Genomic DNA, 115,343 nt, shown 5'->3' with positions numbered 1-115,343 from the left:
CGGCGACATGCAGGTTCACGCCAGACACGCCCTTGCCCGCCGGAAGGTCGGAGGATTGGAACGGCACGAAGAAGTCTTCGGTCGAGACCACGGGACGCGGGGTGAGGTCGCCCTCCAGCGCCGACAGCGGCAAACGGTCGTCAAAACGGGCCGGTCCCCCTGCTACATCGACCACGGTCGCGCCTTCGTTCGACAGGGGCGACCACTCCGAGACCAGTTGCCACAGCCCCACCTGTGGATCGCTGCCGCGCAGGTTCAAGACGGGCAGCCCGGCTTCATTGTCCACGGCCATCTCGCTCGCCGCGCCCGAGGTGGTCACGTCCAGTTGGATGACCCCTTCGGACCATGCGCCGGATGTGCTGGCCCCGTCGCCGCCAAAGGTCAGCCGCCCGGCCTCGGCGTCAAACAGCGCAGCGGCGCGGGTCGCAGCGGCCAAGGCGGCGAGGGAGTCGTTGCCCCCGATGGCCAGACGCGTATCCGCAGGGCGCAGCCCGGCGAATGCCGCCGATGTGTCGATCTCAGACGGGTCCAATTGCAAGGTCACGGAAGAAGCCGCCGTGATCTCAAGAAAATCGCCCGAAGCGCGTTCGTCCACGCAGACCCGATCGCTGAAAGCCCCGGAATAGGACAGGCCCACGGCGATGAACCCGCCCGACACGTCCTCGGAGCTGAGCGGGACCGGAACGCTGAGGCGCCCTGCCCCATCGGGCAACGCCTGCGAGGTTACCGGACGGCCCGCGACCGAGACCTGCAAATAGCGATCCACCTCGGTGGTGGCGGCATGTTCAAGCTCAAGCTGCAAACTGCCCGAACTCAGCGCATCTGGGTTGGGCAGCGGGATATAGATCGTCGCATTGCCCGACAGCTGCCGGAAGGACAGACCATTTTGAAAGCCAAGCTCTGCCAGATCGAAGGTCCGCGCGATCAACCCCTCTTGGACCTGTTCTGCGGGGGCATTCGCCACATCCTCACCCGGGGCCGTTTGGGCGTGAACTTGAAACGGCAGCAGGGCCGCCAACAAACCGATTGCGGGATACTTCATGGATAGGCTTTCTTAAATATCTTCAGTGACACTGCGGGCATCGGCCAGAGCCGTTTCAATTATACGAATGTCATCGGTCGACAAGGGCGCAGAGGATTCATCGGCATCTTCGGCCACGCGCAACCCCTTGCGCAGGCGATCTTCGATCTCGGCGTATTCCAGCATCGCGGCATTGCCAGCCAGATCGTGCAGCATGCGGTGGACCTTGCGCGCCTTGGTCTCGCGCGGGTCGGCGCCATCCGTCTCGCGCAGCGCATCGGCCACGGCCTGCAACCGCTCCGGCATCCCTTGAATAAAGCGCTTTCGCGTCGCGGCGACGCGTTGTTCATATGTCTCGGTAGGTGCCACAGATCGTCCTTCGTACCCGCCCGCAAAGAAGCCCAGATAGCTCGTTTAGATTATTGTTCGAAACCTGTCAGAATTATGGCGCAATGGGCGATTTTCTAAGTTTTTAAGCGTGAATGCTCAAAATTTGAGCCGTTGAATTTAGGCAACTGCCCCGCAGCCCAGCGAATGCGCAGCCCCACCTCACCAGCCGGCGCCCTCAGACCAAATGGAAGGCGGGCGCGACATGTCGCGCCCGCCTTCTCTTATCAGCTTTCCAGCGCCGCAAGAATCGCATCGCCGGTGATCGGCAGATGACGCACCCGCGCCCCGGTGGCGTTGAAGATCGCATTGGCAATCGCCGGGGCGATGACCGTGGTCCCCGGCTCTCCAAGACCCACGGGCACTTCCGTGCTCTCGACGAAAGCGACCTCAATCTGAGGCACATCGACCATCCGCAGCGGCGTGTAAGACCCAAGGTTCAGGTCGACGACATTGCCGTCTTCGATCCGCGTGCCCTCATGCAGAGCCATCGACAGACCCCAAAGCGCCGCGCCTTCGCATTGCGCGCGCGCGCCGTCGGGGTCGACCACGGTGCCGCAATCAAAGGCCAGCCACATCTTCTCGACCGCGACGTCACCGGTTTCGGCATCCACCGCCAGTTTGACGGCGGCGGCGGTCCAAGTCGGCATGGTGCGCGATTGGCCAAAGGTGGTGGCGATCCCGATTGCCGTGCCCTCGGGCAACTCTCTCTGGCCATAGCCTGACATCTCGGCCACGCGCTGCAAAACAGCGGCTTGCCGCGACGCCCCGCCCACCGCATTGGGGGCGGAACCTGCGTTGAGACCTTCGGCCTTCAGGTGATCCAGGCGGAACTGCAACGGATCGGCGCCGACTTTATGCGCCGCCTCATCCATGAAGCTTTCCACGGCGAAGTTGGTCCAGCCCGGCCCGACCGAGCGCAGCCAACCGGGGCGGAAGGTCGCATTGGCCAGATCGTTCGAGATCGCCCGCACGCGATGCGCCCCGACCGAATACCAGTGATCGGCACCGTCGATGGCGAAGGGGTCATAGGGTTCTTCGTTGACGCCCTTGGGCATGAAACCCGGCGCCATCACCTGCGTCGGCCAACCGGCGGCGGCGTGATGCTCCATCCCGGTGATGGCCTTGCCCTCATCGAAAGCCATGCGCAGCTTTTGCACCGAAGGCGAGCGGATGCTGTCGAACTGGGCGTCTTCCTCGCGGGAGAAGACCAGTTTCACCGGCTTGCCCACGGCCTTGGAGGCCAGCGCGGCGGGCACGATGTAATCCCCGTTCAAGCGCCGGCCAAAGCCACCGCCCAGCATATAGCTGCGCATCACGATCTTGTCGGCGGGCACCTCCAGCGCGACCGCTAGTGTCGGCAAAATCAGCGATTGCCACTGGTTGCCTGCATGGGTCTCCCAAACGCCATCGGCGTTTTGGAAGACGGTCGCGTTGACCGGCTCCATCTGGAAGTGCAGCACGGATTGCGTGGTGTATTCAGCCTCCAGCGTCTCGGCGGCGGCATCGAAGGCGGCGCGGGTCTCGGGCTGCTCGGTATGCAGGATCGACCCGGCATCGCTGTCGATCAATTCGCGAGAGCGGGCTTGGATATCGTCTTCGGAGACATCCGCCGTCTCGCCCGCTGTCCAATCGACGCTGATCTCATAGGTGGCCATCCGGGCGGCATGGAGCGTCTTGCCCAGCACCACGACCCAGCCCGGCACGGTGCCCGAGGGATCGTCCAGCACCACAGTCTCAAGATAGCCTTTGACCTCTTTCGCGGCGCTGTCATCGACGGAATTCACCTTGGCGCCATAGCGCGTTGGCGGCAGTATCGGCACGCCGTAGACCATGCCGTCGACCTTGGCATCCAGCCCATAGATCGCCTGCCCCGTGGTTTTCGTATCCAGATCAAGCGGATGCACGTCCTGCCCCACGAGCCGCAGATCGGCATGGGGTTTCAGCGGCAGGGCCGCCAGCTCGTCTTCGGTGAAGCTGCGGTCAAGACCCTCGGCCACCAGATCCCCATAGCTGATGCTCTGCGTGCCATCGGTCACCGCACCGTCGCGTGCGGTCAGACCCGAGGCATCAACACCCCATTTGGCCGCTGCGGCTTCAATCAAGGCGGTCCGGCCAGCGGCCCCCGCCTGACGGTAGACCGGCCAGCTTTGCCAGATCGACCAGCTGCCGCCGGTGACCATCAGTCCCCATTTCTCAGCCGTATCGACATGGGTGATGTGAACATCTTCCCAAGCGACTTCCAACTCATCCGCCAGAATACGCGCGATGGCGGTGCCGACGTGCTGGCCCATCTCGGCGCGGATGATATTGACGTTGACCTGACCCTCGGCGTCGATCCAGTACCACATCGAAGGCTCAAACGGCTGGCCGTTGGGCGCGATCGGTGTGCCGTCCGGCACGGCAGGGTTCATCGCGGCGTTCGACGCCTGTGGGAAGCCAAAGGCAACGCCCGCGGCGGTCATGGACACCAAAAACCCACGGCGGGTCATTTGCGATTTATTGTCGGAGCCTTTCAGGCGGGACATCAGATTAGCCATTGTCGGAGCCTCCCATTGCGGTGGCGGCGTCGCGCACGGCTTGACGGATACGGGGATAGGTCATGCAGCGGCAGAGGTTGCCGGTCATCACCGCGTCGATGTCTTCGTCGCTGGGGTTGGGCGTGTCTTGCAACAAAGACGCCGCCTGCATGATCTGGCCCGACTGGCAATAACCGCATTGCGGCACGCGCAGGTTGCGCCATGCTTCTTGAACCGGGTGCTTGCCCTCTTCGTCCAGCCCTTCAATCGTGGTGACCGACAGGCCCTCTACATCCGCGAGATAGGTGATGCAGGACCGTGTGGCGGTGCCGTCGATATGCACGGTACAAGCGCCGCATGCGCCGATGCCGCAGCCGAATTTCGTGCCGGTGAGGCCGATCTCATCACGGATCGCCCACAATAGGGGCATGTCCGGGTCGGCATCGACAGAAATCGCCCGCCCGTTCAATTCGAATTTTATCATGAAGTGGTGTCCCTTGGGGTATGCTTTGCCTGAAGGGAGCGCGCGTATAGCTGCCCTGATTGAGCCGCTGTACATAGGTCTAATGGCCGGGGATGACAGCGCAAGACTGCGCTGATCACGCGATTGTCAGAATGGTCGCGCGCCGCGCGGTCAGACGTGCTGCCCGCCGTTCACCTCTATCTCGGTCCCCGAGACATAGGAGCTTTCTTCGCTACACAGGAAATAGATCGCCCGCGCGACCTCATTCGGCTGGCCAAGGCGACGCATGGGGATGTCACGCACGATCTTGTCGGTGCCCTCGCTGAGGATCGCCGTCTCGACCTCGCCCGGTGCGATCGCATTCACACGCACGCCAAGGGGGCCGAAATCATGGGCCATCTCGCGCGTCAGCGCCGCCAGCGCCGCTTTGGAGGTGGCATAGGCCGCCCCGGCAAAGGGATGCACCCGCGACCCGGCGATGGAGGTGACATTCACCACTGACCCGCGCCCGGCGGAAAGCTCATCCTGAAGCCCGCGTGCCAGAACTACGGAGGCGAAGAAATTCACATGAAACACCTCACCCCATGTCCGCAGATCGGTGTCGAGCGTGCTGAGCCGGGCGCCATCCTCGCCCTTGGGCGAGACGCCCGCGTTGTTGACCAGAGCATGCAAAGGGTTGCCGCCCAAAAGCCTTTTGACCTGCGCGACCGCCTCGATCGTCTGGTTCGGATCGCTGAGATCGACCTGCACATGGTCCTGCGCCCCGCCCGGCCAAGGGCATTCGGGTGAAAACGCCTGCCGCGAACAGCCGATCACCCGCCAACCCTTGTCGGCGAAAGCCTTGGCCGTGGCATGGCCGATGCCCCGGCTGGCACCGGTCAGCAGCAGCGTCTTTTGGTCGTGATCCACAGGTTTCATCGTCTGATCCATCTTGGGCGCAGCGGCTGAGGTAGCGCCCTAATCGGCCGCCGCCAGCGCGCGTTCATAGTCCTGCCCCGGAATAGCGTCGAGCAGGCTGCGCGTATAGGCGGTATCGGGGTCGTGCAGCACTTTGCTGACCGGCCCCGCCTCAACGATCTGGCCCTTTTGCATCACGATGATCCGGTCGCAAATCCGCGCCGCGACGCGCAGGTCGTGGGTGATGAAGAGCATTGACAGATGCAGCCGGGTCTTCAACTCAGCCAGCAGGTCCAGCACCTGCGCCTGAATGGAGACGTCGAGAGCCGAGACGGCCTCATCCGCGATGATGATCGACGGATCCAGCGCTAGCGCGCGGGCGATGCCGATCCGCTGCCGTTGCCCGCCCGAAAACTCATGCGGGAAACGTTTCATCGCGCTGTCGTCCAGCCCGACCAGTTCCAGCAACTCGCGCGCCTTGGCCTTGGCCTCCTTATCCGGGGTGCCATAGGCAACCAGCCCCTCGGTAAGGATGCGCGACACCCGCGCGCGGGGGTTGAGCGATGAGAACGGGTCTTGAAAGATCATCTGCAACTTGCGCCGCTGCGCCCGCAGTTCTGGCCCCGACATCTCTGCAATGTCGACGCCGTCCATCAACACGCGGCCCCCGTCAGGATCGAGCAGCCGCACCAGACAGCGCCCGACGGTGGATTTGCCTGAACCAGATTCCCCGACGATGCCGATGGTTTCGCCTGCGTAAAGCTCGAAGCTCACGTCCTGCACGGCTTTCACCACCCGGCGCTTGCCGAAAAGCGTGCCGGAGCCGGTCGAAAATGTCTTTTGCAGCCCTTCGACTTTTAGAAGCGGTTTGCGCTCGACCTCTTCCACGGCCTCGGTCTTCGTCAGCCGGGGAATCGCGTCGATCAGGGCGCGGGTATAGGGGTGCTGAGGTTTCAACAGCACCTCTTGGGCCGGGCCTGCCTCGACGATCTCGCCCTTTTTCATGACGATCACCCGGTCGGCGATATCAGCCACCACGCCGAAATCATGGGTGATGAAGATCACCGCCATGCCGCGTTTGCGCCGCAGGTCTTCGATCAGCGTGAGGATCTGCGCCTGCGTGGTCACATCGAGCGCGGTGGTCGGCTCATCCGCGATCAGAATGTCCGGCTCCAACGCCAAGGCCATGGCGATCATCACCCGTTGCCGCTGCCCGCCAGAGAGCTGGAACGGATAGGCGCGGATCGCCGCTTCGGGGTCGGGGATGCCGACTTCCTCCAACAGTTTCAGCGCCCGCGCGCGGCGCTCGGCCCCGGTGAGCGCGCCATGGGCCTCGAAGACCTCAGCGATTTGCGCGCCGATACGCATCAGCGGGTTCAGCGCACTGAGGGGTTCCTGAAAGATCATCGAGATGCGGCTGCCGCGCAGCTTCAGCATCTCTTTCTCCGACAGGCCAAGGATCGACTGGCCGTCGAAGGTGATGTTGCCCTTTTCGGGCAACACCCCTTGCGGCAGCAGCCCCATCACCGCATTGGCCGACATGGATTTGCCCGAGCCGCTTTCACCGACGATGCAGAGGATTTCGCCCGGGGCGAGGTCAAAATTAATGTCCTTCGCGGCATAGAGCCTATCGGCCCCGACCGGCAGAGCGATGGACAGGTCACGGATGCTAAGCAGGGTCATTCGGATTTCCTCGTCAATCGCGGGTTCAGCGCGTCGTTCAGACCTTCGCCGATCAAGTTCAGCGCCAGCACGGTCAAAAGGATCGCCATGCCGGGCAGGAAGGACAGCCACCAAGCGGTGCGGATCACGGTGCGCGCAGCCCCGATCATATAGCCCCAAGACATGATGTTCGGATCGCCCAGCCCCAGAAAGGACAGCGAACTTTCTAGCAAGATCGCCTGCGCCACCATGAGCGAGGCCAGCACGATGATTGGCGGCAGTGCGTTGGGCAGGATGTGGCGGGTGATGATCTGAAGGTTGCCGAGGCCCGAGAGGCTCGCCGCCTCGACGAACTCACGGGTTCTGAGCGACAGCACCTCGCCCCGCACCAGACGCGCGACCGGGGGCCATGACACGATGGAAATCGCGATGATGACGAAGGTCAGGCTGGGCTGGAAGATCGCCAAGAGCACGATGGCGAGCGCAAAGCTCGGGATGGTCTGAAAGAACTCGGTAAAGCGCATGAGCGCGTCGTCGATCCGGCCTGCGAAATACCCCGCCGCGGCCCCCACCGGCACGCCGATAGCCAGCGCCACAATGGTCGAGACCAGCCCGACCAGCAGGCTCACATAAGCGCCATGGGCAAGCCCCGCCATGACATCGCGGCCAAGCGCATCGGTGCCCAGAAGCAGCCCGTCTTGGGTGAAGGGCGGCAGGAAGGGGCGCTGCACCATTTTCCACGGGCTCTGCGGAAAGAGGATGGGCGCAAGGATGGCGGCGGCTATGACGAAAGTCAGGATGACCAAGCCGATTACCGCGCCACGGTTATAGCTGAAACGTTTCCAAAAGCTCATCATGTCGTCAGCCTTATCCGCGGATCAACAATGACATAGATGACATCCGTGATCAGGTTGAACAGCAGCACCATGGCCGCCGAGATGTAGAAGACCCCGAGGATCACGTTGTAATCCCGCTGGTTGATCGCCTCGAACATCAGCCGCCCGATGCCGGGCCAAGCAAAGACGGTCTCGGTCAGGATGGCCCCGCCAAAGATTTGCCCGGCCTGAAGCCCGGCCAGCGTGATCACCGGCAAGAGTGCGTTGCGCAGGATGTGCCGCCGCTGGATCACACCGCGGTTCAGCCCCTTGGCGCGGGCGGTTTTCACGAAATCCAGCCGCGAGACTTCGAGCATCGAGGCCCGTGTCATGCGCATGTAGATCGCCGTGAAAAACAGCCCCAGCGTCGAGGCCGGCAAGATCAGATGTTTCGCCACATCCAACACATGGGCGAGGCCCGTATAACCCGCACCGATAGTGGAATAGCCAAAGCCCGGCAACCATTCGAGCCAGACCGAGAACACCAGCGTCGCCATCAGCGCCACCCAAAAGAGCGGAGTTGCATAGAACAGCAGCGCGAAGGTCGAGATGATCGTGTCACCCCACCGCCCCTGCCGGGCAGAGGCCGCAACACCGGCGGTCACGCCCAGCACCAGCGACAGCACGAAGGCCACGCCGGTCAGCAAAAGCGTCGCGGGCAGGCGGTCGCCGATCATCTCGGCCACTGGCATCTGCTGGCGGAAGGAATAGCCAAGGTCGAGCTGCACCGCGCCTTTGATGTAAATCCACAACTGCATGTAGAGCGGCTGGTCCAAGCCGAAACGCGCCCGCAGGTCTGCAAGAAATTTCTCGTCCGCCGCCCCGGCTTCGCCCGCCATGACCGCCGCAGGGTCACCCGGTGCCGCATGGATCAGCAGGAAATTGAAGACAAGGATCGCCAGCAGGATAAACACTGCCTTGACCAACCTGCCCAATATGAAACGTATCACGCTATCCGCCCCGTGTTGTTCTGTTAGATGCCCGAGCCGCCGCGGCGGCTCGGACCTTGAGCGTTGTCGCTCTTGTTACTTATCAAGCCACACGTCGCGGAAACCGTCGTTCACGCCAAAGGCGGTGTTGACCGGGTTCTTCACGTCGCAGCGGTAGATGGTGGGGAAGCCCAGTTCCAAGAGCCAGATGTTCGGCACATCCTCGACGATCGCGTCTTGGATCTCCTTATAGGCGGCCTTGCGCTCTTCCGGGCTGGCCATCAGGGCCGCTTCGGCAAAGAGCTTGTCGGTCTCGGGGTTTTGATAGTTTGCCACGTTGTTCCAAGGCGAACCGGGGGCGGCATTGTCGCCCATATAGGTCCGCGAAACGCCAAGCGCCGGATCGCCATATTGGTAGAGATAGGTAAAGGCGAGGTCGAAGTCGCGGTCGGCAACCTTCTGGTTCCAGCCCGCCACATCCGAGGGCACGATCTCGGACTTCATGCCGATCTCGCTCAGGTTCTGTTTGACCGCCTCGGCCCAGCGCTGCCACGTCTCACCGTAAGGCAGGCCCAAGATGCGGATGGTCTCGCCGTCATAGCTGCTCTCTTCCAGCAGGGCTTTGGCCTTTTCCGGATCATAGGAGATATCCGGCGTGTCGCCGTCATAGAAACGCGTGGAGGACGACAGCGGGCCGGTCGAAACCTTGCCCAGACCGTTCCACAGCGCGTCCTTGGCGAACTGGCGGTCGACGCCATGCATGATCGCCTTGCGCACATTCACATCGTCGAGCGGTTTGTTGTCGTTGTTCACCCACATCCAAGACAGCGGACCGAAATATTCCCAGCCCTTGTCGGTGATGCAGGTATTCTCCATCGCCTGAATGCGCGCCACGTCAAAATTCTCAACCGAGCCGCCGGGCAGCACGTCGACCTTGCCGGTCTCATAGGCCACCGCGCGGGAGGCGGCGTCGGGGATCACATGGTAATAGACTTCGTCAACGTAGGGCTTCCCCTCCATGTAATAGTCTTCGTTCTTCACCAGATGGATGAAGCTGCCCTTCTCCCATTTGTCGAACTTGAAGGGGCCGGTGCCGATGGGCGTATTGTTCGCCTCGTTATTGGCGAAATCCGTGCCTTCATAGATGTGCTTTGGGATCATCGGCGCGGTGCCCGGCTCGAAAATACCGATGAAGGGGCCGAAGGGCTGTTTGAGGTTGAAGACCACCGTGTGATCATCGGGCGTCTCGATGCTTTCGACATGTTCCATATAGGTGCGCATCCGCGAGTGGCTCTCGCGCAGGAACTTATCCATGGAGAATTCGACATCCTCCGAGGTGAAGGGCTCACCGTCATGGAACACCACGCCCTCGCGCAGCTTGAAGGTATAGGTCTTGCCGTCCTCGGAAATCTCCCATGATTCAGCCAACTGCCCTTCGGGCTGAAGGTCGAAATCATAGCGCAGCAGGCTTTCGTAAATATCGCCGCCGACCATCTGTGTCGGGCCGTTCTGCACAAGGCCGATCATCAGGCTGGGCGGTTCGGGCTGGATCACGACGTTAAGCGTGCCGCCGGATTTGGGCGCGCCATCTTGCGCGGCCAGCGGTCCGGCCAAGGCCAGCGCCAAAACGGCTGCGGTTAATTTAGTGGTTTTTAGCATGTAAATCCCCATTGGTTTTGCTGAAACTCGCCCAAGGGCAGCGTCCGATCTGACGTCGGCTTCTTGCAGTCGCTTGGGTGGTCGCCGCGCGATAGGCGGCGTCTTGATGGCTCATTCACCTGTGGTGAATGATTGGATGTATCTTATGATCCCCTCCTTTGCGTCATCAATGTCTGCGCGCATTTCCGCAGCCGCGGCCGCGGGATCGCGATTCTCACAGGCTGCAATAATTGCCTGATGATGTCGAACCAGCCCCATTTGCTCTTGCGCATAGTAACCCGCGATCAGCGGCCCCATGCGGAGCCATAGCCCGCTGAGAATGGCCAGCAGGATCGGCATCTTCGCCGCCTCTACCAGCGCGAAATGGAACTCTTGATTGTACTTCACCGCCTGCGGCCAGCGCCCGGCCACGGCTGCGACCTCGTTCCGCTCAACGATCTTTTTCAGGCGGCGGATTTCCTTGGGGCCGACCATCTCAGCGGCGCGGCCTGCGGCAAAGCCCTCCAGCTCGCGCCGGATGCTCGCGATTTCAAGATACTGCGCCTCTGTCAGCACCGGCACGCGCACATCGCGCACGCTGCGCTGGACCAAAGCCTCATCCCGCAAGAGCCGCTGTACCGCGTCGCGCACCGGGGTCGAACTGGTGCCCAACCGCTCTGCCAAGCCGCGAATGGTGACCTTTTCATTCGGGCGAAGCCTGCCTTCCACCAAGTCCTGACAGACCCGATCATAGATCGCATCGCCCAATGAAACTTGATTGATCTCGGCCATCGCGCCCTCATCCTTACTGGCCGACTTGCTGCCAGTTTTGATGCATGATGCATCATTTCTATTGAGCCTGCAAATTAAAACTGCAATGCTCCGCCACAACGACATCAGACCACAGGGAATGTGATGAAAGTCTTTTTCGACGAACGCCAGCTTGGCCATGCGCCGACACATTACTTTCGGCGCGGCGCGGCGATGCCGCATCAAGAACAGCCACAACGTGCTGAAATTCTACGCGATATGTTAATCGGCGAAGGGTTTGAGATCAGCAAACCCCAAGACCACGGGCTTGCCCCCATTAAAGCCGTACATAACCCTGACTACGTCGATTTCCTGCCCGATGCCCATGCCCGTTTCGTCGAAAGCGCGGGGCCGGATGCGCTGGCCATCCCCACCATGCACCCCGGCGTGCGGCGCGGGAAAGAGCCCAAAGACATTCACGGGCAATTGGGCTGGTGGATGACCGACACCTCGACCCCGCTGACCGAAGGGTCATGGGACGCGGCCTATTGGTCCGCCCAAACCGCCATTGAGACGGCCCAAACAGTCGCGGCAGGTGCCCGCGCGGCCTATGCGCTCTGCCGTCCGCCCGGCCACCACGCGATGCGCGATTGCTCGAACGGGTTTTGCTTTTTCAACAACGCCTGTATCGCGGCGGAGCATCTCACCCAGACCTACAAGAAGGTCGCGCTGATCGACATCGACGTGCACACCGGCAATGGCTCGCTCGACGTCCTCTATGAACGCGGCGACATCTTCTTTTGCTCGCTGCATCCCGATCCGGCCACCTACCCCACCTTCTACCTTGGCCATGCCGATGAGACGGGCGAAGGCGACGGGGCGGGCAAATCGCTGAACCTGCTGCTGGAGCAGGGCGCGAGCCAAGATGAGGTGCTGGCCCTGCTCGACAAAGGTATCGCCGCGATCCGGGAATTTGGAGCCGAGGCACTGGTCGTCTCGCTGGGCTTCGACATGGCCGCCGACGATCCGCTGGCTGCCGTGAAGGTCTACCCCGACGGCTTTGCCGAAATGGCGCAGCGCTTGGCGGCGCTGAACCTTCCCACCGCATTGATCCAAGAGGGCGGCTACCTTGGCCCCTCCCTTGCCGATAACGCAAAATCATTTCTCACGACATTCCGCGAGGCCACAGCATGAGCAAGACCCCCAAAGATATGAACGGCGCGGAAAGCGTTGTGCGCAGCCTGCATGCGGGCGGGGTGGAGGTCTGTTTCGCCAATCCCGGCACCTCCGAGATGCAATTCGTCGACGCGCTGGACCGCACCAAACTGATGCGCTGTGTCCTGGGCCTGTTCGAGGGGGTGGTGACCGGCGCCGCCGATGGCTATGCGCGCATGGCGGGCAAACCGGCGGTGACCCTGCTGCACCTTGCCCCCGGTTTCGCCAATGCCGCCGCCAACCTGCACAACGCCCGCAAGGCGCGGGTGCCCATGGTCAACCTTGTGGGCGATCACGCGCTGCGGCACCAGAAATACGACGCGCCTCTGTCGGCGGATGTCGAAGGTGCCTGCGCGCCCTTCAGCGACTGGGTGCGTTCGGGCCGTGATGCGGGCAGCTTTGCCGCCGATGCGATGACCGCCCTCGCGGTCGCCCAAGGCAAGCCGGGCAAGGTCGCCACCCTGATCGCGCCCGCCGACATCGGCTGGGACGCGGGCGGCCAGATGGCCGAGGTCGTGGCCCCCGCGGCCCCTGCCCCGCTGGACGAAGCCGCGCTTGATGCCGCGGTCAAAGCCTTGGAAAGCGGTGAGAAGACCGTGCTTCTGGTCGGCAGCGGTGTGCTGGAGAACCAAGAGGCGATGGCTCTGCTGCATGGTATCGCGGAAAAGACCGGGGCCGATATCCTTGCCCCGACTTCGAACCGCCGGTTGGAGCGCGGACAGGGGCGGTTTGCCGTCAACAAAATCCCCTATCCGATCAACGCGGCGCTCGAATGCCTCTCTCCCTACAGCCGCGCGATCCTGATCGAGACCCCGCCGCCGGTCGCCTTTTTCGCCTACCCCGGCAAGCCGAGCCTGCTGTTGCCTGTCGATTGCCACAACGTGACGCTCGCTCCCGTCGATGCCGATGGCGCCACCGCGCTGGCCGCTCTGGCGGACCGCATCGGTGCGAAACCCGCCACCCCGCGCGACCACGCACGGCCCGCGGCACCACAGGCGGGAGGCATCAGCCTGCAAAACCTCGGCGCGGCCTTGGCCAATGCGCTGCCGGAAGACGCAATCGTGGTGGATGAGGCCGTCTCCTCCGGCGGGGCCACTTTCCCGGCGGGCGACAGTGCCGCGCCGAACACTTGGCTCGCGCTGACCGGCGGGTCGATCGGCATTGGCATCCCCCTTTCCGCCGGGGCCGCCATCGCCTGCCCCGACCGCCCGGTGATCACGCTGCAAGCCGATGGCTCGGCCATGTACACCATTCAGGCGCTCTGGACCCAAGCGCGCGAGAATTCCAACGTCACCACCATCATTCTGGCCAACCAGTCCTATGAGATCCTCAAGGGCGAATTGCACAACGTCGGCGCCCAACCCGGCCCCGACGCGCTGAGCATGCTGAACCTCGACCGCCCGCAATTGGATTTCGTCGCCATGGCCAAGGGCATGGGCGTGCCGGGCAAACGGGTCGAAGACATTGCCGAGTTGATGCGCACCATCGAAGAGGCCGCGAAAGAGCCCGGCCCCTTCCTCATCGAAGCGATGCTGTAACCCCGAAAGGACACGCCATGCCCCTTGATCCTAACCTCAAGTCTCGCATCCTTCAGGCTGTCGAAGACGGATTCGCCGAACAGGTGAGCTTTACCCAAAAGCTCGTGCAAATGCCCTCCCTGCGCGGCCATGAACATGCGATCCAAGACCTGTTGTTTCGCAGCCTGCAAAGCCGTGGCTACGCGATGGACCGTTTCAAGATGGACCGCGCCGCGATTGAGGCGCATCCCGGCGGATCAAAATACTCCGACGATCATTCAGACGCCCCCATCGTCGTGGGCATCCACCGCCCGCGCGATGAGCGAGGCCGCTCGCTGATTCTGCAATCGCATCTCGACGTGGTGCCCGAAGGCTTGCACGACATGTGGGACGATCCGCCCTATTCGGCCAAGATTGACGGCGATTGGATGTATGGCCGGGGCGCGGGCGATATGAAGGCAGGCGCGGCTGCGAATATCTTTGCGCTCGACGCGCTGCGCCGCATCGGGCTGCAACCGGCGGCGACCGTCTATGTGCAATCCGTGGTCGAGGAGGAATCCACCGGCAACGGCGCTTTGCAAACCTTCCTGCAAGGCTACACCGCCGATGCGGTTTTCATCCCCGAACCCGAAGAGGAAATGCTGGTCCGCGCCAACACCGGCGTTATCTGGTTTCAGGTGCAACTGCGCGGCGTGCCGGTCCATGTGCGCGAAATGGGCGAAGGGGCCAATGCCATTGATGCCGCCACCCGCGTCATCACAGCCCTGCGCGAGATGGAGGAGGATTGGAACGCCGAGAAGGGCGAGCACCCGCATTTCGAAGGCGAGGCCCATCCGATCAACCTTAACATCGGCAAGATCGAAGGCGGCGATTGGGCGTCATCGGTGCCGTCATGGTGCAACATCGATTGCCGCGTTTCCATCTACCCGGGCCGCAGCGCCGAGGATGCCGCGCGGGAGATCACCGAGCGGGTCAAAGCCTTCGCCCAAAGCGACAGCTTCCTGTCGAACAACCCGCCCCAGGTGGTCTTCAACGGTTTTCACGCCGAAGGCTATGTGCTGGAACCGGGCAGCGAAGCCGAAGCCGTGTTGGAACGCGCCCATGAAGAGGCCATCGGCGCGCCGCTGCAATCCTTCATGACGGCGGGCTACCTCGATACGCGGGTTTATGCGCTGTACAACAAGATCCCCGCGCTCTGCTACGGGCCGAAATCGCGCAACATTCATGGGATCAACGAATCCGTCAGCCTCAGTTCGGTCAAGAAGATCACCCAAGCCATGGCGCTCTTCATCGCCGAATGGTGCGGGACCGAAGGCACCGCCCCATGACCGAGGCCGGGATCACGCCCCATGGCGGCCTGCCCCCCTTCCTCAGCGGTGTGCTGGCCGAAGAGGCTGGGGCCCAGACCGACCTGCTGGCACAAGACCCGCCCGCCTTTGACGCGGCCCGCGCGGCGGAGGTTGCGCTGCGTTTCTATGGGATCTCGGGAGAGATCGAACCGCTTGCCGCCGAGAAAGACGCGAACTACCTGATCACCCTGACCACGGGCGAAAAGGCCCTGCTAAAGATCACCAACGCCGCCGAAGACCGTGCGGTAACCGACATGCAGACCGCGGCACTGATGCATCTGGCTGCTGCCGATCCCGAACTGCCCGTGCAACGCATCTGCGCCAGCCTGAACGGCAAAGCTGCCGAGGTCGCCACCGCCGCCGATGGGCAGCCCCATGTCGTTCGCCTGATGTCCTTCCTCGGCGGCACCGTGCTCAGCAATGCGACCCCGCAGCCGGGCCTCTACCGCGCCATGGGCGATTTTCACGCACGGGTCACCCTTGGGCTGCGCGGCTTCTTTCACCCCGCGGGCGGGCATTTCCTGCAATGGGACATCAAACAGGCGAGCCATCTGCGCCCCCTCTTGGCAGATGTGCAGGACGCCGCGCTGCGCCAGCAGTTGCAGCATAGGCTTGACCAGTTTGACGCGGAAACCGCCCCTCGATTGCCGCATCTGCGGGCGCAGATCGTGCATAATGACTTCAACCCCCATAACATTCTGGTCGACGCGCCACAGGCGCAATACCCCGTCGGGCTGATCGACTTCGGCGATATGGTGCATACGCCGCTGGCCTGTGATCTGGCGGTAGCCTGCTCCTATCAACTCGGCCAAGGCACAGACCCACTGGGCGCCATCTGTGAGATGGTCGCGGGCTTCGCCGCACGGCTGCCGCTGGAGTCCGAAGAGGTCGCGCTTCTGCCCAGTCTGATCCGCCTGCGCCATGCCACCACCTTGGCGATCGGCGCCTCCCGCGCGCGGCGCTATCCCGAGAATGCCCCCTATATCCTGCGCAACGCCGCCGCCTCGCAACGCGGGCTTGCCGCGCTCGACCATGTGGGCGACGCCGACGCGATCAAAGCCCTGCATCATGCTGCGGGAACGGAGTGACCGATGACCATGATCAACGCCTATGACAGCGCCCAGGCCGAGGCCCTCAGCCCCGCAGACCGCGCCCTGATCGACCGCCGCGCCAAGGCGCTTGGCCCCGCCTACCGGCTGTTCTACGAGCAGCCGCTGCATATCACGCGCAGCGAGGGTGTCTGGCTTTGGGACAAGGACGGGCGCAGATATCTCGATGCTTACAATAACGTTGCATCGGTCGGCCATTGCCACCCCCGCGTGGTCGAGGCGATCACCCAGCAGTTGGGCGTGCTGAACACCCACACCCGTTATCTGCATGAAAACGTTGTCACCTACGCCGAGCGGCTGCTCGCCACCATGCCCGACGCACTCGGCCATGTCATGTTCACCTGCACCGGGTCCGAGGCGAATGACATCGCCCTGCGCATCGCCCGCAGCTATACCCGACGCGAGGGCGTCATCGTGACCCGCCTTGCCTATCACGGGTTGACCGAAGCGGTGGCCGAACTCTCCCCCTCTCTGGGCGAATTCACCCCGCGCAGCCCGCGCAGCCGGCTGATCGACGCGCCCGACACGCTGCGCATCCCCGAGGCCCAACAGGGTGCCAAACTCGCCGCCGATCTGGCCCAAGCGATTGCCGAGATGCGCGCCGATGGGATCGAGCCTGCGGCCTTCATCGTCGATACGATCTTTTCCAGTGACGGGCTGCATCCCGATCCGGCGGGGTTCCTGCAACCGGCGGTCGATCTGATCCGCGCCGAGGGGGGGCTTTTCATCGCTGACGAAGTGCAGCCCGGCTTTGCCCGCACCGGCGATGCCTTCTGGGGGTTCGAGCGCCACGGGCTGGTGCCTGACATGGTCACGATGGGCAAGCCGATGGGCAATGGCTTCCCCCTTTCCGGCACCGCGATGCGGCCAGAGTTGGTGCAAGAGTTTGGCGAGAAGGCACGCTATTTCAACACCTTTGGCGGCAACCCCGTGGCCGCCGCCGCAGGCATGGCGGTGCTCGACGTGATCGCGGATGAGGGATTGCAGGACAATGCCACAGCCGTCGGCGGTTTCCTCAAGACCGGTTTGCAAGACATCGCCACCCGCTACCCCGAGATCGGCCATGTGCGCGGCGCGGGGCTGTTTCTGGCGGTCGAATGCGTCACCGCGCGCGAGACCAACGCCCCCGATGCCGCCTGCGCCAAATTCGTGGTCAACCATCTGCGCCAGAATGGCGTCTTGATCAGCGCCACCGGGCCGGGGGCCAATGTGCTGAAAATCCGCCCCCCGCTTGTCTTGCAGCAGGCCGAGGCGACGCTGTTTCTAGAGGCGACCGAAGCCGCCTTCGCCGCCGCGCAGGCCGAGGGGGTTTAACCCTGCGGCCCTACTGCGCCTCGCGCAGGGACCGCTCCCGCGCGCGGGCCTCGGTCAGCCATTCCGGGTCCATCTGCGGCACCGATGTCAGCAGCCGCTTGGTATAGGCCTGCTTTGGATCGCCGAAGATCTCGTCACGCCCGCCCTGCTCCACGATCTGGCCATTCTTGAGCACGATCACCTTATGGGCAATCGCCTCAACCGTGGCCAAGTCATGGGTGATAAACATGAAGGTCAGGTCCAGCTCGGTCTGCAATCGCACCAACAGCCGCAGGATCCCTTCGGCCACCAGTTGGTCCAGTGCGCTGGTCACCTCGTCGCAAATGATGAACTCGGGCTCGGCGGCAAGCGCCCGTGCGATGCCCACGCGCTGCTTCTGCCCGCCCGAGAGTTCGCTGGGTTTGCGGTCAAGGAAAGCGCGGTCGAGGTCGACCAGATCCATCAGTTCCGCCACCCGCGCCTGAAGCTCTTGCCCCCTGCGGCCCGTGAACTTGCGCACTGGTCGGGCCAAAATCTCGCGGATACTGTGGCGCGGGTTCAGCGAGGTATCCGCCGATTGATAGATCATCTGGATATTGCGCAGCGTCTCGGCCCCGCGTTTGGCCAGTTGCGGCTCAAGCGGCGCGTCGTTCCAGAAAAACTGCCCGGCGACGGGGGGCAACAGGCCCGCGATAACCCGGGCGAGGGTTGATTTACCCGACCCGCTTTCCCCGACGACGGCTGTGGTCTGGCCGCGCGGAAAGGTGAAGTTGAGGTTATCCAGCACGGTCATCGGCCCATAGGCCGCCGAAACCCCCTCGCAGCGGATCAGTGCCGGAGCCTCCCCCGCCTCTGCATCGGGGCGGCGGAAGGAGCGCACGGCCCAGAGCGAGCGGGTATAGTCCTCTTGCGGGGCGTCGAGCATGGTCTTGGTCGGGGCGGTCTCCACCGCCGCGCCATCCTTCATCACGCAGATGCGGTCGGCCATCTGGCTCACCACCGCCAGATCATGGGTGATATAGATCGCCGCAGTGTCATATTGCTCGACAATATCGCGGATCGCGCCCAGCACTTCGATCTGGGTGGTCACGTCCAAAGCGGTCGTCGGCTCGTCAAAGATGATCAGGTCGGGGCGGCAGGCCATGGCCATCGCCGTCATCGCCCGCTGCAACTGGCCGCCCGACACTTGGTGCGGGTAGCGAAAGCCGATCTCTTCGGGGTTGGGCAGTTGCATCTGACGGTAGAGCGCGACGGCGTCCTGCTCTGCAGCCGCGCGGCCCGAGACACCGTGCAAACGCGGCGCTTCGGTATATTGGTCGATCAGCGTCTTGGCGGGGTTAAAGCTTGCCGCCGCGGACTGGGCGACATAGGCGATGCGTTTGCCGTGCAACCGGCGCAATTGCCCGCGCCCCATGCCGATCAATTCGGTCCCGTCGAATTCGACGCTGCCCCCGGCAAAGCGCACCCCGTCGCGGACATAGCCCATCGCCGCCAAGCCGGCGGAGCTTTTGCCCGCCCCGCTTTCGCCGACAAGGCCCAACACCTCACCCCGGTCAAGCTCCAGATCGAGCCCCTTGATGATCACATTGGGCCGCGCGCGGCTGCCTGCCTCAAGCCGGAGACCGCGAATGTTCAGAAGATTTCCCATATGCTTGGCCCCTGCTTAGTTAACTTTTCAGACCGCTGGCGCGATGCAGCATCCAATCGACGATCAGGTTGATCGCGACGGTCAGCAAGGCGATGGCAGCCGCCGGGATCAGCGGGGTGATATCGCCAAAGCTGATCAGGGTGGCGTTCTCTTTCACCATCGACCCCCAATCCGCCGTGGGCGGCTGAATCCCGATGCCAAGAAAGGACAGCGCCGCGATAAAGAGAAACACAAAGCAAAAGCGCACGCCGAATTCAGCGATCAGGGTGGACCAGATGTTGGGCAGAATCTCGCGCCGCAGCAGCCACGGCGTGCGCTCTCCGCGCAGCTTGGCGGCCTCGACAAAATCAAGGCCCACCACATTCATCGCCGCGGCGCGCGACAGACGGTAGACCGGCGCCACATAGATCACCGCGATCACCCCGACCATATTCGGGATCGAGGGGCCGACAATGGCCAATAGCATCAGCGCCAAGATCAGCGGCGGCACGGCCATCAGCACATCGACCAACCGCGACAGGACTTCGTCCAGCCAGCCGCCCTTGAGCGCGGCCAGCATCCCCAGCGTGGCCCCGACCGAAAAGGAAATGGCCGTGGTCAGCAGCGCTAGCCCGACGGTGTTGCGCGCGCCAAAAATCATGCGCGAAAGCATATCGCGGCCCAGATTGTCAGTGCCCAGCGGATGCTCCGCGCTCCACGGCATATAGGCATCGCCCACGACCCGCGTCTCGCCATAGGGCGCGATCCACGGGGCGAAAATGCCGGTGATGGCGACGATCACCAGCACCAACATGCCAAAGATCGCCGAGGGCGGCGCGGATTTCAGCAAAGATTTCATCGTTATCTCCCGTGCCGCAGACGCGGGTTCGACATGATCGAGATGATGTCGGCCAGAACGTTCAGCGTGATATAGACAGCGGCAAAGAACAGCCCCACGGCCTGCACCACCGGGAAATCCCGGCTGGAAACCGCATCGACCAGTAACTGCCCAAGACCGGGGTAGGAAAAGACGACCTCAACCACCACGACGCCGACAACCAGATAGGCAAGGTTCAGCGCCACGACATTGACGATCGGCGCCAGCGCATTGGGCAGCGCGTGTTGCAGAATGATGCGCCAGCGCGGCACGCCCTTGAGGCGGGCCATCTCGATATAGGGCGAGGCCAGCACGTTGATGATGGCCGCCCGCGTCATCCGCATCATATGCGCCACGACCACCAGAATAAGCGTCAGCGCAGGCAGAAAGCTGCGATAGAGCGCGTCCCAAAGCCCGGTAGCGCTGTCGATCCGTGCCAGCGTGGGAAAGACGCCCGCTTTGATCGACAGAAACAGGATCAGGACATAGCCCACGAAAAACTCGGGCATGGAGATGGCGGAAAGCGCGGTCAGGTTGACGCCGCGGTCAAACAGCGTGTTGCGCCACAGCGCCGCCAGAAGCCCAAGGATCACCGCCAGCGGGGCGGCGATGACGGCGGCATAGACGGCCAGAAACATGGTATTGGCAAGCCGCGGGCCCAACAGCTCAGACACCTCGCGCCCCGAGGCCAGAGAGGTGCCGAAATCACCGCGCAGCACTCCGCCAAGCCAATCGAAATACCGAAGATGCGCAGGCTGATCGAGGCCAAGCTCGGCGCGAAAGGCCGCGAGGGTCGATTCAGTCGCCGATTGGCCAAGGATCTGCTGCGCCAGATCACCGGGCAAGAGTTCGATGCCAACGAACATGAGGGCGGATACGACAAAGAGGGTCAGAATGCCGAGGGACACTCGGCCGATAACAAGCTTCTGAAGCCGGGACATTTTAAGGTTTTCTCCGGCCCGGGGCGGGCCATTGGTGCGGGAAACGGACGGCCCTTGGGGGCCGCCCGCGTGAAGCTGTGGCTTAGGACATCCACCAGCGTTCGATGAAGCGCTGGCTGTCGAGATCCCACATCTCGGACACTTCCTCGGGCATCTGAACGCTCTCGCTCATGGCCGAGACATATTGACCGAAGGCCGGGATCAGCGCGCCGCCCTGCTCTTTCACGATCTTCTGCATCTCGCCGTACATCTCGGCGCGGCGGGTCTGGTCCAACTCGGGCCGCGCTTGCAGCAGCAGCTCGTTAAAGCGCTCGTTGTCCCATTTGGTCTCGTTCCACTCCGCATCGGCGGCGTAGCCGGTCGAGAACATGAGGTCAGGCGTCGGACGGCCACCCCAATAGGAACAGCAGAAGGGCTTTTGCAGCCAAACGTTCGACCAATAGCCGTCATCCGGCTCGCGTTTCACTTCGATGTTCAAACCAGCAGGCCGCGCGCTTTCAGCGAAGAGCACGGAGGCATCCACCGCCCCGTTGAACGCCGCATCTGAGGTCGAGAGTGTCACGTCGAGGCTTTCCAGCCCCGCCTGTTTCAGATGGTACTTCGCCCGCTCCGGATCATAGGTGATCTGTTCCAGATCGTCGTTGTAATAGGGCATGGAGCGCGAGATCGGTTGGTCATTGCCCACGGTGCCATAGCCGCGCAGAACCTTTTCGATCATGTCTTCGCGGTTGATGCCGTATTTCAGCGCCATGCGCACGTTCAGATCATCGAAGGGCGCCGTGTTGGTCTGCATCGGCATGATGTAATGCAGCGTGCCGTCCTGGGTGTGGATCTTCACGTTGGGCGCGCGGCCCAGAAGGTTGATGGTTTTGAGGTCGGGCCGGTCGATCAGATCGACCTCACCGGTCATCAGCGCGTTCATCCGGGCCGCCGGATCGCCGACTTTCAGGATCACGACCTTGTCGAAATGCGCGCGGCCTTCTTTCCAGTAGTCATCGCGGCGCGAGAGTTCGACCCGCACGCCCGGCTCGAAGACATCGATCACATAGCCGCCGGTGCCGATGCGGCTGTTGGGGTCAATCGTGCCATCGCCGGTGTCTTGGCGAATGCCGAGGTGGTAATCATTGAAGATGAACGGGAAATCCGCGTTGCCCGCGGCCAGTTCAAAGATCACGACCTTATCGCCATCGGCGCGGATATCGGTGATCTGCTCAAGCAGCGGTTTGATACCGGATTTGGACTCGGGCCCCATGTGGTGACGGATCGAAGCGATCACGTCATTCGCCGTGGCCGTCTTGCCGTCCGAGAATTGCGCATTGTCGCGCAGGCGGAAGGTCCATGTGGCCGCATCGCTGCTGGCCTCAAAGCTCTCGGCAAGGTCGGGCTGGGCGGTGCCGTCGGGGGCGATCTCGGTCAATGTGTTAAAGACCGCATAGCCGCTGGCGAACATAAAGTCGTTGTTGAAGGTCGCCGGATCAAGGCTGTCGGAAGTGGAGCCTTGGGTGAAGCCCACCCGCAGGGTGCCGCCCTTTTTAGGTTGCGCCTGTGCCCGCGCCCCGTGTGGCAGGATCAGCCCTGCCCCCACGGCGGCGGCGGTCCCGGCTAGAAAGCTGCGACGGCTCGGGCCGTTTTGACGGTTTGTGAAATTGGTCATTGTATCCCCCTTTGTTTGTTTTCTTGCTCGAACGCTCTGACAAAGCGCTCGGCGTCTTGCTGCGGTGCCGCGTCATTGGCCGCCGCCCTCGCACTGGCATGGGCGCTTTGCCCTGCCGCAGGCGCGGTCGAAACACGCGGCCAAAGGATGGCGCGCGCCCCTCTGCGCTGCGATCCGTCGCGGCATTTCGCCCGCCGCAACGATCTTGGCCATAGGCATAGCCGGTTCCGACGCCGGGGTATAGATACCCCGGTCGCCTGTCGCGAAGTTACGTTACGGCTAGTGATGTTTTACGGGAAGATCAAGATGTTAAGGGGTGGCGGGTGAAAGACCTCCCCCGCCGCCCCCTCCTGCGACCGCTACAAACCGGCGGTCAGTCGGGGCTACAAACCGCCTTAGAAATCCCTTAGCTTTGGCCGCCCGTTGACCGAAACATTGTCGATATCCTCAAGCTTAAAGCCGCGCACCAAGGACGGTATCATCATACAGACCAGCACGAAGATCGGCAGCCCCACCACGGTGATCACCTGCTGCAAGGCGGTGAGCCCAGTGTCGCCCGTCAGCAAGATCAGCATCGCCGCCACCAACCCTTCGGCAAGGCCCCAGAAAACCCGCTGGCGCACGGGGCCGGGTTTGGCATGGCCGGTGCAGAGCATATCGACGACCAGTGAAGCGGAGTCCGAGGAGGTGGCAAAGAAGATCGCGACGATGATGATCGCCACGCCTTGGACGAAGAGCGTGAATGGGAAATGCTCAAGAAAGACGAAAAGCGCGAGGGGGATGCTCTCTGCCACTGCCCGGCTGATCTCGCCCGCCTGCTCGCCCATCGCTTCCCGCGCTGCCGTGCCGATGCCGTCAAAGCCGATGGCCTGCCAGCCGAAGATCGAGAACCAGATCAGCGTGAAGGCCGTGGGCGCAAGCAGGACACCAAAGACAAATTCCCGAATGGTCCTGCCGCGCGAAATCCGCGCCACGAACAGCCCGATGAAAGGCGACCAGGTCACGGTCCACGCCCAGTAAAAGACGGTCCAATCGCCTTGCCAGCCCCAATCCCCGTTCGAGGGGTTCCGATTGGCCAGCATATCATTCCAAAAGGCCAGCCGCGGCAGGTTTTGCAGATAAAGCCCCGCGGTTTCGACGATGCCGCGCAAAAGAAACAGGGTCGATCCGGTCACCAGCACAAAGAGCATCAACAGAACCGCCATGCCGATGTTGATGTTCGACAAGAGCTTCACCCCGCTGTCGAGCCCCGCCACGATTGAGCCGACAGCGACCATGGTCAGCACGGCGAGGATCATGATCTTCAGAAAGGTCGAAGCATCCCAGCCAAAAAGCTCGGACAGCCCCGCCGCGATCTGTGAAGAGCCGAGACCGAGGGACACCGCCACGCCGAAGATCGTGCCCAAGATGGCCACGATATCAATGGCTTTGCCCACCGGCCCGTGAATACCCTCACGCAGCAGGGGATAGAAAACCGAGCTGACGCGCACCGGCAGATCATAGCGGTTGATGAAATAGGCGAAGGCCAGACCGGGCAGCGTGAAAATCGCCCAGGTGTGCAGCCCAAGGTGATAAATCGCGATTGAAATCGCATCTTTCGCCGCCTGTTCCGAATAGGGTTCCACCCCCGGCAGGGGCGGTTTTTGGAAATGGCTGATCGGCTCGGCCACGCCCCAGAACATGAGAACGGTGCCGATGCCCCCGGCGAACAGCATGGTGAACCATGACAGGTTCGAATACTCGGGCTCGGACCCCTTCGGCCCCAATCGGATATGACCGTGGCGGGAGGCTGCGGCCCAGATCAGAAAGCCCAGCCAGACGTTCACGCCAAGGATAAAGAACCAACCCAGATTGGTCACGACCCACGCCCGACCGAGGGCAAAGACCTCTCCAATCGGTTCGGGGACAATGACCAAGAGCAGGACGAATAGCGCAGTCAGCCCGGCTGAAATGAAAAAGATGACCGGGTCCGTTTTCAGGCCAAGACGCCGTGCGATATTTTCCACCTGATTTTCCTTTGTTGTTGTTTTCATTGGTCGACTTCTTCAGGGCACCGCCGGGGCCTCGCTGTTCGGCGGTCCCTCATCCCTGCGGCGGATCTCCATATTCCCGCGCAGACGCGGCAGGGCTTGGGGATGCTCTTTTTGCAGCCAGTCGATCATCTTCTCGCGGATTTCACAGCGCAGATCCCATGCCTGTGGTGAGGTCCGTGCGCTGACAAGACCGCGCACGGCGATACTGTCTTTCTCCGTCTCGGAAACCTGAAGATTGACCACCTGCCCGTCCCATAGAGGCGAGGCTTTGGCCAGTTCCTCAAGCTTCGCGCGCATTTCGCCAATCGGCACCGTGTAATCAAGATACCAAAACACCGTGCCGATGATCGACGCGCTTTCGCGGGTCCAATTCTGAAACGGCTTTTCGATGAAATAAGACAGCGGCACCACCATGCGCCGCCAATCCCACAGACGCACGACGACATAGGTCGCGAAAATCTCTTCGACCCAGCCCCATTCGTCTTCGACAATCACCACATCTTCGAGCCTGATGGGCTGGGTGATGGCGATCTGAAGCCCCGCGATCAGATTGGTCAACACCGGGCGGGCCGCCAGCCCGACGACCAACCCCGCCGCCCCGGCCGAGGCGAAAAGCCCGGCCCCGTATTTCTGCACGCTCTCAAAGGTCAGCAAGACTCCAGCGGCGGTGAAAATCCCCAAGATGATGGTCACGGTCCGGCGCAGCACGCGCGCTTGGGTCACGAACTTGCGGGCCGAAAGATTGTCTTCGACATCCAACCGATGCCGCCGCACGGCGCGTTCGGCGAAATGATTGGTCAGCAGGATCAGCGTCCAGCCCACGAGGATGATCAGCAAGACCAGAAACAGATGCGCCGCCCCGTCCTGCCAGCCGTAGAGCCGGACATTGGGCAGAACCCAAGCAAGTGCTGCGACCACGGCGGCAAGGCGCAGCGGCCTGCGCGCCCGGCGCAGCAAGGACCGCCCGGTGATGTTCTTTTCCGAGATCACGCGGTCGAGAATACGGTATCCGATCCAATGCACCGCCAGCCCCGCCGCGCAGGCCAGAAGCACGGCAAGCAGGGGGCTGACGAAATCGGGCGCGGCCTCAAGCTGCGTCGCAATACCTGTCGCTATGCGGTCCAGCGTCTCCATCGCTTAGGCCCACCAAACCACCATCGCCAGCGTGGCCACAACAAGCAGCCCGGCCCAGAGGGTGCGATCCTGCCACAGCGGTTTCTCCCATTGAGTAAAGATCTCCTTGGCTTCTTCCCCCTGCCAGACAAGGTCTTCGATATTCTCTTTTTCCTTCGGCGAGGTGGCGTAGGAAATACCGAAATGCAGGATGATCCCGATGGTCATCATGATCGACGACATCACCGTATAGTGGATTTCCGGCAGCCCCATATAGGCCCAGTAATTCGTCACCTCTTTCAGCACGAAAAGCGGAATGCCGATGATGAGGCCAAACATGATCGTCCAAAACGCGCCGTTGCCGTTCAACCGTTTGAACATCAGGCCGAGGATATAGACCACCACGATGGTCGGCACGATATAGGACAGCGAGGATTGGAAATAGCTGAACAGGCTTTCAAACCCGGCAATCATCGGGGCATAGATCGCACCAAAGACCATGACACCCGCAGTGACCAGTTTGCCCATCCAGACCTGACGCTCTTCGCTCACGTTGAACATCGGCTCGGCAAAGTCCTTTACCACCAAGGTCGAGGCAGAGTTCAAGGCGGAGTCGAGCGAGGACATGATCGCCGCGATCAGTGCCGCCATAATTAGGCCGCGCACGCCAATCGGCATCAGCTCAAACGCCAGCGTGGGGAAAGCAAGGTCAGGCGTTTCAAGATCGGGGTAGAGCTTGAGCGCAATCACCCCCGGCAGCACCATCAAAAAGATGTTCGGCAGTTTCAGGAAACCGGCGAAGATCGCCCCGATCTGCCCTTCTTTCAGGTCCTTCGCGCCCAGCGTCCGCTGCACGACGAACTGGTTGATCGTCCAATAGTAAAAGCCGAGCAGGATAACGCCCAAAAGCCCCGTCCACGGCAAGAAATCATCGTCCGCGGGCAGGATCATATGGGTCATGTCCTCGGGCGTGCCGGTAAACAGCTCCTCCCAGCCGCCGATCTCATCAAGGCCGATCCAGAACAGGGCGGCGGCCCCGATGATGAGCAAGATCGCCTGCACCGTATCGGTCACGACCACTGCCGATAGACCGCCCAGAATGGTGTAGATGCCCGCCACCAAAGCCAGCACGGCGACGGCGGCCCAAAGATTGAGATAGCCGGTGACGTTCGAAATTACCAAGCCGCCAGCATAGAGCGCCCCGGCCGTATCGATGAACATGATGGCAAGGATGGTGAAAAGCGAAAACGCCCGGCGCGAACGGACGTCATAGCGTTCTTCCAGAAAGCCCGGCACGGTCGAGATTTTCGCCCGCAGGTAGGACGGCAGAATGAAGATCGCGAATAGGATCAAGACCAGCGCGGCGGTCCATTCATAGTTGAAAATGACGACGCCATTCGCATAGGCCCCGCCCATCAGCCCCACAAAACTGGAGCCGGACATGTTGGAGGCGAAAAGCGAGAAACCAATCAGATACCAAGGCAGCGACCGACCGGCGAGGAAGTAATCCTCGGACCCGCCGGATTGTTTGCGCGAAACGTAAATGCCATGGGCGACGACACCGATAAAATAAGCCACCACAATCGCATAGTCGATCAGGTGTAGATCAAATTTCGCGCTCTCCATCATGCTCTCCTAAAATATTCTTTGCGCCTAATTCCGAGGTTGGCCCGCGCGGCCAGTGGCTCAGTTATCCTCTTTCCAAGGCTCCATTTCCTGCAATTCCTTCTCGGTCGCCGAGACATAGGCCCGCAGATCGTCTCCGCCCAAACGGCGCAATTCGATCATATCCAGCGGCACGGCGACCTGCGTTTCGCCCAAGCCGAGGAAGCCGCCGATGTCGAGGATCACCATCTTGATCTGGCCGTCCTCGCTAAAAGTGACCTGTGAAATCTCACCAATCCAATTGTCGTTCTGGCCAAAGGCCGCGAGCCCGAGGAATTCTTCGGAATCCAGATCGCTCAATTTAACGATCTCGATCTTTTCGCCGCCCTCGCGCATATCGGCGGCGCGCAGACGCACGTCGTCTTCGTTGTATTCCGGGGCGGATTTCAAGTCTTCTTTCTGCCCGGTATAGAGCAGGAAGAACTCGTTCTCTTCGTCCGCATCCGGCAGGAAACGCAGATCATCAAGGGACAGCACCCGCGTGGCCCCCTTGCCGAGAAACCCGCCTGCATCGACGATGATGCCGCGTAGTGTCCCATCGCGGCTGATGACGACTTCGGACACCTGTCCGGCCATGGTCCAGCCCTCCATGGGCTCTTTCAATTCTTCGAGGTCGATCTCGGCAAGCGGCTCATCCTTTGCGGGCAAGAACAGCTTGTGACCATTCAGGCTCGACAAGGCGATCATCGTGTCTTGGGGAATGAATTGCGGTGTCTCAGTCTCGGATCGCAGTGTCGTGGCGGCGAGGCTGCCAATCAGCGTAATTGCTAAAAGCGGCGCGTTTCTCATGATTATCTCCTGCTGAAAATTCGGGCGGGCAAGGCCGGTAGCATCATGGGGATAACGGGATTTTGATGAGATAGTTCCCTTGTTACGTGAATTTAGAGAACCTGCACCGCAAGCGAGCCTGCGTAGATCACCAGAAGGCCGATACTCTCCCAACCAATCCCTTTGCGCTGCCGGAAGATCAGGCCAAGGATCAGAACCGCCGTCATCATCATCGCCACGGTGAGCCAAAACAGGTCATCCGCCGTGATAGCATGATAGAGCGATCCGTCGCGATAGCCGATGTCCGACAGGGTGAGGAACAGCGTGTCGAAAGTATTGCCACCGATGATCCCGCCCACTGCCAATTGCAGCGCCCCGCGCCGCACCGCGACGAGGGTGGTCACAAGCTCGGGCAGAGAGGTGAGCACCGCCGTCATCGTGGCCCCCACCACGGTATCCGACAGATCGAACCGGTCCGAGATTTCCGCCGCGATCCGTGCCACGGCGAAGCCGGAAAGACCCATCAGCACCAGCAAGATCAGAAAGGGCACCACCAATGCGCACACGGGTTTCTCGGCCTCTTCGTCATCCTCCGGCTCATCCGCGCGGGTGTCCGAGGTGGATACCGGATGCCACATCGGCTCTTCCCGCAGCCTGGCGGTGGCCCGCATGCCATAGGCGTAGAGCGCGAACAGCGCGACACTGGCGGGATGGACACCCCAGAACGCCACCTCCGGCGCGGTGAAGGCCATCAGCGGCACCGTCAGCAAAAGCAGCAGCAGCCCCGCTTGAAAGACATTGGCCAGATCAGCCGCCGCATGTTCGAGGTTGGCCCGCCGATAGATCATGTCCGCCAAGGCCAGAAAGGCCGTCTGCGCCGCGATGCCCCCGATGCCGTTCGAAAAGGCCAATGAGGCCCGGCCGTCCAGCGCCGAGGTCAGCGAGACGACCGTGCCAGACATGGAAGTGGCCGCGCCGAGCAGGGCCGCGCCAACCAGCGCCTCCCCCCAGCCGGTCCGGTCCGCGATCTGGTCGCTGAGCCCCGTCATACGGTAGCCGGTCACGAGAATGATAAGCCCGGCGAGACCGCCAAGAGCGAAGAGGATCGGGGTGGAAAGGCTTGCAAACATGCCCGGTCAACGCGCGAGGGGGCGATCCGTTCGCGCGAATTAGTGAAAATGTTCACAAAGTTCCGGAACCCCACGGGAAGTTTACCGTTATTGTGATGCAGACCTATTCTTCAAGCGGAGCCGCAATTTATGGCAAAGCTCTTTTCACGGCGAGCTATTTTAGCCCAAATCGCACTTGGTACAGGTGCAGCGACAGTCGGATTGCCGGTGCAACACGCCTTCGCCGCCCGCGATGACCGGCCTTGGGCGTTTTTTACGAATGACGAAGCGCAGTGGATGGCTGCCGTGGTCGACGTGTTCATTCCGCAGGATGAGTTCCCCTCAGCCTCGCAAGCTGGCGTCGTCGACTTTATCGATTACCAGATGGCCACGGCCTATGGCGCGGGGAAAGGGCTCTACCTTGAGCCGCCTTTTCCCGATGGGGCTGTGGCCGAACAGGGATATCAGCTTGAGTTCACACCGGCCCAACTCCTCCGCCAGGGGATAGAACAGGCGCGCCAATTGGGGGATTTTGCCACGATGGATGCCACTGCCCGCGCCGATCATGTCGAAGAACTATCGAACCGAGACGATTTTATCAGCACTCTGATCGCCGAATTGTGGAAGCTGACGCGGCAGGGTTATTTCGCCGATCCGATCTATCTGGGCAATCATGATTACGCCGGCTGGCGCATGGTCGGGTTTCCGGGGGCGCATGCCTATTACACTGAGCGGGTGGATGAGCACGAACGTTCGGTCACGCCGCCGCCGCGCGGCATTGCCCATGATCGTGGCGGCTCCCCCTACCCGCCCCGCGCGATTGGCGGAGGGTCTGACTGATGGCACCCAGAACGCTTCCCAAAACCGATGTTTTGATCATTGGTGGCGGCTGGACCGGTCTGACCGCCGCCTACGAATTGGCCCATGCCGGGCAGCGCTGCGTCGTGCTGGAGCGGGGCAAGCAGCGCCATACCGCCACATCTTTCGGCGCGCCCGAGGAGCATGACGAGCTTAAATACGCCCACCGTTACGAGCATATGGTCGACGTCAAGAAAGAGACGCTGACCTTTCGCAATAACCGTGACCAGCAGGCACTGCCGATGCGGCGGCTGGGGTCGTTCCTGCCCGGATCGGGTCTTGGCGGCGCGGGCATCCATTGGAACGGCCAGCTATGGCGGCCCCTGCCCTCTGATCTTGAGATGCGCAGCCATTACGAAGAGCGCTACGGCAAGGATTTCATCGGCCCCGACCTCAGCATTCAGGACTGGGGCGTCACCTATGATGAGCTTGAACCGCATCTCGACTTTTTCGAACGGATTTGCGGAGCCGCCGGGCAGGCTGGCAACCTAAACGGCGACGCACTTGCCGGGGGGAACGTCTTTGAGGGGCCGCGCAGCGCGGATTACCCCAACCCGCCAATGCGCCAGCCCATCTCCAACACGCTCTTTGGCAGGGCGGCCGAGCGGATGGGGTTGAACCCCTTCCCCATGCCTTCGGCCAATGTGACCAAAGCCTATGTGAACCCCTATGGCGCGCAGTTGCACCCCTGCACCTATTGCGGCTTTTGCGAGCGTTTCGGCTGCGGCTACTATGCCAAGGCCGACCCGATCATCTGCGTCTATGACCGGATCAAGGACCACGAAAATTTCGAGATCCGTCTGAATGCGCAGGTGCTGCGCATCGAGAAAAGCGAAGACGGCAAGACCGCCACCGGGGCGATCTATCTTGATGAGAACGGCGAAGAGGTCTTTCAGCCCGCCGATACGATCTGCATGAACGCCTATGCGCTGTGGAACGTGCATCTGATGCTCGTCTCCGGCCTTGGCAAACCCTATGACCCCGAAACCCGCACCGGCGTCGTTGGGCGCAACTACAGCTATCAAACCGTGGCCGGGGTCGATGCCTTCTTCGACGACAGCGTGAAAACCGACCCCTATATGGGCGCGGGCGCGCTCGGCGTGGTAATCGACGATTACAACGGCGACAATTTCGACCATAGCGATCTGGGCTTCGTCGGCGGCGGCTATATCGCCTGCAAACAATACCATGGCCGGCCCATCGGCTATCAGCCGGTGCCCGAAGGCACGCCGAAATGGGGCGCGGAGTGGAAACGCGCGGTGCGCGAGAACTACAATCATCACGCCGATCTTGTGGTGCATGGCTCCTCGGTCTCGACGCCCGAGAATTACCTCGACCTCGATCCGACATGGACCGATGCCTATGGCCGCCCGCTGCTGCGCATGACCTTCGATTTCCCCGAGAATGACCGCAAGATGTCAGACTATGTGATGCAGCGCGCGATGGAAGTCGCCCGCGAGATGGACAATGTGACTTCCGTCAGCGGCAGCAACAACGCGGCGATCGACAGCCACTATGACATCGTCCCCTATCAGACCACCCATAACGTCGGCGGCGCGGTGATCGGCACCGACCCCGAAACCAGCGTGGTCAACCGCTATGGCCAGATGTGGGACCATCACAACGTCTTTGTTTTCGGTGCCTGCCTGTTCCCGCAGAACCTTGGCTACAACCCCACCGGGCCGCTGATGGGCCTCGCCTATTGGACGCTTGAACACATGAAACGCGATTACCTGCCGAACCCCGGCCCCTTGATGGATGCCTAAGACAGATCGAAAGGACCGCCCTATGACATTCCGTACCGTTCTGACGACCTGTAGCGCGATTGCCGTTCTCGGCATTTCCGCCGGTTTCATCCGCGCCCAGAATTACGAGGCCGCGCCGGGCATTTCGGCAATGGAGCAGCGCTTGGAGGATGAGTTTCTGCGGTTCAACGCGACGGTGAACACCGATGTCGACGATGATGTGCTGGAGCTTGGGCGGCTGGTCGCGATGGGCGGCTCCGAGGCGGGCGACAGCGGCATGGCTTGCATCACCTGCCACGGCGGCGACGGCGCGGGCGACGGTTCGGGCGCTTTCCCACGGCTCGCGGGTCAGGCCGGGTGGTACACTTACAAGCAGCTCAAGGACTACGCCTCGGGCGACCGGCAGAACCGGGTCATGTCGGGCATCGCCAGAAAACTGACCGAAGAAGAGATGGAGGCCGTCGCTGCCTATTACGCCACCATTTCGGCCCCCTATACCCCGCCTTTGGGCGATGTGGACGGCATGACCCTGCAATGGGGCGGCCAGCTTGGCGCTGTCGGCTCGGCGGAACGTGGCGTGCCCGCTTGTGTGAATTGTCACGGACCAAGCGGCCTCGGCAACCCGCCTTCGGTGCCCTACCTTGCCGGGCAATATGCCAGCTACATGGCGCATCAATTGCAGATGTGGAAAGAGGGCAAGCGCGACAATGACGTGGACAATGTCATGTCCGCCATCGCCAAAAAGATGACCCAGAAAGACATCGACGCCGTCAGCGCCTATTACAACCGTGTCCGCCCGACGCAGCCGCTGCCGCCCGAAACCTCACCTCTGTTGGAGCCTTCAACGGCGCCGACGCAGTGAGCTGAGGCATGCGCGTCTTTACCGTCATATCGGTTCTGCTGCTGACCGGCCTCGCGATGGTCTGGTCGGCCCTGCCGCCGCAAAGCAGCCTTGCCGCCGCTGTGTCAGGCCCGATCCGGGAAGCCTCTCGGCAGGTTTCGGACTGGGCCCGGATCAACATTCGCCAAGGTCTGGTGGAAAAGACCCCGGATTACGAAGCCGCCTCGCGCCGGTTTCTGGATGCCGACCCGCAGCGCGGGGTTGCCCTGATCCGGCTTCATGGCTGCGGCGCTTGCCACCACGTACCGGGGCTGCGTGACGCCCAAGGCACCGTTGGCCCCGACCTGCATGATTTTACCCGACAATCCTATGTTGCGGGCGTTTTACCGAACCGCCCCGGCGATCTGACCCGTTGGTTGATGAACCCGCCCGCCCATAGCCCTGAGACCGCCATGCCGAACCTTGGTCTGAAACGTGACGAAGCGCGCGACATTGCCGCCTATCTTCTGGGATCGGAGGTGCGCGAATGAGCGAGACCGCACAGTCCACGCTTGGCGAATACGGCGTGCAATCCGCCCTCGCGCCAGAGGGGGTCGGCGCCACGGCGATCAACGGGCTGACCATCGGCATGACGGTCGCTTTCGGCGTGGTCTTCGTGCTGCTGCTGCTCTTCGTCTGGGGCGTTCTGGCCGGTAAGCTCGCCCCGCGCAAATGGTGGATCTGGGCGGGGGGCATTGCCCTGCCGCTCGTCTCAGTGCTGATCCTGATGGGCTTTTCCACCGTCATCCTGCAACGCATCACCTTGGAAGACCCCGAGGCGCTGGTCATCGAAGTGACCGGCAAACAATTCTGGTGGGACGTGGTCTATGACCCCGAAGGCTGGGCCATGCGCGGCGCCAATGAGATCGTCATCCCCAAAGGCCGCCCGGTGACCTTTCGCTTGAAATCCAGCGACGTGATCCATTCCTTCTGGGTGCCCAAGCTTACCGGCAAGATGGATATGATCCCGGGCCGGGTGAACAGCCTGCCGGTCATGGCGACCGAAACAGGGCGTTTCCGCGGGCAATGCGCTGAGTTTTGCGGGCTGTCGCACCCCAAAATGGCCTTTGAGGTCGTCGTGATGGAGCCCGAAGACTTCGACGCTTGGATGCAGCGCAGCAGTGGCGAGGCGCGTGACGCGGCCACCACGGAGTTGACCCGCGGGCGCGATGTCTTTGTCGAGGCGGGATGCCCCGCCTGCCATACCATCCGCGGCGTGGCTGAGACCGGAACGCTTGGGCCTGACCTGACCCGCGTGGGCGCGCGCGGCAGTCTTGGCGCGGGGATGTACCGCATGAACCAAGGCACGCTCGCGGGTTGGATCGCGGATCCGACCGCGATGAAACCGGGGGCCAAGATGCCTTCTTACAACCATCTGCCGGGGCCCGACCTGCGCGCGCTCTCGGCCTATCTGGCGAGCCTTAAATGACGGACCGTAAAGCATATGTCGTGGATCTGCCCGAGGATCAGACCTATTCCGGCAGCGCCAAGGGCGCGCCTGACAAGGGGTTCGAGCAGATTTGGGACGCCCCACCGGGCATCCGCTATCTGTCCTCGGTCAGTCACCGGGTGGTGGGCAAACGCTTCCTCGTCACCGGCTTCGTCTTTTTCCTGATCGCTGGTTTCCTCGCCCTGCTGGTGCGCACGCAGCTCATCGTGCCGGACAATACTTTCCTCGATTCCGAGACCTACAATCAGGTCTTCACGATGCATGGCACGATCATGATGTTCCTTTTCGCGATCCCCATGCTTGAGGGGTTCGCGGTGCATCTCATCCCGCTCATGGTGGGCGCGCGCGACCTTGTGTTTCCGCGGCTCGGGGCCTTTGGCTATTACTGCTACCTCTTCGGCGGCATCATCGTGCTGTCGTCCTTCGTCTTCGACGCCGCGCCCGCGGGGGGCTGGTTCATGTATGTGCCGCTCTCGACCAGCGCCTATACGCAGGACCTCTCGGCGGATTTCTGGCTTATCGGCATCACCTTCGCCGAGATCGCGAGCGTCACCGCAGCGGTCGAGATCATCGCCGCCATCCTCTGCACCCGCGCACCGGGGATGAGCCTTACCAAGATGCCGATTTTCATGTGGTATCTGCTGATCACCGCCTTCATGATCGCCGTGGGCTTTCCGCCGCTGATCATCGGCTCGATCCTTCTGGAGGCCGAGCGCCTTTTGGGTCTGCCCTTCTTCGACATCGCGCTTGGCGGCGATCCCCTGCTCTGGCAGCACCTGTTCTGGCTCTTCGGCCACCCGGAGGTCTACATCATCTTCCTGCCCGCCGCGGGCATGGTGGCGACGATGCTACCGACTTTCGTGGGCAAGCCGCTCTTCGGCTACGGGTTTGCCGTGGCGGCGGTGGTGACGATGGGTTTTCTCAGCTTCGGCCTCTGGGCGCACCACATGTTCGCCACGGGCCTGCCGGTGATGTCGCTGACGCTGTTCTCCGCCGCCTCTACGATGGTGGCGATCCCGACGGGGGTACAGATCTTCTGCTTCCTCGCCACGCTGGCGCAGGGAAAACCGCGGATGGAGGTGCCGATGCTCTTCATCCTCGGCTTCCTGTTCATCTTCGTGCTGGGCGGCCTCACCGGTGTGATGGTGGCCGCCGTGCCATTCAACCTACAGGCCCATGACAGCTACTTCGTGGTGGCGCATCTGCACTATGTGCTGATCGGCGGCTTCGTCTTCCCGATGTTCGGCGCGCTTTATTACTGGATGCCGCATTTCACCGGGCGGATGATGTCGGACACGCTGGGCCGCTGGGTCTTTTGGCTGATGTTCATCGGGTTCAACGTAACCTTCTTCATGATGCATCTCACCGGCATGCGTGGCATGCCGCGGCGGATCGCCAGCTACCCCGAGGGGCTGGGCTGGGACCGGCTCAACATGCTGTCGTCGATCGGCTCTTACATCCTCGCCGCGGGCGTGGTGCTCTTTGTCTTCGACTTCTTCTGGCACCAACGTCACGGACTGCGGGCGCGGCGCAACCCTTGGGGCGCGGGCACGCTCGAATGGCTCTATCCGCCGATCCCGCCGGGGTTCAACTTTCACGCCATTCCCTCCGTTCGCTCGCGCGAACCGCTCTGGGATCAGCCCGAGTTGCTGGACCGCCCGCCCCATAAGGTCGAAGGCGCGCTGCGCCCCACCACCGACCACCGGCGCGAGACTATGGGCAATGACCCTGTGACCGGCGCGCCGATGCAGATCGTGCGCCTGCCCCATCCGACATGGGTGCCGCTGATCACCGCCTTCGGTCTGGCGCTTGGCTTTGGCGCGACGCTGGCTTCGGCCTATTGGCTGGTGGCGGTCGGTTTCGCCATCGCGCTGGCGGGGATCACCGCGTGGATTTGGGAGCCGTCGGACAGCGGCGTGCAGCGCGACAGCGGCTTGGGCAAACTGCGCCTGCCGGTCAATATCGTCGACCCGCGCAGTCACCTGCATTTGGCGGTGGTGGGCACGATGCTGATCTCCGCCGCGCTCTTTGCCTCACTGCTCTTTGCCGGGCTTTACCTGTGGAACACCCAGCCCCATTGGGCCGAGACGACACCCGCTGCTGATCCGCTCATGGCGGGTCTGGCGGCCCTCGCCGCTCTGGGCCTGCTGCTGTTCAGTTGGGCCAGCCGCCGGGCGGCCTATGGGGCTAAGGTCAAATCGGTCATCGCCGTCGATCTGGGACTGGCCGTGGGCGCCATCGCCCTGGGCGCGCTGTTGTTCCTGTCGATCCAAGAGGTCGATCCCTATGGGTCGGCCTATGCCGCCGTGGGCTGGGCGCTTTTCGCCTTCGTCGCGGGATACCTTGCCGTGGTGCTCTACTGGTCGCTCATCAATGCGCTGCGCAAAGCCGTGGGCGCGGTCCAGCCGGGGCAGATGCTGCCCAACCTGCTCATCGCCACATTCGCCAAGGTGGTGGCCATCATGGGCGGGGTCACGGCGGCGGCCTATCTGCTGGCAGGAGGCGCGATATGAGAGGTCTGACCAAAGGCATCGCCAAACCGGCCCTGCTCTGGGCGCTGCATTTCACGCTGATCTACGCGCTGATCTCAGCCGCCTGCGCGCCGCGCGCACTGCTGGGGCAGGACCACCTGCTGATCATCGCCGTCGTGCTGACGCTTGCCATGGCGATGGTGCAAATCTTTTGGATGTGGCGGGGCGCACATAGCGGTCGGCGGTCGGACCTGAACCGGGATGAGACCGCCCTTTTGCGCGCGGGATGGTGGACCGGGCTGATCTCGCTCATCGCCACGCTGGCCAATCTAACCCCGGTGCTGATCCTGCCCGGCTGCCACGGATAGAGAGAGAGGAGACCCCTCATGCAACAGGACGCCTATACGCCATTCTGCGGCACACCGCCCCTCCCCGGAGAGCTGCTGACCCGCTGGACCCTCGACCCCTTTCTGCTAGTCGGGCTGCTGGCATTCGCGGCCCTGCTCTGGACGCGGGCCGAGCGGCGGGGCCAAGCGCTGAGCGGTGCTGCGCTGGTGGCCTTCTTGTTCATCTCCCCGCTCTGCGCGGCCTCGATGGCGCTGTTCTCGGCCCGGGTGGGGCAGCATATTCTGCTCACGCTGATTGCCGCGCCGATGATCGCGGCGGCGCTGCCGAAAGTACGGCTGCCGCTCTGGCCCCTCGCCTTGGTCTTCGCCCTGCTCTTTTGGGGATGGCACAGCTCGACGCCCTATGCGGCGACCTTGCGGTCCGACCTTGTCTATTGGGCGATGCATCTGTCGCTGACGGGCTGCGCGATTGCGCTTTTCATGGGGTTTCGCGGTGCCGGGGCGCAGGCGGCGGTGCCTGCGGTCTTTACCGCGGCACAGTTGACCGCCTTCGCGGTGACCCTCACCCTCGCCCCCACGGCGTGGCATGGTTGGCACGAGCTGACCGCCCTGCCCTATGGGCTTTCCGCCTTGGCTGACCAGCAACTCGCGGGCGCGTTGATGTGGGTCGCGGGCGGCGGGCTGTTCATGGTGCTGGTGGCGTTACAGGTGCGGCAACTGTTGCGGCAAGATACACTGGCCCAAAGCGCGGGCTGAGCGGGTCAGCCTGCCGCGAAGGCTCTGGTCAGGTCTTCCTGCCTGTCGCGCGGCAGCACCACGATCAGAACGTCGCCCTCCTGCAAAGTGACATCCCGGCCCGGCAACTGCTCTTCCCCGTCGCGGATCAGCGCGACAAGGCGGCCTTGGCCCGGCAGGTCCAACCGCGCCCCGGCCAAACGCTCGGGCACGGTGACACGGGTCAGCAGCAGATCGTCCTGTAGCAGCGGCTCTTTCATCGCGTCGTCATCGCCGGTCAGCATATCCACGATGTCTTCGGCGACTTTGGCATGGGGGTTGATCACATCGTCCAAACCCAATTCGCAACAGACCCGCAGCAGCGCATTCGAGGTGATCTGCGGGATCACCCGACCATAACCGATAGAGCGGCCAATGAGCGCCGCCAGAATGTTTATCTCGGAGGCGTTGGTTACGGCGATGCACACATCGTCTTCGTCGCGAAAGGCTTCGCGCAGCACGTCTGGGTTGCTGCCATCACCCTCTATCATGCCGCAGTCGATCCGCTCTGCCGCCTGCTCCAACAACTCGCGCGACTTGTCGATCAACACGACCTCGCGGTCGGTTTCGATCAACTCCTCCGCAATGGCGAGGCCAAAGCTCGACGCGCCGATGATGACGATACGCATGGGTAATCTCCTAACTTGGGCGGGTCCAACTGCGTGGCAGCAAAAGCGCCAGCACCGCGATGAATTCCAACCGGCCCAGCCACATGGCAAAGGCGACCGAGAGTTTCAGATCGCCGGGCATGTCGGCTCCCACCGCCCCGGTTGAGAGGCCCACGGTCGAAAGCGCTGAAATCGTGTCGAACAAGGCCGGCAACGGGGGGTAGCCATGGGCCACGAAGTGAAACCACAAGAGCCCCGCAAAGCTAAAATAGATGAGCACCAGCGCCAAAAGCGACACGACCGCTTCGGTTGAGACGGGCCGGCCACTGTGGCGCAGGGGGGCGATGGCATGTTCAGTGAGCCGGACATGCTGCACCGCATGGACCACTGCGCCGATACAGACATGCAGACGGCTGAGCTTTAGCCCCCCCGCCGTCGATCCGGCATCGCCGCCACAAAGCATCGCCAGCAACAGGATCAGCAACGCGGGACCAGCATCATAGACCGGCCCCGTGGAAAAACCCGCCGTTGTCAGCCCCGAAATCAGGTTCAGCGCATGGGCGTAGAGCGTAAGCTCACGATCTTGGGAGGTGGTCAGCACCGCGGCGAGGTAAATGACCAAGGCCAGTGCAATCGCCACCAGCACCCGCTGGACCGAGCCGAGCTTCCAAGCCTCACGGTGCCTCCCTTGGCCGACAAAGACAAAGACCAGCAGCGATATCGCGCCCAAGACGCAGGACAGGATGACCATGCCCTGCCCGAGCGGCGAATAGCTGGCCAGACTGTCGGCCCGGGGGGAAAACCCTGCGGTCGAAATCGCGGCGAGGGTCAGCACCAATGCCTCACGCCAATCGGGGATCACCACCATGGTCAGCAGCACCATCACCACCGTCAGCGCGCTATAGACAGTCAGAAGCTGCCGTGCCTGCTCTCGGGTTGAGGAAATGCGATCCCCCTGCTGGATATCGACCCGCCCCAGACGCCGCGCAGGTCGGCCCCGCGGCAGCAGCAGGGCCAGCACCGCCGTGGCGATCACCAACCCGCCGCACCACTGCATCCAACCGCGCAAGACATGGCCCGCGAAGGGCCAGCTTTCCGCCTCTTGCGCGACGGTAAGGCCGGTGGTGGTGATGCCGCTCACCGCCTCGAAAAACGCATCTATGGGGGGCATGCCAAGGGTGACGAAAGCGGGTGTGGTCAACAGCGCGGCGATGAGAAAGACCAAGGCCACGGTCATCATCGCTTCCATCCCGCGCAGATCATCGGGCAGCGGGCGCGACCGCACCGCGACATGCACCACGCCCGAGAAGACAACAGGCGCGAGCAGGACCAGCGCCAGCAGCAAATCCCCCTCGGCCAATGCCCAAGCGCCGGGTGGCAGGCACAACGCGCCAAAGATCGGCGCGTGTTTGCCGAGGGTCAGCGCAATTACACGCGGCCGCGCGACGGTCATCACGGTCGAGGATCCCGACCGGAAGAAAGAGGCCGGGCGAATTGCCATCAGCTTGGGGCCATCTGTATCCGTAGTGGTGTAGCTTTATTCCGCATCAGGCGGCGTCTGCTGGTAGTATAGGGCAACCGCGCGGATTTCCTCATCGCTAAGCGATTTTGCGATGTCTTCCATGACGTTGAGCGGCCCATTTGCCCGGTCGCCGTTCTGCCAAGCCACCAGTTGATCGGCGATATACTGCGCCGATTGCCCTGCCAAACGCGGGATCGCCGCGCCGCTTGTGTCGCTGCCACCGTGGCATTGGTTGCAGGCTGGCACGCTGTCACTGCCAGAGGCCGCAAGCGCGCCGCCCTGTTGCACCACATCGGTCGGGGCACCGTGATCGAACTTGGACAGTTTCGGCGCGACGGAGGCGTAGTAATCCGCCACGGCCAAACGCTCTTTTTCAGTCAACCGCGTGGCGATGGGCACCATGATCGGGGAAAACCGTTCACCCGCCATGAAAGCCTGAAGCTGCGCTTCGATATAGTCGGCAGGCAACCCTGCCAGACCGGGCATCTCGCCCAAGCCCGCGCCTGCGTCATCCAGCCCGTGGCAGGCCATGCATTTCATGCCGACACCGCCCTGCTGCGCGCCGCCCGAGGCGACGGTGCGGCCCAAAGCGGTATCCGGGGCACGTTCCACGCCGCCATCATCGGCATCGTCAAAGAGCGGTGGCGGAGACTGCGCCGCGGCAGCACAGGCGATGAAGGTGGTAAAGGGAACAAGAATTGAGAGTCGCATGGTCTACCCCTCTTCCAGATCGGCGAACTCGGCGCGCATACGCTTGACCTCTTCGGCGGTGACATCGCCTTCGTAGTCATTGCCCAAGTTGGTTTGGATGTAGGACACGATGGCGGCGACCTGTTCATCGTCCAGCCAATCGGCAAAGGCCGGCATGGCGCCATTGCCTTCGAGGATCAGGTTCACCGGATAGCGCTTGTGCCCCAGCCGCGGGTTGGCGGCCAAAGCGGGGTATTTCCCGGCCCCATATGCCCCCTCGCCCTCTGGCCCGTGACAGCCCGAACAGGCGCGGCGGTAAAGATCGGACCCTTCGCTATCGGTGAATTTCTCGGTGGTGGAGCCCAGATCACGCCGACCGGCATCGACCTGAGAATTGTCCTCCTGCGCAAGGCTCGGCGTGGCGAGCGCCATGAGCAGGGGAAAGATCAGATAACGCATGGTTCAACCCTCCTTCACCGCGCGGTCATGGACCTGTCGCACCGCGTCCAGCGCAGAGAGCAGAGAGCCTTCCTGCCAGCCCGGCAGATAGCTGATATGCTCCCCCGCGCAGACGAAACGGTTGTCCATGGTCGCGGCGATCTCATAATCGCGGCCCCGGTCATCCCAATCGGAATAACAGCCCAACATCCACGGCACCCGGTGCCAACTCAGCACCACACCGCTGCTGAATTCATCCCGGTACTGCGGGTGGATCCGCGCGCCCTGCTCCAACACGGTTTCCAGCCGCTCTTCGGGCGACATCGAGTTGAAGGCATAGGCATGCGGCCCATAGGCATAGCAGCCCAGCAGCACACCCGGCCCATCGGAATGCATTTCAGCCGAGGGATAGCTGATCTCGGCAATCGGCAGGTCGGTCAGGGTGATGCCGCCGTAAATCTGCTCATCCCGTTCCCAAAAGCGGCGCTTCATCTCAAGCCCGGCTTTCACCGCCTCATGGTAATGCAGCGCCCGCATGACGCGGCGCATGTCGGCAGAGACATCGACATCAAGCTGGCTGAGCACGGTGAAGGGGATGGTGCAGATACAGTAATCCGCCGTTTCAACCCCGCCCTCGCCTTCGCCATCGGCGCTGGAATACTCGACCTCGACCCCGCTTTCGGTCTGCCGGATCCGGTCAACCTTGGCGTTATAGGTGATCGTATCCTCCACCTCGCGGGCGAAGGCATGGGCGATCTCCTCCATGCCGCCCACGGGCTGGAACATCGGCGCATGGTGGCGGTAGGTCGTGTGATTGCGCATCTTTTCCCAAAAGCGGGATTTCAGCAGGTCTTCCAAGGCAATCGGCTCGGAAGGTTCAGGCGCGGCGTTGTAAAGCCCCCCGCCCGGCGCGCCATTCTCAGGATAGCCGCGGTATTCAGCGGTATCGAGACTGGCCTGATAGCTGTAATCGTTGTTTAGGATGCCAAAGGATTTCAGGGATTCCAAAAGGATCTCAGTGTCCTCTTTGGTCAGCGCGCTATCAAGCCGCCCTTTATCGACCGATTTGGCCAGCAATTCCGTGATCTGGCCCACGTAATCTGCCCAAGCATGGCCATAGCGAATTGGTTTGCCGTCGAATGCCGTTTGCGAATGGAGATAGGCGTTTTGGTTTTCCTGAACGAATACTTCAAGCGGCACGTTCAACCGGTGGCAATAGTCCAAGAGCGCCAGATGGTGATGCGGGATGCGCCACGGGCCGATGTTGATATATTGCCCTTTGGAGAATTCGACCTTTTGCTTATAGCCGCCCAATTCTTCGAATTCATCGCCGCCTTTGAGGGTCCAACAGCGGCCCCCGGCGCGCTTTTGATACTCTAGGATGCTGACTTCGTAGCCCGCGTTGCGCAGTTCCAGCGCGGCGCACATGCCCGCAAGACCCGCCCCCAGCACAACAACCTTGCGCCCCTGAGGCGCGCCGGAAAGTTCGATGGGGCCTTTGTAAGGGCTTTGCCGGGCATGCCCGAGGGAGGACATGGCGTGCAGCATGGTGGAGGAACCAGCGGCCAGACCGATCATTTTCAAAAGATCGCGCCGTGAGGGGGGCCGGACGTTGGAGGGGTGGGACATAAAGACCGCTCCTATTTCAGGTAAATTTTTTGACCAATTAACGAAAGAACGCCCGCCGTTGGTCATTGTTCCAAGAAGGTCGGAAAAATCACGATCCGCCGCGATTGAGGTTCATGGCATCAAGCATGACATTGACCTGCGCGGCGGCCTGCGGCGGCACGAGGCCGGTCGCATCCTTGCCTTCCAAAGTGTCCAAAAACGGCTCCACCCCCTCGCCCGCATCAAGTGGGGGAAGCTCTATGCTTTCGACCGGTTTCTGCTGGCCTCTGAGGCCGAGGTCCAGCACATCCGCCCGCAGACGCGCCCAACCGGCCTCGCCCACGATGTCCAACTCAAGGCGCATTTCGCTATCCGTCCAGCCCGCCTCGACCACGCCGGTGGCGGGCGGGGCCGCGAATTCGATCAGGGCCGCGCCGTGGTCATCCATCGGCCAACCAAGCGCGTTGCCCGTGACCGCATGGCCCGAGGCGATGGGGCCGACAAGCCATTGCAAAAGGTCGATGACATGCACCGCCTCATCCACGAACCCGCCATAGCAGGCGCGCGCCGGGTCGGTCATCCAGCAATCGAGGTCCAGCCAATCGGCATAGCCGCCGTCATGGGAAAAGCGTCCGCGGGCCTCTAACACCTGGCCCAATGCGCCCCGCGCGATACTCTCGCGTAGGTGGTTGAGCGCTGCGGACCTGCGCAGGAAATACCCCGTCGCCAAGACCAAGCCCTTTTCGCAGGCCAAGTCAGCGCAGCGGCGCGCCGCTTCGGCGCTGCCCGCCATCGGCTTTTCGACAAAGACCGGCAGACCGGCGTTCAGGGCGGCGGTGATGTCCTCCTCATGAAACACCGTTTCGCTGCACACAATCGCGCCGCGCACATCCAATCGGGCAAGATCAGACAAGGCCACCCGACTGGCCTTGAGCTGGCCACAAAGCGCCTCTTGGCGGGCCTCATCCCGGTCGAAAACCTGCGAGACGCGCCAGCCGCGCTGTTCGATATGCGCCAGATGGTCGGACAGATGCACATGCGCCCCGCCGAGCAGAACCAAATTCTTGTCAGTTGTCATAACTGTTTCCCCCCGCATCAATCGCCCAACAGAAAACGTGACAGCGTGATCTGAACCGCGAAAACAGTGTCACCGCCTTCGGTGTGGTTCACGTAGCTGAGCAATGACGCATCGAGCGGCGCGTTGCCCTCGTCGAGATCGTAGTTCACCCCGACCTCATAGCCCGTATAATCCAGAATATCGTCCCGCTCGACAAAGGCATAGGCATCAACGCGGTCGTTGAACGTATAGCCGCCTTCGAGCTTATAGACCCAATCGCCCCGCTCCGGCTCGACCCCCAGATCGACGGTGGCTCGCCACTCTTCGCTCAGGCTATAGTCGAATTTGCCATGCAACTCGCCGCGCACATCGCCCGTCTCATCGCGCAGAAAGCGGGTGTAATAGGCGTCATAGGCCAGTTTCTCCGTGAGATCGCCACGGTGGCCCAGCGTCAGTTCGAATTGCGCGTCATCCCTTGGGTCGTCCAGCGATAGAACGAGGGCGTGGAAATAGGCCGGGCCATAGGCGACCTCCGCAAAAGCCTCGATCTCCGCGCTTTCGGCGGCACCGGGGCCATCGTTGAGACGGTAAAAGAATTTCGGCGTGACGCCCACCTCTAGGCTCCAATCCGAGGCGGAGGTGTTCCGCTCCATCTCAGGGGCTGTGGTGGTTGTCTGATCCACCGTTTGCGCCAAGGCCCCAGCGGGGGCCAGAAGGCATATGAGCGATAGGGTTTTGTGAAACTGTGGCATCCTTTTCTGCCTTTCTATGAAATCGGTTAATATTCGCGGGGTCTAATCTGCCCCTTCTGCGTGCGTGAGATGGCGCCCGGAAAATGCCCGGGCGATACGAAAAAGCAGCGCGATTTTCTCGCGCTGCTTTGCCGTTCACTTCTCTTGCTTCACCACCTTTTGCGGGTTCTTTGGATCGAACTCCTCAGGGCGGTGCGCCGCGCCTTCGTGGTCGTCCTGCGCATTGTGGCGCTCACGATGGGGCGGGCGTTTCTCTTTGGCGTGATCTGGCTCGTTTGGCATGTCACTCTCCTTTTTTGCTATGCGGCGGCGGCCTGCATGCCGGGTTTGAGGACCACTTTGGTCCAGTCGTTCTGATCGAAGCGGAAGTTGTGATAGCCCTTGGCGGCCTGCTCCAGCGGCAGGCGGTGGCTGATCATGAAGCGGGTGTCGATCTCGCCCTCGGCGATGCGGTGCAACAGCTCCTTGGTGTAGCGCTGCACATGGGTCTGGCCGGTGCGGATTTGCAGACCTTTCTCCATCATCGCGCCCAAGGGGAACTTGTCGAGGAAGCCGCCATAGACACCGGGGACCGAGACGCGACCGCCCTTGCGGCAAGCCATGATCGCTTCACGCAGCACATGGCCTCCGTCAGCACCGACGCCGACCGCCTGTTTGACGTTGTCCATCATCGTATCGGGCGCGAAACCGTGGCTTTCCATGCCGACCGCATCAATCACCGCATCGGGGCCGTGACCGCCCGACATCTCCATCAGCGCCTCCAGCACATGGGTCTGGGTGTAGTCGATGACCTTGGCCCCCATCTGCCGCGCGAGGTTCAGCCGGTTCGGGTAGTGGTCGATCGCGATGACCTGCGCGGCCCCCATCTTGAGCGCGCTTTGCACGGCGAAAAGCCCCACCGGGCCACAGCCCCAAACGGCGACGGTGTCGCCCTCTTCGATGTCGGCGTTTTCGGCGGCCATCCAGCCGGTCGGCAGGATATCCGACAGGAATAGCACATCGTCATCGTCGAACCCTTCGGGAATGACGATCGGGCCCACGTCAGAGAAGGGCACCCGCACATATTCTGCCTGTCCGCCGGGATAGCCGCCGGTCAGATGAGAATAGCCAAACAACCCGCCGACCGCGTGGCCGAATTGCTTTTCGGTCAAATCCTGTTTGTCCGCCGGGTTGGAGTTGTCGCAGGCCGAATACTGGGTCTTTTTACAGTGAAAGCAGGAGCCGCAGGAAATGGTGAAAGGCACCACCACCCGCTGGTCTTTCTTAAGGGTGCTCTTGGGGCCGGTCTCGACCACCCGACCCATGAACTCATGGCCCAGAATATCGCCCGCCATGACGCCGGGGATCACGCCATCATAAAGGTGCAGGTCAGAGCCACAGATCGCGGTCGAGGTGACCTCGATAATGGCGTCGCGGGGGTTGACGATTTCCGGGTCGGGGACCGTATCGACCCGCACGTCGTGCTTGCCTTGCCATGTCAGTGCGCGCATGTCTCTCTCCTCACTTGTCCGATTTGCGATTGGCGGAGGTGGCGATTTCGCCGGTCTCCATCAGCATTTTGAACCGCTTCAAATTCCGCCGCCCCTGAAGCGCGGGTTCGGTCTGAAACAGCTTGGCGATCCAGCGCCCCAGCTCCCCGGCGGGCGGGTTATAGGCGATGATCGCCTCCACCTCGGTGCCCCGGTCGCCCGGCGCGTCGCGGAACGAGACTTTGCCCTCCGTATCAATCTGCGAACTGTCGAGGGCGCGCCACGCGATCTCTTCCCCCGGTTTGTCGCTGACCACCTCGGTCTCGACCCGCAGGTCTGTCCCCGCCGGGCCTGCGATCATCCAACGGAACTGACCCTTCGCGGTGTCGATTGGCTCGACCACCTTCACGTTCTCCATGAACTCTGAGAGCTTCGTGAAGTCGCGCCAGTGGCGGTAGAGCTCGTCACGCGGGCGGTCGATCGTCACCGTGCGTCCGACAACGGCATAATCCCCGAAACGCGCCTGTTTCGCACTGCGCCCGGGCGCGGAATCTGCTGGCCGATGGCTCAGCCCGTCACGATCCCGCCGCGCGGCGTAGAGCGCATAGGCAGAGGCCCCGGCAAGCGCGCCGACGCCAAGCCCCCAGAATAGCGAGCTTTGCCGCTCTGTCCGCGCGTCCCGCGCGCCTTCGGCGGCGCTGCGTTGATCGTAAGGATAAGATGTCATCAAGAAACCTCCTGTTGCTGAATATGGCAGACCGAGTGTTTCAACTGAAACGCGAGGATCGCGACAGGTGTTCCGAAGAAGTGGCTCCGAAGCGCGGCTCCGGCGGAAATCAACCGATCGCGCGCGGGGGTCGGGCTGCCCCTAACAGGAACCTTTCGGGAAACCGCCCGTTGATCCCCTGCGATCCGGCCCAAAGGAATAATGTAATGACGCCCCGCGAAACTACGCCACATGGTGCCAAAGGCGTGGACAATCCAATTGGTTTGAAAGTTTTGATCCCCCTCGCTGCCCTGTGCCTGCTCGCCGCTTGCGACGATCTGCGGTTCCCTCGGGATGTGGAAGACACCCTCGAAACCGTTCTTTCTGACCAGAAAATGACCGTGGCGGTATCGGAAAACCCACCATGGATCGTGCTGGCAGACGGCCAGCCGCCGCAGGGGGTCGAAGCCGACCTGACCCGCGCCTTCGCCGAAACCTTGGGGGTGGCCATCGAGTGGAAACACCTCGGCGCCTTCGCAGCGTTGGAGGGGTTGGAGAAGGGCGACATCGACCTCGCCATCGGGGGTTTCACCCGCAAGGACGTGACCCCGGTAAAAGGTGCCGCGCCGAGTTACCCCTATTTCGAGGAGTCCTTTGTCATCGGCAGCCGGGGGCCAGACGCCCTGCCCCATGACATCGAAGGCCAACGCGTTTTCGTACCGCCCCACCTGCCCCTCGCCGCACTGGTTGAGGAGGAAGGTGGCATTCCGGTGGATCAATGGGCGGAAGGTCTCAACCTCGCCGCCGTCCCCCATTGGCAACTTGATGGGAAAGACCTTACCGCCACCGAAACCACGCTACAGCGGGCGCAGCATGTCGTTGCCGTGCAGCAGGGCGAAAACGCTTGGCTGTTGGAGATCGAAGGCTTCCTTCGAGATGAGGCCGGAACCATCGGGGCGCGTCTGCGCGCATCCGCTCCATGACCCGCTCCATCCGCACCATGCCCGAAGCGCAGAAAAAAGCGCTGCACCGCGCGCGCTGGCTTGAGGTCATCTGGATCGCGGTCTTGGGGTCGATCGTGGCGGCGATCTATTTTGCGGTGGGCAGCAGCCAAGCGATGAAAACCGCATGGATCGAAGACCTGCTCAGCTTTGTGCCGCCCATCGCCTTTCTGGTTGGCTCGTGGATCGAAGGGTGGAAGCCCAACCGCCGTTTCCCACTGGGCTATATCCGCGTCACATCAATCGCTTATCTGATCAGCGCCGTGTCGCTCGGCGGGGTCGGGATTTTTCTTATCGTCGACTCGTCCATCGCGCTCATCAAACAGGAGCACCCCACCATCGGCAGTGTCGAGCTTTTCGGCAGCACCATTTGGTTCGGCTGGGTGATGATCGCGGCGCTGGCCTATAGCGTCGTGATGCCGGTCATTTTCGGCCATCTGAAAATGAAACCCGCCAAGATGCTCCATGACAAGACGCTCTATGCCGATGCCATGATGAACAAGGCAGATTGGATGACAGGGCTTGCCGGGATCGTGGGCATCCTTGGGATCGGGATGGGCTGGTGGTGGGCCGATGCGGTCGCGGCCATCGTGATCGCCTTGGACGTGCTGCATGACGGTTTCAAGCACACCGGCGCGGCGATCCGGGACCTCAGCGATGAGATGCCGCGCACGATAGAGGATAAAGAGTTCGACCCGCTGATCGAAGAGGTGCAAAATACTTTCAACGCGCTGCCATGGGTCCGCGAAAGCCGCCTGCGTCTGCGCGAAGAAGGGCGCTTTCTGACCGGCACGATCTATGTCGTGGCGCATGAAAACGGCGGCACGCCCGAGAGGGTCGAGGCGGCGGAGGCCGAATTGCTCGACCTGCATTGGCGCATTCACGACATCTCGATCATGCCACGGACTGAGATTGCGGAGGCGGTCACGATTGAAGGGGCGGATGACGGCACTCTGCCGCTGCGGTCCGGCGCCCGGCGGCGTCCGGTGGGGTGACCGGGGGCGCATCGCGTCCAATTTAAAACTGACCTACAGCCACGCCCCCGGATTGCGTTTGCCCCGCGCCATCGCACGCGGGGCAACATTCATCTGGCTTATCCGCCGACCAACGTGCCGCCGTTCGGGTGCAACACCTGCCCGCTCATATAAGACGAATCCTCGCAAGCGAGGAACAGCAGCGACGGGGCCACCTCATTCGGCTGACCGGGGCGGCCAAGGGGGGTGTTTTCGCCAAATTCCTCAACCTTATCCGCCGGGAAGGAGGCCGGGATCAGCGGCGTCCAGATCGGCCCCGGGGCCACGCCGTTGACCAAAATCCCCTTGGGCGCCAGCTTGCTCGCCATGGCCCGCAGGAAGGACAGGATCGCCCCTTTGGTCGATGCATAGTCAAGCAGTAGGTCCTGACCCTTATAGGCGGTGATCGAGGTGACACAGATGATCCGCGCGCCCTTTTTCAAATGCGGCAGCGTTGCCTGCGTCATCAGGATCATGCCGATGATATTGGTACGGAACGTGCGTTCGATCTGCGCTTCTTCAATGTCTTCGAGGCTTTCCTGCGCGTGCTGTTCGCCCGCATCATTGACGAGAATGTCAATCTTGCCAAAGCTCTCCATCGTGCGGCTAACGGCATCTTTGCAAAAGGCTTTCTCACCGACATCGCCCTCCAGCAACAGCGCCCGACGGCCCTCGGCTTCGACCAATCGCTTGGTCTCTTCCGCGTCGCGGCTTTCGTTGCGGTAGACGATGGCGACATCCGCCCCCTCGCGCGCATAGAGCAACGCCGTGGCGCGGCCGATCCCGCTGTCGCCCCCGGTGATCAGCGCCACCTTACCCTTGAGCCGGTCGGAACCGGGGTAGCGCGGGGTGTAATCGGGCGCGGGGTCCATCTTATGCTCCCGCCCGGGCTGGCTTTGCGGGCTGTCGAGGGCATCAAAATTCTGATCTGTCATGGTGCATTCCTATCTGTTGTGGCCCCACGCGGGCGGGGCGTTCAAAAAACTAGGGTTACAAAGGGGCAATGATCGCTTTGCCGGTCTGGTTTCAGCGCGGCAGCGGGATGAGAGAAATTTCGCGCATCACGGGTGTTGCGCGCAGGGGCCGGTCGCCTTTCCGCGTCGCCCCCCTTCCAGCGGTGGCAAGCCCCCGCCAATCACCAGCGGGCCAAGGAACCAAGCATCAGCCCCATGGTTTTTCAGGTAAGCTTAAAAAGGAGTATACCCATGCGAATGAGCGCATTGCTGATCTTCGGCGCCGGTGCCGCGAGCCTCGCCTATCTGATGAAACGCCAGTCCCGCGCCCAAAGGGCGGTGGCATATGACCGGGCGCAAGACCACGTCCGCGTCGCGGGCCCGCGCGAGATGATCGACCCGCCCCGCAGATGGAATATCGTGGATGAGGCGGTCGACGAATCCTTCCCCGCCAGCGATCCGCCCGCGACCTATTGATGGCGGGCTGCGCGTGGCCGGTTAGAATACGAAGTTCCGATTCTGAGCCACCGCGCTTTCCGTCAGGTCGCCTTGCAAGAAGATCACCCCATGTGCGCCAAGGCCGACCGCAACACCGCCCTCTCGCGCCGTGATCTCAAGATCATCGAGCCCCTTGATGCCAGAGAGCGAGAGCTGGATCACATCGACGCCGGGGGTGAAGTCGGTGATGACATCGCCCTGTGCCACTTCGCCCTCGGAAAAGCCGAAAACGTCGTCGCCGGTCCATCCCGTGACGGTGTCTGCCCCCGCCCCGCCGACGACCGTGTCATGCCCGATGCCGCCGTTTAGCTGGTCTTGCCCCTCCCTGCCGGAAAGCTGATCGTCGCCCCGGTTGCCCAGCAGATGGTCATCCCCCTGCTGGCCGACCAATAGGTCATCATCGTCGAAGCCGCGCAGAGTGTCGTCTCCGCCCCAGCCGTGGAGCGTGTCCTCCCCCGGTGCGCCGCGCAGGTCGTCGTCACCGCGCCCGCCAGTGAGGCTGTCGTCACCGCCATGGCCATTGATCACGTCGTCGCCATCCCCGCCATGCAGCGTGTCGTCCTGACCAAAGCCGCCGATCGTGTCGTTTCCATCCGTGCCGGTCAGGTCGTCCGCCGCGCCGCTGCCGTCGATCTTTTCCCCGCCCGCCGTCGGCCCGGCGTCGAAGGTGATCTCGATCACTTCGAAGGGTTTCAACCGCAGCTCGACCTGCGGGCTGTCAAAGCGGCTGTCGGTGAATTGCGCGCGCACGTCATGTTCATCGTAGAAATAGGCCTGCCCATCCACCTGAACAGAAGCCGAAGGGGTATGGCCGCCATCGCTGCGCCAATGGAACCCGTCGGAACTTTGCGCGGATTGATCCATGCCGATTTGAATGCCGGTCGCGGTCGCCCCCTCGGGCACCAATCCGGCGAAATCGACATCGAGGTTCAAAACCTCCATCGACCGGGAGGAGACATAGATCACGGTCTTGTCTTCGGACTGATAGGCTTTGATCTCGAAACTGCCATCGGCTCCCTCGAACTCGGTCGCGACCAATTCAAGCCCGGGCAGGCTCTCGCTCATCAAATCAAAGATTCCCCCCCTGACCGAGTTGGTCAGCCGCCCGTCGGGATCGAGAACCGGGCTTTCCTTGGGGCCGCCCGCAAGGTCGCTGTCGGTATTGTGCTGAACGGGCCAGAAAAAGGCGCGGTCGACCCCTGTTTCCAGCATGTTTTCAAGCTGTTCCTGAAGGGTCGAGGCGGACCTTATGCCTACCTCATCATAGTCCCGCGTGCGTATGTTCCATTCGGTGATATGCAGGTCCAAGTTGATCCATGGATGCTTCCTCCTATCAGTGATGTGACCCACATCACCTTGGCACATTGCGATGCCGTCGGGAGGGGGTATCCACCCCATCAGTTCTCAGTGACAATCAACAGGGGCGGCCCTCCATTTTTCACATAAGGGGGCCCAGAACGCAAAAATCGGGCGTTTCCGCCCGATTGACTTATTTTGCTTGCGAAATGGACATTTCAACCCGGCCAATGGCTATTTATTGGTGGTCAGAACAATAAGGCGCATTTAATCACCCACACTTACTATGCCCGCAGCTCCCGCAGGTCATGCAGCCCTCGACCATCCGCATGTCGAACTGACCGCAAGACGGGCAGGACTTGCCGCGCGGGGCGTCGAGGCCGACGACCTTCGCCTGCGGGTCGGTCTTCAGCCCCATGCCCTCGCCCGCGATGAAGCCGGTGGCGATCATGTGGCGCTCGATCACGCCGCCAATGGCCGCGAGGATCGAGGGGATGTATTTACCCTGCATCCAAGCCCCGCCGCGCGGGTCGAAGACGGCTTTCAGTTCTTCCACCACGAAGGAGACATCTCCGCCACGGCGGAACACGGCCGAGACCATGCGGGTCAGCGCCACGGTCCAGGCGAAATGCTCCATGTTCTTGGAGTTGATGAAGACCTCGAAGGGACGGCGGTGGCCGTTCAGCACGATGTCGTTGATGGTGATGTAGAGCGCGTGCTCGCTATCGGGCCATTTGACCTTGTAGGTGTTGCCCTCCAACTCGGCGGGGCGGTCCAGCGGATCGGACATATAGACAATCTCGCCGCCTTCGCTGACCTGATCGGGGCTGTCGGCAGGGGCCTTGTCGCTCTTCTCGGAAGAGACGCTCAGGACCGAACCGGTTACATCGTTGGGGCGATAGGTGGTGCAGCCTTTGCAGCCCGTGTCCCACGCCTGCATGTAGACGTCCTTGAAGGCATCAAAGGAGATGTCCTCGGGGCAGTTGATGGTCTTGGAGATCGAACTGTCGATCCACTTCTGCGCTGCGGCCTGCATCTTGACGTGATCGGCGGGCGGCAGGGTCTGGGCGTTGACGAAATAGTCGGGCAGCGGTGCATCGCCCTTCAGCTCGCGCCACATCTGCACGGCGTAGTCGACGACCTCTTCCTCGGTCCGGCTGCCGTCTTTTTGCAGCACCTTGCGGGTGTAGGCATAGGCAAAGACCGGCTCGATCCCCGAAGACACGTTGCCCGCGTAGAGGCTGATCGTGCCGGTGGGGGCGATGGAGGTCAAAAGCGCGTTGCGGATACCGTGTTCGCGGATCGCTTCGCGCACGTCATCGTCCATCTGCTGCATGGTGCCGGAGGCGAGGAATTTCTCAGCATCGAAGAGCGGGAAGGCCCCCTTCTCTTTCGCCAGGTCCACGCTTGCCAGATAGGAGGCGCGGGCGATGGCTTTGAGCCATGCCTCGGTCTGCGCCGCCGCCTCGTCAGAGCCGTAGCGCAGGCCGACCATCAACAGCGCATCGGCAAGGCCGGTGACGCCCAGACCGATGCGGCGCTTGTTCTGCGCCTCGGCAGCCTGTTCGGGCAGTGGGAAGTTCGACACATCGACCACATTGTCCATCATGCGAACGGCGGTGGCGACCAACTCGCTCATCGCGTCTTGGTCGAGATGGGCGTCGTCCTCGAAAGGCTGGGCAACCAGACGGGCAAGGTTGATCGAGCCCAGCAGGCAGGCGCCATAGGGCGGCAGCGGCTGCTCACCGCATGGGTTGGTTGCGGCGATGGTCTCGCAATAGTTCAGGTTGTTCGCGGCGTTGATACGGTCGATGAAGATCACGCCCGGCTCGGCACAATCATAGGTCGCCTGCATGATCTTGTTCCACAGATCGCGCGCCTGCACGGTTTTATAGACCTTGTCGCCAAAGACGAGGTCCCAAGACCCGTCGGCCTTCACGGCCTCCATGAAGGGGTCGGTGACCAGCACGGACATGTTGAACATGCGCAGGCGCGCGGGGTCGGACTTGGCGGCGATGAAATCCTCCACATCCGGATGGTCGCAACGCATGGTCGCCATCATGGCGCCGCGGCGGGAGCCTGCGGACATGATGGTGCGGCACATGGCGTCCCAGACATCCATGAAGGACAGCGGGCCGGAGGCATCCGCAGAGACGCCTAACACATCCGCGCCGCGCGGGCGGATGGTGGAGAAGTCATAGCCGATTCCCCCGCCCTGCTGCATGGTCAGCGCGGCCTCTTTCAGCATGTCGAAGATGCCGGACATGCTGTCGGGCACGGTGCCCATGACGAAGCAGTTGAACAGCGTCACGCGGCGCGCGGTGCCGGCGCCTGCGGTGATGCGGCCCGCGGGGAGGTATTTGAAATCCTCCAGCGCGTTGAAAAACTTGTCTTCCCAGACGTCCGCCTTCGATTCGACCTGCGCGAGGTCGCGGGCGATGCGGCGCCATGTGTCTTCGACCGTGACGTCCTTCGGGGTGCCATCGGCCCCTTTAAAACGGTATTTCATATCCCAGATTTGTTCGGCGATCGGGGCGGTAAAGCGGGACATGGGGTAACTCCTGAGGTCAGTGGCAGGGGCTCTTATTAGCTAGGCTCCGCCTGAGAGAAAACCGGAAAATTACGCTCCATCATACAAGAATTTGCATGTGATTGAAATCCAACTACCTTATATGGCGTGGATCAAAGGAATCGCTGGGGGGCGATGTGACCGGCAAAATGAACCTGATCAAGCTTTCGGTCGGCACCGAAGGCGTCGAAAGCCTCGCCAAATGGCAGGCGCGCAAGGACGTGCGCACGCATGACGGGCTGCCGCGCCATGTGACCCGCATGTGGCCCAAGCGCGAGGCCGAGATTCTCAACGGCGGCTCGATCTACTGGGTCATCAAGGGCGTGATCCAAGCCCGCCAGCGCATCGTCCGGCTGGAGGAGGTCACCCGCGCCGACGGCATCCGCCGCTGCGCCATCGTGCTCGACCCCGAGATCATCCGCACCCAGAACAGCCTACGCCGGGCCTTCCAAGGCTGGCGCTACCTCAAGCCCGAGGACGCGCCGCCCGATCTGCCCGAGGGCCGCGAGGCCGAGGCGGAACTGCCCGTGGAATTGAACCGCGCCCTGGCCGAGATCGGCGTGCTCTGAGCTTCAGTCGGCGTAGAGCGCCTCGATCTGATCCCCATAGAGTTCGTAGACCTCGGCCCGGCGCACCTTCATCGTCGCGGTCACCTCGCCGTCGTCGTGGTCAAGCTCCTTGCGCATCAGCCAGACCTTCTTGACCTGCTCGACCCGCGCCAAATCGCGGTTTTGCTTGGCCACCTCCGCGTCGATCAATTCCTGCACCTTGGGGTGCTCGGCCAGCGAGCGGAAGGTGGTATAGGCGATCCCCTGCCCCTCGGCCCAGAGCCGCACGGTGTCCATGTCGATCTGCACCAGCGCCGTCACGTAGGGCCGCTTGTCGGCCACGGCGACGACCTCCTTGATGAAGGGGCTGGCCTTGATGACATTCTCGATATGCGCGGGTGCCAAGTTCTTGCCCGCCGCGTTGATCATGATGTCCTTCTTGCGGTCGATCAGCGTGATCGAGCCATCGGGCTCTTCGCGGCCTACGTCGCCTGTATGCAGCCAGCCGTCACGGATGGTCTCGGCGGTGGCCTTGGGGTTCTTGTAATAGCCTTTGAAGATCGTCCCGCCGGCAAACAGCACTTCGCCATCCTCGGCGATCTTGGTGCGCACCCCGCTGACCGGGAAGCCGATGCGCCCGTCGCATTGCCCCCAAGACGGCTGGATCGTGCCCACGCCCGAGGTCTCGGACATGCCCCACGCCTCGCGGATGTTCACCCCGATACCGCGCATGAAGCCCAGCAGCTCGGCGCTGATCGGTGCGGCGGCTGAGATCGCGAAAGTCGTTCGGCCCAGCCCCAGATAGCTGCGGATATGGCGGTAGACCAGCGTATCCCAAAGGGCATGCGCCATGCGATCACCCGCGCTCCACTTATCGCGCCGGATCATCCCGCGCCGCTGCGCGCCTTTCAGCGCCATAAGCGTCATCGGCCCTTTGATCCGCCCGGCGGTCTGCGCCTGCACCAACACGCCCGCCTGCATCTTCTCCCAGATCCGCGGCACGCCGAAGAAGACTTGCGGTGCGACCTCCCGCAGGTCGAGCGTGATGGTCCGAAGGCTCTCGCCGAAGTTCATGACGAATTGCTGCGCCAACCCGTTGATCACCGTCACCGCCTGTTCCGCGATGTGGCACAGAGGCAGGTAGCTCAGCACATCCGTCCCGGGCGGGTAGTCGCCGAAGACATCCCGCGCCACGCCTACGCCCGCGTGGATGTTGCCATAGGAAATCTCCGCCGCCTTGGGCAGGCCGGTGGAGCCGGAGGTGAAGACCATCATGGCGGTATCGTCGGGCTCGATCCCCGCCTGCCGCGCGCGCAGGTCGTCAGCAAGATCCGCCAGCCGCGCCCGGCCCCGTTCCAAAAGCGCGTCGAAACTGATCAACCCCAGCAGATCCTCGCCCCGCGTGCCCTTGGGGTTGAAGATCACCAACTGCCGCAGCTGCGGCACCCGGTCACCCAACTCCTTGATCTTGTCGAGCTGTTCCTGATCCTCGATGAACAGCACCGTGCTGTCCGAGGCGTTGATCAGATGCTCCAGCTCCGCCGCCGGGCTGGTGGGATACATGCCCACGACCACGCCTGCCGCCGCGTTGATGCCAAACTGCGCCTGCACCCATTCGCTGCGGTTCTCACTGAGAATGCCGACATGATCGCCCGCCTCCAGCCCCAGATCGACCAGCCCCGCTGCCGTGGCCTGCATGATCTCCTGAAACCCCGTCCAGGTAATCTCGTTCCAGATGCCGAATTCCTTTTGCCGCATCGCCACGCCCTCGGGGCAGTTTTCGGCATGGTTGTGCACCATGCGCACCAGCGGCGCGAAGTCGCCCTTGAACTCGTCGAATGCCATGGCGGGCCTCCTTAGCTGAGCCAGCGTTTGCGGCGCTTGTAATGTTTCACGTCGCGGAAGGACTGCCGCGCGCCGCCCTCCTCGCCCATGCCGAGGTAGAAGGACTGAATGTCCTTGTCGCCGCGCAGCTTCTCCACATCGCCTTCCATGACGATCTGGCCGCTCTCCATGATGTAGCCGTAGTCGGCGACCGAAAACGCCACGCCCGCGTTCTGCTCCACCAGCAGGATCGCGGTGCCGTCCTCTTGGTTCAGCCGCTTGATCGTGTCGAAAATCTCAGCCACCACCTTGGGCGCCAGCCCCAGTGACGGCTCGTCCATCAGAATGAGCTCGGGCCGCGCGATCATCGCCCGGCCAAAGGCCAGCATCTGCTGCTCCCCGCCCGACAGATAGCCCGCGATCTGCCGCCGCCGCTCCTTCAGCCGCGGGAAGAAGGCATAGACCTTGTCGTAATCCGCCTTCGCCTGCCGCCGGTCCAACGCGTATGAGGCCGCGATCAGATTATCCTCCACCGTCATCTCGCTGAAGATCCGCCGCCCCTCGCGCACGTGGAACAGACCCTGCTGCACCAGACGGTCGGGCTGGATCGTCATGATCGACTGCCCCTTGAAGGAAATCCGCCCCTCGCCGACCTCTCCGTTCTCCAGCGCCAGCAGGTTGCTCGCCGCCTTCAGCGTCGTGGTCTTGCCCGCGCCATTGGTGCCAAGCAGCGTGACGATTTTACCGTCCGGCACCTCAAGCGACAGCCCGCGCAGCGCCTGCACCGTGTGGTGATAGGTCACTTCGATGTTCTCGATGGTCAGCACGCGAGGCCCTCTCTCTTTTTGGCCAAAAATACTTCGGGGGTCCGGGGGCCGCGCCCCCGAACCTGTTTCGCTTACACGGTGAACCAGTCCGATTTTGGCGTGAACAGCCCATCCTCGGGGTTATAGCCATAGACCCGGCCGGTCCCGATAGCGTTGTTCTCCATGCTCACCGGCCCGCCAAAGAAGCCGCCCGAATCCCAGTCCGAAATGCCTGAGAGCTTCTCGGCGATGTTGTCCGGTGTCAGTTCCAGCCCGGCCTCGGCGGTGTCGCGGAAGGCCTTCATGGCGATCTCCAGCCCGCACATGGTCTGGATCGCCCATGTCGACATGTAGTTCTCCAGGGGCGTGCCCGCGAACATCTGCTTGCTGAGTTCGGCATACTGCTGGTAGCGCGGCGCGTCTTCGCGGTCGTAGAAATAGCGGTAGGGCATGACGCCTTCGTAGCCAGCGAGGAAGGGCCCAGCCTCGGCGGTGATGCGGTCGGCGATGAGCTTTTCCATGCCCCAGAAGGTGCCCTTGAACTTGACCGGCAGACCGAACTGCCGCGCGCCGCCGATGAGCTGCGGCCAGACGCCGGTGACATAGCCCTGCAGAATGCAGTGATCCGCGCCCGATTGCGCCAGTTTGGTGACATGGGTCGGGATGTCGGCGCCCTCGGCCTTGGTGCTTTCCTCCAGCACGACCTCAAGGCCAAGCTCCTCGGCGGTCTTGCGGCCATGCTCGATCGGATCGCGCCCGAACTCGGTGTTGGAGAAGATGAAGGCCACCTTCTGCCCGCCCTCGTTCTTGATGTTCTGCAGCAGGATGTCGAACTGGCTCTGGTAGGTCGGGCCCGAGAGATACTGGTAGGGGTGCGTCTCGGGGTTGGCGAGTTCCGAGGCGAAGGACGTGGAGCCCATGATGCGGGCGTTCTCGCCCTTCAGCTCGGGCGCGATCAGCTTCATCGCGCCGGTGCTGTCGGCGAAATAGCCGATCATGTTCTTGCCCTCCGAGGCCAGCGCGCGCTGGTAGTTATTGAGCGCGTTCTGCGGCACGTAGCCGGAATCCTCGGTGACGAAGCGAATAGGCACACCCGCCACGCCGCCCTCGTCGTTGAAAAGTTTGGTCGCCATCGCGAAGGCGGGCGCGACGAGCTGGCCCGCGGTCGCAAACGGCCCGGTGAGCGGTAGCGAGGCCCCCAGCACGTATTCCTTGGGCTGGGCGCGCAGGATCATCGGCGTGCCGATGGCCGCCGTCGCGGCGGCCGTGGTGGCGAGGAAGGATCGGCGGTTCATGGTCATCTGTCTTCTCCCTGATGTGGCCTTCTTGGGGTTACCCGCGCGCAAACGGCCAACGGTTTGCGGCGCGCAGGATACGGTCGACGATCTGGTTGATGCCCAAGGGCTCCTTGAGCAGAAACAATACCAGCAGCACGCCAAAGGCGATCTGCTGCAAGGGCGCGCGCAACTGGCCCGCCCCCGCGCTGTCACCCGCCAACGCGCCAAAGAGCACCTTGATCAACTCTGGCACCATGACGACGATGATGACGCCGAAGACCGGCCCCATCGTGCGCCCCATGCCACCGATGATCAGCGCCGCCACGAGGTTGAGCGAAAGCGCCAGTTCGAACTGCTCAGGCAGGATGCGGGCGTAGAAATAGGCGAAAAGCGCCCCAGCGAGGCCGCAGTAAGCGGCAGACAGGGCAAAGCTCATCAGCTTGTAGCGCAGCAGCGAAATGCCGAGGATCTCGGCGGAATAATCACGGTCGCGGATCGCGATAAAGGCACGGCCCACGCGTGTGCGAATGAGGTTCTGAGCGGCCAGCAGCGAGACGAGGCCCACCACGGCGATCAACCCGAACATCTCGCGCTTGGTGTCGAGTTCCCAGCCCAGCAGGTTTGGCACGTTTGTATTGATGCCGACCATGCCGCCGGTCCAGGGGGCGAAGAGGTCTTCCTCGATCAGGAAGATCACGATGAAATTCGCCGCCAGCGTCGCCACGGCGAGGTATAGCCCCTTGACCCGCAGGCTGGGCAGGCCGACCAGCACGCCGACCGCCGCAGCCAGTGCCACGGCAAGCGGGACCGAGACGAAGGGCATCAACCCCGCCGGGATCACCCCCGCGCCGAGGTTGCCGAAGATCGTGACCGCATAGGCGCCAATGGCGACGAAGGCGCCGTGGCCGAGGGACACCAGCCCGGTGTAGCCCGTCAAGATGTTGATCCCCACAACGGCGATCAGCAGGATGCCCATCTGGCTCGCGATCAGGATCAGGTAGTCGTTACCGAACAGGGTAAAAAGCACGAGCGCGAGGATCGACCCATAGACGAAGGCCTGTTTGTAGCGGTTGTTCAGCACCCGCTCGTCGGCGGCATAGCTGGACTTCAGATTGGCGTTGATCATATCCGCTCGACCTCCTTTTGCCCCATGAGGCCGTGCGGCCGCCAGATCAGCACCACCAGCACGGTGACATAAGGCACGATTTCGGCCCAACCGCCGCCCATTTGCCATTGGGTCATAGCCTCAAGCACGCCCACGACCATCGCCGCGATCAACACGCCGACATAGCTGTCCAGCCCGCCCATAAGTACGATCGCCAAGACCGAGAAACCGAAGAGCCCGAGGCTCGGCGAAATCCCGTTACGCGTGGCGAGGATCGCACCCGCGATGGCGCCGGTGGTACTGGCCAGCACCCAAGCACGAGAGAAGACTTTGGGCACCGAGATACCCATCGAATAAGCGGTGGACTGGTCCTCAGCCGTCGCGCGGATGGCGATGCCGCCCTTGGTGAACTTCACGAAGGCGACGATGCCGCCGAACAGGAGCAGCGCCACGGCCATGTTCACGAGGTCCGTGCCAAAGAGGAAGATCATCGTGCCGAAGAGTTCAAAACGGATCGGCATATTGGGCGCGATATAGGGCACGCTTGCGGCATCCGCCGTCCAGATCAACTGCGCCGCGCCCGACAGGATCGAGATTAGACCCACCGTCACCATGATCATGGCAAAGATCGACTGCCCCATCAGCGGGCGCATCAGCACCCGCTCGATCACGCGGCCGAGGATCGCGTTGCAGACCAGCGCCCCAGCCAGCCCCAAGAGGATGCGCGGCAGGTTCGCCACCCAGTCGAGCACCGCCGCCACGGGCGAAAACATCGGCAAATCACCCCGCATCCCGACCATCCAGCCGGGCTGCCATGAGGCCAGCCAGCCGGGCGCCCAAGGCTGGCCGGGGACGATCACGGCGAAGGTGAAATAGAAATAGGCGCCGAACATGATCAGGTAGCCATGGGCGAAATTCACCACCTTGGTGGCCTTGTAGACGCTCACGATCCCCACGGCGATCAGCGCGTAGATCGCCCCGGCCATCAGCCCGTTGATCGCAAATTGCACGAACTGCCCCATCAGAGCGCCTCCCTTTCCTTAGCCTCGGAATTTTTCAAAAATTCCGGGCCGATTTCTTTCAAAGAAATCGTCATGCCGCGGCCCCCAGATAGGCTTCGATCACCGCCGGGTTGTTGGAGACCTCCTCGGGCGTGCCGCTGGCGATCTGCTGGCCGAAGTTCAGCACGACGATGCGGCTACAGATGTCCATCACCATATGCATGTCATGTTCCACCAGCAGGATCGTGGTGCCGAACTGCTCTTGCACGTCGAGGATGAACCGCGCCATGTCGGCGGTCTCCTCGCGGTTCATCCCCGCCACCGGCTCATCAAGCAGCAACACGCGCGGGCGCATCGCCAAGGCGCGGCCCAGTTCGACCCGCTTTTGCAAACCGTAAGGCAGCATCGTGATCGGGTATTTGCGGATGTGGTCGATCTCGAGAAAGTCGATCACCTGCTCTTCGATCTCGCGCCGCAGTTCCAACTCGGCCTTCTGCGCCGCCCCGAAATAGCGCAGCGCCTGCCAGACGTTGGTATTGAGCCGCGTGTGGCCGCCCAGTTTGATATTATCGAGCACGGTCATGCCGCGAAACAGCGCGATGTTTTGGAAGGTCCGCGCCAGCCCCAGCCCAGCACGCTTGTCGGGGCTGAGCGTGGTAATATCCTGCCCGTCGAAGGACACCTGCCCCCGATCCGGCTTGTAAAATCCTGAAATCGCATTGAAAAGTGAGGTTTTGCCCGCGCCGTTGGGGCCGATCACCCCGGTGATCTCTCCGGCCTTGGCTTCGAAATTCACCCCCTGCAGCGCCTTGATGCCGCCAAAGGACAGATGCAAATCCTCAACCCTCAGCAATCGCCCACTCCCATGCGGCGACGGCTGCGGCCCCCCGCAAGGGGCGCGTGACATCCGATCATCGACGGATCCTCCCTATGTCCCGACCCCTGCCCCTTTTGGCGGTGCTTGTGGTATCGGCCTGTTGACCCTTTCACCCTATCCGAAGCGCGGCATCTCGCAAGTCTTTCGATAAGACGCGCGGCAAAGCGCCCCCGCGCCGGAGCGGCTCGGAGGGTGCAATCATATGGAAGGGAAGGGAAAAACCCGCGCTCGTGACGCTACGTCAGGTCAGCTGTGCGATCAGGGTTTGCAACGCTTTCCGGCTGTGATCTTCCAGCGGCGCCAGGCGCGACCGCCAGAGCGTCGCCTGCGATTGCAGGATCAGCCCGTCGCTGAGGATCTTCAGGTGATTGGCGCGCAAAGTCTCCCCGCTGGAGGTGATGTCGGCGATGGCCTCCGCGGTCTCGTTCAGCACCGTGCCCTCGGTCGCGCCTTGGCTGTCGACCAGCGCGTAGTCCGCCACACCGTGGGTGCGCAGGAATTCCCGCACCAACCGGTGGTATTTTGTTGCAATGCGCAGGCGGAAGCCATGTTCTGCACGGAAGGCGGCGGCGGCGGCGTCGAGATCATCCAGCGTATCGACATCGACCCAAGCCTGCGGCACCGCGATGATCAGGTCGGCATGGCCAAAGTTCAATTCCTCCAGCGGCTCGACCAGTTGATCCCAAAGCGCCAGTTTTTCCTGCACCAGATCGGTGCCGGTGACGCCCAAATGGATCCGCCCTGCCGAGAGTTCGCGCGGGATTTCACCCGCCGAGAGAAGAACGAGCGAGACATCCTCGATCCCCTCGACCTTGCCCGCATACTCGCGGTCGGACCCGGTCCGTTGCAGGCTGACGCCGCGCGCGCCGAACCATTCAAAGGTCTTCTCCATCAGCCGCCCCTTGGACGGCACACCCAGTTTCAGCGTCATTGCCCGGCCTCCAGTTCCAGCATCAGGCCGGGGCGCATCACGCCGCCCACCGCCGGGATTTCATCGCCCTGCCCCAGTCGCCGGGTCAGCGCGTCATAGCGCCCGCCGGTGGCGATGCTGGGCAAATCGGGCCGTGAGGCCGCGCGGAAAGCAAAGACGAAACCGTCGTAATATTCCATCGATGACCGGCCATGGCTGGCCTCAAAGAGCAGCGCGTCGGTGTCGATCCCGCGGGCGCGCATCGCATCGGCGCGGGCCGCGACACGGGCCACAGCATCGCCGATGGCGGGCATGTCCACGGCCAGATCGCGCAGGCGGCTCAGCGCGTTCGGCAGGGTTTCCTTGACCTCCAACAGCGCTTCGAAAAGGTCGACCTGCTGCGCGGAGATCGGCGGCGTCTGCGCATCCTCGCGCAGGGCCGCGACGCGGGCTTCGATCTCGGCCCGTGAGCGCAGCCCCACCATCGGCGCGTCGCATGTCACCTCGGCCTCGGCCAGCAGCGCCTTGCGCCCGGCAGGCACCGGGCTGCGCCCAGCATAGCGGTCGAGCAGCGCGCGAAAGCGGCGCGGGCGCCAGATGTGCCGCATCAACGCCTGTTTGCGCGCGGGGGATGTGCCCAGCCCCTGCACCGCCGCCATCAGCACGCCGATATCGCCCGTCACGGGACGCACCGGCAGGCCCTGCATCGCCTCGGCAATCAGGGCGAAAACCTCGGCATCCGCCGCCGCCGGATCGGCGCGGTCGAAGACCTCAAAACCGACCTGAATGTATTCGTTGGCGCGGTTCGGGTCGTGCTCCTGACGGCGGAAAACCTCGCCTGAATAGGTGTAGCGCGCGGGCTCGGCCCCATGGGCCATATGCATCTGCACCACGGGCACGGTGAAATCGGGGCGCAGCATCTGCTCCCCGCGCAGCGCGTCCGAGGTGACATAGGCGCGCGCGCGGATATCCTCGCCATAGAGGTCCAGCAGCGTGTCCGCCGGTTGCAAGATCGGCGGCTCGACCAGAACGGCGCCCTGCCCCTCGAAAATCGCGCGCAGGGAGGCCGCGCGCGCCAGCGTTTCGGAACGTGTGGGCATCAGCTTGTCCGATCCAGAATATCGCGCACCGCCTTGATCAGATCGCCGCGTGGCACCTCATATTGGTTGGGGCGCTCTTTCCACTCGTCATGGCTGGCCTCTTGCGCCAGTTGCGCGCCCAGCACCATGTCCTTGATCTGCACCACGCCGCGGTCCTTCTCGTCACCGCCTTCGATGACGACCACGGGGCTTTGCCGCTTGTCGGCGTATTTCATCTGGTTGCCGAAGTTCTTCGGGTTGCCGAGGTAGACCTCCGCCCGGATGCCCGCCTGCCGCAGCTCGGCCACCATGGCCTGATAATCGGCCATGCGGTCGCGGTCCATCACGGTAACGACGACGGGGCCTGTCGCTTCGGCCTCAAGCCGCCCTTTGGCGGCCAGCGCGGCGAGCAGACGGTCGACACCGATGGATACGCCGGTCGCTGGCACTTCCTGCCCGGTGAAACGCTTCACCAGATCGTCATAGCGCCCGCCGCCCGCGACCGAGCCGAAGTTGCGCGCGCGGCCCTTCTCGTCTTTGATCTCGAACGTCAGTTCGGCCTCGAAGACCGGGCCGGTGTAATAGCCAAGGCCGCGCACGACCGAGGGGTCGATCTCCACCCGATCGGGGCCATAGCCACCCGCTGCCAACAGGTCCGAGATAAGCTGCAACTCATCCACGCCCTGCACGCCGACCTCGGAGCCTGCCACCAACTCGCGCAGCCGCGCCACGGTCTCAGCCCCGGTCTCGCGCTTGGCCTGCATGAAGCCCATCACGACATCGGCCTGCGCCTCGCCCAGCCCTGCACCTTTGGTGAAATCGCCACTGTCGTCCTTGCGGCCCTCACCCAGAAGCGCGCGCACGCCCTCCGGCCCCAGCCGGTCGAGCTTGTCGATGGCGCGCAGCACGATGCCGCGCTCGGCTTCCTTGTCGTCGCCCGCAAGCCCCGCCACTTCGAGCACGCCGTTCAGCACCTTGCGGTTGTTCACCCGCACCACATAGTCGCCGCGTGCAATGCCCACTTCCTCGAGGCAATCGGCCAGCATGGCGCAGATCTCGGCATCGGCAGCGACCGAGGGCGCGCCCACGGTATCGGCGTCGCACTGGTAGAACTGCCGGAACCGCCCCGGCCCGGGCTTCTCATTGCGCCAGACCGGGCCCATGGCGTAGCGGCGGTAGGGCATCGGCAGGTCGTTGCGGTGCTGGGCATAGACCCGCGCCAAGGGTGCTGTCAGGTCATAGCGCAGCGCCAGCCAGTCACCGGGTTTGTCGCCCTCTGCATCCTCCTGCCAAGCGAACACCCCCTCGTTCGGGCGGTCCACGTCGGGCAGGAACTTGCCAAGCGCCTCGACCGTCTCCACGCCCGAGCTTTCCAGCGCGTCGAAACCATAGCGGTGATAGACGGCGGCGATCTTGTTTAGCATCTCGGCCCGATGGGTCACCTCGGTCCCGAAATAATCGCGGAACCCTTTCGGGGTTTGCGCCTTGGGACGGGGGGTTTTCTTGGGCTTTGCCATGGCAAGGATCCTCGGTGCATCAATTGGCCTCGCGTCTAGCCCAAGCCCCCCGCAAGAGCAAGTAACGCGGCATCCCGCCCCTGTCCCGCGCCGCCGGTCCGTGCTAGATCGCGCAAAAAGGATGCGCGCCATGACTGACCAAAGCCCTGATCACACCCCAGACCAAACAGCCGAGCATATCAGCCGCCTTGAAGAGCAGATCGCCCATCTGACCCGCGCGGTCGACGATATGTCAGAAATCGTCACCCGTCAGGAGGCCGAGATCGTCACCCTGAACCGCCGCGTCCATATGCTGATGCAGCGCGAAGGAGAGCGGGACGCCTCGGGCGGTGGCGCGGTGCTTTTGGGCGATGAGCGCCCCCCGCATTACTGAGCGGCAGCGCCGCGCACCCGTCAATTGGCTGATTTCATTGCCACTGCGGCGACGGCCCCGTCATGCACCAGCACTTCGGACCAGCGCGCGGTCTGGCCCAAACGCTCATAGGCGCTGACGAAAAAGGTCGTCTTGTCGAGCGTGCCGATCTGCCGCCCGCAGGGTTTGCCGCGCCCCGCCCCGCAGACGCGGGCCTTGATCGCCTCATAGGCCGCGTCGGTCTCGGCGGTGGGCAGGTTCTCTCCCCCCGGGCCGTAGTGTAGTTGCTCATAGATCGTGGGCGTGCCGAATAGCACATTGGCCGCCGTCAACTGACGCGCGCAATCATCCGCAAAGCCGGTGATGTAGAAACTGCGCGCCCCGGCGCTGCCGGGCTGCGAATCGAACAACCGGTAGCCCCGCGCCGCAGGTTCCTCGACCAGTTGCCCCAATTCGCTCAGATCCAGATCGCAGACACGGGCCACCTCGCCAAACGGCAGGACGGTGCCGAATGAAACCTCGGAGACCTGCGGGTTCGGCGCGGAAGGGGCCATGGCGCAGGCGGACAGCAGCGTCCCCATGATCAAAAGGCCGATGCGTCGTTTCATGCTCTGCTCCCCGTTGCTTGGCAGGCAGGTAGCGCAGCCACCCGCCGCCGTCCACTGGATGCGGCAGCGGGCGGCACAGAGGTCAGATTTCCTCGACCTCCATCACCCCGTCGAGCGAGCGGATCGCGCCCTTGATCTGCGGTGTCACCGGGAATTCGCGCCCCAGATCGACCTCGACCTCACCGGGCAGGCTTGGGTCCATCAGGCAGAATTGCACCGGCCCCTTGCCCGCCGCCTTGACCGCCTGCCGCGCCCCGGCAAGCACATCGGCCACCGATTGGATCGCCCCCGGCCCGTCGATGAAGACCCGCAGCCCCATGCTGCCCGCATCCGCCACCGCCGCGTCGATCGGCCCGATGCCGCGGGCCAGCAGCTTCAACTGGTCGCTTTCCATCGTGGCCTCCACGGTGATGACGACCTTGGAGCCGACCTCCAGATGATCGCGCGAGGCTTCGAGCACGTCGGAGAAGATCGTCACCTCGTAGCCGCCCGTGGGGTCCGAGAGTTGCGCAAAGGCAAAGCGGTTGCCGCGCGCCGACTTGCGTTCCTGCCGCCCGGCCACGACGCCGGCGAGCCGGGCATTCATTGCGCCCCGGGTGCTGACCTTCTCGTTCAACTCATCAAGCGTCAGGAAGGGCAGCCCGGTCTCGCGCGCCCATTTACGCTTAAGCGGCGGCATGTAGTCGTCCAGCGGATGGCCCGAGAGGTAGAAGCCGACGGCTTTGAACTCCTCGGCCAGCCGTTCGGCCGACTGCCAATCGTCGCAGGGCAGCATCCGCGGCTCGGGCAGATCGTCGCCCGCCTCTCCGAAGAGCGACACTTGGTTCGAAGCCTTCTGCTCGTGGATTGCGGCGGAGTAGTTTACCAGCCCGTCGAGCGACTGGAACACCCGCCGCCGGTTGCTGTCGAGCTGGTCGAAAGCGCCCGAGCGCACCAGCATTTCCAGCGGGCGCTTGCCGACCCGTTTGAGGTCCACCCGCCGTGCGAAATCGAAAAGCGTGGTGAAGGGCCGGTCGACACCATCGACCTTGCGCCCCTCGGTCACCAGTTTCATCGCCTCGAGCCCGACGTTTTTCAGCGCGCCCAGCGCATAGACGAGTGCGCCGTCGACCACCTTGAAGGTGGCATCCGAGCGGTTGACGCAAGGCGGCACCCAAGGCAGTTCGAGGTGCTTGCGCACCTCCTCGAAGTAGATCGCCAGCTTGTCGGTTAGGTGGATATCGCAGTTCATCACCCCGGCCATGAACTCGACCGGGTGGTTCGCTTTCAGCCATGCGGTCTGGTAGCTGACCACCGCATAGGCCGCGGCGTGCGACTTGTTGAAACCGTAGTTGGCGAATTTCTCCAGAAGGTCGAAGACCTCCGCCGCCTTCTTCTTGTCGACGCCATTGGCCATCGCGCCCTTTTCGAACTTGGGGCGTTCCTTGGCCATCTCCTCGGCGATCTTCTTACCCATGGCGCGGCGCAACAGGTCCGCACCGCCGAGCGAATAGCCCGCCATGACCTGCGCGATCTGCATCACCTGTTCTTGGTAAACGATGATGCCTTGGGTTTCTTCGAGGATGTAGTCGATGCTGGGGTGCACCGATTCCAACTCGCGCTTGCCGTTCTTGACCTCGCAATAGACCGGGATGTTCTCCATCGGGCCGGGGCGGTAAAGAGCCACAAGGGCGACGATGTCCTCGATACAGGTCGGCTTCATGCGCTTGAGCGCATCCATCATGCCGCTGGATTCCACCTGGAAGACCGCGACGGTCTTGGCGCTGGAATAAAGGTCGTAGGTCGCCTTGTCGTCGAGCGGGATGGTGGCCACGTCGTCGACATGGCCCTCGGGCGGCTCGTAGATCTGACGTCCGTCCGCCGCGATATGCAGATGCCGCCCGCCCGCCTTGATCTGGTCGAGCGCGTTCTGGATCACGGTCAGGGTCTTCAGACCCAGAAAGTCGAACTTCACCAGCCCGGCCTGTTCGACCCATTTCATGTTGAACTGCGTCGCCGGCATGTCCGAGCGCGGGTCTTGGTAGAGCGGCACCAGATGATCCAGCGGGCGGTCGCCGATCACCACCCCCGCCGCGTGGGTGGAGGCGTTGCGCAGAAGCCCCTCGACCTGCTGGCCGTAGGTCAGCAGCCGGTCAACGACCTCCTCGTTCTTGGCCTCCTCGCGCAGTCGCGGCTCATCCGCCAGCGCTTTTTCGATGGAGACGGGCTTCACCCCCTCCACCGGGATCATCTTCGACAGCCGATCGACCTGCCCGTAGGGCATCTGCAGCACCCGCCCGATGTCGCGCACCGCCGCCTTCGACAAGAGCGCACCGAAGGTGATGATCTGCCCCACCTTGTCGCGGCCGTATTTCTCCTGCACGTAGCGGATCACCTCCTCGCGGCGGTCCATGCAGAAGTCGATGTCGAAGTCGGGCATGGAGACCCGCTCGGGGTTGAGGAACCGCTCGAAGAGCAGCGAATAGCGCAAAGGATCGAGGTCGGTGATCGTGAGCGCATAGGCCACCAGAGAGCCCGCACCGGAGCCCCGCCCCGGACCGACCGGGATGTCGTTGTCCTTGGCCCATTGGATGAAGTCGGCAACGATCAGGAAGTAGCCTGGGAACCCCATGCCCTCGATGATGCCCAGCTCGAAATCGAGCCGTTTTTGGTATTCCTCCACGCTCACCGCATGGGGGATCACCGCCAGACGCGCCTGCAGGCCTTCATTGGCCATGCGGCGCAGCTCGGCGACTTCGTCGTCGGCGAACTTGGGCAGGATCGGATCGCGGCGGTAGGCCATGAAAGCGCAGCGCTTGGCGATCTCGACGGTGTTGCTCAGCGCCTCGGGCAGGTCGGCAAAGAGGGTCGCCATCTCGGCCTGCGACTTGAAGTAATGCTGCGCGGTCAGACGGCGGCGCGGCTGGCTCTGGTCGACATAGGCGCCCTCGGCGATGCAGATCAGCGCGTCATGCGCCTCGTACATGTCGGGCTTGGGGAAATAGACGTCGTTGGTCGCGACCAGCGGGATGTCCATGGCATAGGCCATCTCGACAAAGCCACGCTCCGTCAGGCGCTCGGCCTCGGGCTGGCCGCCGTCTTCCGGGTGGCGCTGCAACTCGACGTAGAGCCGGTCGCCGAAAGCCTTGTGCAGCCGCGCCATCAGCGCTTCCGCCGCCGGGCGCTGACCGCCCTGCAACAGCATCCCCACCGGCCCCGAGGGACCGCCGGTGAGACAGATGAGATCGGCGCTCAGCGCCTCGAGTTCCGCCAGCGTGACCTCCGCCGCCGCCCCGCCCTTGTCGAGATAGAGGCAGGAGTTCAGCTTCATCAGGTTCTCGTAGCCCAATTCGCTCTGGGCCAGCAGAACCACCGGCGCGGGCGGGCGCGGTTTCTCGCCCGGCTGCACCTCGACATAGGCCACGTCGACCTGACAGCCGATGATCGGCTGCACGCCCGCGCCCGACATGGCGACGGAGAACTCGAGCGCGGCGAACATGTTGTTGGTATCGGTCAGCGCCAGCGCGGGCATTTCCGCGTCACGGCACATGCCGGGCAGCTTTTTCAGCCGCAGCGCGCCTTCCAGCAGAGAATACTCGGAATGGCTGCGCAGGTGAATGAATCGGGGAGCATCTGACATGGGCGCAAACTATGCCAGCCGCCTGCCCGGCACCAGCGCCCGATGCCGCGCGCGCGCATTTTTCGCCCAAGGTATTTTTTCTTGCCAAAACGCCCCCCACCCCGCTAGCCTGACCTCTACCTCGCCCGCGCCCGGTTCTACGCCGCATCGAACCCCGCGCATGTTTACGGGCCACTTTGTACCGCGGCGGATGAGAACCAATGGACATCACTTTTCTTCTCAATGGAGAAGTCGTGTCACTCTCCAACGTGTCCCCGACCACCACCTTGCTTGACTGGCTGCGCGAAGAGCGCGGCCTGACGGGCACGAAAGAGGGCTGTAACGAGGGCGATTGCGGGGCCTGTTCGGTCATGATCAGCGATGAGAGCGGGCACCGCGCGCTCAATGGCTGTATCCTGTTCCTGCCCCAGATCAACGGCAAGGCCGTCACCACGGTCGAGGGGATGGCGGGCGCCGACGGCAGCCTGCACCCGGTGCAGGAGACCATGGTCGAACATCACGGCAGCCAATGCGGTTTCTGTACGCCGGGCTTCGTGGTCTCGATGGCCACGGCGCATCTTAACGGCGCCCGCGACCATGACGTGCAGCTTGCCGGCAACCTCTGCCGCTGCACCGGCTACGCGCCGATCATCCGCGCAGCCGAAGCCGCGGCGGACAAGCCCGTGCCTGAGCATCTGCTGGGCCTCAAATCGAAGCTCGCGCAGGACATCCCCGCCCCCGCCAAGGCCGAAGGCGCGCCCCATGTGCAGCCCGAGAGCAGTGACGAGCTGGCCGCGTGGTACCTCGACAATCCGGAAGCCACACTGATCGCCGGAGCAACGGACGTGGGTCTTTGGGTCACCAAAGGGTTCCGCGATCTTGGCGCCGTCGCCTTCCTCAACCGCTGCGCCGATCTGCGCGGCATTACCGAGGATGAGACCGGCCTGCGCATCGGGGCGATGACGACCCTGACCGAGGTGGAGGCAAAGCTCTCCCCGCTGTTTCCCAGCTTGGGCGTGATGCTGCGGCGCTACGGCTCGACGCAGGTGCGCAACGCGGCGACGCTGGGCGGCAATATCGCCAACGGCTCGCCCATCGGCGACGGCCCGCCCGCGCTCATTGCGCTTGGTGCCACGCTACACCTGCGCCGCGGCGACGTGCGCCGCGAACTGCCGCTGGAGGACTTCTTCCTCGACTACGGCAAGCAGGACCGCACGCCGGGCGAATTTGTCGAGGCGATCACCGTGCCGCGCCAGCACGACACGCTGCGCTGCTACAAGCTGTCGAAGCGTTTCGATCAGGACATCTCCGCGGTCTGCGGCTGCATCTCGATCACCGGCAATGGCTCGGAAATTCTCACCGCCCGCGTGGCCTTCGGCGGCATGGCCGCCACCCCAAAACGCGCCGCCGCCGCCGAGGCTGCGCTGATCGGCCAGACGTGGAGCGAAGACACCATCCGCAAGGCGATGGAGGCGATGACGCAAGACTTCACCCCGCTGTCGGACATGCGCGCCTCCGCCGCCTACCGGATGCAGGCGGCGCAGAACATGCTGCTGCGCTATTTCCACGACGCCAATGGCACACCCACCAACCTAGCGGAGGTCTCGGCATGAGCGTCGCAAAGCCCCTTCCCCATGACGCCGCGAAGCTGCATGTCACCGGTGCCGCGCGCTATGTCGACGACATCCCGACACCGCGCGGCACGCTGCATCTGGCCTTTGGCCTCAGCCCCGTCGCGGCGGGCGAGTTGACCGGGCTCGACCTCTCCGCCGTGCGCGAGGCTCCCGGCGTCGTCGCGGTGCTGACCGCCGATGACCTCGCGCATGACTGCGACACCTCACCCTCGAACCATGACGAGCCGCTTCTAGCGACCGATCAGGTGCATTACGCGGGCCAGCCGCTCTATCTGGTCGTGGCCACCAGCCACCTCGCCGCGCGCCGGGCGGCCCAGCTGGGCAAGCCGCAGATCACCCCGCGCGACCCGATCCTGACGGTGGAACAGGCGCTCGCGGCCAACAGCCGCTTCGAGGACGGCCCGCGCATCTACCAGAAGGGCGATGCCGAGACCGCGCTGTCGAAGGCCAGCCGCCGCCTCTCGGGTCAGATCGAGATGGGCGGGCAGGAGCATTTCTACCTCGAAGGTCAGGCCGCCATGGCGCTGCCGCAGGACAACGGCGACATGCTGGTGCATTCCTCGACCCAGCACCCGACCGAGATCCAGCACAAGGTGGCCCATGCCATCGGACGCCCGATGCATGCCGTCCGAGTTGAGACCCGGCGCATGGGCGGCGGCTTCGGCGGCAAGGAAAGCCAGGGCAACGCGCTGGCCATCGCCTGTGCTGTGGCCGCGTCTCTTACCGGCAAGCCCTGCAAGATGCGCTATGACCGCGATGACGACATGATCATCACCGGCAAGCGCCATGACTTCCGCATCGGCTATGACGTGGGCTTCGATGAGACGGGCCGTATCACCGCGATGGACGTGACCCATTACACCCGCTGTGGCTGGTCGATGGACCTCAGCCTGCCGGTCGCCGACCGCGCCATGCTGCATGCCGACAACGCCTATCACCTGAACGACATCCGCATCACCTCGCACCGCCTGCGGACCAATACCGCCAGCGCCACGGCTTTCCGCGGCTTCGGCGGCCCGCAGGGGATCGTCGGGATCGAGCGGGTGATGGACCATATCGCCCATGAGCTGGGCCGCGACCCGCTCGCCGTGCGCCGGGCCAATTACTACAGCGACAATGCCAACCGCCCGACCGAAGTCGAGAAAACCGGCACCGCGATCGACAACCGCACCCCGCCGGAGGCCGAAGCCGATCTGTCGTCCCGCGGCGCCCCGCCCGCGCCTGCCGAGGCCGAGACCCTGCCCACCGCCCCGTCGGATGTGCAGACGACGCCTTATCACCAACCGGTCACGGATTGCATCATCAACGCCGTGACCGACCGACTGGCCGAAAGCTGCGACTACGACGCGCGCCGGGCCGCGATTCAGGAGTGGAACGCGCAAAACCCGCTATTGAAACGCGGCATTGCGATCACCCCGGTCAAATTTGGCATCTCTTTCACGCTGACCCACCTCAATCAGGCGGGCGCGCTGGTGCATGTCTATCAGGATGGCTCGATCCACCTGAACCACGGCGGCACCGAGATGGGGCAAGGGCTTTTTCAAAAGGTCGCGCAGGTTGCGGCCTCGCGCTTCGGCGTCTCGCCCGAACTGGTCAAGATTACCGCCACCGACACCGCCAAGGTGCCCAACACCTCGGCCACGGCGGCTTCCTCGGGGTCGGACCTCAACGGCATGGCCGCGCAGAACGCCTGCGACACGATCCGCGACCGCATGGCCGCGCATCTCGCTGAACGCTACCAGACCACGCCCGATCAGGTACGCTTCACCGACGGCATGGTGCAGATCGGCAGCGAGGAGATCACCTTCGCCGCCGCTGCCGCCTCTGCTTATGAAAACCGGGTGAGCCTCTCGGCCACCGGCTACTACAAAACGCCCGAGATCGAATGGGACCGCATCGCCGGGCGCGGGCGGCCGTTCTACTACTTCGCCTATGGCGCGGCCTGCACCGAGGTGGTGATAGACACGCTCACTGGCGAAAACCGCATCCTGCGCACCGATATCCTGCATGACGCCGGTGCCTCGCTGAACCCCGCGCTCGACATCGGCCAGATCGAGGGCGGATACGTTCAAGGCGCAGGCTGGCTCACGACCGAGGAACTCGTCTGGGACGAGAGTGGCACCCTGCGCACCCATGCGCCCTCGACCTACAAGATCCCCGCCTGTTCGGACCGCCCGCCAGTCTTCAACGTGGCGCTCTGGGACCAGCCGAACCCGGCGCAAACGGTCTACCGCTCGAAGGCCGTGGGCGAGCCGCCCTTCATGCTGGGCATCTCGGCCTTCATGGCGCTGTCGGATGCGGTGGCGGCCTGCGGCCCGCATTACGGCGACCTGCAAGCCCCGGCCACCGCCGAGGCCGTGCTCGCCGCCGTTGGACGGGCGCGGAAATGACCGAGATCTTCGTCGAGGTCACCGCCACGCGCGGCTCGGTCCCGCGGGATGCGGGCACGGCGATGAAGGTCACGCCCAATGCAATCGCGGGCACCATCGGCGGCGGCGCGCTGGAGCATCAGGCCATCGCGCACGCCCGCCAGATGCTGGCCGAGGGCCGCTGCGAAGACAGCCAGACCCTGCCGCTCGGCCCCGGTCTGGGGCAATGCTGCGGCGGCGCAGTCAGCCTGCACTACACCACCGCGCCGCGCCCGCTGGACGCGGCCACCCCCCTGCCCCTGCCGGATGTACACAGCGACGTGCCGCTCTGGCTCTGGGGCGCGGGGCATGTGGGCCGGGCGGTGGTGGCCGCCTGCCCGCCCCGGGCCTTTGAGATCACATGGATCGACAGCGCCCGCGACCGGTTCCCCGACCAGATCCCGCCCCATGTCACCGTCACCCCGGCCGCCGACATGCCGCGGTTGGCCGCCCATGCGCCGCGCGAGGCGCATCACCTGATCTTCACCTATTCCCATGACATCGACCTCGCGCTTTGCGCCGCCTTGCTCAATCGCGGCGCCGCGAGCGTCGGGCTGATCGGCTCTGACACAAAAAAGTCACGGTTTTCCCGCCGCTTGCGTGACATGGGGTTGGATCCCTCTGGCATCACCTGTCCAATTGGCGATAAATCGCTGGGCAAGCTGCCTGCGCAAATTGCCCATGGCGCGTTGACCGCTCTCATCGCCCGGACCCAGACAAAGGTTTCCGCATGACTGATTCACTTCTCGACCTCACCGGGTTGACCAAGGCCTACCCCGGCGTCGTCGCGAACGATGACGTTTCCCTGCGGATCGCTCCGGGCGAGGTTCACGCCCTGCTGGGTGAGAACGGCGCGGGCAAATCCACTTTGGTCAAAATGATCTACGGGCTGGTCAAACCAGACGCGGGCCAGATGCTAATGCGGGGCGAGAGCTTTGCCCCCACCGACCCGCACGCCGCACGGCAGGCGGGTGTGGGCATGGTGTTTCAACATTTCTCGCTTTTCGACGCGCTCAGCGTGGCGGAAAACATCGCGCTCGGCATGGAAAACCCGCCGCGGATGCGCGAGCTTAGCCAACAGATCCGTGATGTGTCGGACACCTACGGCCTGCCGCTTGCGCCGGACCGCACCGTCGGTGACCTTTCAGCGGGGGAGCGTCAGCGGGTTGAGATCATCCGCTGCCTGCTGCAGGAGCCGAAGCTGCTGATCATGGACGAGCCGACCTCGGTCCTGACGCCGCAAGAGGTTGAAATCCTTTTCAAAACCCTGCGCAAGCTTAGCGCCGAAGGCACCGCGATCCTCTATATCTCGCACAAGCTCGAAGAAATCCGCAGCCTGTGCGACAGCGCCACGATCCTGCGCTTGGGCAAGGTCGTCGGCCATTGCACCCCGCGTGAGACTTCGGCCCGCGACATGGCCGAGATGATGGTGGGCTCTGCGCTGAAAACGCCCACCCGCGACAGCAAGGAACCGGGCGAAGTGACGCTGCGGCTGAACAACCTCTCGGCCCGGTCGGCCCATGCTTTCGGCATGCCCCTGCGCGATATTTCCGTCGAAGTGCGGCGCGGCGAGGTGCTGGGCATCGGCGGCGTCGCGGGCAATGGGCAGGACGAATTGCTCAACGCACTGTCGGGCGAAACACTGGTCGGCGCGGGGATGATCACCTTTGACGGGCGCGACATTGGCCTGCTCGGCCCCACCGCCCGCCGCGCGCTTGGCGTATTGACCGCCCCCGAGGAGCGGTTGGGCCACGCCGCCGTGCCGGACATGTCGCTGACGGAAAACGCCATGCTGACCGGTGCGACGCGTGAGGGGCTAGAGCGCGGCGGCATGCTCGACTGGGGCAAGGCGCGCAGCTTTGCCGAGAAGATCATCAAGACCTTCGACGTGCGCACCCCCGGCCCCGCCAACGCGGCCCGCTCGCTTTCAGGCGGCAACCTGCAGAAATTCGTCATCGGGCGCGAGGTGCTGCAACGGCCCGAGCTGCTGGTCGTGAACCAGCCCACATGGGGGGTTGATGCCTCAGCCGCCGCCGCGATCCGGCAGGCGCTGCTCGATCTCGCCTCGGGCGGGACCGCGGTGATCGTCATCAGCCAAGACCTTGATGAACTGATGGAGATTTCCGACAATTTTGCCGCCCTGAACGAAGGCCGCCTGTCGCCCTCTCGCCCCGCGCAGGGGCTGACCGTCGAAGAGATCGGCCTGATGATGGGCGGCGCACATGGTATGGAGGTCGCGCATGTCTAAGCCGAGCCTCACATCTTTCACTCTGACCATTGGGGGTGATCAGTGATCCGCCTTGAAAAGCGTCCGCAGCCCAGTCGGGCCCTCTCGCTGTCGACACCGATCATGGCGGTGCTGGCCACTTTCATCTTCGGCGGGCTTTTGTTCGCGGCCTTGGGCAAAGACCCGATCGAGGCGCTGCAAACGATCTTTTGGCAACCCCTGTTTGGCGATTACGCCTTTTACTACCGCCCGCAACTGCTGATCAAAGGCGCACCCTTGGTGCTGATCGCCATTGGCCTCAGCCTTGGGTTCAAAGCGGGCATTTGGAACATCGGGGCCGAGGGGCAGTATATCATGGGCGCCCTCTTTGGCGCGGGCGTGGGGCTGGCTTTCTACCCGCTTGAGGCGTGGTATATCTTTCCGCTGATGGTCCTCGCCGGGGCGCTCGGCGGTTGGCTCTGGGCGATGATCCCGGCCCTTCTCAAGGTGCGTTTCGGCACCAACGAGATTCTCGTCTCGCTGATGCTGGTCTATGTGGCGGAACAATTCCTTGCCTCCATGTCACTGGGATTGCTGAAAAATCCCGAAGGCTACGGCTTTCCCGGCTCGCGTAACCTGCAACAATACGCCTCGGCTCATAACGCCGAACTCTTCGCAGGCTCTGGCATGCACTGGGGCGTAGTCGCAGCACTGATCGCGGTGATCTTTGCCTATGTCCTGCTCGCACGGCACCGGCTTGGCTTTGCCATCCGCGTCACCGGCGAGGCGCCGCGCGCGGCGCGCTTCTCCGGCGTGAACCCGGCGCGGCTGGTGCTGTTTTGCCTCGGCACCTCTGGCCTGCTCGCCGGTCTTGCGGGCATGTTCGAGGTCGCTGGCCCCTCGGGTCAGGTCACCATCGACTTTAACGTGGGCTATGGCTTTACGGCGATCATCGTGGCCTTCCTTGGCCGGTTGCACCCGATTGGCATCCTGCTTGCCGGGGCGCTGATGGCGCTGACCTATATCGGCGGGGACATCGCGCAGTCCAACCTCGGCCTGCCCGCCGCCGCCATTCAGGTGTTCCAAGGCATGCTCCTGTTCTTCCTGCTCGCGTTGGACGTTTTCACTCATTACCGGCTGCGCTTTGGCGCGGCGGAGGCTGCCTGATGGATCTTTCCGCAATCAACCCGCTTTTGTTCGTCGCAGGCTTTCTTGTCGCCGCGACGCCGCTGATCTTCGCCGCCATCGGAGAACTGGTGGTTGAGAAATCCGGCGTGCTGAACCTCGGCGTCGAAGGCATGATGATCACCGGCGCGATCTGCGGCTTTGCCACGGCGGTCGAGACCGGATCGCCGCTTTTGGGCTTCGCCGCCGCCGCCGTGGGCGGTGCCGTGCTCAGCCTGCTCTTCGCCTTCCTGACCCAAGTGGCGCTGGCCAATCAGGTGGCCTCGGGCCTGTCGCTCACGCTCTTCGGCCTCGGCCTCTCGGCCCTGATCGGGCAAAGCTACGTCGGGATCAAGCCGCCACGTCTGGGTGACATCGACTTCGGCCCGCTGGCCGATATCCCCGTTATTGGGCCGATCCTCTTCACCCATGACATCATCCTCTACCTCGGCATCGCGCTGGTCGCCGGGGTCTGGGCGGTGCTTAAGTTCACCCGCGCGGGCCTGATCCTGCGCGCCGTGGGCGAAAGCCACGACGCGGCCCACGCGCTTGGCTACAAGGTCAAGCGCATCCGCACTGCGGCAATCCTCTTTGGCGGCGCCTGCGCAGGCTTGGGCGGGGCTTACATCAGCCTCATTCGCGTGCCGCAATGGACCGAAGGCATGACCGCCGGCATCGGCTGGATCGCCCTCGCCCTCGTCGTCTTCGCCTCATGGAAGCCGTGGCGTGCCCTCTTGGGTGCCTATCTTTTCGGCGGCATCACCCAGTTGCAACTGAACTTGCAAGGCGCGGGCGTTGCCATTCCGGTAGAGTATCTGGCAATGTCGCCGTATATCATCACCATCATCGTTCTGGTGGTGCTGTCGGCGGACAAAAGCGCCGCGCCGGCCTCGCTGGGCCGTACTTTCCACGCCTCGAACTAGGGGCATCACGTCACGCGGCATCGCCCGCACATCAAGCCCCGGCAAAGGGGCACGCAAACAGGGGAAACCTCATGAAACTAACCACCCTTATGACCAGCGCGGCCCTTGCGCTCGGCCTTGCTTCGGGCGCTGTGGCCCAAGACAAGACCAAGGTCGGCTTTGTCTTTGTCGGCCCCGTGGGCGACGGCGGCTGGACCTATGAGCATAACGAAGGCCGTTTGGCCGTCGAAGAAGAGTTCGGCGACAAGGTCGAAACCGTCTTCGTGGAAAGCGTGGCCGAGGGCCCCGATTCCGAACGTGTGATGACGCAGATGGCGCTCGACGGTGCCGATCTGATCTTCACCACCTCCTTTGGCTACATGGACCCCACCATCAACGTGGCCAAGAAATTCCCCGATGTGAAATTCGAGCACGCCACCGGCTACAAACGCGCCGACAACGTCTCGACCTATTCCGCGCGTTTCTACGAAGGCCGCGCCATTCAGGGCCACATCGCGGGCTCGATGACTGAGAGCAATATCATCGGCTACATCGGCTCCTTCCCGATCCCGGAAGTGATCCGCGGCATCAACTCTGCCTATATCCACGCCAAGAAGGTAAACCCCGACGTTCAGTTCAAAATCGTCTGGGCCTACACGTGGTTTGACCCGGCCAAGGAAGCCGACGCTGCCAAGGTGCTGATCGAACAGGGCGCCGACGTGGTGCTGCAACACACCGATTCCACCGCGCCGCAGGCCGCGGCACAGGAAGCGGGCAACGTGATCACCTTTGGCCAAGCCTCCGACATGGCGCAATATGCACCCAAGCCGCGCGTGTCCTCGATCATCGACAACTGGGCGCCCTATTACATCGACCGCGTCAAAGCGGTCATGGACGGCACATGGGAAAGCCAAGACACATGGGACGGCATCGGGCCGGGCATGGTCGGCATTGGTGAGATCACCGACGCCGTGCCCGCAGATGTGAAAGCCGAAGCGCTGGAACTGAAAGAGAAAATTGCATCGGGCGACTACCACCCCTTCACCGGTCCGATCAACAAACAGGACGGTTCCGCATGGCTGGCCGAGGGCGAGACCGCAGATGACGGCACGCTGGCGGGCATGAACTTCTATGTCGAAGGCATCGAAGGCACCATTCCTGAGTAAGCCGCACTGGCTGACCGACGACAGGGGCGCACGGGCAACCGCGCGCCCCTTTTTCGTCGCCGCCCCGGTCGGGGCCTCATGCGCGCGGTCCCCAAGCGCGCCGCCGCCTGCCCCTGCGTAAACCCATTGCGCGCGGGCAGCGCACATGCCACCAATCTGGCATGATACAGATGCTCACCAGCCTTGATGGCACCCCCGCCAGCCGCCTCGCCTTCGGCACCATGCAGTTCGGCGGGCGCGCCGATGCGGCAGCCTCCCGCGCGATGTTCGACGCCTGTATCGAGGCCGGGATCACCCATTTCGACACGGCCCATGTCTATACCGACGGGGCGTCAGAGCGGCTGTTGGGCCAGTTCGTCCAGGACCGCCGCGAAAGCCTGATCGTCGCCACCAAAGCCGCCTATACCGGCGGCGCGAGCCGGGCCAATATCCTCGCCTCTGCCGAGACATCCCGCCAGCGGATGCAGCTTGATACGCTTGATGTGCTCTACCTCCACCGCTTCGATCCCGACACCCCGCTGACCGAAAGCTTCGCCGCGCTGGCCGACCTGCAACAACAGGGCCATATCCGCCAAGTGGGCCTATCGAACTTCGCCGCATGGCAGGTCGTCAAAGCCGCCCATATCGCCGCCGACTTCGGGCTTGAGATCGCGGTGATCCAACCGATGTACAACCTCGTCAAACGTCAGGCCGAGGTCGAGATCCTGCCGATGGCCCATGACCTCGACATATTGGTCGCCCCCTACTCCCCCCTGGGTGGCGGGCTGTTGACCGGGAAATACGCCAAGGGCGGCACTGGCCGCCTGAGCGAGGATGACCGCTATGCCGCCCGCTACGGGCAAGAGGGGATGCACGGCGCCGCTGCCGGTCTTGCCGCCCTTGCACGTGATCTGGGCACCCATCCCGCAACCCTCGCCGTGGCCTGGGCAGCGGCCCATCCCACGAAGCCGACGCCGATCATCTCGGCCCGCTCCTTGGCCCAACTAGAGCCGTCGCTCGCCGCGCTGACCTACCTGATGACGCCGCAGACCTACGCCGCCATCTCGGCCCTGTCGCCGACACCGCCCCCGGCCACCGACCGGCTGGAAGAGCAGGCATGAGCCGCCTGCCCTCCAACGCCAGCGTCGCCGAAGACGCAGGCGGCGACCGCCTCTTCGCCCCTGCCGCCGCGCGCAATCTCGACGCGCTTTGCGACCTGCTAGCCACCCACGCCCCGCCCCGGGGCCGTGCGCTGGAAATCGCCAGCGGCACCGGCCAACATGTCGTGGGCTTCGCCAAATGCCTGCCGGGCCTTAGATGGCAACCCAGCGACATCGACACCGCCCGCCGCGCCAGCATCAACGCATATGCAGCCGAGGCCGCTTTGCCCAATATCGCCCCCGCCCTGCCGCTCGACGCGACCGCGCCCGGCTGGGCGGGCGACCACGGCTCCTTCGACCTGATCATGCTGGCCAATCTGCTGCATCTGATCTCGTCCTTCGCCACCCGGTGCCTGATCGATGAAGCCGCCGCAGCCCTCGCCCCCGGCGGCACGCTGATCCTCTACGGCCCGTTCAAACGCGACGGCCAAACCACCTCCCCCGGCGATACCCGCTTTGACGCCCAACTGCGCGCCGCCGACCCCGCGATCGGCTATAAAGACAATACCGAGATGGCCCGCTGGCTCAGCGATGCAGCCCTCAGCCCGATCGACGAAGTGGACATGCCCGCCAACAATCTCGCCTTCATCGCCAGAAAGCCCAGCCCATGATCCTCCGCCGCGCCCTGATCCTCTCGCTCCTCGGCCTCGCCGCCTGCGGCTCCCCCGGCAGCCCGCCCCCGGCCCCGCCCGGCGTGCTCTTCCCCGCCGCCTTCGGCGACAGCGATCCGGTGAGTTTCAATGGCCACACCCCCGCCGCCTACCCCGTGCACGGCATCGACGTGGCCCGTTTCCAAAACGATATCGACTGGAACACCGCCCGCCGCGCCGGAGTGAACTTCGCCTTCATCAAGGCCACCGAAGGCGGCGACCTCAAAGACATCAACTTCGACAGCCACTGGCAAGGCGCGGGCCAAGCCGCCGTGAAACGCGGCGCCTATCATTTCTACTATTTCTGCACCCCGCCCGAGGATCAGGCCCGCTGGTTCATCCGCAACGTGCCCAAGACAGGCGGCATGCTGCCCCCAGTGCTCGACATGGAATGGAACCCCTTCTCCCCCACCTGCGCCCATGTCCGCCCGCCCGCCGCCGACGTCCGCGATCAAATGCGCCGCTGGCTGCGCGTGGTCGAAGCGCACTACGGCCAACGCCCCGTCATCTACACCACACCGAAATTCTACCGTGAAAACGACCTCGGTAACTTCCGTGGATACGACTTCTGGCTGCGCACCACCGCCAAAACCCCGGCCGAGGCCTACCCCAGCCAAGCTTGGCGCTTCTGGCAATACAGCGCCACGGGCATCGTCCCCGGCATCGGCGGCGACGTGGACCTCAACGCCTTCTCAGGCAGCCGCGCCGAGTGGCAAAACTGGGTCGCCACCCGCGCCCTGCGCTAAACCTAAAGGGGGGAGCGCCCCTTCCCTCCTTCATCCTTTCCCAAATACCTCTGCGCCACCCCGCCGCAAAGGCGACGCGATCGGTTACCCCCCAAAACCAAACCCTTCCAACAGAAACGCCACCCTGGCCGCTTCATCCTTTCCCAAATACCTCTGCACAACGCCCCCCCAGACGCCACGCCAGCCTTCACCCCCGCGCATAATACCGCGCCACGACGAACAGCCCGCCCACCAACAAAAGCGGCAACAAGAATATCCGAAATACATGTACCCCCAGCACCGCCAAAAGCGCGCCGATCAACTCATCCGCGCGGCTCCAAAGGTTGCTGGCAAGCTGCCGATACTCCGTCAAACCCGGTTCTTCCTCACCCAAAGCCTCGCTGCCGCCAACATGCGCGGTGATCTCCTCGATCACCTCCATGTTCCGCAGATAGACCCCTTCGGTGAGCGTCCCCGCCAACGGCTCAGACACAACCAAGGCAAGCGGAAGCGCCAACCCTAGAAACCCGCCATACCATGCCAACCGCCGGGGCAGCCCGGCATGACCGCGCTTGCTCAGCGCCCAAACTGCCAGTGCGACAGACAACAGCCCCAGCCCAATCGCACTCACCGGACCAAGCGCCACGGCGATCACCCCCGTGGCCACCATGACACCGAAAACCAGCCCCGCGATCCGCTCCACCGTGTCGTCAATCGGCTCCAACACCTTTAAAGGCCGCGCCGAGCCGGAGGCGATGAAGGACAGCCCCACCTCGATCTCCTGCGCGGTGGAGAGAAAGGCGTTCAACGTGCGCAGCGTGACATAGGAGGCCGCCGCCGTGGTCGCCACATCCGCCGCATAGCCCTGCGCCGCGCTGACCACGGGATTGTCGCGCAGCAGCGCCGCCGTCAGCGCCAATACGCAAAAGAGTGCAAGCAGCCCGCGCCGGATCAACCGTCCACCCGGATGCGCTGGTTCTTCGGATCATAGGGGCTGTCTTCGACCACCTCGGCCTCCCACAATTGATCAAGCATCTTTACCTTCAGCCTCGTGCCTACCACCGCATCCTCGGGTTTGACATAGCCCATACCGATACTCTTGCCGAAGGCCACGGAGTAGCCCCCAGAGGTCAGCCGCCCGGTCCGGGTCTCGCCATTGTAAAGCACTTCACGGCCCCAAGGATCGGCATCCTCTGGCCCGTCGATCAGCACGGTCACGCATTTCGCGCGGATGCCGTGATCGACCATCGCTTGCTTCCCGTGAAACTCCTTGTTCAAATCGACAAAGCGCGGCAAATCCGCTTCCAAAGGCGTCCCATCCCGGCCCAACTCATGCCCAAAGGCGCGATAGCTCTTCTCCTGCCTCAGCCAGTTCTGCGCCCGCGCGCCGACCATCTTCATCCCATGCGGCTTGCCGGCCTTCTCCAACTGGTCGAACAGATGGTTCTGCATCTCGATCGGGTGATGCAATTCCCAGCCGAGCTCCCCGGTATAGGCCACCCGGATCGCGCGCACCGGCACCATGCCCAACTCGATGTCGCGCATGGTGAGCCACGGGAACCGCTTGTTGCCCAACACCGTCTCCGGCGCCGCATCCCGCACCAAAGCGCCCAAAACATCCCGCGACTTCGGCCCGGCAATCGCGAAAACACCCCACTGCGTGGTCACGTCATGACATTCCACGTAGCCGACCTCAGGCATCTTATCGGCAATCGCCTTGCGCAGATAATCGCTGTCATAGGCCGTCCACGCCCCCGCCGAGACAAGGTAATATTCGTCCTGCGCCAAACGCACGATGGTATATTCCGTCCGCGTTGTCCCCGCCCCGGTCAAGGCATAGGTCAGGTTGATACGCCCCACCGAAGGCAGCTTGTTGCAGGTGAACCAATCCAGAAACGCCGTTGCCCCCGGCCCGCGGACCAGATGTTTGGTAAAGGCCGTGGCATCAATCAGACCCACACCCTCACGGATGGCTTTCGCCTCTTCCACCGCATATTGCCACCAGCCCCCGCGCCGGAACGAGCGGCTGTCATGATCGCTAAACCCCTCCGGCGCGAAATAATTCGGCCGCTCCCAACCATTCACCTGCCCGAATTGCGCCCCCCGCGCCGCCTGCCGGTCATAGGCGGGCGAGGTGCGCAGCGGACGGCACGCGGGCCGCTCCTCGTCAGGATGGTGCAGGATATAAACGTGGTCGTAGGCTTCCTCATTCTTCCGCGCGGCATATTCCGTGGTCATCCAATCGCCGTAGCGTTTGGGATCGAGGCTCGCCATATCGATCTCGGCCTCGCCCTCCACCATCATCTGGGCCAGATAATAGCCCGTGCCGCCCGCCGCCGTGATCCCGAAGGAAAACCCTTCCGCCAGCCACATATTGCGCAGCCCCGGCGCTGGCCCCACCAAGGGGTTGCCATCGGGCGTATAGCAAATCGGTCCGTTGAAATCATCCTTCAGTCCGCAATCCTCGGCCGAGGGGATGCGGTGGTTCATCGCCATATATTGCTCTTCGATCCGCTCCAGATCGAGCTGAAACAGATCGGCCCGGAAGCTGTCCGGCACCCCATATTCAAACCGCGCCGGCGCGCCCTTTTCATAAACCCCAAGGATCCAGCCACCACGCTCTTCGCGCACATAGCTCTGCGCATCGGCATCGCGGATCACCGGATGCTCCCCATTGCCCGCCGCCCGGTAATCGACCAAGGCCGGATCGCGGTCCATGACGATGAACTGATGCTCCACGGGAATCGCTGGCATCTTGATGCCCAGCATCCGCGCCGTGCGCTGCGCATGGTTGCCGCTCGCGGTCACCACATGTTCCGCCGTGATGACGATCTGCTCGTCCGACGGGACAAGGTTGCCGCCCTTCTCGACCATCTTGGTGCAGGTCACTTCCCAATGCGTCCCATTCCAATGGAACCCATCCGCCTGCCACTTGCGCTCGATCGCCACACCACGCTGCCGCGCCCCCTTGGCCATCGCCATAGTCACATCGGCGGGGTTAATATAGCCATCGGTCTGGTGATAAAGCGCCCCCTTCAAATCCGATGTCTCGATCAGCGGCCACTTTGCCTTAATCTCATCGGGGGTTAACCATTGATAGGGCACACCACAGGTCTCGGCGGTAGAGGCATAGAGCATATACTCATCCATCCGCGCATCCGTCTGGGCCATGCGCAGATTGCCCACCACGGCAAAGCCCGCGTTCAACCCCGTCTCCGCCTCCAGCGTCTTATAAAACTCGACCGAATACTGATGAATATGGGTCGTCGCATAAGACATGTTGAACAAGGGCAAAAGCCCCGCCGCATGCCAAGTCGAGCCAGAGGTCAACTCGTCCCGCTCCAAGAGCATCACATCATCCCAACCGGCCTTCGCCAGATGATAGGCGATCGACGTGCCAACCGCCCCGCCCCCGACAACCAATGCTTTGACTTGCGTTTTCATCTGCCAATCCCTCTGCGCTAGGCCCACTCCCGTTGTACGCAGCAGCACCACGCCCCGCAGGCAGCAGCCGACCCAACATCGCCAAAAACCGACCTTACCCGCTCCCCCAAAGCGCCACCTCAGCCCCAGCGCGCCCCCTCACCTTCATCCTTTCTCAAATACCCTGCACAACGTCTCCCGCCGCACAACATCAAGGCAGATCACACCGCCCCCCACCTTCATCCTTTCCCAAATACCCTGCACGACCCCTCCCGCCGCACAACATCAGGGCAAAACACCCAACTCACCCCGGCAAAATCTTCCCCGGGTTCAAAATATTCTGCGGATCCAGCGCCGCCTTTAAGGTCGCCATCACATCCACCGCAGCCCCCAATTCCTTGCGCAGATAGGGCCGCTTGCCCTGCCCGATCCCATGTTCGCCGGTGCAGGTCCCATCCATCGAAATCGCCAGTTCCGCCAACCAGCTGACGAAAGCCTCGCCGCGCGCGACTTCATCGGGGTCGTCCATGTCGATCAACAAGGACGCATGGAAATTCCCGTCCCCCGCATGGCCCACGATGGGGGCGATCAACTGCAACTCTTCCGCCCGCGCTTGGGCCGCCACCACGGCATCGGCGAGGCGCGAGATCGGCACGCAGACATCTGTGGCCACCGCCTTGCAGCCCGGTCTCAGCGCCAGCACCGCCCAATAGCCGTCATGGCGGGCCTGCCATAGCTTGCTGCGTTCTTCGGGGGTCGTCGTCGCGGCATAGCCGCTGCCGCCGAACTCTTCCGAGAGCATGCCAAAGGTCTCGGCCTGTTCCACCACGCCCGCCTCGGAGCCGTGGAATTCCAGCAGCAAAAGCGGCGTTTCGGGCAGGGTCAACTTGGAATAGGCGTTCACGGCCTTAACCACATCGGCGTCCAAAAGCTCGATCCGCGCCACCGGCAGGCCGTATTGGATGACCGCCATCACGGTCTCGCAGGCAGCTTGCACCGTTGGGAAAGAACATCGGGCCGAGGACATCGCCTCGGGGATGCCTTGCAGGCGCAGGGTGATCTCGGTGATGATCCCAAGCGTCCCTTCCGAGCCCACGAAAAGCCGCGTCAGATCGTAGCCCGCCGAAGATTTCCGCGCCCGCCCGCCGGTGCGGATCACCCGGCCATCAGCCAGAACCACCTCAAGGCTCAGAACGTTGTCCTTCATCGTTCCATAGCGCACCGCATTGGTACCGCTGGCCCTCGTCGCGGTCATCCCCCCGAGCGACGCATTGGCGCCGGGGTCGATCGGAAAGAACAGCCCCTGATCGCGCAGATGGGTGTTGAGCGCTTCGCGGGTCACGCCAGGCTGCACCCGGCAATCCAAATCGCCCGCATTGACCTCAAGCACGCGGTCCATCTGCATGACATCGATGCAAATCCCGCCCGCCGGGGCGTTCACATGCCCTTCGAGAGAGGTGCCCGTGCCGAAGGGGATCACAGGCACCCGATGGGCGGCGCAGATACGCACCGCCTGCGCCACCTCTTCGGTCGAGCGCGCCATGACGACCGCATCAGGCGCCTGCGTGTCGATCCATGTGGTGGTGTGGCCATGCTGTTCGCGAATGGCTTGGCCGGTCAGCAGATTGTCCCCGAAGGCTTGTTGCAACTCATCCAGCGCGGCGGCGATCCCCACCTCATTTCGCGGCAAATCTGCGATTTTCGTCACGTTCTATCTCCCAATAGCATCCTCACGCCGCAAAATCTTGCGGCGGCATCTTTGTAAATTAATCACACGAAAGGTCCGCGTTGCCGCAGCCGTCCGTGGGTCAGAGCATGGAGGGCACGACCTGATCCGGCGGGCGGTGGCCGTCGTCGAAGGTCTTGATGTTGATCAGGACTTTCTCGCCCATCTCAATCCGCCCTTCCAATGTGGCAGAGCCCATATGCGGCAGCAGCACGACGTTCTTTAGCTCGCGCAGGCGCGGATTGATCTCGCGACCATGTTCATAGACGTCCAGCCCCGCGCCCTTGATATCGCCAGATCGCAGCATCCGCGTCAGCGCGTTCTCGTCGATCACCTCCCCGCGGGAGGTGTTCACGATCACCGCGTCGGGCTTCATCAGACCCAAGCGGCGGGCGTTCATCAGATGGAAGGTGCTGGGGGTATGGGGGCAGTTGATGCTGATCACGTCCATCCGGCTGACCATCTGATCAAGGCTCTCCCAATAGGTGGCCTCTAGCTCGCCCTCGATCTCTTCGCGCAGGCGTTTGCGGTTGTGGTAATGCACCTGCATGCCAAAGGCCCGCGCCCGGCGCGCCACGGCCTGACCGATGCGGCCCATGCCCAGAATGCCCAGACGGCGCCCGCCAACGCGGCCCCCCAAGAGTGCCGTGGGCGCCCAGCCGTCCCAATTGCCCGATTGCATCACCGCCATGCCCTCGGGCATGCGGCGGGTCACGGCAAGGATCAGCGCCATGGTCATATCAGCGGTATCGTCGGTCAGCACGCCGGGGGTGTTCGACACCAGCACGCCGCGCTGGCGCGCGGTGGCCACATCGATGTGATCGACCCCGGCCCCGTAGTTGGCGATCAGCTTGAGCCGTTCGCCCGCTTGGGTGATCAGCGGCGCGTCGATCTCATCCGTGATCGTGGGCACCAGCACATCCGCCTGACGCATCGCCGCGCCCAATTCCTCGCGGGTCATGGGCCTGTCATCTTCGCGCAGGGTCACGTCAAACAGCTCTGACAGCCGTGTTTCCACGGCCTCTGGCAACCGTCGCGTCACTACAACACTCAACCGCTTCTTTGACATGCCTGCTCTCCCGGTCTTGGCGTCGCCTCGTTTCGCGGGCATGGTGTCTCATGCAGCGACGAGGCACAAGAACTCGCGCCCGAAAAAGAGCAACAATAACCCGCAGATTTGCACAGCACCGACCCACAGCAGTGAACCGCATAGCAGGCAATTCCATGATAACCGCTTTCTTTCGCAGCGCCCTGATGGTGGGCGCGCTGCTTTTGGCACAGCCGACCTCCGGCGTCGCAGAAGAGGCGCGCGGTCAGGTCACGAACCTGCCCCTGCCCCGTTTCGTTTCGATGAAAGCCTCCGAAGGCAACGTGCGCCGCGGCCCGTCGCTATCGCACCGGATCGACTGGGTCTACAAACGCCGCGACCTGCCACTGAGGATCACCGCCGAACATGGCCACTGGCGCCGGGTCGAAGACCGCGACGGTATGGGCGGCTGGGTCCACTACTCGCTTTTGTCGGGCACCCGCACGGTGCTGGTCGAACAGGACATGCTGCAACTGCGCATCAATCCCGACCCCAAAGCCGCCGTGGTGGCACGGTTGGAACTCGGCGTGGTGGCCCGTCTGGGCGAATGCACGCTGGAATGGTGCGAGCTGCGCTCGGGCGGCTTTACCGGCTGGGCGCCCAAGGTGCGGCTTTGGGGTGTTGGCCCCAAGGAGCTGCGCGAGTAACGCCCGCCCTCGCCACCGCAATTGCATGATCCCGGCGCATGCGCCACTCTGCCAGCGAAATTCAAGCCGGAGAGAGCGCCATGCAAGCCATTACCTATGACCAGTTCGGAGCCGCCGCCGACGTGCTGCGCCTGTCGGAGATCGACAGCCCCGCCCCTCAAGCCGGAGAGGTCTGCGTGGCGCTCAGCCATTCGGGCGTGAACCCCTCGGACGTCAAGGCCCGCGCGGGCACCCGCCCCGGCGTGACCAAACCACCCTTCCCGCAGGTCATCCCCCATAGCGACGGCGCGGGAGAGATCGTCGCCGTGGGTGCGGGCGTCGATGCGAGCCGCGTGGGCCAGAAGGTCTGGATCTGGAACGGCCAGTGGCAACGCGGCTTTGGCACGGCGGCTGAGCAGATCACCCTGCCTGCCCATCAAGCCGTGCCCCTGCCAGATGGCGTCTCGTCCGAGGTCGGCGCGCAGCTTGGCATTCCGGGGCTGACCGCCTGCCACGCCGTCTTTGGCGGCGGCGGGGTGGCCGGGGAAACCGTGCTGATCCAAGGCGGGGCAGGCACGGTGGGCTATCTTGCCGTGCAACTGGCGAAATGGGGCGGGGCCAAGGTGATCGCCACCTGTAGCCCCCGCGACAACGATCTGCTGCGCGATGCAGGCGCCGATGCCGTGTTCAACTACGCCGACCCCGATCTCGCCGCCGCCGTGCTTGATGCCAATGGCGGCAAGCCGGTCGACACCATCGTCGAGACGGAGTTCGGCCTGAACATCACCACCGACACCGAGGTCATCGCCCCCAATGGCCGCATCGCCGCCTATGGCTCGGCGGCGGAAATGTCGCCGGTGCTGCCCTTCTATCCGCTGCTGTTCAAGGCGGTCACGATCGACATCATCCTGATCTACCTGCTGCCCGCAGGTCCGCGCGAACAGGCAATCAACCGGTTGCACCACGCGCTGGAGGACGGCGCCCTGCGCTGCCCCGTCGACACGGTCCTGCCGCTTTCTGAGGCCGCCCGCGCCCATGAGTTGGTCGAGGCCGGACAGCGCAGCGGGGCGGTGCTGCTCGATTGTCAGGGGTAACGCGCTAATTGGCCAAGCTGCCGCCCCCGTCGCCCGGGGCGGTGGCCCATCCCGCTGACGGAGTTCCCCCATGCGCCTTACCGCCGCCCTGCCCCGCCTGTTCCTCTGCCTGCTGCTGAGCTGCGCGCTGCCCCTCACCCCGGCCTTTGCGCAGACCAGCGACCAGCCCGAGGGCACCATCGCCGTCGAAGGCGATGCCACGGCGGACGCCGCCATCGCCAAACGCATCCGCGCCATCCTGCGCGAGCTTGAGGGGTTCGAGAAGGTCCGCGTCTCTGTCGCCTCCGGCATCGTCACGCTGACCGGCACCACGCTCGACACCGCCAGCGCCGCGCGGCTGAACGATTTAGCGGGCCGCGTCGAAGGGGTGGTGGCGATCCGCAACGAGGTGCGCGAAAGCACCGATGTGGCCGAGCGGCTCAACCCCGCCGTAGATCGCTTCCGCGACCGGATGGCGCAGGCCCTGGCCTTCCTCCCGCTGGCCTTGGTGGCGCTTGGGGTCTTTGGCCTGATCGTCTTGGCCGGGCTGGCGCTGGCACGGCTGCGCAACCCGTGGGATCGGCTCGCCCCCAACGCGTTCATCGCTGACATTTACCGCCAGATCATCCGTCTGGCCTTTGTCATCGCGGCACTTGTGGTGGCGCTGGATATCCTCGGCGCGACAGCGCTGCTATCGGGCATCCTTGGCGCGGCGGGGATTGTCGGCCTCGCCATCGGTTTCGCGGTGCGCGACACGGTCGAGAATTTCATCGCCTCTATTATGCTGTCGATCCGCCAGCCCTTTCGCCCTAACGACACGGTCGAGATCGACGGCGACACCGGCAAGGTGATCCGCCTGACGAGCCGTGCCACGATCCTGCTGACCTTTGACGGCAACCACCTGCGCATCCCCAATGCCACCGTTTTTAAAAGCCGGATCACCAACTATTCACGCAACGCCGAGCGGCGGTTCACCTTTACCCTCTCGGTCGCCAGCGACGCCGATCTGGCCCGCGCCCGTGATTTGGCGCTGGAGGTGCTGAACGACCTACCCTTCGTTCTGTCCAGCCCCGAAGCCGCCGCTTGGGTGGACGAGGTCGCCGATCACTGGATCAACATGCAATTCGCCGGTTGGATCAATCAAGAAAGCACCGATCTGCTCGCCGCCCGCAGCGAAGCGATTCGCCTGACCCTCTCAGCTTTCGATGCGGCGGGCCTCACCGCGGGGCCACCAGCCTATCAGCTGATCTCTCAAAGCGAATCGCCCTCCGACGGACCCGTCGATTCGCCGCAAACGGCAGCCGCGCCCACGAACCCCGCCGCTGTTCAGCCCGTCGAGCCCCAAACCGAGCGGGAATTGACCCGCATCGTCGCGCAGGAACGTGCCGAATTGCCCAGCAAAGACCTGCTCTCTGTTGATGCAGCCGAAGAATAGGCTAATTTCTTTAAAACGGGTCTTGCACCCCGGGCCAGAGAACTTTAGTTAGCGCCCTGTGTTGGGATGTAGCCAAGTGGTAAGGCAACTGTTTTTGGTACAGTGTACCGTAGGTTCGAATCCTACCATCCCAGCCAACACTCTCCCCCGATAGCCCCCCCGCACAGCGCCCGGCCTACGACATCGCGTCGCAGATCAAAGCACCCTATAGCCTTGCCGCGACAGCCGGGGTATCAGGGCGTATGTCCGCCGTTTCGCGCATATCCTCGCTTCGGGTCAGCCTGACCCTCTTGCTGCTGCTGGCCCTTGCCAGCTTGCCTTTCGCCCATCGGGCGACCGCGCAGGTACAGCAGGATCCGGCGTTCATCGCCTTTATCCAAGCGGGCGGCACGCTGAGCGATCTTTGCGATGGGCCGGTCGAAGGGCAGAACCATGCGGCTTTGGATTGCGAAGCCTGCCGCATCGTCAACGCGCTGATCTTGCCCAGCCCGGCGGATGTCTTGCTGCCGCGCGCGGCGCCGCACTTTGCCACGCCCCGCCTGACCCGCGCCTTGGGCGCACCACGCAGCCCCGCCGGGGCGCCACCGCCTGTCCGGGGGCCTCCTTACGTCTGAGCCACCACCATTTTTTTTGCACATCTCAGACAATGGAACATGACAATGAAATCTTTCTATACCGCAGCCTTGGCTGCCCTCCTCGCCCTGCCCGCCGCCGCGCATGAGTACACCGCAGGCGCTTTGACCGTCGATCACCCGATGGCCTATGAGACCCCGAAAACCGCCCGCGTGGGCGGCGGCTATCTGACGATCACCAATGGCGGCGACACTGCCGATCGTCTTGTCAGCATCAGCGCCGAGGGCTTTGACGAAGTCTCTCTCCATGAGACGACCACCGATGACATGGGCGTCGCGCGCATGTCCCATGTGGACGGCATCGACCTGCCCGCGGGCGAAACTGTCACCCTCAAACCCGGGGGGCTGCATGTGATGTTCATGGGCCTCGACGGTGACCCTTTTGAAGAAGGCGAGAAAATCCCCGCCACCCTGACCTTTGAAAAGGCCGGGACCTTGGATGTGACGTTCAATGTCGAAAGCCGCCGCGGGCATGACGCGGGCGGAATGGATCACTCCTCGCACGAGCATAAACACTAAGCCCCAGCCAATCGCAGGATGCGCCGCAAGGCGTTGACCGGCCCGCTTCAACACCTCTGCCTCTGGGTGGTGGTGTTGTTGTTTGGGGCGTTCTCGGCGCTCGCGCCCGGAACCATGCCAGAGCGCCAGCAAGGCGCGCTGACCATGGTGCTGTGCACGGGCTACGGGGTGGAGACGGTGACCATCGGGCCGGACGGCGAACCGGTGCAGCCCGAGCACAAGCCCTGCGACTGGAACCAGCACTCCCTCGCGGCCCTACGCAGGGGGCAGGCGGTGCAGCCCTTGGCCGTCGCCTTTCACCCGGCGCCACCGCTGCCCCCTGCCCCTGCCACACAGCCCAAACCGCGCCGCGCCTCTGTCAAACGCGCAAGGGCGCCGCCACGGGTTCTCTGACCTTCCAAACCCCATATCAATTCAGTCAGAGGACCAAACACATGGTTTCCATCGATCCTGCAGGCGCGGCAGCCCTGCAAAACGACAACACGCAACGTGCGAACAGCTTTTACCGCGCCGCTTGGCGCTGGCATTTCTATGCCGGGGTCTATGTCATCCCCTTTTTCATCATGCTCGCCCTAACGGGGCTTGCGATGCTCTGGATCGCCTTCATCGGTGGGCGGGACGGAGAGCGGATTGCCGTCACGCCCCAAGACGCGCCCCTTGCCCTCTCTGATCAGGCCGCCGCCGCGCAGGCCAGCATCGAAGGCGGCACCCTTGCGCAATATGTCGCCCCCCGCGCCGATGATCTGGCCGCGATCTTTCGGGTGGACGCGCATGACGTGGCGACCATGGTCGCCGTCGATCCCTATACCGCCGAAGTCCTCGCCAGCTTCCCACGCCGCAGCGGCTGGTACGACATGGCCGACAATATCCACGGCAGCCTGCTGCTGGGTGTCACCGGCGACCGCATGATCGAGATCGCGGCCTCGCTCGGCATGGTGCTGATCGCCACGGGGCTCTACCTCTGGTGGCCGCGCGGCACTGGTTTGCGGGCGGCACTGCTTCCGCGACTGGGCCGTGGACGGGCGCTGTGGAAATCTCTGCACGGGGCGATCGGGCTTTGGGTGTCGGTGGTGCTGTTTTTCTTCCTGATCTCAGGCCTCTCTTGGGCCGGTATCTGGGGCGAAAAGATGGTGCAGGCATGGAGCCAGTTTCCGGCAGAGAAATGGGAGGCCCCGCTGTCGGATGACCTCCACGCCAGCATGAACCACGGGCCCAAGGAGGTGCCTTGGGCGCTGGAGCAGACCCCGATGCCCGCCTCAGGCAGCGATGCCGGGGTGGCGGGATTGGCCGAAGGCACGCCCGCCACGCTTGACACCATCGACGCGCTGGCCCGGCAGATCGGCTTTGACGCGCGCTATCAGATGAACCTGCCGCGCGGCGAAGACGGGGTTTGGACGCTGAGCCGGGATTCGATGAACACCGATGCCGAAGACCCCACCAGCGACCGAACGGTGCATATCGACCGGCACACGGGCAAGATCCTCGCCGACGTGCGCTATGCGGATTATTCGCTGGCCGGGAAGGCGATGGCCGTGGGCATCGCGCTGCATATGGGCACCCTGGGTTGGCCGAGCGTTTTGGCCAATACGCTGTTTTGCCTCTCGGTGATCTTTCTCTGCGTCTCGGGCGTGGTGATGTGGTGGAAACGCCGCCCGGCAAATCCGGCGGGCTGGCTTTCGGCCCCGCCCGCGCCACGCAATATGACGCTGTGGAAAGGCGCAGTCGTGGTCGGGCTGGCCGTGGCGCTGGCCTTTCCCATGGCGGGGATCACTTTGCTGGTCGTCGGTCTGCTGGATTGGCTCCTGCTGCGCCGCGTGCCCGCGCTGAAGCGCATGGTCTCCTAAGATGCCGCCCGCCCCTTCGCGGGGGCGGGCACCCTCGCGGCGTTCAGGCCGTGTGCTGTTTGATCAGCTCTTTGTACAGCGCTTGGATGCGTTTGGTGACAGGCCGCTCGCCCGTGCCGATGGGTTTGCCGTCAATCTCGGCCACCGGGGTCTGCGCGCCAAATGTGCCGGTGAGGAAAGCCTCATCCGCGCCATAGGCTTCGTAGAGCGAGAAGTTCTTTTCCTTCATCGGGATGCCATTCGCGTGGCAGAGGTCGATGACCTTTTGCCGCGTCACGCCGTTCATGCAGTAGTCCCCGGTCGAGGTCCAAACCTCACCCCGGCGCACGATAAAGAAGTTGCAGGCGTTGGTGGTGTTCACGAAACCATGCGGGTCAAGCATAAGCGCCTCATCCGCGCCTGCCGCCTCGGCCTGAAGGCAGGCGATGATGCAGTTGAGCTTGGAATGGCTGTTGAGCTTCGGGTCTTGGCTGTGCGGCAGGCCGCGCACCTGCGGGACCGAGGCCAGACGGATGCCCTTAGATTGCAGCCGGTCGACGGGTTTGGAATGTTCCATGATAATCACCAGCGTCGGCCCGGTGGTGCTGAGCGACGGGTGCTGGAAGGGTTTGTCCTTGATCCCGCGGGTCAGCATCAGGCGGCAGTGCACGTCATCGTGCATGTCATTCGCCTCCGCCGTGCGGCGCATGGCCTCGGCGATGCCGGCCTTGTCCATCCCCACATCGAGCGAGATCGCTTTGCAGGAGTTGAAGAAGCGGTCCATATGTTCGTCAAAGAACGCCCATGTGCCGTTGTAGAGGCGCATGCCTTCCCAAATGCCATCGCCCAGCATGAAGCCCGCGTCATAGACCGAGACTTTGGCTGCGTCGCGGTGCACGATGTCGCCGTTGACGTAGATCTTGATGTCGCGGTTGCGCGCGTCTTCGCCGGCGGCGTGGGTGGTGGTGTGTTCGGTCATGGTGGGGTCCGTTGGTGAGGGCGGTTGGCGCTATTGATACGCAAATGGCGCGCTCTTACCACCCCGGCCCGGAATCAAGCCGCAGGCGCCGGGCCATCGCCTGCCCGCCCGGACGGGTAGGCGATTTGGTGAGGCTGGGCGTGACCTATCGGACGCACACCATGGCTGAACCATAAAGTGGCACGAGGGACCGTTGGGTCGCCGACCCGCGGGCAGGCGCTGACCCTCCCCCCGAAAACCTCAGACCCGCCAGCTCAACACGCGCCGCTCCACAAAGGCCACAGCCGCCGACACCGCCACGCCCAGCAGCGACAAGATCACCACCCCTGCAAACAGCCGCTCCAGATCATACAAGCTCCCGGCCTGCAGGATATACGCCCCAATTCCATATTCCGCGCCCAGCATCTCTGCCGCCACCAGCAGGATAATCGCGATGGTCAGCGAAATACGCAAGCCGGACAGAATCCCCGGCATCGCGCCGGGCACCACGATCTTGGACACGATCGACCACCAGCCAAGCCCAAAACTCTGCCCCATGCGGATCAGCACCCGGTCAACGTTGTCCACCGCCGCATAGGTCGCCACCACCGTGGGCGTGAAGGTGCCAAAGGCGATCAACGCGTATTTGCTGGCCTCATCAATCCCGAACCAGATGACGAAGAGCGGCAGCAGCGCGATCTTAGGGATCGGGAAGATCGCCGCCACCAGCGGTACCAACCCGGCGCGGACCAAAGAGAACAACCCGATCAACACGCCAATGCCGATGCCCAATGAGGCACCGATCAGCGCGCCCACCGCCAGACGGGTCAGCGAGGGGCCGAGGTGTTTGAACAGCATCCCCGACTGATAAAGCTCTTGAAAGGTCAGCAAGACATCGCTGGGCCGCGGCAGGGTCAGGGGGGAGATGAAGCCGCTGCGCGTGCCCCATTCCGCCAGCAGGATCAGCACCACGAAAACCGCAAGCCCCACGCCGCGCCGCGTGCCGGGCTGGAAGCCGCCGCCGCGAAAGGTGACCTCGCGGGCGTTCACATCCGTCATTTCAGCCATCGATCAACTCCGCATCCGCCGCCGCGGCCTCATCACGCATCAAGCCCCAAAGGTGCTGCTGCTGCGCCTCCAATGCCGGGTCGCCGTGGCGCCGCTCGGCCAGTGGCATGTCCAACTCCACCACCTCACGCAGCTCACCCGGACGGCGCGACAGGACGACGATCTTATGCCCCAGCCGCACGGCCTCGGCGAGGTTGTGGGTCACATAGACCGCCGTGAAAGGCTGCCGCGTCCAGAGCGCCACAAGGTCATCCATCAGCAATTCGCGGGTCTGGCTGTCAAGCGCGCTCAGCGGCTCATCCATCAGCATCACGGCGGGGTTCACCGCCAGTGCCCGGGCAATCGCCACCCGCTGTTTCATCCCGCCCGACAACTGTTTGGGCAGCGCATCGGCGAAATCGGTCAGCTTGGTCCGCGCCAAGACATCGGCGATGATCGCCTCGCGCCGCGCCTTGCCCAGCCCATGCCCCTCCAGCACCAGCGCCACATTGCCGCGCACGCTGCGCCAAGGCAGCAGGGCGAAGTCCTGAAAAATATAGGTCAGCGGGTTCAGACAGCCCTCGGGCGCATCGCCCATTTGCAACACGCGGCCTTCGCTGGGGCGTTCCAACCCGCCCAGCATCCGCAGCAGAGTGGATTTGCCACAGCCCGACGGGCCAACGATGCAGACGATCTGGCCAGAAGGAATGTCGAGCGTGATGTCACGCAGCACTTGGGTATCGCCATAGTAATGGCTAACGGAGGAAAGCTTGAGGTCCATGCCGCCCTTTTTCAGCAAAAACGCACCGCGCGCAATGTGCGATCCGCAAGCGGGCGCGACCGCCCTGCCCCGCGGGGTCGGTTAGGAGGGCGGCTCCCCCTTGCCGCGCAGCCCGTCCACCGCGATCCCGGCGGTGAACCCATGCACCAAGGTCGACAGAAGGATGGCAAAACCCACCATCGCCCACAGCGGCTCCTCGTCCAGAAACTCGACCTTCCCCGCCGCATAGGCAAGGTAATAGATCGACCCGATCCCCCGTATCCCATAGAGCGCGACAACCCAGCGGGGGCGCGTCTCAAGCGGCGTGCCCATAAGCGACAGCCACCCCGCCAAGGGGCGCACGACAAAGATCAGCGCCAGCACGATCACCGCGCCTGCAAGGGTCAGATCGCTCAGCAATGCGGGCATCACCGCGCCGATCGCCACCAGCAAAAGCGCCGTCAGCGCATGTTCGACAGCGGCGGTGAAGTCATGCAAACGGCGGTGGAAGGCGTGATCCGCCTCGACCCGCCGGATCACCAGACCGGCCATCGCCACGGCGATAAAGCCATAACCCTCGGCCAATTCGGTGGTGCCATAGCACAACAGCACCCCCGCCAAAGCCACCACCCCTGAGGAGGTTTCGGCCAGTACCGCATTGCGCGGCACCGCAAAGAGAACCTGCCCCAAGGCCCAGCCCCCCGCAGCCCCCATGGCGACCCCCACGGCGATGCGCCAGAAAACGTCACGCGCCAGCCATTCCACGCCCCAAGACGCCGGGGCCAACCCCTCGGCGGCGACCAAAATGCCGAGGTAGACGAAAGGAAAGGCCAAGCCATCATTCAACGCCGCCTCGGTGGTCAGCGCGAAACGCACCGGGTGCTCACCGCCCTCATGCGGCGGGCCGACCTGCACATCGGCGGCCAGAACCGGATCGGTGGGCGCCATCACCGCGCCCAAGAGGATCGCGCCCGCCACAGTCATCCCCGCAAAGGCCCAGCCCATCAGCGCGACCGACAGGATCGTCAACGGCATGGTCAGCGCCAGCAACCGCGCCGTCGGCCCCCAGCGGGACCAATCCGAAAGCCGGTCGATCCTTAGCCCCGTCGCGAAAAGCGCGACGATCACGCAAAGCTCCGAGACGACCTCCCATGGAAAGGGCATCGCGCGGGGGTCGGGGAATGTCGGCATGCCGGGGACAAGGGCGAAAACCCCCATGCCGAGCAGGATCAACAACCCCGAGGCCGCAGGCTCACGACGGCTGAAAAAGCGCGGCAGCCAATGGGCAAGGATGACCACCGCCCCCACGGCCCCCAATGCGAAATGATAGCCGTTCAGGGCGAAAAAACTGCCGTCGCTCACTGCCGATTCCCGTTTTCTGCTCAGGGGCTTGGCCCCGTCTCAGCATCATAGGTATCTTGGCGCGGCGGCATTGCCAGTCATGCGGCGCCGAAATCCCCTTGCAGGCCGCAAAGCAGAAGGCGCGCTCGTGGGGAGCGCGCCTTGCACAGTGTAGCCTTCCAGAGGGGCGAGCGTTTAGCTGCCCGCCGTCTCGGCATAAGAGGTGTCGATCAGCGTCTCCAAAGTGATGTCGGCATCGACCAACCCTTCGGACTGGAACCACTCCAACTGATCGCGGACCGAGGCGACATTCAGCTTGGCCCCTTCGTTCAGGCGCATGGTGCCATTGATGATCGAAGGCGCGGCCTTGTCGCGCGGGCGGTCGGTGTAGACATATTTGTGGATCAGATCGACCATCTCATCCACGCCCGCATCACCGCCATCCTTGGCGATCATCGCGGCGTTGTAATCGGCGACGCCTTTGGAGTAACCGGCGAGGAAATTTTTGGTCATCTCCTGCTCGTCCGTGGCGTTTTTGGTCGAGGTGAAGACCGTGGTCACCTGATAATCCGGCAGATAGGTCGCCACATCACCGATGATATGCACCGCACCCGACCCGGCCAGCGGCTTGGCGATATGCGGCACGATCGACCATGCGTCGATCTGGCCCGACTTCAGCGCGCCGATCACCGCGCCGACCTTTTGCAGCGGCTTGAACTTGAGGTCGATCCCCTCCGCCGCGGCCATTTTGGAGCCCATGTAGTGAAAGGACGACCCCGCTTGCGTCATGCCAAAGCTCTTGCCGTCCAACATGCCCGGCGCGGTGATGCCCGCCTGATAGGCCGCGTCAGAGACGAGGAACTTCTGCCCGTCGATGCCCTGCTCTTCTTGCAGGCCGCCGCCGATCACCTTGACCGCGCCCTTTTGCGCCAGCGACACCAGCCCGCCGGAAATCGCCGTGATTGCATAGTCCACATCGCCGCTGGCAATTGCCACGGCCATCGGCTGCGCGGCCTCGAAGAAGCGCAGTTCGACATCCAGACCGGCCTCTTTGAAATAGTCCCGTTCAAAGCCGACGAAGCTGCCCGCGTGGCTGGTGAAACGCAGCGCGCCCAGGGTGATCTTGCGGTTCTGCGCCAGTGCCGGTGCCGCCAGCCCCACAGCCGTTGCGGCGCCCAAAGTTGCGATGGCCTGACGGCGGGTGAACAGGGTCATGGTCTTACTCCTCCAATTTTGCCGCAGCATGGTCGGCGGCTGCGCAAAAAGTCAAGCGAGAGCGGTGTTTACCGATACAACCAAGACTAGCATATCATCCCAAAGCGTGGCATCGATTTGTCCATGAAGCTCTTTTCGTCCAAGACCCGCCCCATGCATCTCGGCCCCTTCCCGCTGGAACGGCTGCGCCGGTTGCAGGCACCGCATGACCGGCTGCCCAAGACGCCCGAGCCGGAACTGCGGTTCGAGCGGCCCGAGACGCCGCAGAGCATCTGCAACGCCATGGCCCCCTTTCAGGCGATGATGGACGTGCTGCGCGACGGGCCGGTCAACAGGGCGGGCGCGGTGATCCCCGACAGTCCGCAGGAGCGGGCCAACCATCTGAAATCCTTTGGCTATTACAACGATGCCTCGATGATGGGCGTCAGCGCCCTGCCGCGCGAGGCGCTGCTGCCCCACCCGCGCCGCAGCCAAGGCACCGCCCAATTGGCCGAAGGTCTGCGCAGCCGCCAGACCAAGACGCTGGCCGCGGGCGTCGATGTGATCATGGCCAACCTGCGCGACGCCGTGGATGCGCCAGAAACCCCGATCGACGGCCACAGTCATGCGCTGGTGATCCTCACCGCCTACCCCCGCGACCCGCGCGAGGGCGAGCCGGGCAGCGACTGGATCATCGACGCACAAGCCGAGCGCGCCTGCCTGCGCGGAACCGAGAACGCCACCGTGCTCGCCGAATACATCCGCCAGTTGGGCTTTGCGGCCAAGGTGCATTCGGCCACCACCTCCGACGTGAACCTCGGGCAACTGGCCGTGGCGGCGGGGCTGGCTGTGATGGAGGACGGCAGCCTGCAAGCGCCATGGATCGGCCCGCGCTTCGGCCTTGCGGTGGTGACGACCGACATGGCCCTCGCGCCCGACATGCCGCTTGCCCCACTGGCCGAGCAGCCGTGGTCGGTGCTGAAGGGGCCGCATTGGCAGCTTGGCACCCACGGCGGCGTCAGCGCCCGCGACGTCGATCCTTACGCCCGGCGCGATTATGCCATGGGACCTCATCCTTTTGAGACGTTGAAGAGGGTCGAGGAGCCCACGACCTATATCGACGCCGCCAACGTCCCGCGCGTGCCGAAACGCGGTGACCTCTTTGCGCGTGGCCAGTTCGGCGACATGGGGCCGAAGGTGCAGAACGCCATGAAAGGCGGGCATCACGTGATCAAATCCGCCCCCTCCGCCGCACAGCGCCGCCTGCTGGGCGCGCTGATCCTGTTGCAGGACGGGCCGGTGAACGAAGACGCCCCCGAGGCCGGGGATGCCGCCCGCAACGCGGCGAACCTCAAGGCGGCGAGTTATTTCCTCGGCGCCGATGCTGCGGGCCTCTCCGCCTGCCCGGACTGGACGTGGTACAGCCACGACGCCACCGGCACCCCGATCACCCCGCCGCATGACCAAGCGCTGAGCCTGATCATCGACCAAGGCTATGACACGATGGAAGGCTCTTCGGGCGACGACTGGATCGCCGTGTCGCAATCCATGCGCGCCTATCTGCGGTTCTCGATGCTCGGCGGCGTGCTGGCGCAGCACCTGCGCAACCTCGGCCATGCCGCCAAGGCCCATACGGTGATGGACGGCGATGTGCTGCAACCACCGCTGTTGTTGCTGGCGGGTCTGGGCGAAGTCTCCCGCATCGGCGAGGTGATCCTGAACCCCTTCCTCGGCCCGCGGCTGAAATCCGGCGTGGTTACCACCACCCTGCCCGTGGCCCACGACAAGCCCATCGACTTTGGCCTGCAAAAGTTCTGCGAAGCCTGCAACAAATGCGCCCGCGAATGCCCCTCGGGGGCGATCACCGCCGGGCCGAAGAAGATGTTCAACGGCTACGAGATTTGGAAATCCGACAGTCAGAAATGTGCCACCTACCGGATCACCAACCAAGGCGGCGCCATGTGCGGGCGCTGCATGAAGACCTGCCCGTGGAACCTCGAAGGGCTCTTTGCCGAGGCGCCCTTCCGCTGGGCCGCCTCGAACATTCCCGCCGCGGCACCGCTCTTGGCCAAGCTCGACGACAAGGTCGGCAAAGGCCGGCTGAACCCGGTGAAGAAATGGTGGTGGGACATCGAGCGCAAGCCCTCGGGCCAGTTCGACACCCCCGCGCAACCCGTGAACGCGCGCGACCTGCAACCGGAGTTGGACCTTAGGTTTGAAGACCAGACCCTCGCCGTCTACCCCGCCCCGCTGGCCCCGCACCCCTGGCCCTATCCCGACCCGATGAACCGCGAAGCCGGGATCAAGGCCCATGCCGCGCTGATCAGCGCCGACGAACATCGCCGCAAGACGGCAGCGGGGGAGACCGAGCACCTGCATCTCTACAAAGTCGGCAGCGACACGCCGGTGCTCGACCTGCGCATCACCGCCGTTGAGGAATTGAACGCCACCACCCGGCTCTACGACATCGCCCATCCCGAAGGCCACGATTTACCCGCATGGACCGCAGGCGCGCATCTCGACCTCGTGGTGGCCCCCGAATACCTACGCCCCTATTCGCTCTTGGGCGACCCCAAAGACCGTAGCCGCTACCGTATCGCGGTGCTGCGCGAGGACGAAGGCCGAGGCGGCTCGGCGCTGTTGCACCGGGTCTTTACCCAAGGGCGGCGCATCTTCGTGGGCAAGCCGGTGAACCATTTCGAACTGGTCGAAGGCGCGTCGCACAGCCTGCTGATGGGCGGCGGCATCGGCATCACGCCAATGATCGCCTTCGCCCACCGGCTGCATGCGCTCGGGCGGCCTTTCGACCTGCATTACTCCGCCTCCACCCGCGAGGCCGCAGCCTTTGCCGGGGAGCTCGCTCAGGCCGCTTGGGCCGACCGTGTGCATCTGCATATCTCCGCCGAGGGCACCCGCGCCGACCTGCCCGCGATCATGGCCCGCGCGCCCGAGGGCACCCATGTCTACACCTGCGGGGCGGACGCCTATATGCAATCGGTCATGGCCGCTGCCGAGGGCGCAGGCATCCCCGAAGACGCACGGCATCTGGAATATTTCTCCACCCCCGAGGTGCCGGATTACGAGAACCACCCCTTCACGCTGAAGCTCTCTTCGGGCCGCGAGATCGAGGTCGGGGCCGAGGAAACCGCCGCCGAGGCGCTTATCGCGGCGGGGGTGCCGGTGGACCTGAAATGCTCCGACGGCATCTGTGGCGTCTGCAAATGCGGATTGCGCGGCGGCGAGGTGGAGCACCGCGACTTCGTGCTCTCGGCCAAGCAACGCGAGGGCGCGATCATCCTTTGCCAGTCGCGCGCGGCCCAGCCCGGCGGCGTGTTGGAGATCGACCTATAGCCCTTTCGCAAAAAGCGGTCAGCCGTTATGAGGGGCCAACCCCCGCAACAAAGGCAGGCCGCCCATGACTTTCGACCGTTCGATCAAGATCGCCCCCTCCATCCTTGCCGCCGAATTCGCCAATTTCGGCGCCGAATGCGAAGCCATCGAAGCCCAAGGCGCCGACTGGGTGCATGTGGATGTGATGGACGGGCATTTCGTGCCCAACATCACCTTCGGCCCCGCCACCTGCGCGGCGATCCGGCCTCATATCAAGGGCGTGATGGACGTGCATCTGATGATCGCCCCGGTCGACCCCTATATCGAAGCCTTCGCCAAGGCGGGCGCCGATTTCATCACCGCCCATGTGGAGGCTGGCCCGCATATCCACCGCACCCTGCAAGCGATCCGCGGCGCGGGAGCGAAGGCGGGCGTGGCGCTGAACCCCGGCACGCCAGCAAGCGCGGTGGCCGAGATCCTCGACATGGTCGATCTGGTCTGCGTGATGACCGTGAACCCCGGTTTCGGCGGGCAGAAGTTCATCGACATGACCGCCAAGATCCGCGAGCTGCGCAGCATGATCGGCGACCGGCCCGTGCATATCGAGATCGACGGCGGCGTCGACCCCAAGACCGCGCCACTGGTGTCGCAGGCCGGGGCCGATGTGCTGGTGGCAGGCTCTGCCGTCTTCAAGGGTGGCTCGGTCAGCGATCCGGCGCCCTATGGCGAGAACATCCGCGCGATCCGCGCTGCCGCCGAAGGCACCTACGTTTGATAAAGATGCGGGGCGCTTCTGCGCCCCGCCCCGTCACGCCAGTTGATCGGCAAAGGCCGCCAGCAAGCGGTGCTTCAGGATCTTGCCCGTGGGCGCTGCGGGGAGATCAGTGGCCACGATGATCTGTGCGGGCCGTTTGTAGCCGGTGAGCCGTTCCTTGACGAAACCACGCAGCTCCTCCGCCGTGACCTCGTCCCCCGGTGCCACCTGCACGAAGGCCAGCACCTCTTCATCGCCCTCGCGCCGCCGTCCGACCACCGCAGACTGCACCACGCGCGGGTGATCGTTCAACGCGGCTTCCACCTCGGGCGGGTAGACGTTGAAACCGCCGTGGATGATCAATTCTTTCGAACGTCCAAGGATGTGCAGCCGCCCCTCCTCATCGAGCTTGCCTAAATCGCCGGTGTGTAGCCAGCCCTCGGCGTCGATGGCTTTGTCGGTCTCGGTCGGGTTGCGGTAATAGCCCTTCATCACATGCGGGCCGCGCACCAGCACCTCGCCCTCGCCCGCGCCATTGCCGCCGGGGGCTTGGTCGTCGATCTTGCACTCGGTGCCCGGCGTCACCGGCCCGACGGAGGTATCGGGGGAGCCAAGCGCATTGGTCGTGGCCGATGCGCCCGAGCAGGTCTCGGTCATGCCGAAACCGTTTTGCAGGGGCAGTTCGTAGAAAGCCTCAGCCTTGCGCTTCCACGCCGGGTCGAGCGGCGCACCGCCGGAGGAGACATAGCGCAGGGTCGGGCTTTCCAGTTTCGGCATCCCGCGCTCGCGCGAGTATTGCATGACCAGCGCGTGCATCTGCGGAACCGCAGGCAGGATCGTGACATCCTCATGGGTCGCGGCATGGAGTTTCGCGGCGGAAAAGCGGCTCTCCTGCCGCACCTTCGCGCCCGCGCTGACGGCGGCCATCAGGACCGAGACGAGGCCGAAGACATGGGTCATCGGCAAAACGCCATAAACCACATCCCCCGGCACCATCTGCCGCAGATCGGCAGAGGCCCGCGCGCCGAAGCGCAGGTTGGAATGGGTCAGCATCACGCCCTTGGGATCGCCCGTGGTGCCGGTGGTATAAAGCAACACCGCCACGTCATGCAGATCGGCATCCGGGCTGCTGGGCTGTGGCGTCGCCAGATGCAAGCTGCCGAAATCGCCCGCAATCTCGCGTGCGTCCAGCCGCGCTGCATGGGCCGCCGCCTCGGGCGAGACCTCGCAGGTCAGCAGAACCGCCGCCGGGGTGGCGTGGTTGATGATGCGGGTGACCTCGGCCTCGGTCTGGCGGGCGTTGACGGGGATCGCCACGGCGTCCAACTCCCACGCGGCATAGAGCCCGGCCACGGCGGAAACGCAGTTCTCCACCATCAACAGCACGCGGTCGCCCGCCTGCACCCCCGCGGCCCGCAACTCCGCCGCCAAGGCCCGACGCGCGCGGTCCAGATCGGCAAAGCTCCAAGCCGCGCCGCTGGCGTCGCTCAGCGCTGGTGCCTCTGGGCGGGTCGCCAATTGCTCAGCTAGAAAATCCTGTACCCTGGCATTCATGGGTGTCTCCTCCTGCCTAATAGCAGCCCCCTCCTCCGGCAGCCGCCGCCCGGCTAGAACCGGGGCTTTCGTTTCTCCAAAAAGGCCGCGATGCCCTCGGCGGCTTCGTCGCCGCCCGCGGCGCGGGCCATGGCGTTGCGCTCGGCGTCGAGCTGCGCGGCCTCGTCGGTCTCATAGGCCTGCCCGACCAAGGCCCGGATCGTGCCCTGCGCCGCGCGCGGACCCGCGGCCAGCGTGTCGGCCAGCATCAGCGCCTCGTCGAGCGCGCGGCCATTGGGGCAGATGCGGTTGACCGCGCCCAGTTCGGCAAAGCGCATGGCCATGACGGGGCGGCCCAGCAGGCACATCTCCATCGCCAAGGGGCGCGGCAGGAGCCGGGCGAGCGAGGCGGTGAGGCCTGCGTCGGGCACCAGACCAGCCTTGACGTAGGCGGCGGTGAACTGCGCGTCTTCGCAGGCCACGATCATGTCGCAGGCCAGCGCCAGCGACAGGCCCGCGCCCGCGGCACCACCTTCGACGGCGGCGAGGACGGGCACCGGGCAGGCGCGGATCGACCGCACCAGATCATGCAGCGCATCGACCCGCTCGCGGCGGACCTCCTCGGTCAGCTTGCGGCGTTCGATCAGCACGTTGAGGTCGCCCCCGGCGCAGAAGAACCGCCCCTCGGAGGTCAGGATCACCGCGCGGATGCGCGGCTCCTCGGCCAGCCGCATCGCCTCGGCGATGGCGTCGTAGAGCGCGGGCGTCAGCGCGCCGCGTTTCTCTGCGTTGCCGTTCCAGACGATCAGCCGGTCGCCGCAGTCCTCGATACGTGCGCTCATGTCTTGGCCCTCTTGAATACGCCGGTGGCGCGCGACAGCAGGCGGCCTTCGGCATCGTGCAACTGCGCCTCGGCGTAGAGAATCTTGAAGCCCCCGCCGGTGACGCGCCCCGTGGCGACAATCTGCCCCTCGCGGACCGCGCCGATGTAGTCGGTGGTCAGCGAGAGCGTCAGCATCGGCACGAAAGGCCCGCTCATCGCGCAGTGCCGCGCGCAGGCGAAACCGGCGGCAACGTCAAGCATCAGCGTATGCAGCCCGCCGTGCAGCACGCCCGAAACATTCAGGTGCTGCGGGCCGAGCTCGAGCGTCACGCGGGTGCTGCCATCGGGGTTCGACAGGTCGGGGGTAAACCCGATCAGCTGCTGAACCCCGCTGGTCGGTGCATCATGCGGCGGATAGTGCAATGAACCGCTCCAGATGATGGTCAACATCGCCAAAGCGGTGGTCCGCCATGGTGATGCGCTTGGCGATATGCGCCAGTTCGTACTCTTGCGTCATGGCGATGCCGCCATGCATCTGGATCGTGTCCTCCGCAACCAGACGGCCAACGCGGCCCATCAGGTTCTTTGCGGCTGAGACGTGACGCTCGCGGCTGGCGCGGTCGTCCTCCAGATGGCCCGCCGCGTTGATCACGGCCGAGCGCGCCTGTTCGAGATCAATGAGCAGGTCCGCCATGCGATGCGCCAACGCCTGGAAGCTGCCAATGGGGCGGCCGAACTGCTTGCGGGTGCCGAGGTATTCGCGCGTGAGGTCGCAAGCGGTCTCCATCGCGCCCAGCGTCTCGGCGCAGAGCGCGGCGGTGGCCATGGCGGTGCGGGTCTCGATGGCGTCAAACGCCTTCCCCGCCGCGCCCAGACGGGCGCTTTCCGGCAGGGTCACGTCGTCCAGCGTCACCTCGGCGGCGCGGCCACCGGCCAAGAGCGCGTAGCCGGTCACCGAAAGCCCCTTGGCATCGGCGGGCACGAGAAAGAGCGAGATGCCATCGCGGTCCCCCGCCTCACCGCTTTCGCGGGCGGAGACGACGAGCATGTCGGCGGCCTCGGCATTGGCCACCACGGCCTTGCGCCCGCTGAGCACGATCTGGTCGCCGTTTTGCGTGGCCGAGGTGGTAACGCGCTCGAGGTCGTAGCGGCTGCCCGGCTCGCCATGGGCGAAGGCCAGTTGCAGCGCGCCGCCGATCAGTTGCTCGATATGCTCCTGCTGTTCTTCGGTCCCGAGGTCGGCGATCAGCCCCCCGGCCAGCACGGCACTGTCCAGAAGCGGTTCGACCACCCCGGCGCGGCCCAGCTCTTCGAAGACCACGGCAAGGTCGAAACCGGCACCGCCGAAACCGCCCTGCTCCTCGGTGAAGAGCGCGCCGATCACGCCCAGTTCGGCCAAGCCTTCCCAGATCTCGGTCGAATAGCCGGTCTCGCTCTCAAGGATGCGGTTGCGGGTCTCGGTATCGTATTTGTCACGCAGGAACCGCCGCAGGCTGTCCTGCAGCATCTGGCGTTCTTCGGTCAGGTCGAAATTCATTTGCCACCTCCCAGCATGGTCTTGGCGATGATCTGGCGCTGGATCTCGTTGGAGCCGCCGAAGATCGACAGTTTACGGTTGTTGAAATACTGCGCGGCCACGGGGCCCGCGTCATTGGGATCGGGCAGCGCATCGTTGCTGCCGGCCACCGCTTCCGAGGCGAAGGGCATCGCGTAGACGCCAGCCGCACGGCGCGCGAGGTCGTTGATCTCTTGCCGGATGATCGTGCCCTTGACCTTGAGCATGGAGCTTTCCACGCCCGGCGCCTGCCCGGCGGCGGCCTTGGAAATGATCCGCAGATTGGTCGTCGCCATCGCCATCAGGTCGATCTCGGCCTGCGCCACGCGAGCGGCGAAATGCGGGTTCTCAATCAGCGGGCGGCCTCCGGCCATCTCGGATTTGGCGATGCGTTTCACCGCCGCCAGACCGGCTTGGGAGAAGCCCACACCGGCGATGTTGGTGCGCTCATGGGTCAGCAGGTACTTGGCGTAAGTCCAGCCCTTGTCCTCTTCGCCGACGAGGTTTTCGGCAGGCACCTTGACGTTGTCGAAGAAGACCTCGTTCACCTCGGCGCCGCCATCCAGCAGGATGATCGGGCGCACGGTGATGCCAGGGGTTTCCATGTCGATCAGCAGGAAGGAGATGCCCTCTTGCTGCTTCACCTCCTTGTTCGTCCGCACGAGGCAGAAGATCATGTTGGCGTGTTGACCAAGGGTCGTCCAAGTCTTCTGACCGTTGACGATGTAATGGTCGCCGTCCTTGACCGCTGTGGTTTTCAGTGAGGCAAGGTCCGACCCGGCGCCCGGCTCGGAATAGCCCTGACACCACCAGTCTTCACCCGAGAGGATGCGTGGCAGCCAGTAGTCCTGCTGCTCTTTCGAGCCGAACTTTTGCAGCACCGGGGCCAGCATCGACAGGCCAAAGGGCACGATGCGCGGCGCGTGATGGGCGGCGGCTTCTTCCTCGAAGATATGCCGCTGCACGGCGTTCCACGCGGCACCGCCGAACTCTTTCGGCCAGTTGGTGGCCAGCCAGCCCTGCTCGTTCAGGATCGCGTGCCAACGTTCGTGGTCGTCCTTGGTCAACTCCTGCCCACGGCGCACCTTTTCGGAGAGTTCCTTGGGCAGTTTCTCGGCGAGGAATTGACGCACCTCCTCGCGGAAGGCGCGTTCTTCGTCTGTATAGCTCAGGTCCATGTCGGCCCCCTTTAGTAGATTTCGAAGAGGCCAGCCGCCCCCATGCCGCCGCCGATGCACATCGTCACGACGCCCAGTTTCGCGCCTCGGCGGTGGCCTTCGCGCAGGATGTGGCCGGTCATCCGCGCCCCGGTCATGCCGAAGGGATGGCCGATGGCGATCGAGCCGCCGTTCACGTTGCACTTGTCCGGGTCGATGCCCAGACGGTCGCGGCAGTAGAGTGCCTGGCTCGCGAAAGCCTCGTTCAACTCCCAGATGTCGATGTCGTCGACAGTCAGCCCATGGCGTTCCAGCAAGCGCGGCACGGCAAAGACCGGGCCGATGCCCATCTCATCGGGCTCGCAGCCCGCCACGGCGAAGCCGCGGAAGGCGCCCATGGCCTGAAGGCCCTGCTGCTCGGCTTGCTTGCTGTCCATCAGCACCAGTGCTGCGGCACCGTCCGACAACTGGCTGGCGTTACCGGCGGTGATGAAGGCCCCCTCGCCGCGCACCGGCGTGAGACCCGCAAGCCCCTCCATCGTGGTATTGGGGCGGTTGCATTCATCGCGGTCCACGGTGACCTCGCGGGTGGAGACCTCCTTGGTTTCCTTGTCCTGCACGCCCATGGTGGTCTGCATCGGCACGATCTCATCGTCGAAGAGACCGGCCTCCTGCGCCTTGGCGATCAGCTGCTGGCTGCGCAACCCGTAGGCGTCCTGATCCTCGCGGCTGATGTTATAGCGTTTGGCCACGATGTCGGCAGTGTCGATCATCGCCATGTAGACCTCGGGCTTGTGCTCTTCCAGCCACGGCTCCTTCACGGATTTCACATGCGGCTGGATCAGCGAGATGCTCTCGACCCCGCCCGCGACCATCGGGCCGGCGCCCTCCATGCAGATCGCATTCGCGGCCATGGCGACGGTCTGAAGGCCGGACGAGCAGAAGCGGTTCACGGTCACGCCCGAGGCGGTGACCGGCAGGCCCGCGCGCAGGGCGATCTGACGCGCGATGTTCGAGCCGGTGGCCCCTTCGGGGTAGCCGCAGCCGATCATCACGTCCTCGATGGCCGAAGGCTCCACGCCCGAACGTTTCACGGCCTCGGCGACGACATGGCCGCCCATGGTGGCACCGTGGGTCATGTTGAATGACCCGCGGAAGGATTTGGCCAGCCCGGTGCGGACGGCAGAGACGATTACGGCCTGTTTCATTTGGCAGCTTCCTTGTTCAGATCATCAAAGTTGCGGTTGGTCTTGACCAGTTCGGCCAGCAGCGGCGCGGGTTTCCAGAACCACGGGTCCTGCTCGGCGAAGCCTTCGATCGCCGCCAGCACGTTGGGCAGGCCTTGGATGTCGGCCCATTTCATCGGGCCACCCCAATAGCGCGGGAAGCCGTAGCCGAAGAGCAGCGTCATATCGATGTCGAGCGGGCGTTTAGCGATGCCCTCTTCCAGCACCTTGGCAGCCTCGTTGACCATGGCGCACATGTAGCGGCGCACGATCTCGGCATCGGTGAAGTCGCGCGGGGTGATGCCGCGCTCCTTCTGCTCTTCCTCGATCAGGCGGGTGACCTCCGGGTTCGGGGTGCCGCCGCGCTTGCCCTTTTCGTAGATGTAATAGCCTTCGCCGGTCTTCTGGCCGAAATGGCCCTGTTCGCAAAGCCGGTCGATATAGGTTGGCACGCGCTCCTCGGGGTGGCGCGTCGCGGCCTTGCGCTTGCGCGTGGCCCAGCCGATGTCGAGCCCGGCGAGGTCGGCCACCGCGAAGGGGCCCATGGCGAAGCCGAATTTCTCCAGCGCTGCGTCGATCTTGTAGGGGCTGGCGCCGTCCAGCACCATGTGGTCAGCCGCGGTGCGGTAGGTGGCGAGAATGCGGTTGCCGATGAAACCGTCACAGACGCCCGCGCGGACACTGACCTTGCCCAATGCCTTGCCAAGCGCGAAACCGGTGGCGACCACGTCTTTCGCGGTTTTGTCGGCGACGACGACTTCGAGCAGTTTCATCACATGCGCGGGCGAGAAGAAGTGCAGCCCGATCACGTCCTCGGGGCGTTTGGTGGAGGCGGCGATCTCGTTCACGTCGAGATAGGAGGTGTTGGAGGCCAGCACGCAGCCGGGCTTGCAAACCGCGTCGAGCTTTCCGAAGACGTCCTTTTTCACGTCCATATCCTCAAAGACCGCTTCGACCACCAGATCGACATCCCGCAGGCTGTCGTATTCGGTGGAGACGGTCAGCGCCGTGCCGGTCAGGTGATCGAACTTCGCCTGATCGATCTTGCCGCGCTTCAGCGCGCCTTGGAGATTGCCGGAGATACGCTCATGCGCGGCCTTGGCGGCCTCCTCCTTCATCTCGATCAGCACGACCGAGAAGCCCGAGAGCAGTGCCGCCGTGGCGATGCCCGCGCCCATGGTGCCGCCACCGATCACGCCGATGGCCTTCAGCTCGCGCGGCTCGACGCCTTTGAGTTCCGGCAGGTTGCTGACCGCGCGTTCGGAGAAAAATGCGTGGATCATGCCCTGCCGCTGGTCGGTGTTCATCAGTTCCGAGAAGATGCGGCGCTCGGCCTTCATGCCTTCCTCGAAGGGTTTCTCGACGCCCGCCTGCACAGCGCGCACGGCCTCGGCGGGAGAAATCTGGCCGCGGCCCTTCTTCAGCGTCGCCTCGTAGGCTGCATCCCAGTCGATCGACGCAGGCGCGGGCATCTCGCAGATCGGACGGCGCTCGGCCCCGCTGTCGAGCAATTCGCGGACGTAGGCGAGGCCCACTTCCTGCGGGTCGCCCTCCTCCACGCGGTCGACGATGCCCATCTCCAGCGCCTGCGGTGCCTTGATGTGGCGGCCCGTGGTGATCGCGTCGAGCGCGGGCTCCACGCCGATCAGGCGCGGCAAACGCTGGGTGCCACCTGCGCCGGGAATGAGGCCGAGGTGCACTTCCGGCAGGCCCACGCGGGCCGAGGGCTGGGCGAGGCGGTAATGGGCCGAGAGCGCGACTTCGAGACCGCCGCCGAGGCTCACGCCATGCATGGAGGCCACGACCAGAAGCGGCGAGGCTTCGATGCGGTTGCAGAGGTTGGGCAGATGCGGCTCCATCGGCGGCTTGCCGAACTCGGTGATGTCGGCACCGGCGATAAAGGCGCGGCCTTCGCCCACGATCATCACGGCACGCACGCCGTCCTCGGCCTCGGCGCGGTCCATGCCGTCCGCCAGCCCCTGCCGCACGGCTTGGCTCAGCGCGTTGACGGGCGGGTTCTCGATGCGCAGCACGACGATGTCATCGTGGCGGGAATAGGCGATCTTGTCGGTCATGTGATGTCTCCTTGTCTTTATCCGCGCCGTGACAGGGCGGGCGCCCGTCCGGTGCGTTGTTCGATGCCGCTGACCACGTCGCGCAGGGCTGGCCCCACTTGTGACAGAATGCGGTCGTCGGGCAAGTCCGCCGGCAGCGCGCCGCAGCTAAAGGACACCGGCTCTCCGAACTCCCCGGCGTAATAGGGCACGCTGACCGCGTTTACATTGCGGGCATAGCGGGTGTCAGGCGGGGCCAGCACGAAGCCCTGTGCCAGCAGTTGCTCATAGCCCTCACGGCGGAAATCGCGCAGCCGGTCATCGGGTTCCAGCGCTTCGAAACGGTCTTCGTCGAGGCTGGCCAGCGTGGCCAGACCCGAGGAGGATCCATAGACCGGAATACGGTGCCCCGGCTCCAGCCAGATCGTCGAGGCCGTGCGCGGCCGCCACGTGCGCACCAGCATCATCCGATCACCATCGCGCACGGCGATCAACGCCAGCGTGCGGGTCTCATCCGCCAGTTCCTGCATCGCATCCGACGCCATATCCACGAAGCTCACCGCGACAGAGGCGACGGAGCCGAGCGCAATCGCCGCAGGCCCAAGCCGAAACTTGTCGTTGCGCCCGCCATGGGCCAGATAGCCCAACTCGCAAAGCGTATAGGTCAGCCGCGACACGGTGGGTTTCGGCAGCCCCGTCCGCTCGGCAATCTGGGCATGGCTCAGCCCACTATCGCTGGCGCGAAAGGCCCGCAGAATGCCAAGCCCCCGCGCCAGCGTATTGGCGAACTTGCGGTCCGTGCCGGTATCGGATGCCGCCTGATTCATCGCGCCGCCATCGGGATCAGGAGCGAGATCATCGGGAAGGACATGATCAGGATCAGCACGATCACGTCGACGCTGAGAAAGCGCGTGATCCCGGCAAAGATCTTGTCGATCGGCGCTTCACGGCCCACCACGTTGGCGATGACGAAGACGTTGAGGCCGACGGGCGGGGTGATCAGACCAATCTCCAACAGTTTGATGACCACGACGCCGAACCAGATGAGGTTCAGATCGTAGCTTTCGACCAGCGGGATCATCAGCGGCAGGGTCAGCACCATGATGCCGATGGGATCAAGGAACATGCCCAAAAGCAGGTAGATCAGCGCGATGCAGAGCATCAGGACCACCAGCGACATCTGCGCGTCAGAGACGAAGCCCACGATGGTGCCAGCGACGCCAGTCAGCGCGACGAAGGCCACGAAGATCTTGGCCGAGGCGGCGATGAGGAAGATAGCGGAGGTCTGCACGCAGGTCTCTTTCACCGCAGCCCAAAGACCGGCCCAGTCAAGTTTCTTCTGCACGAAACCGATCAATGTGGCCGAGACGACGCAGACGGCGGCGGCCTCGGTCGCGGTGAAGATGCCGCCGTAGATGCCGCCGATGATGAGCACGAAGAGCAGCAGCGCGGGCCAGCTTTCGAGCGCTGCGGTCCAACGCTCCCCGGCGCTGTAGCGCTGGTCGGTCGAGGGGGCGACCGATGGATCGCGCCAGACCCAGACGGCGATGACCAGCACGAAGCCCATCAGCGTCAGCAGCCCCGGCAGAACACCGGCGAGAAAGAGCGAGGAGATCGAGGTCTCGGTGAAGATGCCGTAGATGATGAACAGCACCGAAGGCGGAATGAGCGAGCCCAGCGTGCCGCCCGCCGCGACGGAGGCGGTGGCGAGACGCGGGTCATAGCCCATGCGCAGCATCTCGGGCGTGCAGATCTTGCCCATGGTCGAGGCGCAGGCGATGGACGAGCCGGTGATCGCGGAAAACCCACCGCAGCCCATGACAGAGGCCATGGCGACCCCACCCGGCAGTTTGGTCAGCCAGACCTTGGCTGCATGGTAGATTTTCGTCGTGATATCCGCGCGGTAAGCGATATGTCCAAGCGCCACGAAGAGCGGGATCATCGACAGATCGTAGGAATGGATAAGGTCGAAGGAGTTCGAGAACACCATCGAGGTGGTCGCCTTGATCGCGCGCTCGGGCATGAAAGTCCCGGTGCGGAAGGCGAAGATAAAGAAGGTGGCGACGGTCGCGACCGAGGCCAGCGTGAAGGCGATCGGCACCCGCAGGGCCAACATGATCAACACCGCGGCAAAGGCGATCATTCCGATGGTCGAGGCATCCATTAGCGCAGGTCCTCTTCAACCATCAGGTCAGCCGCATGATGTTGCTCATCCGAGACGACGCCGCCTGCAAGCACCGTGCGCCCGTCGCGCCATGTCAGCTCGGCCAACCGCAGGAAAGTGGCGATCATCCCGATCAGGAACAACAACCGCCCCGGCCATTTCGGCAGGTTCAGGTCGCCGTAGAAAAAACTGCCCTTCTCCACCACGGAGAGGAATTCGCGCCCGCCGGAATAGATCAGCGGCGCCAGCGCCAGCATGCCGATGGCAGAGCCTGCGACGATCAGCACCGAGCGTGCGCGTTCGGGGAAACGGTCTGTCACGAAGGCGACCGAGACATGCGCGCGTACAGCGGTGGCGGCAGCGAGGGGCAGCAGGATGGCGGCGACCATGAGCTCTCGCACCATGGTCACGCTATCGGGCACCTGACTGGCAAAGAGCGCGCGGGCGATCACGTTGGAGGTGATCAACACCCCCAAGGCGATCACCGCCAAGGCCCCCAGCCCCAACAGGATTTTCTCCAGATTTACCAACATATGCTGCCCCTCCCCAGTGTCAGCGATCAGTTACCAGCGGCGTCCCATGGGTAGCCGTTGGCGTCACGCTCTTCGGTGTATTTGGCGATGAGCGCCTTATACTCTTCCAGCAGTTCCTCACCGGGCAGACCGGCGGAGCTTGCCGTTTGCACCCATTCGTCAAGGAACTTCTCACCGGCTTTGACCAGTTTCGCGCGGTCTTCTTCGGGCAGGGTGATGACTTCGACGCCCTGCTCTTTCATGGAGGCGATGGCCTTTTCGTTGGCGGTGGTGATCAGACGACCGAATTCATCGGCCATGTCCGCGCCAACCTCGGCCAGAGTGGCCTGCTGCTCTTCCGTCAGGCTGTCATGCATGTCCTTGTTCATGAAGATGCCAAGGCCGCCGACCTGACCCCAATCGAGGATCGTGTAGCTGTCCATCACCTCGGCTTGTTTCAGCGCCGCGACGGCATAGCTGTAGCCCTGCGAGCAGTCGATCAGCCCGGTGTCGAGGCCCTGGTAGGCGTCATAGATCGACATGTTGACCATATTCGCGCCCTCCTCGCCAAAGACCTTGCCGTAAGCGCCGACGCCGCGGACCTTCTTGCCCGAAATGTCGTCGACGGATTTGATCGCGCCGCCCTTGCAGCCGATGTTGACCTGCGAGGTGGTCCAAGTGCCGATGTAGACGAGGTTCTTGTCGGCGAGGTCTTCTTGAATGGCTTCGTTGCTGCGCATCAGCTCATCCGTGGCGCGCATGCCGACCCAAGCGTCGGGGTTGTTCACCGGCAGGTCGGCGATGCCGTAGCCTGCCATCTCTTGCGGGTAGTAGACCGCGATGACCGAGCCGGTGTCGGCCACGCCATCGGCCAGCGATTGCACGGCGGCATTGGCTTTGAACAGCGCCCCGCCCCACTGGATGTCGAGGCGCATATCGCCGTCGGACCGTTCGGCGACCTGATCGGCGAACCACTGCA

Annotated in this window: 100 protein-coding genes and 1 tRNA gene (2 of these 101 only partly in view); 38 read left to right on the top strand and 63 right to left on the bottom strand. The window is 63.7% G+C overall.

What is annotated here, in order from left to right; translation table 11 throughout:
- From ACGYK9_RS05455 to ACGYK9_RS05410, 10 genes are all read right to left on the bottom strand, one after another.
- Positions 1–1,042, bottom strand: the 5' portion of a protein-coding gene (locus ACGYK9_RS05455) for a hypothetical protein (protein ID WP_394413501.1). It extends 902 nt beyond the left edge of the window; 1,042 of the gene's 1,944 nt are visible here — the first part of the coding sequence; it begins with the start codon at positions 1,040–1,042; its stop codon lies beyond the left edge, outside the window.
- 12 nt (positions 1,043–1,054) lie between these two features.
- Positions 1,055–1,390 (bottom strand): Hpt domain-containing protein, encoded by a 336-nt coding sequence (locus tag ACGYK9_RS05450; protein ID WP_394413498.1) that lies wholly within the window; start codon positions 1,388–1,390, stop codon positions 1,055–1,057.
- Between the two features lie 245 nt (positions 1,391–1,635).
- Positions 1,636–3,936 (bottom strand): molybdopterin cofactor-binding domain-containing protein, encoded by a 2,301-nt coding sequence (locus tag ACGYK9_RS05445; RefSeq protein ID WP_394413495.1) that lies wholly within the window; start codon positions 3,934–3,936, stop codon positions 1,636–1,638.
- Positions 3,937–3,940: 4 nt separating this feature from the next.
- On the bottom strand, positions 3,941–4,411 hold the full coding sequence (locus ACGYK9_RS05440; protein WP_394413492.1) for a (2Fe-2S)-binding protein: 471 nt from the start codon (positions 4,409–4,411) through the stop codon (positions 3,941–3,943).
- A gap of 150 nt (positions 4,412–4,561) precedes the next feature.
- The gene (locus ACGYK9_RS05435) at positions 4,562–5,308 is read right to left on the bottom strand and encodes an SDR family NAD(P)-dependent oxidoreductase (RefSeq protein WP_394413489.1); all 747 of its coding nucleotides are present in this window, start codon (positions 5,306–5,308) and stop codon (positions 4,562–4,564) included.
- A gap of 39 nt (positions 5,309–5,347) precedes the next feature.
- Complete coding sequence (locus ACGYK9_RS05430; RefSeq protein ID WP_394413486.1) at positions 5,348–6,970, bottom strand: ABC transporter ATP-binding protein; 1,623 nt, start codon at positions 6,968–6,970, stop codon at positions 5,348–5,350.
- Positions 6,967–7,806, bottom strand: coding sequence for an ABC transporter permease (locus tag ACGYK9_RS05425; protein ID WP_271689235.1), 840 nt, complete (start codon positions 7,804–7,806; stop codon positions 6,967–6,969). Before ACGYK9_RS05425 ends, ACGYK9_RS05430 begins: the two co-directional genes overlap by 4 nt.
- Positions 7,803–8,774, bottom strand: a complete 972-nt coding sequence (locus ACGYK9_RS05420; protein WP_271689234.1) for an ABC transporter permease — start codon at positions 8,772–8,774, stop codon at positions 7,803–7,805. The genes ACGYK9_RS05425 and ACGYK9_RS05420 overlap by 4 nt, the downstream gene beginning before the upstream one ends.
- Positions 8,775–8,849: 75 nt before the next feature.
- Positions 8,850–10,424 (bottom strand): ABC transporter substrate-binding protein, encoded by a 1,575-nt coding sequence (locus ACGYK9_RS05415; RefSeq protein WP_394413483.1) that lies wholly within the window; start codon positions 10,422–10,424, stop codon positions 8,850–8,852.
- Positions 10,425–10,523: 99 nt separating this feature from the next.
- Positions 10,524–11,342, bottom strand: coding sequence for a GntR family transcriptional regulator (locus tag ACGYK9_RS05410; protein WP_394413480.1), 819 nt, complete (start codon positions 11,340–11,342; stop codon positions 10,524–10,526).
- On the opposite strand from ACGYK9_RS05410, the gene ACGYK9_RS05405 reads away from it, so the two are divergent.
- The 5 genes from ACGYK9_RS05405 to ACGYK9_RS05385 are packed head-to-tail and all read left to right on the top strand — an operon-like array spanning position 11,307 to position 17,645.
- Positions 11,307–12,335: a histone deacetylase family protein gene (locus ACGYK9_RS05405; RefSeq protein WP_394413477.1), complete on the top strand. Its 1,029-nt coding sequence runs from the start codon at positions 11,307–11,309 to the stop codon at positions 12,333–12,335. The two genes, ACGYK9_RS05410 and ACGYK9_RS05405, sit on opposite strands and share 36 nt — an antisense overlap.
- Positions 12,332–13,894 carry an acetolactate synthase large subunit gene (locus ACGYK9_RS05400; protein WP_394413474.1) on the top strand — a complete coding sequence of 521 codons (1,563 nt, stop codon included), beginning with the start codon at positions 12,332–12,334 and terminating at the stop codon, positions 13,892–13,894. The genes ACGYK9_RS05405 and ACGYK9_RS05400 overlap by 4 nt, the downstream gene beginning before the upstream one ends.
- Before the next feature lie 17 nt (positions 13,895–13,911).
- Positions 13,912–15,201 carry an ArgE/DapE family deacylase gene (locus tag ACGYK9_RS05395; protein WP_394413471.1) on the top strand — a complete coding sequence of 430 codons (1,290 nt, stop codon included), beginning with the start codon at positions 13,912–13,914 and terminating at the stop codon, positions 15,199–15,201.
- Positions 15,198–16,310, top strand: coding sequence for a phosphotransferase (locus ACGYK9_RS05390; protein WP_394413468.1), 1,113 nt, complete (start codon positions 15,198–15,200; stop codon positions 16,308–16,310). The genes ACGYK9_RS05395 and ACGYK9_RS05390 overlap by 4 nt, the downstream gene beginning before the upstream one ends.
- Before the next feature lie 3 nt (positions 16,311–16,313).
- Positions 16,314–17,645, top strand: coding sequence for an aspartate aminotransferase family protein (locus ACGYK9_RS05385; protein WP_394413465.1), 1,332 nt, complete (start codon positions 16,314–16,316; stop codon positions 17,643–17,645).
- A gap of 10 nt (positions 17,646–17,655) precedes the next feature.
- On the opposite strand, the gene ACGYK9_RS05380 is transcribed toward ACGYK9_RS05385, so the two are convergent.
- From ACGYK9_RS05380 to ACGYK9_RS05340, 9 genes are all read right to left on the bottom strand, one after another.
- Positions 17,656–19,272 (bottom strand): ABC transporter ATP-binding protein, encoded by a 1,617-nt coding sequence (locus tag ACGYK9_RS05380; protein ID WP_394413462.1) that lies wholly within the window; start codon positions 19,270–19,272, stop codon positions 17,656–17,658.
- A gap of 19 nt (positions 19,273–19,291) precedes the next feature.
- On the bottom strand, positions 19,292–20,110 hold the full coding sequence (locus ACGYK9_RS05375; protein WP_394413459.1) for an ABC transporter permease: 819 nt from the start codon (positions 20,108–20,110) through the stop codon (positions 19,292–19,294).
- A gap of 2 nt (positions 20,111–20,112) precedes the next feature.
- Complete coding sequence (locus ACGYK9_RS05370; protein WP_067268104.1) at positions 20,113–21,069, bottom strand: ABC transporter permease; 957 nt, start codon at positions 21,067–21,069, stop codon at positions 20,113–20,115.
- Between the two features lie 82 nt (positions 21,070–21,151).
- Entirely contained in the window at positions 21,152–22,723 is a 1,572-nt protein-coding gene (locus ACGYK9_RS05365) for an ABC transporter substrate-binding protein (protein ID WP_394413456.1), read from the bottom strand.
- A gap of 395 nt (positions 22,724–23,118) precedes the next feature.
- Complete coding sequence (locus tag ACGYK9_RS05360; RefSeq protein ID WP_394413453.1) at positions 23,119–24,756, bottom strand: BCCT family transporter; 1,638 nt, start codon at positions 24,754–24,756, stop codon at positions 23,119–23,121.
- Between the two features lie 12 nt (positions 24,757–24,768).
- Entirely contained in the window at positions 24,769–25,890 is a 1,122-nt protein-coding gene (locus ACGYK9_RS05355) for a mechanosensitive ion channel family protein (protein ID WP_394413450.1), read from the bottom strand.
- Between the two features lie 3 nt (positions 25,891–25,893).
- The gene (locus ACGYK9_RS05350) at positions 25,894–27,495 is read right to left on the bottom strand and encodes a sodium:solute symporter (protein ID WP_271689221.1); all 1,602 of its coding nucleotides are present in this window, start codon (positions 27,493–27,495) and stop codon (positions 25,894–25,896) included.
- 60 nt (positions 27,496–27,555) lie between these two features.
- Positions 27,556–28,323, bottom strand: a complete 768-nt coding sequence (locus tag ACGYK9_RS05345) for a PRC-barrel domain-containing protein (protein ID WP_394413447.1) — start codon at positions 28,321–28,323, stop codon at positions 27,556–27,558.
- Positions 28,324–28,415: 92 nt separating this feature from the next.
- Positions 28,416–29,432 carry a sodium:calcium antiporter gene (locus ACGYK9_RS05340; RefSeq protein WP_394413445.1) on the bottom strand — a complete coding sequence of 339 codons (1,017 nt, stop codon included), beginning with the start codon at positions 29,430–29,432 and terminating at the stop codon, positions 28,416–28,418.
- 207 nt (positions 29,433–29,639) lie between these two features.
- Here ACGYK9_RS05340 and ACGYK9_RS05335 point away from each other — a divergent pair, with 207 nt between their 5' ends.
- From ACGYK9_RS05335 to ACGYK9_RS05300, 8 genes are read left to right on the top strand one after another with little or no spacing between them, the layout of a single operon-like run.
- Positions 29,640–30,251, top strand: a complete 612-nt coding sequence (locus ACGYK9_RS05335) for a gluconate 2-dehydrogenase subunit 3 family protein (RefSeq protein WP_394413442.1) — start codon at positions 29,640–29,642, stop codon at positions 30,249–30,251.
- Positions 30,251–32,035 (top strand): GMC family oxidoreductase, encoded by a 1,785-nt coding sequence (locus ACGYK9_RS05330; RefSeq protein WP_394413439.1) that lies wholly within the window; start codon positions 30,251–30,253, stop codon positions 32,033–32,035. Before ACGYK9_RS05335 ends, ACGYK9_RS05330 begins: the two co-directional genes overlap by 1 nt.
- Before the next feature lie 22 nt (positions 32,036–32,057).
- A complete protein-coding gene (locus ACGYK9_RS05325) occupies positions 32,058–32,876 on the top strand; it encodes a c-type cytochrome (RefSeq protein WP_394413436.1) in 819 nt (272 codons plus the stop codon).
- An 8-nt stretch (positions 32,877–32,884) separates the two neighbouring features.
- Complete coding sequence (locus ACGYK9_RS05320; RefSeq protein WP_394413433.1) at positions 32,885–33,385, top strand: c-type cytochrome; 501 nt, start codon at positions 32,885–32,887, stop codon at positions 33,383–33,385.
- A complete protein-coding gene (gene coxB, locus ACGYK9_RS05315; protein ID WP_394413430.1) occupies positions 33,382–34,323 on the top strand; it encodes a cytochrome c oxidase subunit II in 942 nt (313 codons plus the stop codon). Before ACGYK9_RS05320 ends, coxB begins: the two co-directional genes overlap by 4 nt.
- Positions 34,320–36,857, top strand: coding sequence for a cytochrome c oxidase subunit I (gene ctaD / locus ACGYK9_RS05310; RefSeq protein ID WP_394413427.1), 2,538 nt, complete (start codon positions 34,320–34,322; stop codon positions 36,855–36,857). The genes coxB and ctaD overlap by 4 nt, the downstream gene beginning before the upstream one ends.
- Positions 36,854–37,183, top strand: coding sequence for a hypothetical protein (locus tag ACGYK9_RS05305; RefSeq protein ID WP_271689213.1), 330 nt, complete (start codon positions 36,854–36,856; stop codon positions 37,181–37,183). The genes ctaD and ACGYK9_RS05305 overlap by 4 nt, the downstream gene beginning before the upstream one ends.
- Before the next feature lie 18 nt (positions 37,184–37,201).
- The gene (locus ACGYK9_RS05300) at positions 37,202–37,918 is read left to right on the top strand and encodes a cytochrome c oxidase assembly protein (RefSeq protein WP_394413424.1); all 717 of its coding nucleotides are present in this window, start codon (positions 37,202–37,204) and stop codon (positions 37,916–37,918) included.
- Positions 37,919–37,923: 5 nt separating this feature from the next.
- Here ACGYK9_RS05300 and ACGYK9_RS05295 read toward each other — a convergent pair whose 3' ends face one another.
- The 10 genes from ACGYK9_RS05295 to ACGYK9_RS05250 form a co-directional block, all read right to left on the bottom strand.
- The gene (locus tag ACGYK9_RS05295; protein ID WP_394413422.1) at positions 37,924–38,565 is read right to left on the bottom strand and encodes a potassium channel family protein; all 642 of its coding nucleotides are present in this window, start codon (positions 38,563–38,565) and stop codon (positions 37,924–37,926) included.
- A gap of 10 nt (positions 38,566–38,575) precedes the next feature.
- On the bottom strand, positions 38,576–40,045 hold the full coding sequence (locus ACGYK9_RS05290; protein ID WP_394413419.1) for a TrkH family potassium uptake protein: 1,470 nt from the start codon (positions 40,043–40,045) through the stop codon (positions 38,576–38,578).
- Between the two features lie 36 nt (positions 40,046–40,081).
- On the bottom strand, positions 40,082–40,777 hold the full coding sequence (locus ACGYK9_RS05285) for a c-type cytochrome (protein WP_394413416.1): 696 nt from the start codon (positions 40,775–40,777) through the stop codon (positions 40,082–40,084).
- A 3-nt stretch (positions 40,778–40,780) separates the two neighbouring features.
- Entirely contained in the window at positions 40,781–41,215 is a 435-nt protein-coding gene (locus ACGYK9_RS05280; RefSeq protein WP_209217580.1) for a cytochrome c, read from the bottom strand.
- A 3-nt stretch (positions 41,216–41,218) separates the two neighbouring features.
- Entirely contained in the window at positions 41,219–42,823 is a 1,605-nt protein-coding gene (locus ACGYK9_RS05275) for a flavin monoamine oxidase family protein (protein ID WP_394413413.1), read from the bottom strand.
- Positions 42,824–42,911: 88 nt separating this feature from the next.
- Positions 42,912–43,880 carry a Gfo/Idh/MocA family protein gene (locus ACGYK9_RS05270; protein WP_394413410.1) on the bottom strand — a complete coding sequence of 323 codons (969 nt, stop codon included), beginning with the start codon at positions 43,878–43,880 and terminating at the stop codon, positions 42,912–42,914.
- Between the two features lie 17 nt (positions 43,881–43,897).
- Positions 43,898–44,611 carry a hypothetical protein gene (locus ACGYK9_RS05265; RefSeq protein ID WP_394422428.1) on the bottom strand — a complete coding sequence of 238 codons (714 nt, stop codon included), beginning with the start codon at positions 44,609–44,611 and terminating at the stop codon, positions 43,898–43,900.
- A gap of 135 nt (positions 44,612–44,746) precedes the next feature.
- A complete protein-coding gene (locus ACGYK9_RS05260) occupies positions 44,747–44,893 on the bottom strand; it encodes a hypothetical protein (RefSeq protein ID WP_156505615.1) in 147 nt (48 codons plus the stop codon).
- Between the two features lie 17 nt (positions 44,894–44,910).
- Complete coding sequence (locus tag ACGYK9_RS05255) at positions 44,911–46,101, bottom strand: zinc-dependent alcohol dehydrogenase (protein ID WP_209217583.1); 1,191 nt, start codon at positions 46,099–46,101, stop codon at positions 44,911–44,913.
- Positions 46,102–46,111: 10 nt separating this feature from the next.
- Positions 46,112–46,807: an SRPBCC family protein gene (locus ACGYK9_RS05250; RefSeq protein WP_394413403.1), complete on the bottom strand. Its 696-nt coding sequence runs from the start codon at positions 46,805–46,807 to the stop codon at positions 46,112–46,114.
- Positions 46,808–47,013: 206 nt separating this feature from the next.
- Between ACGYK9_RS05250 and ACGYK9_RS05245 the strand changes: the two genes are divergently transcribed.
- Both ACGYK9_RS05245 and ACGYK9_RS05240 read left to right on the top strand, forming a co-directional pair.
- The gene (locus ACGYK9_RS05245; RefSeq protein ID WP_394413400.1) at positions 47,014–47,769 is read left to right on the top strand and encodes a transporter substrate-binding domain-containing protein; all 756 of its coding nucleotides are present in this window, start codon (positions 47,014–47,016) and stop codon (positions 47,767–47,769) included.
- The gene (locus tag ACGYK9_RS05240; protein WP_394413397.1) at positions 47,766–48,782 is read left to right on the top strand and encodes a cation transporter; all 1,017 of its coding nucleotides are present in this window, start codon (positions 47,766–47,768) and stop codon (positions 48,780–48,782) included. Before ACGYK9_RS05245 ends, ACGYK9_RS05240 begins: the two co-directional genes overlap by 4 nt.
- A 98-nt stretch (positions 48,783–48,880) precedes the next feature.
- On the opposite strand, the gene ACGYK9_RS05235 is transcribed toward ACGYK9_RS05240, so the two are convergent.
- Positions 48,881–49,735 carry an SDR family oxidoreductase gene (locus ACGYK9_RS05235; RefSeq protein ID WP_394413394.1) on the bottom strand — a complete coding sequence of 285 codons (855 nt, stop codon included), beginning with the start codon at positions 49,733–49,735 and terminating at the stop codon, positions 48,881–48,883.
- Positions 49,736–50,005: 270 nt separating this feature from the next.
- Between ACGYK9_RS05235 and ACGYK9_RS05230 the strand changes: the two genes are divergently transcribed.
- Positions 50,006–50,230 (top strand): hypothetical protein, encoded by a 225-nt coding sequence (locus ACGYK9_RS05230; protein WP_394413392.1) that lies wholly within the window; start codon positions 50,006–50,008, stop codon positions 50,228–50,230.
- A 21-nt stretch (positions 50,231–50,251) separates the two neighbouring features.
- Here ACGYK9_RS05230 and ACGYK9_RS05225 read toward each other — a convergent pair whose 3' ends face one another.
- Together ACGYK9_RS05225 and ACGYK9_RS05220 are read right to left on the bottom strand one after the other, a co-directional pair.
- On the bottom strand, positions 50,252–51,559 hold the full coding sequence (locus ACGYK9_RS05225; protein WP_394413389.1) for a calcium-binding protein: 1,308 nt from the start codon (positions 51,557–51,559) through the stop codon (positions 50,252–50,254).
- A 259-nt stretch (positions 51,560–51,818) separates the two neighbouring features.
- Positions 51,819–54,098, bottom strand: a complete 2,280-nt coding sequence (locus tag ACGYK9_RS05220; RefSeq protein WP_394422425.1) for an adenosylcobalamin-dependent ribonucleoside-diphosphate reductase — start codon at positions 54,096–54,098, stop codon at positions 51,819–51,821.
- A 167-nt stretch (positions 54,099–54,265) separates the two neighbouring features.
- Here ACGYK9_RS05220 and ACGYK9_RS05215 point away from each other — a divergent pair, with 167 nt between their 5' ends.
- A complete protein-coding gene (locus ACGYK9_RS05215) occupies positions 54,266–54,685 on the top strand; it encodes a DUF1489 family protein (RefSeq protein ID WP_067260830.1) in 420 nt (139 codons plus the stop codon).
- Positions 54,686–54,688: 3 nt separating this feature from the next.
- Here the strand turns inward: ACGYK9_RS05215 and ACGYK9_RS05210 are convergent, their stop codons facing one another.
- From ACGYK9_RS05210 to hisS, 9 genes are all read right to left on the bottom strand, one after another.
- Positions 54,689–56,509 (bottom strand): AMP-dependent synthetase/ligase, encoded by a 1,821-nt coding sequence (locus tag ACGYK9_RS05210; protein WP_394422423.1) that lies wholly within the window; start codon positions 56,507–56,509, stop codon positions 54,689–54,691.
- Positions 56,510–56,520: 11 nt separating this feature from the next.
- A complete protein-coding gene (locus ACGYK9_RS05205; RefSeq protein ID WP_394414975.1) occupies positions 56,521–57,315 on the bottom strand; it encodes an ABC transporter ATP-binding protein in 795 nt (264 codons plus the stop codon).
- A 71-nt stretch (positions 57,316–57,386) separates the two neighbouring features.
- Positions 57,387–58,595, bottom strand: coding sequence for an ABC transporter substrate-binding protein (locus ACGYK9_RS05200; RefSeq protein WP_322329088.1), 1,209 nt, complete (start codon positions 58,593–58,595; stop codon positions 57,387–57,389).
- A gap of 31 nt (positions 58,596–58,626) precedes the next feature.
- Positions 58,627–59,697 carry a branched-chain amino acid ABC transporter permease gene (locus ACGYK9_RS05195; protein WP_394414972.1) on the bottom strand — a complete coding sequence of 357 codons (1,071 nt, stop codon included), beginning with the start codon at positions 59,695–59,697 and terminating at the stop codon, positions 58,627–58,629.
- Positions 59,694–60,698: a branched-chain amino acid ABC transporter permease gene (locus ACGYK9_RS05190; RefSeq protein WP_394414969.1), complete on the bottom strand. Its 1,005-nt coding sequence runs from the start codon at positions 60,696–60,698 to the stop codon at positions 59,694–59,696. The genes ACGYK9_RS05195 and ACGYK9_RS05190 overlap by 4 nt, the downstream gene beginning before the upstream one ends.
- A gap of 70 nt (positions 60,699–60,768) precedes the next feature.
- On the bottom strand, positions 60,769–61,584 hold the full coding sequence (locus tag ACGYK9_RS05185) for an ABC transporter ATP-binding protein (RefSeq protein WP_394414966.1): 816 nt from the start codon (positions 61,582–61,584) through the stop codon (positions 60,769–60,771).
- A gap of 211 nt (positions 61,585–61,795) precedes the next feature.
- Entirely contained in the window at positions 61,796–62,485 is a 690-nt protein-coding gene (gene hisG / locus ACGYK9_RS05180; RefSeq protein ID WP_394414964.1) for an ATP phosphoribosyltransferase, read from the bottom strand.
- Positions 62,482–63,564, bottom strand: a complete 1,083-nt coding sequence (locus ACGYK9_RS05175; protein ID WP_394414961.1) for an ATP phosphoribosyltransferase regulatory subunit — start codon at positions 63,562–63,564, stop codon at positions 62,482–62,484. Before ACGYK9_RS05175 ends, hisG begins: the two co-directional genes overlap by 4 nt.
- Positions 63,564–65,060, bottom strand: coding sequence for a histidine--tRNA ligase (hisS, locus tag ACGYK9_RS05170; RefSeq protein WP_394414958.1), 1,497 nt, complete (start codon positions 65,058–65,060; stop codon positions 63,564–63,566). The genes ACGYK9_RS05175 and hisS overlap by 1 nt, the downstream gene beginning before the upstream one ends.
- Before the next feature lie 178 nt (positions 65,061–65,238).
- Here hisS and ACGYK9_RS05165 point away from each other — a divergent pair, with 178 nt between their 5' ends.
- The gene (locus ACGYK9_RS05165) at positions 65,239–65,433 is read left to right on the top strand and encodes a SlyX family protein (protein ID WP_082851915.1); all 195 of its coding nucleotides are present in this window, start codon (positions 65,239–65,241) and stop codon (positions 65,431–65,433) included.
- Between the two features lie 20 nt (positions 65,434–65,453).
- Here the strand turns inward: ACGYK9_RS05165 and ACGYK9_RS05160 are convergent, their stop codons facing one another.
- Both ACGYK9_RS05160 and dnaE read right to left on the bottom strand, forming a co-directional pair.
- Positions 65,454–66,020, bottom strand: a complete 567-nt coding sequence (locus ACGYK9_RS05160; RefSeq protein ID WP_394414955.1) for a hypothetical protein — start codon at positions 66,018–66,020, stop codon at positions 65,454–65,456.
- 82 nt (positions 66,021–66,102) lie between these two features.
- On the bottom strand, positions 66,103–69,639 hold the full coding sequence (gene dnaE / locus ACGYK9_RS05155) for a DNA polymerase III subunit alpha (protein ID WP_394414952.1): 3,537 nt from the start codon (positions 69,637–69,639) through the stop codon (positions 66,103–66,105).
- A 200-nt stretch (positions 69,640–69,839) separates the two neighbouring features.
- On the opposite strand from dnaE, the gene xdhA reads away from it, so the two are divergent.
- The 10 genes from xdhA to ACGYK9_RS05105 all read left to right on the top strand — a co-directional run bounded on the left by xdhA (position 69,840) and on the right by ACGYK9_RS05105 (position 81,633).
- Entirely contained in the window at positions 69,840–71,231 is a 1,392-nt protein-coding gene (gene xdhA / locus ACGYK9_RS05150; RefSeq protein ID WP_394414949.1) for a xanthine dehydrogenase small subunit, read from the top strand.
- Positions 71,228–73,642: a xanthine dehydrogenase molybdopterin binding subunit gene (gene xdhB / locus ACGYK9_RS05145; RefSeq protein ID WP_394414946.1), complete on the top strand. Its 2,415-nt coding sequence runs from the start codon at positions 71,228–71,230 to the stop codon at positions 73,640–73,642. Before xdhA ends, xdhB begins: the two co-directional genes overlap by 4 nt.
- Entirely contained in the window at positions 73,639–74,394 is a 756-nt protein-coding gene (gene xdhC, locus ACGYK9_RS05140) for a xanthine dehydrogenase accessory protein XdhC (protein ID WP_394414943.1), read from the top strand. Before xdhB ends, xdhC begins: the two co-directional genes overlap by 4 nt.
- Positions 74,391–75,908 carry an ABC transporter ATP-binding protein gene (locus ACGYK9_RS05135; RefSeq protein ID WP_394414940.1) on the top strand — a complete coding sequence of 506 codons (1,518 nt, stop codon included), beginning with the start codon at positions 74,391–74,393 and terminating at the stop codon, positions 75,906–75,908. Before xdhC ends, ACGYK9_RS05135 begins: the two co-directional genes overlap by 4 nt.
- Positions 75,909–75,950: 42 nt before the next feature.
- Entirely contained in the window at positions 75,951–77,033 is a 1,083-nt protein-coding gene (locus ACGYK9_RS05130; protein ID WP_209217190.1) for an ABC transporter permease, read from the top strand.
- Complete coding sequence (locus tag ACGYK9_RS05125; protein ID WP_067263609.1) at positions 77,033–77,953, top strand: ABC transporter permease; 921 nt, start codon at positions 77,033–77,035, stop codon at positions 77,951–77,953. Before ACGYK9_RS05130 ends, ACGYK9_RS05125 begins: the two co-directional genes overlap by 1 nt.
- Before the next feature lie 71 nt (positions 77,954–78,024).
- Positions 78,025–79,098: a BMP family ABC transporter substrate-binding protein gene (locus ACGYK9_RS05120; protein ID WP_394414937.1), complete on the top strand. Its 1,074-nt coding sequence runs from the start codon at positions 78,025–78,027 to the stop codon at positions 79,096–79,098.
- Positions 79,099–79,259: 161 nt separating this feature from the next.
- Positions 79,260–80,198: an aldo/keto reductase gene (locus ACGYK9_RS05115; protein WP_394414934.1), complete on the top strand. Its 939-nt coding sequence runs from the start codon at positions 79,260–79,262 to the stop codon at positions 80,196–80,198.
- Positions 80,195–80,848 (top strand): DUF938 domain-containing protein, encoded by a 654-nt coding sequence (locus ACGYK9_RS05110; protein WP_394414931.1) that lies wholly within the window; start codon positions 80,195–80,197, stop codon positions 80,846–80,848. Before ACGYK9_RS05115 ends, ACGYK9_RS05110 begins: the two co-directional genes overlap by 4 nt.
- On the top strand, positions 80,845–81,633 hold the full coding sequence (locus ACGYK9_RS05105) for a GH25 family lysozyme (RefSeq protein WP_394414928.1): 789 nt from the start codon (positions 80,845–80,847) through the stop codon (positions 81,631–81,633). Before ACGYK9_RS05110 ends, ACGYK9_RS05105 begins: the two co-directional genes overlap by 4 nt.
- A 187-nt stretch (positions 81,634–81,820) precedes the next feature.
- Here ACGYK9_RS05105 and ACGYK9_RS05100 read toward each other — a convergent pair whose 3' ends face one another.
- From ACGYK9_RS05100 to ACGYK9_RS05085, 4 genes are all read right to left on the bottom strand, one after another.
- Positions 81,821–82,567 carry a hypothetical protein gene (locus ACGYK9_RS05100; protein WP_394422420.1) on the bottom strand — a complete coding sequence of 249 codons (747 nt, stop codon included), beginning with the start codon at positions 82,565–82,567 and terminating at the stop codon, positions 81,821–81,823.
- Positions 82,564–85,056, bottom strand: coding sequence for an FAD-dependent oxidoreductase (locus tag ACGYK9_RS05095; protein ID WP_394414922.1), 2,493 nt, complete (start codon positions 85,054–85,056; stop codon positions 82,564–82,566). The genes ACGYK9_RS05100 and ACGYK9_RS05095 overlap by 4 nt, the downstream gene beginning before the upstream one ends.
- Positions 85,057–85,339: 283 nt before the next feature.
- Positions 85,340–86,743, bottom strand: a complete 1,404-nt coding sequence (locus ACGYK9_RS05090) for an FAD-binding oxidoreductase (RefSeq protein WP_394414919.1) — start codon at positions 86,741–86,743, stop codon at positions 85,340–85,342.
- A gap of 100 nt (positions 86,744–86,843) precedes the next feature.
- The gene (locus tag ACGYK9_RS05085) at positions 86,844–87,830 is read right to left on the bottom strand and encodes a D-glycerate dehydrogenase (protein ID WP_067262987.1); all 987 of its coding nucleotides are present in this window, start codon (positions 87,828–87,830) and stop codon (positions 86,844–86,846) included.
- Between the two features lie 185 nt (positions 87,831–88,015).
- On the opposite strand from ACGYK9_RS05085, the gene ACGYK9_RS05080 reads away from it, so the two are divergent.
- From ACGYK9_RS05080 to ACGYK9_RS05045, 8 genes are all read left to right on the top strand, one after another.
- The gene (locus tag ACGYK9_RS05080) at positions 88,016–88,495 is read left to right on the top strand and encodes an SH3 domain-containing protein (protein ID WP_271689927.1); all 480 of its coding nucleotides are present in this window, start codon (positions 88,016–88,018) and stop codon (positions 88,493–88,495) included.
- Between the two features lie 80 nt (positions 88,496–88,575).
- The gene (locus tag ACGYK9_RS05075) at positions 88,576–89,568 is read left to right on the top strand and encodes an NADPH:quinone reductase (RefSeq protein WP_394414981.1); all 993 of its coding nucleotides are present in this window, start codon (positions 88,576–88,578) and stop codon (positions 89,566–89,568) included.
- A 70-nt stretch (positions 89,569–89,638) separates the two neighbouring features.
- On the top strand, positions 89,639–90,982 hold the full coding sequence (locus ACGYK9_RS05070) for a mechanosensitive ion channel domain-containing protein (RefSeq protein WP_394414916.1): 1,344 nt from the start codon (positions 89,639–89,641) through the stop codon (positions 90,980–90,982).
- A 62-nt stretch (positions 90,983–91,044) separates the two neighbouring features.
- Positions 91,045–91,119, top strand: a tRNA-Gln gene (locus ACGYK9_RS05065).
- Positions 91,120–91,224: 105 nt separating this feature from the next.
- Complete coding sequence (locus ACGYK9_RS05060) at positions 91,225–91,596, top strand: polyketide synthase (protein WP_394412280.1); 372 nt, start codon at positions 91,225–91,227, stop codon at positions 91,594–91,596.
- A 45-nt stretch (positions 91,597–91,641) separates the two neighbouring features.
- On the top strand, positions 91,642–92,133 hold the full coding sequence (locus ACGYK9_RS05055; RefSeq protein WP_271689063.1) for a copper chaperone PCu(A)C: 492 nt from the start codon (positions 91,642–91,644) through the stop codon (positions 92,131–92,133).
- A gap of 33 nt (positions 92,134–92,166) precedes the next feature.
- Positions 92,167–92,526: a hypothetical protein gene (locus ACGYK9_RS05050; protein ID WP_394412282.1), complete on the top strand. Its 360-nt coding sequence runs from the start codon at positions 92,167–92,169 to the stop codon at positions 92,524–92,526.
- Positions 92,527–92,567: 41 nt separating this feature from the next.
- On the top strand, positions 92,568–93,977 hold the full coding sequence (locus ACGYK9_RS05045) for a PepSY-associated TM helix domain-containing protein (protein ID WP_394412285.1): 1,410 nt from the start codon (positions 92,568–92,570) through the stop codon (positions 93,975–93,977).
- Positions 93,978–94,020: 43 nt separating this feature from the next.
- Here ACGYK9_RS05045 and ACGYK9_RS05040 read toward each other — a convergent pair whose 3' ends face one another.
- The 5 genes from ACGYK9_RS05040 to ACGYK9_RS05020 all read right to left on the bottom strand — a co-directional run bounded on the left by ACGYK9_RS05040 (position 94,021) and on the right by ACGYK9_RS05020 (position 99,277).
- Positions 94,021–94,935 carry a D-amino acid aminotransferase gene (locus tag ACGYK9_RS05040; protein WP_394412288.1) on the bottom strand — a complete coding sequence of 305 codons (915 nt, stop codon included), beginning with the start codon at positions 94,933–94,935 and terminating at the stop codon, positions 94,021–94,023.
- Between the two features lie 240 nt (positions 94,936–95,175).
- Positions 95,176–95,982 carry an ABC transporter permease gene (locus tag ACGYK9_RS05035; RefSeq protein WP_209217161.1) on the bottom strand — a complete coding sequence of 269 codons (807 nt, stop codon included), beginning with the start codon at positions 95,980–95,982 and terminating at the stop codon, positions 95,176–95,178.
- A complete protein-coding gene (locus tag ACGYK9_RS05030; RefSeq protein WP_394412292.1) occupies positions 95,975–96,742 on the bottom strand; it encodes an ABC transporter ATP-binding protein in 768 nt (255 codons plus the stop codon). The genes ACGYK9_RS05035 and ACGYK9_RS05030 overlap by 8 nt, the downstream gene beginning before the upstream one ends.
- Before the next feature lie 81 nt (positions 96,743–96,823).
- Complete coding sequence (locus ACGYK9_RS05025) at positions 96,824–98,083, bottom strand: cation:proton antiporter (protein ID WP_394412295.1); 1,260 nt, start codon at positions 98,081–98,083, stop codon at positions 96,824–96,826.
- Between the two features lie 174 nt (positions 98,084–98,257).
- On the bottom strand, positions 98,258–99,277 hold the full coding sequence (locus ACGYK9_RS05020) for an ABC transporter substrate-binding protein (RefSeq protein WP_394412298.1): 1,020 nt from the start codon (positions 99,275–99,277) through the stop codon (positions 98,258–98,260).
- 123 nt (positions 99,278–99,400) lie between these two features.
- Between ACGYK9_RS05020 and ACGYK9_RS05015 the strand changes: the two genes are divergently transcribed.
- Together ACGYK9_RS05015 and rpe are read left to right on the top strand one after the other, a co-directional pair.
- A complete protein-coding gene (locus ACGYK9_RS05015; protein ID WP_394412301.1) occupies positions 99,401–102,607 on the top strand; it encodes a 4Fe-4S double cluster binding domain-containing protein in 3,207 nt (1,068 codons plus the stop codon).
- Positions 102,608–102,671: 64 nt separating this feature from the next.
- Complete coding sequence (gene rpe / locus ACGYK9_RS05010; RefSeq protein WP_394412304.1) at positions 102,672–103,361, top strand: ribulose-phosphate 3-epimerase; 690 nt, start codon at positions 102,672–102,674, stop codon at positions 103,359–103,361.
- A 33-nt stretch (positions 103,362–103,394) separates the two neighbouring features.
- Here rpe and ACGYK9_RS05005 read toward each other — a convergent pair whose 3' ends face one another.
- The 11 genes in view from ACGYK9_RS05005 to ACGYK9_RS04955 are tightly spaced (at most 53 nt apart) and all read right to left on the bottom strand, a layout consistent with a single transcriptional unit that may run on beyond the window.
- Positions 103,395–104,894 (bottom strand): class I adenylate-forming enzyme family protein, encoded by a 1,500-nt coding sequence (locus ACGYK9_RS05005; RefSeq protein ID WP_394412307.1) that lies wholly within the window; start codon positions 104,892–104,894, stop codon positions 103,395–103,397.
- Positions 104,895–104,947: 53 nt separating this feature from the next.
- On the bottom strand, positions 104,948–105,715 hold the full coding sequence (locus tag ACGYK9_RS05000) for an oxepin-CoA hydrolase, alternative type (RefSeq protein WP_394412310.1): 768 nt from the start codon (positions 105,713–105,715) through the stop codon (positions 104,948–104,950).
- Positions 105,712–106,119, bottom strand: a complete 408-nt coding sequence (locus ACGYK9_RS04995; protein WP_394412313.1) for a PaaI family thioesterase — start codon at positions 106,117–106,119, stop codon at positions 105,712–105,714. Before ACGYK9_RS04995 ends, ACGYK9_RS05000 begins: the two co-directional genes overlap by 4 nt.
- Positions 106,100–107,233: an acyl-CoA dehydrogenase family protein gene (locus ACGYK9_RS04990; RefSeq protein ID WP_394412316.1), complete on the bottom strand. Its 1,134-nt coding sequence runs from the start codon at positions 107,231–107,233 to the stop codon at positions 106,100–106,102. The genes ACGYK9_RS04995 and ACGYK9_RS04990 overlap by 20 nt, the downstream gene beginning before the upstream one ends.
- Positions 107,230–108,429 (bottom strand): acyl-CoA dehydrogenase family protein, encoded by a 1,200-nt coding sequence (locus ACGYK9_RS04985; protein WP_394412319.1) that lies wholly within the window; start codon positions 108,427–108,429, stop codon positions 107,230–107,232. The genes ACGYK9_RS04990 and ACGYK9_RS04985 overlap by 4 nt, the downstream gene beginning before the upstream one ends.
- An 11-nt stretch (positions 108,430–108,440) precedes the next feature.
- Positions 108,441–109,616 (bottom strand): acetyl-CoA C-acyltransferase, encoded by a 1,176-nt coding sequence (locus tag ACGYK9_RS04980; RefSeq protein ID WP_394412322.1) that lies wholly within the window; start codon positions 109,614–109,616, stop codon positions 108,441–108,443.
- Positions 109,613–111,709, bottom strand: a complete 2,097-nt coding sequence (locus ACGYK9_RS04975) for a 3-hydroxyacyl-CoA dehydrogenase NAD-binding domain-containing protein (protein WP_394412324.1) — start codon at positions 111,707–111,709, stop codon at positions 109,613–109,615. Before ACGYK9_RS04975 ends, ACGYK9_RS04980 begins: the two co-directional genes overlap by 4 nt.
- Before the next feature lie 17 nt (positions 111,710–111,726).
- A complete protein-coding gene (locus ACGYK9_RS04970; RefSeq protein ID WP_067267052.1) occupies positions 111,727–112,515 on the bottom strand; it encodes an IclR family transcriptional regulator in 789 nt (262 codons plus the stop codon).
- Positions 112,512–113,852 (bottom strand): TRAP transporter large permease, encoded by a 1,341-nt coding sequence (locus ACGYK9_RS04965; RefSeq protein ID WP_394402494.1) that lies wholly within the window; start codon positions 113,850–113,852, stop codon positions 112,512–112,514. The genes ACGYK9_RS04970 and ACGYK9_RS04965 overlap by 4 nt, the downstream gene beginning before the upstream one ends.
- Positions 113,852–114,385, bottom strand: a complete 534-nt coding sequence (locus ACGYK9_RS04960) for a TRAP transporter small permease (RefSeq protein WP_394412329.1) — start codon at positions 114,383–114,385, stop codon at positions 113,852–113,854. The genes ACGYK9_RS04965 and ACGYK9_RS04960 overlap by 1 nt, the downstream gene beginning before the upstream one ends.
- 26 nt (positions 114,386–114,411) lie before the next feature.
- Positions 114,412–115,343 carry the 3' portion of a C4-dicarboxylate TRAP transporter substrate-binding protein gene (locus ACGYK9_RS04955; RefSeq protein ID WP_394412332.1) on the bottom strand. 124 nt of this gene lie beyond the right edge of the window, so only the last 932 of its 1,056 coding nucleotides appear in the window; its start codon lies off the right edge, out of view; its stop codon occupies positions 114,412–114,414.

Source organism: Sulfitobacter sp. 1A15258 (assembly GCF_043557045.1).
Lineage (GTDB): Bacteria > Pseudomonadota > Alphaproteobacteria > Rhodobacterales > Rhodobacteraceae > Sulfitobacter > Sulfitobacter faviae.
This window is presented reverse-complemented; position numbering and strand designations above follow the sequence as displayed.

Bases quoted from the DNA above. Each gene is read 5' to 3' on its own strand.
- ACGYK9_RS05445 (WP_394413495.1), bottom strand. From the start codon at position 3,936: ATGTCCCGCCTGAAAGGCTCCGACAATAAATCGCAAATGACCCGCCGT.
- ACGYK9_RS05440 (WP_394413492.1), bottom strand. From the start codon at position 4,411: ATGATAAAATTCGAATTGAACGGGCGGGCGATTTCTGTCGATGCCGAC.
- ACGYK9_RS05435 (WP_394413489.1), bottom strand. From the start codon at position 5,308: ATGAAACCTGTGGATCACGACCAAAAGACGCTGCTGCTGACCGGTGCC.
- ACGYK9_RS05430 (WP_394413486.1), bottom strand. From the start codon at position 6,970: ATGACCCTGCTTAGCATCCGTGACCTGTCCATCGCTCTGCCGGTCGGG.
- ACGYK9_RS05425 (WP_271689235.1), bottom strand. From the start codon at position 7,806: ATGATGAGCTTTTGGAAACGTTTCAGCTATAACCGTGGCGCGGTAATC.
- ACGYK9_RS05415 (WP_394413483.1), bottom strand. From the start codon at position 10,424: ATGGGGATTTACATGCTAAAAACCACTAAATTAACCGCAGCCGTTTTG.
- ACGYK9_RS05405 (WP_394413477.1), top strand. From the start codon at position 11,307: ATGAAAGTCTTTTTCGACGAACGCCAGCTTGGCCATGCGCCGACACAT.
- ACGYK9_RS05410 (WP_394413480.1), bottom strand. From the start codon at position 11,342: ATGGCCAAGCTGGCGTTCGTCGAAAAAGACTTTCATCACATTCCCTGT.
- ACGYK9_RS05400 (WP_394413474.1), top strand. From the start codon at position 12,332: ATGAGCAAGACCCCCAAAGATATGAACGGCGCGGAAAGCGTTGTGCGC.
- ACGYK9_RS05395 (WP_394413471.1), top strand. From the start codon at position 13,912: ATGCCCCTTGATCCTAACCTCAAGTCTCGCATCCTTCAGGCTGTCGAA.
- ACGYK9_RS05390 (WP_394413468.1), top strand. From the start codon at position 15,198: ATGACCGAGGCCGGGATCACGCCCCATGGCGGCCTGCCCCCCTTCCTC.
- ACGYK9_RS05385 (WP_394413465.1), top strand. From the start codon at position 16,314: ATGACCATGATCAACGCCTATGACAGCGCCCAGGCCGAGGCCCTCAGC.
- ACGYK9_RS05380 (WP_394413462.1), bottom strand. From the start codon at position 19,272: ATGGGAAATCTTCTGAACATTCGCGGTCTCCGGCTTGAGGCAGGCAGC.
- ACGYK9_RS05375 (WP_394413459.1), bottom strand. From the start codon at position 20,110: ATGAAATCTTTGCTGAAATCCGCGCCGCCCTCGGCGATCTTTGGCATG.
- ACGYK9_RS05370 (WP_067268104.1), bottom strand. From the start codon at position 21,069: ATGTCCCGGCTTCAGAAGCTTGTTATCGGCCGAGTGTCCCTCGGCATT.
- ACGYK9_RS05365 (WP_394413456.1), bottom strand. From the start codon at position 22,723: ATGACCAATTTCACAAACCGTCAAAACGGCCCGAGCCGTCGCAGCTTT.
- ACGYK9_RS05360 (WP_394413453.1), bottom strand. From the start codon at position 24,756: ATGAAAACAACAACAAAGGAAAATCAGGTGGAAAATATCGCACGGCGT.
- ACGYK9_RS05355 (WP_394413450.1), bottom strand. From the start codon at position 25,890: ATGGAGACGCTGGACCGCATAGCGACAGGTATTGCGACGCAGCTTGAG.
- ACGYK9_RS05350 (WP_271689221.1), bottom strand. From the start codon at position 27,495: ATGGAGAGCGCGAAATTTGATCTACACCTGATCGACTATGCGATTGTG.
- ACGYK9_RS05345 (WP_394413447.1), bottom strand. From the start codon at position 28,323: ATGAGAAACGCGCCGCTTTTAGCAATTACGCTGATTGGCAGCCTCGCC.
- ACGYK9_RS05340 (WP_394413445.1), bottom strand. From the start codon at position 29,432: ATGTTTGCAAGCCTTTCCACCCCGATCCTCTTCGCTCTTGGCGGTCTC.
- ACGYK9_RS05330 (WP_394413439.1), top strand. From the start codon at position 30,251: ATGGCACCCAGAACGCTTCCCAAAACCGATGTTTTGATCATTGGTGGC.
- ACGYK9_RS05325 (WP_394413436.1), top strand. From the start codon at position 32,058: ATGACATTCCGTACCGTTCTGACGACCTGTAGCGCGATTGCCGTTCTC.
- ACGYK9_RS05320 (WP_394413433.1), top strand. From the start codon at position 32,885: ATGCGCGTCTTTACCGTCATATCGGTTCTGCTGCTGACCGGCCTCGCG.
- coxB (WP_394413430.1), top strand. From the start codon at position 33,382: ATGAGCGAGACCGCACAGTCCACGCTTGGCGAATACGGCGTGCAATCC.
- ctaD (WP_394413427.1), top strand. From the start codon at position 34,320: ATGACGGACCGTAAAGCATATGTCGTGGATCTGCCCGAGGATCAGACC.
- ACGYK9_RS05305 (WP_271689213.1), top strand. From the start codon at position 36,854: ATGAGAGGTCTGACCAAAGGCATCGCCAAACCGGCCCTGCTCTGGGCG.
- ACGYK9_RS05300 (WP_394413424.1), top strand. From the start codon at position 37,202: ATGCAACAGGACGCCTATACGCCATTCTGCGGCACACCGCCCCTCCCC.
- ACGYK9_RS05295 (WP_394413422.1), bottom strand. From the start codon at position 38,565: ATGCGTATCGTCATCATCGGCGCGTCGAGCTTTGGCCTCGCCATTGCG.
- ACGYK9_RS05290 (WP_394413419.1), bottom strand. From the start codon at position 40,045: ATGGCAATTCGCCCGGCCTCTTTCTTCCGGTCGGGATCCTCGACCGTG.
- ACGYK9_RS05285 (WP_394413416.1), bottom strand. From the start codon at position 40,777: ATGCGACTCTCAATTCTTGTTCCCTTTACCACCTTCATCGCCTGTGCT.
- ACGYK9_RS05280 (WP_209217580.1), bottom strand. From the start codon at position 41,215: ATGCGTTATCTGATCTTTCCCCTGCTCATGGCGCTCGCCACGCCGAGC.
- ACGYK9_RS05275 (WP_394413413.1), bottom strand. From the start codon at position 42,823: ATGTCCCACCCCTCCAACGTCCGGCCCCCCTCACGGCGCGATCTTTTG.
- ACGYK9_RS05270 (WP_394413410.1), bottom strand. From the start codon at position 43,880: ATGACAACTGACAAGAATTTGGTTCTGCTCGGCGGGGCGCATGTGCAT.
- ACGYK9_RS05265 (WP_394422428.1), bottom strand. From the start codon at position 44,611: ATGCCACAGTTTCACAAAACCCTATCGCTCATATGCCTTCTGGCCCCC.
- ACGYK9_RS05260 (WP_156505615.1), bottom strand. From the start codon at position 44,893: ATGCCAAACGAGCCAGATCACGCCAAAGAGAAACGCCCGCCCCATCGT.
- ACGYK9_RS05255 (WP_209217583.1), bottom strand. From the start codon at position 46,101: ATGCGCGCACTGACATGGCAAGGCAAGCACGACGTGCGGGTCGATACG.
- ACGYK9_RS05250 (WP_394413403.1), bottom strand. From the start codon at position 46,807: ATGACATCTTATCCTTACGATCAACGCAGCGCCGCCGAAGGCGCGCGG.
- ACGYK9_RS05245 (WP_394413400.1), top strand. From the start codon at position 47,014: ATGACGCCCCGCGAAACTACGCCACATGGTGCCAAAGGCGTGGACAAT.
- ACGYK9_RS05240 (WP_394413397.1), top strand. From the start codon at position 47,766: ATGACCCGCTCCATCCGCACCATGCCCGAAGCGCAGAAAAAAGCGCTG.
- ACGYK9_RS05235 (WP_394413394.1), bottom strand. From the start codon at position 49,735: ATGACAGATCAGAATTTTGATGCCCTCGACAGCCCGCAAAGCCAGCCC.
- ACGYK9_RS05230 (WP_394413392.1), top strand. From the start codon at position 50,006: ATGCGAATGAGCGCATTGCTGATCTTCGGCGCCGGTGCCGCGAGCCTC.
- ACGYK9_RS05220 (WP_394422425.1), bottom strand. From the start codon at position 54,098: ATGTCCCGCTTTACCGCCCCGATCGCCGAACAAATCTGGGATATGAAA.
- ACGYK9_RS05215 (WP_067260830.1), top strand. From the start codon at position 54,266: ATGAACCTGATCAAGCTTTCGGTCGGCACCGAAGGCGTCGAAAGCCTC.
- ACGYK9_RS05210 (WP_394422423.1), bottom strand. From the start codon at position 56,509: ATGGCATTCGACGAGTTCAAGGGCGACTTCGCGCCGCTGGTGCGCATG.
- ACGYK9_RS05200 (WP_322329088.1), bottom strand. From the start codon at position 58,595: ATGACCATGAACCGCCGATCCTTCCTCGCCACCACGGCCGCCGCGACG.
- ACGYK9_RS05195 (WP_394414972.1), bottom strand. From the start codon at position 59,697: ATGATCAACGCCAATCTGAAGTCCAGCTATGCCGCCGACGAGCGGGTG.
- ACGYK9_RS05190 (WP_394414969.1), bottom strand. From the start codon at position 60,698: ATGGGGCAGTTCGTGCAATTTGCGATCAACGGGCTGATGGCCGGGGCG.
- ACGYK9_RS05185 (WP_394414966.1), bottom strand. From the start codon at position 61,584: ATGTCACGCGCCCCTTGCGGGGGGCCGCAGCCGTCGCCGCATGGGAGT.
- hisG (WP_394414964.1), bottom strand. From the start codon at position 62,485: ATGACGCTGAAACTGGGTGTGCCGTCCAAGGGGCGGCTGATGGAGAAG.
- ACGYK9_RS05175 (WP_394414961.1), bottom strand. From the start codon at position 63,564: ATGCCCACACGTTCCGAAACGCTGGCGCGCGCGGCCTCCCTGCGCGCG.
- hisS (WP_394414958.1), bottom strand. From the start codon at position 65,060: ATGGCAAAGCCCAAGAAAACCCCCCGTCCCAAGGCGCAAACCCCGAAA.
- ACGYK9_RS05160 (WP_394414955.1), bottom strand. From the start codon at position 66,020: ATGAAACGACGCATCGGCCTTTTGATCATGGGGACGCTGCTGTCCGCC.
- dnaE (WP_394414952.1), bottom strand. From the start codon at position 69,639: ATGTCAGATGCTCCCCGATTCATTCACCTGCGCAGCCATTCCGAGTAT.
- xdhA (WP_394414949.1), top strand. From the start codon at position 69,840: ATGGACATCACTTTTCTTCTCAATGGAGAAGTCGTGTCACTCTCCAAC.
- xdhB (WP_394414946.1), top strand. From the start codon at position 71,228: ATGAGCGTCGCAAAGCCCCTTCCCCATGACGCCGCGAAGCTGCATGTC.
- xdhC (WP_394414943.1), top strand. From the start codon at position 73,639: ATGACCGAGATCTTCGTCGAGGTCACCGCCACGCGCGGCTCGGTCCCG.
- ACGYK9_RS05135 (WP_394414940.1), top strand. From the start codon at position 74,391: ATGACTGATTCACTTCTCGACCTCACCGGGTTGACCAAGGCCTACCCC.
- ACGYK9_RS05125 (WP_067263609.1), top strand. From the start codon at position 77,033: ATGGATCTTTCCGCAATCAACCCGCTTTTGTTCGTCGCAGGCTTTCTT.
- ACGYK9_RS05120 (WP_394414937.1), top strand. From the start codon at position 78,025: ATGAAACTAACCACCCTTATGACCAGCGCGGCCCTTGCGCTCGGCCTT.
- ACGYK9_RS05115 (WP_394414934.1), top strand. From the start codon at position 79,260: ATGATACAGATGCTCACCAGCCTTGATGGCACCCCCGCCAGCCGCCTC.
- ACGYK9_RS05110 (WP_394414931.1), top strand. From the start codon at position 80,195: ATGAGCCGCCTGCCCTCCAACGCCAGCGTCGCCGAAGACGCAGGCGGC.
- ACGYK9_RS05105 (WP_394414928.1), top strand. From the start codon at position 80,845: ATGATCCTCCGCCGCGCCCTGATCCTCTCGCTCCTCGGCCTCGCCGCC.
- ACGYK9_RS05095 (WP_394414922.1), bottom strand. From the start codon at position 85,056: ATGAAAACGCAAGTCAAAGCATTGGTTGTCGGGGGCGGGGCGGTTGGC.
- ACGYK9_RS05085 (WP_067262987.1), bottom strand. From the start codon at position 87,830: ATGTCAAAGAAGCGGTTGAGTGTTGTAGTGACGCGACGGTTGCCAGAG.
- ACGYK9_RS05080 (WP_271689927.1), top strand. From the start codon at position 88,016: ATGGTGGGCGCGCTGCTTTTGGCACAGCCGACCTCCGGCGTCGCAGAA.
- ACGYK9_RS05075 (WP_394414981.1), top strand. From the start codon at position 88,576: ATGCAAGCCATTACCTATGACCAGTTCGGAGCCGCCGCCGACGTGCTG.
- ACGYK9_RS05070 (WP_394414916.1), top strand. From the start codon at position 89,639: ATGCGCCTTACCGCCGCCCTGCCCCGCCTGTTCCTCTGCCTGCTGCTG.
- ACGYK9_RS05060 (WP_394412280.1), top strand. From the start codon at position 91,225: ATGTCCGCCGTTTCGCGCATATCCTCGCTTCGGGTCAGCCTGACCCTC.
- ACGYK9_RS05055 (WP_271689063.1), top strand. From the start codon at position 91,642: ATGAAATCTTTCTATACCGCAGCCTTGGCTGCCCTCCTCGCCCTGCCC.
- ACGYK9_RS05045 (WP_394412285.1), top strand. From the start codon at position 92,568: ATGGTTTCCATCGATCCTGCAGGCGCGGCAGCCCTGCAAAACGACAAC.
- ACGYK9_RS05040 (WP_394412288.1), bottom strand. From the start codon at position 94,935: ATGACCGAACACACCACCACCCACGCCGCCGGCGAAGACGCGCGCAAC.
- ACGYK9_RS05035 (WP_209217161.1), bottom strand. From the start codon at position 95,982: ATGGCTGAAATGACGGATGTGAACGCCCGCGAGGTCACCTTTCGCGGC.
- ACGYK9_RS05030 (WP_394412292.1), bottom strand. From the start codon at position 96,742: ATGGACCTCAAGCTTTCCTCCGTTAGCCATTACTATGGCGATACCCAA.
- ACGYK9_RS05020 (WP_394412298.1), bottom strand. From the start codon at position 99,277: ATGACCCTGTTCACCCGCCGTCAGGCCATCGCAACTTTGGGCGCCGCA.
- ACGYK9_RS05015 (WP_394412301.1), top strand. From the start codon at position 99,401: ATGAAGCTCTTTTCGTCCAAGACCCGCCCCATGCATCTCGGCCCCTTC.
- rpe (WP_394412304.1), top strand. From the start codon at position 102,672: ATGACTTTCGACCGTTCGATCAAGATCGCCCCCTCCATCCTTGCCGCC.
- ACGYK9_RS05005 (WP_394412307.1), bottom strand. From the start codon at position 104,894: ATGAATGCCAGGGTACAGGATTTTCTAGCTGAGCAATTGGCGACCCGC.
- ACGYK9_RS05000 (WP_394412310.1), bottom strand. From the start codon at position 105,715: ATGAGCGCACGTATCGAGGACTGCGGCGACCGGCTGATCGTCTGGAAC.
- ACGYK9_RS04990 (WP_394412316.1), bottom strand. From the start codon at position 107,233: ATGAATTTCGACCTGACCGAAGAACGCCAGATGCTGCAGGACAGCCTG.
- ACGYK9_RS04985 (WP_394412319.1), bottom strand. From the start codon at position 108,429: ATGGACCTGAGCTATACAGACGAAGAACGCGCCTTCCGCGAGGAGGTG.
- ACGYK9_RS04980 (WP_394412322.1), bottom strand. From the start codon at position 109,616: ATGAAACAGGCCGTAATCGTCTCTGCCGTCCGCACCGGGCTGGCCAAA.
- ACGYK9_RS04975 (WP_394412324.1), bottom strand. From the start codon at position 111,709: ATGACCGACAAGATCGCCTATTCCCGCCACGATGACATCGTCGTGCTG.
- ACGYK9_RS04970 (WP_067267052.1), bottom strand. From the start codon at position 112,515: ATGAATCAGGCGGCATCCGATACCGGCACGGACCGCAAGTTCGCCAAT.
- ACGYK9_RS04965 (WP_394402494.1), bottom strand. From the start codon at position 113,852: ATGGATGCCTCGACCATCGGAATGATCGCCTTTGCCGCGGTGTTGATC.
- ACGYK9_RS04960 (WP_394412329.1), bottom strand. From the start codon at position 114,385: ATGTTGGTAAATCTGGAGAAAATCCTGTTGGGGCTGGGGGCCTTGGCG.